Source organism: Plantimonas leprariae (assembly GCF_008802405.1).
GTDB lineage: Bacteria > Pseudomonadota > Alphaproteobacteria > Rhizobiales > Rhizobiaceae > Plantimonas > Plantimonas leprariae.
In genome coordinates this window covers 165,532-279,764 of record NZ_VZDO01000003.1, presented here as the reverse complement: position 1 = coordinate 279,764, position 114,233 = coordinate 165,532, and the positions used below count along the sequence as shown (strand labels likewise).

The following is a 114,233-nucleotide window of genomic DNA, read 5'->3' as shown; positions in this document are numbered from 1 at the left end:
GGCTCGTGCTTGGCGCGCGGATCGAGGAGGAAGCGCGCGCCGGTCTCGATCACCGAACCGAGGCGGAGTTCGTCCAGCCGGGCGCGGAGGGCGTGGGCACGGGGCTCCCAGTCGGCGGCGAGCGGGTCGAAATGGTTGTGGTCGAGCGTCAGCGCGACGCCGTCGTAGCCGCACTCGCGCATCAGGACGAGCGCGTCGTCGAGGCGATGCGAGGCCGTGCCGTTGGTGTTGTAGGCGAAGCGGAGCGTCATCCGGCGGCCCTCCCGAACCGTTCTTCCTCGTGCATATAGGCGGCCGCCAGCAGCCGCATCGTTCCGAAATCGCGGTCGAGGCTGAAGACGTCCACCTCGCCGGTGCCGCGCAGCGCGTCGGAAAAGGCGCGGACCTGGCGCGCGAAGGGCGAAGCCTCGGCGTCCGGCACGGCGAGCGGCGACGTCTCGCCCGTCGCGCCGTCGGTGAAGACGAGCGTGCCGCCCGGATCCTGGCCCATCGTGTCGGTCGCGGTGAGCTGGCCCTTCGTGCCGAGCACTTCGAGGCGGCGGCGCGGCAGCGCCTCCGGGCAGTTGTAGGAGACGTGGAGGTCGAGGAGCACGCCCGACGCCGTGCGACCGACGAGGACGCCGCCGTCGTCCACCTCGTAGGCCTGGACGCGGCGCTGCAGGAGGCAGGCAAGGTCGGCGACTGGCTCGCCGGTGAGAAACTCCGCGAGGTCGAGGCCGTGGGGCGCGAGGTCCATCACCGCGCCGCCGCCGGCTTGTCGCGCATCCGCGCGCCAGTTGTCGCCGGTGCCCTTCGTCCAGTCACTCCCCAGCCAACAGCAATAGGCGATGCGGATCGCCGTGACCGTGCCGAGCGTGCCGTCGCGGATCGCGACGCGCAGCGCGGCATGCGCCGGATGGTGGCGCTGGTCGAAGGCGGTGCCGTAGAGGACGCCGCTTCCCCGCACGGTCGCCGCCATCGCTTCGGCGTCGCGAAGCGTCGCGGCCATCGGCTTCTCGCAGAGCACGGCCTTGGCCCCGCGGGCTGCGGCCTCGACCATCGGCCGGTGCAGGTGGTTCGGCGTCGCGACGTAGATCGCCTCCACCTGCGCGTCGACGCTGAGGACCTCGATCCCTGGATAGGCCCGCAGCCCGAGCGCTTCCGCCGCGCGGCGGGCGTCCGGGTCCGGGTCGCAGACCGCGACGAGCCGTTCGCCGGCCGCCCGGATGCCGGGTGCCATGAAGTCTCGCGCCACCCAGCCGAAGCCGGCGATGCCCCAGCGGACGGGCTCGCGTTTCATCACCAGCGCTCCGGCAGGTCGACGAAGGCGCGGGAGCGGACGTTGCCGGGTGTTGGACGATCGCTGCGGTCCGTGAGGGGATAGGTGGCGAGGGGGGCGTATTCGCGCTCGTAGCGCTCGCTCGGCCAGCGGATGCGCCAGCCGTCGCCGTCCGAAGCATAAAGCGGGTTGCGCCGGAAGCCGCCGAGATCGTCCGGCGCGACGAGGCGGACGGGAACGGCGTCGCCGGGACTTTCCGCGACGGTGAAAGCTTCCGCGTCGCGCAAGTCTGTCAGCGGCTTGGACAGGAGGGCACGGCCCCCGGCGGCGGCGCGGGTCAGTTCCGCGTCGTCGTAGGCGACGGCATCCGGAAACAGCGCCAGCATCTCGTCCGCCGTCACCGCCGCGCCGGCCGAGAAGCCAGCCGCCTCGCGGTTGTGGACGTGGCCGACGAGGAGCGCGCCGCCGGGCGAGACGCGTGAGCGCAGCCGGTCGAGGATCGCCCGCTTCGGTTCGAGGAAGTAGAAGGCGTCCTGGCAGAGGACGAGGTCGAAGCTCGCGTCCCCGATCGGCCAGGGCGCGGCTGCGTCGCAGCAGACGAGGCGGGTTTGCGGCCCGACCACGAAATGCCGGGCGATCCAGAGTTTCGAGAACACGACGTCGAAACCGGTCGCCGCCGCGCCTTGCCGTTTGAGGACGCGTAGGTAGTGGCCGATGCCGCAGGCGAGCTCGAAGGCGGTGCGCGGCGCGTTCCAGTGCGTCTCGATGAGCTGGAGCCCGGCGAGATAGGTCGGGTCGCTCCAGCGGTGGGCGAAGTAGTCGCCGACCCGGCCGAAGCCGAGCTGCGCCATCGCCTCGCGCAGGGTGAGGCCGCCCACCTCGCGCACCAGCGCGCGCATGGCCTCGTGCGGCGGCGGCGGCTCGTCCCACCAGTCGTCGGCGTCGCGCAGGAGTTCGGCGAGCCCGCCTTCGCGGTCGCCGGCGTCGAGGCGTTCGAGGGCCGCGCCAACCAGCGCCTCGCGGTTCACCCGCAGGTAGGGGATGCCGTCCGCCACCGGCCAGCGCTCGCCCGATCCGTCGGCGAGGCTGTGCGGCGTGTCGGCACGGAGCGGCAGGCCGGTGGTCGGCGAGACGAAGGTCACGACGCGAGACCCATCTCGGCGAGGACCCTGGTCTGGAAGCCCTTCACCGGCCCGTCGTGGACGAGCTCCATCTCGCCAAGGACGCGGGACATCGTCAGCGTGGCCGCCTGAAGGTGCTGCTCGATCTGCATCACCCGGTCGATCGTATCGGCGGCGTTGAAGGCACGGCCTTCGGGCGTGTCGGCATCCGGCAGGACGCGGCGCGCCTCGACGACCTGTCCGCGCAGCGGCTCGGGAAGTTCGGCGAGCGCCGTATCGGTGAAGTGGCGCATCACCGGCTCCAGATGGTCGCCCAGCAGCATCTCGCCGGTGAAGCCGGAATCCGGCATCCCCGCATTGTGGAAATGGTGCGCGAGCGAGGCGAGGAACACGATGCCGGCATCCGCCCCGTAGGCCGGCGCGAGGAGGACGCCGAGGACGGCGACGACGAGACAGTGCTCGGCATGGTTCTCCGGCGGCTCCAGCATGATGCGGGGCCGGCCGGGGCAGGTGACGCCGGCGCGGGGCTGCCGGCTCAAGGCGTGCACGAAGGCCGGCGGCGGGGCGGCGGTTCGCTCCGGCACGCCGGTCGCGGCGGCGAAGCGCTCCGTCGCTTCCGGCCCCAAGACGTCAGCGAATTCCCCTACGGCCGCGCGGAGCACGGCGTCGGCATCCCCTTCCGACAGGCCGGCGGTGAGGAGAAGCCTCCGGTCGATGTCGCCGAGCCGCGCGGCCGCGAGGGCCGCCGCGGTGATCTCCGCCGCCACGTCCGCCGCGGGCGCGCCGACGACGAGTTCGCCCCAGGCGCGCGCGAACAGGCGGCTCGCGATCGAGCCGTCGCGGCCGGCCGAGCGGATGCGCTTCAGGTTGCCGATCTCGCCGAAGAGCGGTTTCAGCGCCGGGTCCAGCGTTCCCGGCGCAGCGTCGTTCGATTGGAGCATGGCTGACACCGGAGCGTCAGCCGTTGGCGAGCCAGTCCATCAGCATCGCCTCCTGGCGGTGGAAGGCGTGCTCGACCTGGTGGCCGGGCTTCACCATCGGCGCCTTGAAGAAGTGGCTGAGTTGCTCCTGCGCGCCGCCGTCGCCGCGCTTCGAGGCGAGGCCGACGACGCGGGCGATCTCGATCGCGAGCGGCGCGGCGAGGATCGAGTCCTTGCAGAGGAAGTTGATCTTGATCTGCATCTTCTGGCCCATGAAGCCGGTGACGTCGACATTGTCCCAAGCTTCCTTATCGTCGCCGCGCGGCCGGTAGTAGCGGATGTCGACGAGGTGGTCCTCGACCGGATAGCCGAGGATCTCATCGAGGACGCCGCCCTTGGTGTTCAGCTTCGACTGCAGCGAGTTCGGGTCGGTCAGCGCCAGGCCGTCGCGATTGCCGAGGATGTTGGTGGAGAACCAGCCGTCGACGTGGAGCGAGCGGGCCTTCAGCGCCGGCGCGATCACGGTCTTCATCATGGTCTGGCCGGTCTTGCCGTCCTTGCCGGCGATCGGCACGTTGTGGGTCTCGGCGAGCGCCATCAGCGCCGGCACGTCGGCCGCGACGCTCGGCGTGAAGTTGGCGTAGCCGGTGCCGTTCGCGATCGCCGCGTAGGCGTAGAGCATCGCCGGGCCGATCGCCTCGTCGTCGGAATCGAGGCCGCGCTCGAAGGCTTCCGCCGTGTTCAGCGTGTCCTTCGTCAGGTCCGGCCAGCGCTCGGTCGAGGCGAGGTTCAGCACCACGACGCGGTCGACGCCGCTCTCCTCCTTGAAACGCCGGAGATCGTCGGCGATCATCTCCACCGCCTCGCGGTGGTTCTTCGCCTTGTTGAGGTTCTTGCCCACGACGTTCTTGCAGAACTTCTCGCTGCCGACCGCCGCCCAGGGCTTCATCTCCTTCAGCGCGGCGGCGCCGTCCTGAAGGTCGCCCTTCGACAGGACGCCGTGCTCCTCGGCCGCGAGGCCGAGATCGTTGGCGTTCAGGTCCCAGCCGCCGAACACGATGTCGCGGTAGTCGCTGAGGCCCGGCACCGAGACGTCGGCGAGCGGCAGGCCGTCCTTGCGGTTCGATCCGGCCTTCAGCATCTCGATGCCGGCGACGGCCGTGGTCGCGACGGCGCCCCCGAGGCCGACGATCGCGACGCCAAGCCGTTCGGGTCTCGCGGAATCCAGCAAAACTTCAGCTCCCAAAAGTCGATGCGACGCCGGCCGCGGCGGGCGGGCGGCTTCTTCGCTAAGATCGCATCTATCGCCTCGCCGGGCGGCGCAAAGGCGAGGGGCACCGAGCAATATGCCGCAGTCGCCGCGCCGAGGCGGCGCGCGAAGTTCGGCGGCGGGAGGCGCTGCGGCGACCGGGAAGGCCGCGGGAACGCAGCTTCGCCCGAGGTTTTCGCCGGCATGCCGCGCTCCCGTGGCCGCGCGGTTGCCGGGCGGCGAAGCGGAGGTTCGCCGTCCCGATGATCGTTCGCCGACTGACATTTATCCTTCCGACGCTGGCGCTGACGGGGGTCACCGCGGCGCTTGCCTACCCGCCGATGGCGGCGAACGGCTTCGGCCTCGCCGACGCGCTGATGCTCCTGCTCCTCGTCCTTTCCAGCGGCTACGTCACGGCGCAGTCCTGGCAGGTCGTGCTCGGCCTTCTCCACCGCGCCTTCGCCGGTCGGAAAGGGGATCAAGGGGCGGGAGAGGTGGATTGCAGCCGGCTCGCCGTGGTGATGCCGATCTGCGACGAGGACGTCGCCGGGGTGTTCGGCGCGGTCGCCGCGATCCGCCGCTCGATGCGGGACGCCGGGCTCGCGGTCGCGCCGGTCTTCGTGCTCAGCGACACGCGGAGCCTCGCCCGGGCCGAGGCCGAGGAAACCGCCTTCGCCGCGACGCGAGCCGAGACCGCCGGCCTGCCGGAACTGCGCTACCGCCGCCGCGCCGTCAACGCGCGGCGGAAAGCCGGCAACATCGCCGAGTTCTGCGAGCGGCACGGCGACGCGTTCGAGTTCATGCTGGTGCTCGACGCCGACTCGGTGATGAGCGGCGCGACGATCCGGCGCATGGCGGAGACGATGGCGGCGGACCCGAAACTCGGCCTCGTCCAGACGCTCTGCTTTCCGGCGCGCCGCCTGACGCTTTTTGCCCGCATCCAGCAGTTCGCCGCTCGCCTCTACGCGCCGCTCCACACGGAGGGCATGACGTTCTGGACCGGCGGCGACGCGATCTACTGGGGCCACAACGCGATGATCCGCGTCCAGCCGTTCCGCGAGCATTGCGAGCTGCCGATCCTCGCCGGCCGGCCGCCGCTCGGCGGCGAGATCCTTTGCCACGACGTCGTGGAGGCCGCCTTCCTCCGGCGCGCCGGCTGGGAGGTGCGGATGCTGCCCGACCTCGACGGCACCTGGGAGGACATGCCCTCCAACACGCTCGACTTCGCCCAGCGCGACCGCCGCTGGTGCCAGGGCAACCTCCAGCATTTGGCGCTCCTCGCCGAGAAGGGGCTGACCTGGCCGTTCCTCTTTCATCTCGTGAACGGCATCTTCGCCTACGCCTCGGCGCCGGTCTGGCTCCTGTTCCTCATCGTCGGCACGCTGCAATACGCGTCCCAGCCGGCGGCGAGCGTCGGCGGCGGAGCGGACACGCTGCTGGCGCCGGCAGTCGCGGCGCCGGTGCTGTTCGGCCTCAGCCTGACGGTGATCTTCCTGCCGAAGGTCCTGTCGATCGCGCTGACGCTGGCGGACAGGCGGCGCCGGCGGGCTTTCGGCGGCGCGGGGCCGCTCCTCGCGAGCGCGATTGCCGAGACGCTGTTCGGCATCCTCTGGAACCCGATGTCGCTGGTCTTCTACACCGGTTTCGTCGTGGCGACGCTCGCCGGCCGGACGGTCGCCTGGGACCCGCAGCACCGCACCGACCGGGGCGTCGGCTGGGGCGAGGCGACGCGGCGGCACCGCTGGCACATGGCGATCGCGTTGCTCTGGGGAGCGCTCGTCTGGCGGCTCGACCCGGCGGTGTTCTGGTGGATGAGCCCGCTCTTCGCCGGGCTCCTGCTCAGCGCCCCGCTGACCGTCCTGTCCAGCCGCATGAGCCTCGGCCTCGCGGCGGCGCGGCTGCGACTGTTCCTGACGCCGGACGAAACGGAGCCCGCTCCCGAGCTCCTGTCCTTGCGCGCGGAAACCGCGAAGGTCGAGGCGCTGCTCGCCGAGGCGCCGTCGGCGGAAGGAACGGCGCGCGCGAGCGTGCCGAGGGCGGCCCCTGCAGGCCGCTGGCCATCGCATCTGGAGCCGGCGGAGGCCTTGCGCTAAGACGGTGATGGAACGGGAGCGGCCATGCCCGAGAACGACCAGTATTCGGACCACCAGCACAACACCTTCACGCCGGTGGCGATCGTGCTCATCGTCGCGATCGCCGTGGTGCTCGGCATCTTCGTCTACGCCCGCTCGCACGACGACGCGACGCCCGACGGCGGCGTCCCGGCGATCAATCGTGGGCTGGTGCCGGCGAACCCGGCCGAGCCCGTCGTGCCGGGCACGAACATCCCCGCCAACCCGAACGGCTCCGGCTGAGCGATCTTCAATTCCGGACCGGGTGAAGGCGGAGGCGACCCGCCGCCGCCATCGCCTCGAACCAGCGCCGCTCGGCGTCGAAGGCGTGGCCCTCCCAGCCGGCGAAGCCGAAGCCGAAGACGTCGAAGCGCACCGCCTCCGGGCGGGTGACGGCGAGAAGCGCGAAGGCCGTGAGGTAGCCGGTGCTTGGCGCCGCCGGCCGGCCGGCCTCCCGCCGGACGAGGGCCGCGGCCTCGCGCGTCAGCGGCTCCGGCAGGACGGCGACCGGGCAGCCGAGCGGTCTGAGCCGGGCAGCCGCCTCTCCGGTCCAGTCGCGTCCGTCCTCGCTTGGATCCGCCTCCGGCGGCTTCGGCGGAAAGGGCAACAGGAAGGCTCCGGCCTCCGCGACGACGCGCCGCCGGACGAAATCCGGATCCTCCAGCCATTCGCGCATCTGCCCGCCGTGGTTGACGAGCACGAGATGGGTCGTCCGCGTCCCGGCCTGCCGCCCGAGACCGGGGGCGTTGTTGAAGCGCACCACGAGGTCGGCCGCGTCGATCCGGGCGGCGTGGTCGCCCGTTTCCGGCGCGTTGCCGACGATCGCGACGCCCGTTCCCGCCGGCAGCGCGTCCGGGTCGAAGGCGGCGCGGAACGGGTCGGGCTGGAACGGATCGGACATGCGGCTGCTTTCGAAAGGACCGCGACGGATATGCGAAACCAACCCGTGACGGCCATGCCGACCGCCGCCGCCTTGCGAGGTGCGAAGCCGTGACCGCGACGCTCGCGACCGTCTGCAAGGGCGGCGGGCGCTACGACGCCGTCTGGGTGGAGCGGCTGTTCCGAGGCGCGCGGCGTTTCGCGCCGGCCTTCGAGCGCTTCGTCTGCCTGACCGACCTCGCGCTCGACGTTCCCGGCGTCGAGCGGGTGCCGCTGGAGCGGAGCTGGCCTGCCTGGTGGTCGAAGCTCGAGGCCTTCCGCCCCGGCCTGTTCGACGGGACCACGGTGCTCTGCGATCTCGACACGGTGTTCGCTGGCGACGCGTCCAGACTGGCCGAGCCGGGGCTCGCCGCGATGGAGGACTTCTTCCACAAGGGCCGGCTGTCGAGCGCACTGATGCGCTGGAGCGGCGACGAACTCGGCTTCGTCCACGCCGCCTTCGCCGCCGAGCCGGAGCGCTGGATGCGGGCCGGCTCGTGCGGGCCCGTGCCGAACGCCGTGCACGGCGATCAGGTAGTGATCGACTTCCTCCTGCGCCGGGAAGGCGTTCGGCCGCGCTTCTTCCAGGAGGCGCATCCGGGGCTCATCGACTTCTACGAGCCGGCCAATCCCACGCCCGGCCCGGTGGTGGTGTTCATCGGCGACTCGAAGCCCGATCGGGCGGAGGGGCCGGTCGCGACGCTCTGGCGCGGCGAGGACGGGCGAGCCTAGCCCGCTCACGCGCTTTGTCGCAGCTTCGTTATTGAACGGAAAGGACGAATCGCCGTTGCTGTCGGTCGACGGAGACCGAACCGCATGCACGATGAGTCGCCACGGCGTCGGAGCCCACGCGCCGCCGTCCTCACCGTTCTCGCGCTTTTTGCTCTCGGCGGCGCCGGTTATTTCGGCTGGCACTACTACGCCGCCGCGGCTCCCGAGCAGGCGGCGGAAAAGCAGCCGCCGAAGGGGGTTCCCGTCACGGTCGAAAAGGCGGCGAGCGGCGATTTCCCGATCCTGCTCGGCAGCCTCGGTACGGTACAGGCGCTGAACAGCGTGACGGTGCGCGCGCAGGTCTCGGGCCAGATCGTCCGGCTCAACTTCCAGGAAGGCCAGATCGTGCGCGCCGGCGACCTCCTGGTCGAGATCGACCCGCGCCCCTTCCAGGCGGCGCTGGCGCAGGCCGAGGCGAAGCTCGCGCAGGACGAGGCGAACCTTCGGGACGCCCGCACCATCTTCGAGCGGCTCGACAAGCTGGCCCAGCAGCAGATCACCACGCGCCAGGAGCGCGACACGCAGGGGGCGACGGTGAACCAGCTCACCGCCCTCGTCGCCGGTGACAAAGCGGCGATCGACGACGCGAAGACGCAGCTCAGCTACACGCGCATCCAGTCGCCGATCACGGGGCGGATCGGCTTTCGCCTCGCCGATTCCGGCAATCTCGTCGGCCCGTCCGACGCGAACGGCATCGCCAATATCCAGCAGGTCTCGCCGATCGTGGTGGTGTTCACCGAGCCGGAAGGCGAGCTCCAGACGATCCGCGACGCGCTCGCCGCCGGCCGCCCCGCCGTCGAGGCGCTGAGCTCGGACGGCCAGCGCTCGCTCGCCAAGGGCGAACTGTCGTTCGTCGACAACGCCATCGACCAGACCAGCGGCACGCTGCGCCTCAAGGCGACCTTCCGCAACGACGACGGCGCGCTTTGGCCCGGCCTTTCGGTGACGACGCAGCTTCTGGCGCGCACCGTGAAGGACGGCGTCAGCGTCGACGAGAACGCGATCCAGCAGGGCCCGGACGGCCTGTTCGTCTATGTCGTGAAGCCGGACAACAAGGCCGAGATGCGGAAAGTGGAGGTGGCCGGCAACCAGAACGGCCGCTCGCTCGTCGGGAAAGGTCTGCAGGCCGGCGAGACGGTGGTGACGGAGGGCCATTACCGCGTCCAGCCGGACACGCTCGTCGAACCGAAGGCGAAGGAAGGCGAGGCGAAGCCGGCGACGGAGGATGGGCCGGCCGTCTCGCAGGCGGACAACAAGCGCGACACGGCGGAGAACTGACGCCGCGATGACCGACCGACCGCCCGACCAGCCGGATCGCCGCGACGAGTCCGGGTCCCGCGACGACGAGCGTCGGATCGAGGCGCGCGAGGCGTCCGGCGAGCGTGTCCAGGCCGGCGATGGGCCGCCGCGCGAAACGGACGTGACGGCGGCGGTGGACGAGGCGTCCGACGAGGGCGGTCGGCTTTCGGGGCCGTTCATCCGCTACCCGATCGCCACCTCGCTGCTGGCGGTCGGGCTCCTGCTCGTCGGCATCGTGTCCTTCTGGTTCCTGCCCGTCGCGCCGCTGCCGCAGGTCGACTTCCCGACGATCCAGGTGACGGGGCAGTTGCCGGGCGCGAGCCCGGAGACCATGGCCTCGTCGGTGGCGCAGCCGCTGGAAACGCAGTTCGCCCAGATCGAGGGCGTGAGCGAGATGACCTCGCAGTCGACGCTGGGACGCACCCAGATCACGCTGCAGTTCGAGCTGTCGCGCGACGTCGACGCCGCCGCCAACGACGTTCAGGCGGCGATCAACGCCGCCGGCGGGCAGTTGCCGGACGACCTGCCGACGCCGCCGACCTATCGGAAAGTGAACCCCGCCGACGCGCCGATCCTGATCCTCGGCGCGACTTCCGACACGATGCCGATCGTCGAGCTGAACGACGCGATCGAGACCAAGGTGTCGCAGCAGCTCAGCCAGGTCGCGGGCGTCGGCCAGGTGATCGTCGGCGGCCAGCAGAAGCCGGCCGTCCGCGTCCAGCTCGATCCCGCCAAGCTTTACGCCAAGCAGATGACGGTGGAGGACGTGCGCACGGCGCTGGAAGGCGTCACCTCGAACTCGGCCAAGGGCTCGATCGACGGCGCCAATCGCGCCTTCACCATCTATTCGAACGACCAGCTCACCGAGGCGGAAGCCTGGAACGGCACGATCGTCACCTATCGCGACCTGGCGCCGGTGCGTGTCAAGGATATCGGCCGAGCGATCCTCGGCCCGGAGGACGCGAAGCAGGCCGCCTGGACCGACGGCAAGCGCGGCGTGTTCCTGATCGTCTTCAAGCAGCCGAACGCCAACGTCATCGACGTGGTGGACAGCATCAACGAGGAACTGCCGCGCCTGAAGGAAGGGCTGCCGCCCGGCATCCGCCTCTGGTCGCTCAGCGACCGCACGACCACCATCCGTGCCTCCGTCGAGGACGTCGAGTTCACGCTGCTGATCACGGTCGGGCTGGTGGTGGCGGTGATCTTCGTGTTCCTCAGGACGCTCTGGGGCACGGTGATTCCCAGCCTCACCGTACCGCTGGCGCTGTTCGGCACCTGCGCCGGCATGCTCGCCTTCGGCTACACGCTCGACAACCTGTCGCTGATGGCGCTCACCATCGCGGTCGGCTTCGTGGTGGACGACGCGATCGTGGTGCTGGAGAACATCCAGCGCCACATCGAGAACGGCATGAAGCCGATGCAGGCGGCCTTGAAGGGCGCCGGCGAGATCGGCTTCACCATCCTGTCGATCAGCCTGTCGCTGGTCGCCGTCCTGATCCCGCTTCTCCTGATGACCGGCATCATCGGCCGGCTGTTCCGCGAGTTCTCCGTGGTGCTCGCGATGACGATCCTGATCTCCGCCGCGGTGTCGCTGACGCTGACGCCGATGATGGCCTCGCGCTTCCTCGTCCCCGAGCGGCCGATGGCGGAGCGCGGTCGCCTGTTCCGCTGGAGCGAGCGCGGCTTCGAGGCGCTGGTGAACGGTTACATGCGCGGGCTCGACGTGGTGCTGCGCCACCGCCTCGCGACGCTTCTGGTGTTCTTCGCGACGCTCGGCGCGACGGTGGCGCTGTTCGTGATGATCCCGAAGGGCTTCTTCCCGCAGCAGGATACCGGCCTGATCCAGGGCAAGGTGGAGGCGGCGCAGAGCATCTCCTTCGCCGCGATGAGCGCCCGGCAGGAGGAGGTCGGCCGCATCGTGCAAGCCGATCCGGACGTCGCCTCCGTCGCCATGCGCGTCGGCGGGAGTGGCGGCGACGCCGCGAATGTCGGCTCGATGTACATCACGCTGAAACCCCGCGACGAGCGGGAGGCGGACGCCGACGCGATCATCCGGCGGCTGCGCGACAAGTTCCACGGCGTGATGGGCGTCCAGGTCTTCCTGCAGGCGCAGCAGGACGTCCGGATCGGCGGTCGGCAGTCGCGCACGCAGTACCAGTTCACCCTGACGACGCCGGAAACCGCCGAGCTCAACAGCAGCGCGCCGAAGGTGCTCGACGCGCTGAAGAAACTGCCCGAGCTCGCCGACGTCGCCTCCGACCAGCAGACCAGCGGCACGACGCTGACGCTGACGATCGACCGCGACCAGGCCTCGCGCTACGGCATCCGCCCCGACGTCATCGACGCGACGCTGAACGACGCTTTCGGGCAGCGCCAGATCGCCCAGTACTTCACGCAGCTCAACAGCTACCACGTCGTGATGGAGGTGCTGCCGGAGCTGCAGGGCGACCCGGAAACGCTCGACAAGCTCTACGTCAAGGCGGAAGGCGGCGCGCTGGTGCCGCTCTCGGCCTTCGCCAAGTGGACCACCGTGCCGGTGCGCCCGCTCCTGATCAGCCACCAGAGCCAGTTCCCGTCGGTGACGATCTCGTTCAACCTCGCGCCGGGCGTGGCGCTCGGCGAGGCGACGGAGGCAGCCGAGAAGGCGGTGGCGGACCTGAAGCTGCCGCCGGCCGTCCAGACGAAGTTCTCCGGCTCGGCGCAGGCCTTCCAGTCGTCGCTGGCGACGATGCCGCTCCTGATCCTCGCGGCGCTCGTCGCGGTGTATCTCATCCTCGGCATCCTCTACGAGAGCTACATCCACCCGCTGACGATCCTCTCGACGCTGCCTTCCGCCGGCGTCGGGGCACTCGCGACGCTGATGCTCTTCGGCTACGAGTTCAGCCTCATCGCGCTCGTCGCGCTGATCCTCCTCATCGGCATCGTGAAGAAGAACGGCATCATGCTGGTCGACTTCGCCATCATGCTGGAAGGCGAGGGCAAGCCGGCGGAAGAGGCGATCCGCGAGGCCGCGCGCCTTCGCTTCCGCCCGATCATGATGACCACCGCCGCCGCCATGCTCGGCGCGGTGCCGCTGATGATCGGCGGCCATACCGGCTCGGAACTGCGCCAGCCGCTCGGCTTCGCGATGGTGGGCGGCCTCATCGTCAGCCAGGCGCTGACCCTGTTCACGACGCCGGTGATCTACCTCTATCTCGACCGCCTGCAACAGCGGCTCGGCCGCCGGCGCGCGAAGGCGGAGCCGGCGAACGAGGAAAAGGTGGGCATCGCCCAGCCGGCGGAGTAAGAGGTCCCGATCCCGCCAAGCGAATTCCCCTTCCAGCATGCAAGTTCACGACGGACTCCCGCAACCGGCGCGCGGCCTCGCCTTCGCGACGATCGGCCTCGCCCTCTTCATCGCCGTCCTCGACAGTGCCGTCGCCAACATCGCGCTGCCGCCGATCACGCGCGAGCTGCGCATCCAGCCGGTGGACGCGATCTGGGTGGTCAACAGCTACCAGCTCGCCGTCACCATGGTGCTGCTGCCGCTCGCCTCGCTCGGCGAGATCGTCGGCTACCGCCGCGTCTATCTCGGCGGGCTCGCCCTGTTCACGCTCGCCTCGCTCCTGTGCGCGCTGTCGTCCGGCCTCGGCTTCCTGATCGCGGCGCGCGCCTTCCAGGGGCTCGGGGCGGCCGGCATCATGAGCGTCAACATCGCGCTGGTGCGCTTCATCTTCCCGCACGCCATGCTGGGCCGCGCGGTCGGCAACGTCGCGGTGATCGTCGGCATCTCGTCCGCCGCCGGACCCTCGATCGCCGGCGCGATCCTTTCGGTCGCGCCGTGGCAGGCGCTGTTCCTCGTCAACCTGCCGATCGGGATCGTGGCGCTCCTCGTCGGCTGGCGGACCTTGCCGCGAACGCCGCGCTCGGGCCGCCGCTTCGACGTCCGAAGCGCGCTCCTCAGCGCCGCGACCTTCGGTCTCGTGATCTCCGGCGTCAACGCGCTCGGGCACCGGCAGGGGCTCGGCCTCGCGCTCGCCGAGATCGCGGCGGGCCTCGCGGTCGGCGTGGTGTTCGTGCGCACGCAACTGCGGCTGCCCTCGCCGATGCTGCCGGTCGACCTTCTCCGCCGCCCGATCTTCGCGCTGTCGGCGACGACCTCGGTGCTTTCCTTCGCGGCGCAGGCGATGGCCTTCGTCTCGCTGCCGTTCTTTCTGCACGACACGCTCGGGCGGACGCCCGCCGAGACCGGGGTCCTCCTGACGCCCTGGCCGATCGCGACGGCGCTCGCGGCCTTCCTGTCGGGCCGGCTGGCGGACCGCTTCCATCCCGGCCGGCTGGCGGCGATCGGGCTGGCGCTCTTCGCGAGCGGCCTTCTCGCGCTGGCGCTGCTGCCGGCCGAGCCATCCACCGCCGACCTCGTCTGGCGGCTGGTGCTGGCGGGCGCGGGGTTCGGCACGTTCCAGTCGCCGAACAACAAGGTGCTGATCTCCAGCGCCCCGCGCGAGCGGAGCGGCGGGGCGAGCGGCATCCAGTCGAGCGCCCGGCTCGTCGGCCAGTCGCTCGGCGTGGCCCTGCTGGCGGTGATCTTCGGCCTCTTCCCGGAGCAGCGCATCGGCGTCGCGCTCGGGCTCGCCACCGCGCTCGCCGCCTGCGGCATCGTGCCGAGCGCGCTCAGGCGGATGGACGAGAAGGCCGCGGCGGCGCTGCGGTCGGAAGCCTGATATGAACACGGGAAAGCGAAGAGGAGGAACGGTCGATGCTGCCTGAGGATGTCGGGAATGCCAAGCTCGTGGGCCGCCTCTGGCGGCCGGAGGTGGCGGGGCCGTCGGTGGTGATCGTGCGGGACGGGCAGCTCGTCGATGTGACGGCGACGGCGCCGACCGTCGCGGACTTCCTCGACGGCGACGCGGCCGCAGGATTCGACGCGCTCGATGGCGAGGCGCTTGGGTCCGTGGAGCGGTTCCTGCACGAGCCGGACGCGATGCGCAGCGGCGCGGCCGAGCCCTGCCTCCTCGCGCCGTGCGATCTCCAGGCGATCAAGGCCTGCGGCGTCACCTTCGCCCGGTCGATGATCGAGCGGGTCATCGACGAGCGCACCGCCGGCGATCCGGCCCGCGCCGATGAAATCCGCGCCCGCATCGGCACGCTGATCGGCGGCAGCCTCGCCAACCTGAAAGCCGGCTCGGCGCAGGCAATGGAGGTGAAGGCGGCGCTGCAGCGCGAGGGCCTCTGGTCGCAGTATCTCGAGGTCGGCATCGGCCCCGACGCCGAGGTGTTCACCAAGGCGCAGCCGATGAGCGCCGTCGGCCACGGCGCGCTTGTCGGCGTCAACCCGATCTCGGCCTGGAACAACCCGGAGCCGGAGATCGTGCTGGCGGTGAACGCGAAAGGGGAGATCCGCGGCGCGACGCTCGGCAACGACGTCAACCTTCGCGACGTCGAGGGGCGCTCGGCGTTGCTGCTCGGCAAGGCCAAGGACAACAACGCCTCCTGCGCGATCGGCCCGTTCGTCCGCCTGTTCGACGACGGCTTCACGCTTGCCGACGTGGAAGCGGCGACGCTGACCATGTCGGTGAAGGGCACGGACGGCTACGAGCTGACGGGGCGCTCCAACATGGCCGAGATCAGCCGCAAGCCAGCCGAGCTCGTCGGCCACGCGGCGGGGGCGTCGCACCAGTATCCGGACGGCTTCGTGCTGTTTCTCGGCACGATGTTCGCCCCGACGCAGGACCGCGACCGGCCGGGCGGCGGCTTCACCCACAAGGTCGGCGACGTCGTGGAGATCGCGACGCCGCGGCTCGGGACCCTCCGCAACACCGTGACCTTGTCCGACCAGGCCCCGCCCTGGACCTTCGGCACGCGGGCCCTCATGCGGAACCTCGGCCGGCGAGGCATGCTCCGAGGCGGCTGAATCCGCTGGGTATCGCGCCGCCCGCTTGAAAAGCGCGGTTCCAGCGCGAATTTGGCTCGATGGATTCCGCCCCGCGCCAGACCCCGGCAGACGGCTTCGACGACTCCGGCCGGGAGTTCCGGACGCTGGTGGAATCCACCGCGGCGATCGTCTGGTCGGTGACGCCGGACGGCGTGTTCAGCGGCGAGCAGCCCGGCTGGTCGCGCTTCACCGGGCAGGGCGAGGCCGAATATTCCGGCTGGGGCTGGACCAACGCCATCCACCCCGACGACCGCGAGCGCAGCGCCAAGGCCTGGAACGAGGCGAACGTCGGGGGCACGCGCTACTTCGTCGAGCATCGCCTGCGCCGCCACGACGGCGAATGGCGCGACATGCTGGCGAACGCGGTGCCGATCCGGGGCGTCGACGGGGCGGTCGAGCGCTGGATCGGCTCGCACACCGACATCACGGCGGAGCGCCGCCTCGCCGCGGCGCTGGACGAGACGAACCTGCAGTTCGCCGCACTCGCCGACAACATCGCGCAACTCGCCTGGATGGCGCGGCCGGACGGCACGATCGTCTGGTGCAACCGCCGCTGGTTCGACTACACCGGCTGGGCGCCGGGCCGGCTCGAAGGCGCCGACTGGGCTTCCGTCCATCACCCGGACCACATCGAGCGGGTGCGCGGCGGCTTCTATGCCGCGGTCGCCGCCGGGCGGCCCTGGGAGGACACGTTTCCGCTGCGCGCCGCCGACGGCAGCTACCGCTGGTTCCTGGCGCAGGCCGTGCCGGTGCGGGAAGCGGAGGGCGGCGAGGTGCAGAAGTGGTTCGGCACCCACACCGACGTGACGCGCCAGCGGGCGCAGGAACACGAGCTGGCGCTGGCGCGCGAGGAGGCCGAGAACGCCAACCGCGCCAAGAGCGAGTTCATCGCCAACATGAGCCACGAGCTCCGCACGCCGCTCTCGGCGGTGATCGGCTATGCCGAGATGCTGGAGGAGGAGGCGCAGGAAAGCGGCGAGACCGGCATGCTCGGCGACCTCGCCAAGATCAACGGCAACGCCCGGCACCTCCTCAGCCTGATCAACAACGTCCTCGACCTGTCGAAGATCGAGGCGGAGCGGATGGAGGTGTTCCTCGAGACCTTCGCCGTTTCCGCCGTCGTGGCGGACATCTGCGCCGCCGTGCAGGTGCTGATGGCGAAGAAGGGCAACCGGCTCGTCGTCGAGATGGCCGACGACCTCGGCGACATGCACACCGACCAGGTGAAGCTTCGGCAGTGCGTGATCAACCTCCTGTCGAACGCGGCGAAGTTCTGCGAGAACGGCACGGTGACGCTGGAGGTCCGGCGCGCGACGGATTTCGGCCGCGACTGGCTGACCTTCGACGTCAGGGACACCGGCATCGGCATGGCGCCGGAACAGCTCCAGAAGCTGTTCCAGCGCTTCGCGCAGGCCGACTCGTCCACCACCCGCCGCTTCGGCGGGACGGGGCTCGGCCTCGCGATCACCAAGGCCTTCTGCAAGCTTCTCGGCGGCGACATCGCCGTCACCAGCCGCGAGGGCGAGGGCTCGGCCTTCACCGTGAAGCTGCCGGCGATCGCGACGGCGACCGTGGTCGAGACCGCGATCATCAAGCAGGTGCCGGCGGCCGAGCGGGCGGCGAGCCAGGGCGTGGTGCTGGCGGTCGACGACGATCCGAGCTCGCGCGACCTCGTGTCGAGGTTCCTGACACGCGAAGGCTTCATCGTCCGCACCGCCTCGGACGGCCTGTCGGGGCTGGAAACGGCGCGGGCGGTCCGGCCCGACGTGATCCTCCTCGACGTCACCATGCCGCGCATGGACGGCTGGTCGGTGCTGACGGCGCTGAAGGGCGACGCGGAACTCTCGGCGATCCCGGTCGTCATGCTGACCGTCATCGACCAGCACAGCCTCGGCTTCGCGCTGGGGGCCTCGGACTATCTCTTGAAGCCCGTGCAGTGGGGGCAGCTCCGCAAGGTCCTCGACCGCTTCGCGCCGAACGAGAACGCGCTGGTGCTGGCCGTCGACGACGACCGCGACCTCCTCGCGCGGATGCGCGGCGTCCTGGAAAAGGCGGGGCTCGGCGTTCTCACCGCCGAAAACGGCCGCGAGGCGCTGGCCCTCCTCGAAACGCGGACGCCCGACCTGATCCTCACCGATCTCGTGATGCCGGAGATGGACGGCTTCGCCTTCATCCGCGCCGTCAGGGCGCGGCCGGCGACGCGCGGCGTGCCGATCGTGGTGCTGACCTCGAAGAACCTGTCGCGGCAGGAGTTCCAGGATCTCCGCCGCGACACCGACACCGTCCTGTCGAAGCGGCAGGTCGACCTGCCGGACCTCCTCGACGAGGTCCGCGAACTCGTGGGCAGCCGCCGGCAGGGCGGCCAGCCCCTCCATTCCTTCGCGCCGGCGGCGGCGCGCGAAACCTCCGGGGACGTTTCCTGATGGCGCGGATATTGCTGGTCGAGGATCACGAGGAGATCTGGGATTTCCTGTCGCGGCGGCTGAAGCGCAAGGGCTACGATGTGGTTCTGGCGCATGACGGGCAGGACGCGGTGGATAAGGCGCGGGCGTCGAACCCCGACATCATCCTTCTCGACATGAACCTGCCGGTGATGGACGGCTGGACCGCGGCGAGGACGCTGCGCTCGGATGCCTCACTCCCCCGCATGCCGATCATCGCGCTCACCGCCCACGCCATGTCGGGCGACCGCGAGAAGACGCTGGCCGCCGGCTGCGACGACTACCACCCCAAACCCGTCGACTTCGCCAAACTCGTCACCCAGATCGACGCGCTGCTCGCGGGCAAGGGGTGAAACCGCTCAGGCGTCCTTGAGGTAGAAGGTCTGCATTCGGCCCTTGCCCGGCAGGTCGACGGGGCCGCGCGGCTCGAAGCGGAAGCCCCCGCCCGCCGCCGCGACCGTCGCCTCGGAGGCGTGGATGCGGCCCGGCTCGCAGGAGGCCTCCAGCCGGCTCGCCGTGTTCACCGTGTCGCCCCAGACGTCGTAGAAGAACTTCTTCGTGCCGACGATGCCGGCCGCGGCCGGCCCGGTATGGATGCCGATGCGGATGTCGAGCATGCTCCCATGCGCCCCGCCGTGGACGACCGCCGGCATTTCCGCCGCCATCGACACGACGCGCCGGGCGCTGTCGGCGATCGGGTCGGGGATGCCGCCCACCACCATGTAGGCGTCGCCGATCGTCTTGATCTTCTCCAGGCCGTTGCGGTCGGCGAGCGCGTCGAAGCGCGAGAAGATGCCGGCGAGGAGTTCCAGCGTCTCGGCCGGCGGCATGTCGGCGGCGAGCCGCGTGAAGCCGACGAGGTCGCAGAACAGGACCGTCACCTCGTCGAAGCGGTCGGCGATGGCGCTTTCGCCGGCGCGCAGGCGCCGCGCGACGCTGACGGGCAGGATGTTGTGGAGGAGGTCGTCGGAGCGCTGCTGCTCGGCCCGGAGCAGCCGCAGCGTTTCCTGCTCGCGGTCGCGCAGGAACTTGCGCTCCAGCGACGAGCCGATGCGGGCGCGGAGCAGCGTCTCGTCCAGCGGCTTCGACAGGTAGTCGTCGGCGCCCGCCTCGATGCAGCGCACCGCCGCCTCCACCTCGTCCAGCGCCGACATGACGATCACCGGCAGCACCTGCGTTTCCGGCCGCTCCCGCAGGCGCTTCAGGACTTCGAGCCCGTCGATGCCGGGCATCAGGAGGTCGAGCATCATCAGGTCGAAGCCGCCGCGGGCGGACTTCTCCAGCGCCGACTCGCCGCTGTTGCAGGTCGCGACCTCGTGGCCGTGGCGCTTCAGCCGCCGCGCGATGAGATCGCGCATTGAGGGGTTGTCGTCGACGACGAGGATGCGTCCGGTGATCGGCTGGCGCGCCGCCTCGCCGCGCTTCGCCCCGCTGCCGCCGTCCGCCTTCGCGTCGTCCGTCTCGTCGGAGGAATCGTGGGAGGCCGGCGCGGCGTCGCCCGCCCGCAGCCCGGCGGCGCCGCTGTTCCGGGCGAAACCGGACAGCTTCTCGACCGAGGTGAGGAGCCGGTTCGCGAGCCCGAGCGTGTCGGCGAGCGCCTCGCCGAGCCAAGCGTCGCCGTTGTCGCCGGCTTCCTCGGCCACCAGTTCGCCGTAGCCGAGGATCGCGGTGATCGGTGTGCGGAGGTCGTGCCGGATCGTGCGGATCTCGCCCTGCCGGTCGGCCGCTCCCGCGGCGTCGTCGAACCGGCGTTCCGCCAAGGCGGCGGTGAGGCGCTGGAGGTGGGAGGCAGCCTTCACGGTGCGCGCCAGATCGTCGCGGTAGGCGTCGCCCTTCGCCGCGGCCTCGTCGAGGATGGCGGCGGTTCGCCGCGCGAGGTCGTTCGCCGGGGCCTCCAACTCCTCGCGCACGAACTCGGCCAGTTGCCGCGCGGCCGGCACGCTGTCGTGACCATCGTTCGTGCGCATCAATGCCGCACCGGTTCCAGCTTTCGTCGGCCGCCTTCGCCGAAAGAGCTAGGGCGGGGCGGGCGCGGAACCATCCGCCCCTCGAACCATGTGCCGGGAAACGAAGGCGTTTCGGCCGGAGCCGTTCCCGGGGCGCCGCCGCGCCTATATCCGCCGGCATCCATCCCTATCGAAAGGCAGACCCCATGCTGGCAAGACGCACGCTCGGACTGGAAGGGCTCGAAGTCTCGGCGCTCGGCCTCGGCTGCATGGGGATGAGCCAGAGCTACGGCACGTTCGACGACGCCGAGTCGGTGAAGACCCTGCACCGCGCGATCGAGCTCGGCTGCGACTTCCTCGACACCGCCGAGGTCTACGGACCCTTCACCAACGAGGAGCTTCTCGGCCGCGCCCTCGAAGACCGGCGCGACGAGGTGACGATCGCGACGAAGTTCGGCTTCCGCATCGAGGATGGGAAGAACGCCGGCACGGACAGCCGACCCGAGCATATTCGCGAGGTCTGCGAGGCGTCGCTGAAGCGGCTACGGACCGACCGGATCGACCTCTTCTACCAGCACCGCGTCGATCCGAACGTTCCGATCGAGGATGTCGCGGGGGCGGTCGGCGAACTGGTGCAGGCGGGGAAGGTGCGGTTCTTCGGCCTGTCGGAGGCCGGCGTCGGCACGATCCGCCGCGCGCACGGCGTCCATCCGGTGAGCGCGCTGCAGAGCGAGTATTCGCTGTGGGAGCGCAATCTCGAGGACGACGTGATCCCGGCGCTGCGCGAGCTCGGCATCGGCCTCGTTCCCTTCAGCCCGCTCGGTCGCGGCTTCCTGACCGGCACCGCGAAGCCGGCGGAAGAGTACGACGAAGGCGACTTCCGGCGCGGCGACCCGCGTTTCCAGGGCGGGAACTTCGCCGCGAACATGCGCGCCGCCGATGCGGTGCGGGCGCTGGCCGAAGAGAAGGGCGCGAAGCCCGGCCAGATCGCGCTCGCCTGGCTGCTGCACCAGGGCGACGACGTCGTGCCGATCCCGGGGACGAAGCGGCGCACTTATCTGGAAGAGAACATCGCCGCGGCCGACATCCCCCTTTCGGCCGACGACCTGACGCGGCTCGACGAGGCGCTGAAACCCGGCACCACGGCCGGCCCGCGCTACAGCGAGCGGATGATGGCGACGATCGACCGCTGAGGCCGAGGCGGCGCATGGAGATCCATCTCGACCTGCTCGGCGGGATCGCCGGCGACATGTTCGTCGCCGCGCTCCTCGACGCTTTTCCGGAAGCCGAGGCGGGGGTGCTCGCGAGCGTCGCGGCGGTGGCGGGCGAGGGCGTCGTCGCCTGCCGCTCGGAGCCGCACGGCGACGGGACGCTCCGCGGCCGGCGCTTCGCGGTGGAGCGGGTCGAGGCGCACGATCAACCCCACCATCATCGCCATTGGGCCTCGATCCGCGCCGGCATTGAGCGGGCCGAACTGCCGGAGGCGGTGCGCGGCCATGCGGTCGCGATCTTCATGCATCTGGCGGAAGCGGAAGCGCGGGTTCACGGCGTCGCGCCGGAGGAGGTGGCGTTCCACGAGGTCGGGGCCTGGGACTCGATCGCCGACGTGGTCGCGGCGGCGCACCTCATCGCCACTGCGGACGCCTCGCGCTGGACCGCCTCGCCCGTGCCGCTCGGTCGCGGGCGGGTGCGGACGGCGCATGGCTGGCTGCCGGTTCCCGCGCCCGCGACGGCGCTCCTCCTCGAAGGGATGGAAACGATCGACGACGGGATCGGCGGCGAGCGCGCGACGCCGACCGGCGCGGCGATCCTGCGCCACCTTTGCGGCGATGCGGCGCCCGCCGCACCGAAACCGCGCCGGCTCGCCCGCTCCGGCATCGGCTTCGGCACGCGCAAGCTGGAGGGCGTGCCGAACGTCGTGCGGGCCCTGGTGTTCGATGCGGCGGAAACGGCCCCAGCCGGCTCGCACCGCGAGCTCGGCGTGATCGAGTTCGAGGTCGACGACCAGAGCGCCGAGGACCTTGCGATGGGGCTCGACCGGCTGCGCGCCCACGCGGCGATCCTCGACGCCGTGCAGATGCCGGTCTTCGGCAAGAAGGGCCGGATGGCGGTCTCCGTCCGCCTCCTCGCCAAGGCCGGCGCGATGGACGCGGCGATCGAGGCGGTGTTTCGCGAGACGACGACGATCGGGCTGCGTCACCACGTCGTCTCCGGCGCGGCGTTGCCGCGTCGCGCGCCGACGGTGACGGTGGACGGTCTGCCGGTGCGGGTGAAGGTGGTGGACCGGCCGGGTGGCACGACCGCCAAGGCTGAGGCCGACGACGCGCTGGCGCACGAGACGCATGCCCGCCGGGCAGCCTTGCGCCGCGAGGCCGAGCGGCTGGCGCTCGAAGGGGAGGATGCATGAGCGGCGATGCCGTCTTCCGCCTCGAAGCCGCGCTCCGCGCGGCCGGGCCGCTCGTCGCCGTCGCGGTGTCCGGCGGCGTCGACAGCCTGACGCTGGCGAGCCTGGCGCGGGAGGTGCTCGGGCAGGGCGGCATGCTGGCGGTCCATGCCGTCTCGCCGGCCGTGCCGGCGGAGGCGACGCGGCGGGTGCGGGAACTGGCGGCGGCGCGCGACTGGCGGCTCGCCGTCATCGGTGCGGGCGAGTTCGAGGACCCGCGTTATCTCGCCAATCCGGTGAATCGCTGCTTCTTCTGCAAGACCAACCTCTACGGCGCGATCCGAACCGAGACCGACCGGCAGATCGTCTCCGGCGCCAATCTCGACGATCTCGGCGAATACCGGCCGGGCCTCGACGCCGCGCGCGAGCACGGCGTGCGCCATCCCTTCGTGGAGGCCGGCTTCGCCAAGCGTGACGTGCGGGCGCTGGCGGCGGAACTCGGGCTCGGCGACGTGGCGGAGCTTCCGGCCGCGCCCTGCCTTGCCAGCCGCATCGAGACCGGCATCCGGGTAGAGCCGGACGCGCTCGCCTTCATCCACGCGGCCGAGGCGATGGTGGCGGAACATCTGGGGGCCGGCGGCGGAGCCTCCCGCGCCGTTCGCTGCCGCTTGCGCGCCGGCGGCATCGTGATCGAGCTCGACCGGACGAGCTTCGAGCGGCTGGGCGAGGCGGAGCGAGACGCACTCGCCGCCCGGATCGCGGCCGAACGTCCGGCACGGCTCGGCGAGCAGGCCGTCGGCTTCGCGCCCTACCGGACGGGCAGCGCTTTTCTCGTAGGCCAGGCATGAGCGACGAGTTCGTCCTCGACTTCCGGCGCGAGGAGCGGATCGGGCTGGAGGAGGCGGTCTTCGCCGAGGCCAAGTCCGCGGCGCAGATCGACGCCATCCTCGACGCGGTCGCGGCGAGAGACGGCGCGATCCTCCTGACCCGCCTCGACGAGGCGAAGCTCGCGGCGCTGAAGCCGGAGCACCGGACCGCGATCGACTACTGTGCCGTGTCGTGCACCGCTGTGTTCGGGCCGATGCGTCCGGTCGCCGGGTCCGGCCGCGTCGCGGTGATCTGCGCCGGCACCTCGGACGTTCCTGTCGCCCGCGAGGCGCTGCGGACGCTGCGCTACCAGGGCGAAGAAGCAGAACTGATCGCCGATGTCGGCGTCGCGGGCCTCTGGCGGCTGACCAGCCGGATCGAGGAAATCCGCCGCTTTCCGGTGCTCGTCGTCGCGGCCGGCATGGACGCGGCGCTGCCGAGCGTCGTCGCGGGCCTCGTCGCCGGCGCGGTGATCGCGGTGCCGACCTCGGTCGGCTACGGCGTCGCGGCGGGCGGCCACGCCGCGCTCCACGCGATCCTCGCGAGCTGCGCCCCCGGCATCGCGACGGTCAACATCGACAACGGCTACGGCGCGGCCTGTGCGGCGCTTCGCCTGCTGCGCGCCGCGGAACGAATGCGGGAGGCGACGCCTTGACCTTCCAATCCAGCCAGCGAGGAGCCAGCCCATGGATCGCCGAAGCTTCGTCGGGGGCGCCGTCGTCGGCGCCGGAGTCGCGGCCGCTTCCGGCGCGGGGGCCGCGGCCGTGAACATTGCGGCGCTCCCCAACATGCGGGTCGACGACCCAGCCGACCTGCCCTTCGTCGCCGATCCGGGCGAGAAGCGCGGCGAGATGCTCTACCGCCGCTTCGGCCGGCACGACGAGAAGATCTCGGCGATCGGCATCGGCGGCTTCCACCTCGGCAAGTCGACGCTGACCGATGCCGAGGCGACGCGGCTGATCCATCAGGCGATCGAGCGCGGCATCACATTCATGGACAACTGCTGGGACTACAACAAGGGGCGGTCCGAGCTTCGAATGGGCGAGGCGCTGGAGGAAGGCTCGCGCCGCGACAAGGTGTTCCTGATGTCCAAGATGGACGGGCGCACGAAACAGGAGGCCATCGATCAGATCGACACCTCGCTGAAGCGCCTGCGCACCGATCGGATCGACCTCGTGCAGCACCACGAGATCCTGCGCTACGACGACCCGGACCGCGTCTTCGGCGAGGGAGGCGCGATGGAAGGCTTCGAGGCGGCGCGGCAGGCCGGCAAGCTGCGCTACATCGGCTTCACCGGCCACAAGGATCCGCGCATCCACCTGCAGATGCTGGCCGTCGCCAAGGAGCGCGGCTTCACCTTCGATTCATGCCAGATGCCGCTCAACGTCATGGACGCGCATTTCCGCTCCTTCGCCCATCTGGTGCTGCCGCATCTGGTGGCGGACGGCGTCGCGGTGCTTGGCATGAAGACCTTCGGCGACTCGGTGCTCCTGAAGAGCGGCGCGCCGATCGAGCCGGTGGAATACATCCACTATTCGCTCAACCTGCCGACGACGACCGTGGTGCTCGGCATGGAGCAGCAGCGCGACATGGATCAGGCGTTCGAGGCGCTCAGCACCTTCCAGCCGATGGACAAGACCAAGGTCGCCGAGCTTCTCGCTCGCTCGAAGCCCTACGCGCTGGAGGGCAAGTACGAGCTGTTCAAGACCTCGACCATCTTCGACGGCACGGCGAAGAACGCCGAATGGCTTGGCGAGGACGTCGCAGCGGTGAAAGACCTCGCGCCGAAGATGGAGTGAGCCCGGCTCCCCCGATCCGCTATTCCAGCTTCGGCTCGCCGGGCGCGGTGCCGTTCCACGTCATCGGCGCGACGACCGAGAGCGAGGTCGCGGGCGAGCCCTCAATGATCCGCGTCGTCCGCGCGACATAGACGAGGCTGCCGTTCGTCTTGTCGAACAGGCGGTCGATCTCCAGCGACTTGAAGATCAGCGAACGGCGCTCGTCGAAGACGCCCTCGCCGTCCTCGTCGGCGTCGACCGGTTCCCTGTAGACGATCGGACCGGTCTGGACGCAGGAGACGCTGGCGATCGACGGGTCCTCGGCGATGCCGACCGCGCCGCGCAGGCCCCCGGTGCGCGGCCGCGCGACGTAGCAGCTGACGCCCTCGATCTTCGGGTCCTCGAAGGCCGTCACCACGATCTTATGGTTCGGGCCGATCAGCTTGAACGCCGTCGACACCTCGCCGACGTCCCGCGCCCCGGCGGCCGTCGCCGGGACGAGCACCGCGAGTGCGGCGAGGACGGCTCGCCTCATTCGGCGATCCGCCGCTCGGCATAGGTGCCGAGTTCGGTCGGGAAGGCGAGATCGTCGGGCTTCGCGACGCGGATGGGATAGCCCTTCAGCGCGGCGAATTCGTCGGCTTCCTTGATGACGGCGGCCAAGTCGCCCTCCGTCTGCCCCTCGTAGGTCGGCGCGCCACCGGAGCCCTCGCGCGGCTGGCCGGGCTTCTCCACCGAAACGCGGCCCCGCAACCCGTCACCTTCTTTTGAAACGGTGACGAGAAGGAAATACGAGGTCTCCTCGCCGGTCGGCGGGAAATAGAGCTTGTCGGTGGCGGACATGATCGAGCGGCTCCCTTTTTGCTGGTTTCCGCCGATAGATAGGAAGCCGCGCGGCGGAAGCCCGTGCCGTGAGATGCGACGGTCGGCCGAGGTCGCCGCGACGACGCTTCGGACCATATGTCGGGCTTCGCCGGTTCGTCCGGCCACCCCCTTCGGAGGAGTCGCCCTTGGCCGCCGGCAACCGACGCATCCGCCTCGCGCTCGTTCTCGCCGCCGCGATGCTCGCCGCGCCCGTCTGCGGGGCGCGCGCGCAAAGTCCGGGGCCGGATGCCGGCGGCGGCGAGCGTCCCGGCGCGCTGCGGCTCCTACCGGATGCCCCGTCCGTCACGCGCCGTTCGGTCGATGCCGGCGGGCGGACGATCCGCTACGCGGCGGAGGCCGGCACGCTGCCGCTGCGCGCCGCGAGCGGCGAAACGCGCGCCGCGATGTTCTACGTCTCCTATGCGCAGGAGCCGCGAAACCCGGCGCGGCCCGTCACCTTCGCCTTCAACGGCGGCCCCGGCGCGGCTTCCGCCTTCCTGAACCTCGGCGCGCTCGGGCCGCGCGCCGTCGGCTTCGCGCCGGATGGATCGGTGCCGCCGCCCCCGGCGCGCCTGCGCGACAACCCGGACACCTGGCTCGCCTTCACCGATCTCGTCTTCGTCGACCCGGTCGGCACCGGCTACAGCCGCGCGGCCGACCCCGAGAAGGCTTCGGACTACTGGGGCGTCGACCGCGACGCCGAAGCGATGGAGGCGTTCATCCGGCTCTGGCTCGCCCGCAACGGGCGCACCGGCTCGCCGGTCTTTCTCGCCGGCGAAAGCTATGGCGGCTTCCGGGCGGCGGTGGTCGCGCGGAAGCTGCAGGCGGACGGGGCGGTCGCGCCGAGCGGCATGGTGATGATCTCGCCCGCGATCGAGTTCGCGCTCTTGCGCGGGACCGACGACTTCCAGCCGCTGCCCTGGGCGCTCGGCCTGCCCGGCATGGCGGCGGTGGAGCTGGAGCGGCAGGGCGTCCGGGGCGAGGCGCTGGAGCAGCGCCTCGCGGCGGCGGAGCGCTTCGCGCTCGGCGACTATCTTCTCGACCTCGCCGACGGGATCGCGATGAAGCCGGAGACGATCGACGCGCTGGCGCGCTGGACCGGCCTTTCGCCCGACCTCGTCCGGCAGCGGAACGGCCGCGTGCCGGCATCGGTCTTCGTCAAGGAACTGTCGAAGCGCGCCGGCCGCTCTCCCAGCTTCTACGACGGCACGGTGGACGGGCCGGACCCGGAGCCGGGCAGCGCCCGGCCGGAAGCGCCCGACGCCGTGCTCGACCGCGCGACGCCCGCCTTCTCCAGCGCCTTCGTCGCCTATGTCCGCGAGGAGATCGGCTACCGGACGGACGTGACCTATCGGCTGCTCGAAGGCGAGATCGGCGGGCGCTGGGACTACGGCACGACGCCGCAGCGCCAGGGCTATGCCGGCGCGCTGGAGGACCTCACCGAAGCGCGGGCGCTGAACCCGTCGATGCAGGTGATGATCGCGCACGGGCGGACCGACCTCGTGACGCCGCCCTTCGCCACGAAGTACCTGATCGGCCAGGAGCCGCCGCTCGCCGGCGCGGCGCCGGTCGAGCTGCGGACCTACGAGGGCGGCCACATGATGTATATGCGCGCCGATTCCCGTCATGCGCTCTCGCTCGACGCGCGGGCGCTGTTCGAGCGCGCCGCCGCGCCCGCGCCGAGCGGCGGCGGGACCCCCGCGCCGGGGGGCGGCTGAGGGGCGTCGCCGCTTGGCCGCATCCCCGCGCAACGGTCCCGCCGCGCCGCGAGGCGTGCGCGAGCGCTCCCGGGCGCTCCGCAACCTGCCGCCGTTCCTCGTTCTTGTCTGGCGCGCCAGCCCGCCGCTCGCCGCGAGCGCGGTGGCGCTGCGGCTCGTCCGCGCCTTCCTGCCGATCCTGCTCCTCTTCGTCGGCAAGCTGATCATCGATGAGGTGGTGCGGCTGGCGGGATTGCCGAACCGGCCGGACTCGCTCGCGAACTGGCTGGAAAGCGGGCTCGCCGACCGCCTCGCCCTCCTCGTCGCGGCCGAGTTCGCGCTGGCGATCGCCGACGACGTCTTCGGCCGCGTCGTATCCTATGCCGAGGGTACGCTGTCGGAGCGCGTCTCGATCGCCGCCTCGATCCGGCTGATGCGGCATGCCGCGACGCTCGACCTCGCGACCTTCGAGGACGCCGAGTTCCAGAACCGGCTGGAGCGGGCGCGCATCCAGACCACCGGCCGCATCCCGATCATCGGGCAGGTCGCCGGCCAGGCGCAGGATCTGGCGACGCTGGCGAGCTTCGCGGCGGGGCTCGCCGCCTATTCGCCCTGGCTCGTCGCGCTGCTGGCGGTGACGCTGGTGCCGGGCTTCCTCGGCGAGGCGCATTTCAACAACGAGGCCTACGCGCTCGCCCATGCGCGGACCGCCGAGCGGCGCGAGATCGACTACGTGCGCCAGACGGCGGCGGGCGTCGACGCGGCGAAGGAGGTGAAGATCTTCGCGCTCGGCGCCTTCCTCGTCGAGCGCTACCGGCACCTCGCCGAGCGCTTCTTCACGTCGAGCCGGCGGATCGCCGGGCGGCGCGCGGCCTGGGGCGCGCTGTTCGCCGCCTTCGGCACGCTCGGCTACTACGCGGCCTACGCCTTCATCGTGGCGCGGGCGCTGGCCGGCGCGATCACGATCGGCGACCTGACCTTCCTCGCCGGGTCGTTCCGGCGGCTGCGCGCGCTGCTCGACGCGCTCCTCACCGGCTTCTCGGCCACCGCCGCGCAGGCGCTCTACCTCGAAGACCTGTTCTCGTTCTTCCGCGTCGAGGCCTCGATCCGCCGCCCCGCCACCGATCTCCTGCCGTTTCCGGAGCCGATGCGCGACGGCTTCCGCTTCGAGGGTGTCGGCTTCCGCTATCCGGGCTCGGAGCGCTGGGCGGTGCGCGACCTGTCCTTCGACCTCCGCGCCGGCGAGACGATCGCCCTCGTCGGGGAGAACGGCGCCGGCAAGACGACGATCGTGAAGCTCCTCGCCCGCCTCTACGAGCCGACGGAAGGGCGGATCACGCTCGACGGCCGCGACCTTGGCGAATACGACGCGGACGCCTTGCGTGCCCATGTCGGGGTGATCTTCCAGGATTTCGTGCGCTACAGCCTGACCGCCGCCGAGAACATCGCGGTCGGGCGCATCGAGGCGCGAAACGACCGGCCGCGGATCCGCACGGCCGCGGTGGAGAGCCTCGCGGACGAGGTGGTCGCCAAGCTCCCCGAGGGCTACGACCAGATGGTGGGCAAGCGTTTCGTCAACGGCGTCGAGCTTTCCGGTGGCGAATGGCAGAAGCTGGCGATCGCGCGGGCCTATATGCGCGACGCCGCGGTGCTGATCCTCGACGAGCCGACCGCCTCGCTCGACGCGCGGGCGGAGGCCGAGGTCTTCGCCAGGTTCCGCGACCTGTCGCGCGGGCGGACCAGCGTCCTCATCTCGCACCGCTTCTCCTCGGCGCGCCTCGCCGACCGCATCCTCGTGCTCGGGGAGGGCCGGGTCGAGGCGCAGGGGACGCACGCGGAACTGCTGCGCGCGAGCGGCCGCTACGCCGAGCTCTTCGAGCTGCAGGCGCGCGGCTATCGGTAGGACGCCGTCTCAACGCTCCGGCGGCGGGCAGGGCCATTTCTGCGAGGGGGTGAGGCCGGACGGCAGCTTGGTCGCGGGGTCGCCGCAGGCGAGATCGACCTGCGCCTGCGTGAGGCCGGTGGCCGTCGACAGGTCCAGCCCCTCGATGCGGGTCAGGAACATGTAGGCGCCGGAGAAGTTCAGCGGTCCCTCGATCGTCGCGCCGGCGAGATTTGCGCGCGCGAGGTTGGCGAAGGTAAAGTCGTTGTTGCCGAGCACCGCCTTCTCGAAGCGGGCCCGGCCGAGCTCGGCCTTCTCGAAGCTGCTGTTGGAGAGCCGGGCGGCGACGAAGGCGGAGCGCTGCAGCTCCGCGCCCTTGAACGATGCGCCGGTCGCGGACAGCTTTGACAAGTCGACGCGGTAGCCCTCGACCTTGGTGAAGTTCGCGCCGTCGGCGACCGCGCCCGCGAGCGACGTGCCCGCCAGCTTGGCGTCCTCGAGATTGGCCCCCTTCAGCGCCACCTCGCGCAGATCGCTCTGGCTGAGGTCCGCGCCGCGGAGATCCGCCCCTTCCAGATTCTCGCCGGACAGCATCAGGTTGCGCCGGTTGCAGCCGCTCCAGTCCCGTCCGGCTTCCGCCGAGCCGTTGCAGTCGGCGGCGAAGGCCGCCGCCGAGGGCAGGAGAAGCGCGATGGCTGTGGCGATGGAGCGGATCATCCTGGCCGTCCCGTCCGTGTCGGTTGCGACTGTGACGACCCCATTCTACCGGCGATGGCCGGGTGCGGATAGGGCGGATCGCTCGCTCATGCCGCCGTCAGGACGACCTTGACGCTCTGGCTCCGGTCGAGCGCCAGGCGGAAGGCGGCCGGCGCATCGAGAAGCGGCCGGCGCGCCGTGACGATCCGCATGACGTCGACCTTGCCCGAGGCGATGAGGTCGACGGCCTTGGCGAACTCGGCGTCGAAGCGGAACGTGCCGAGAAGGTCGATCTCCTTCGCCATCACCGCGTTCATCGGGCTCGGGATGTCGCCGCCGGGGAGGTTGCCGATCTGGACCACCGTGCCGCCGCGCCGAACGGTGCGAATCGCGGAAGCGAGACCCGCTGCCGTGCCGGATGCTTCGAACACGACGTCCGGCGCCTCGATCGTCTCCAGCCCCTTCGGGTCTGCCGAAAGGTCGATCGCCGCGTCGGCCCCGAGCGCCTTCGCCATGGCGAGCGGCGCCGCGGCGAGGTCCACTACCGCGGCGCGGGCCGGCCCTCGCAGCTTAGCAGCCACGAGTGTCAGGAGTCCGATCGGCCCGGCGCCGACGACGAGGACGCTCCGGCCGGCGAGATCGCCGCCGCGCTTCACCGCGTGGAGGCAGACCGCCAGCGGCTCGGCGAGCGCCGCCGCCTCGATCGGCAGCGAATCCGGCACGGGCACGCACTGTTCCGGCGTCGTGTCGAAGAGGGTCGCGAAGCCGCCCTGCATGTGCGGGTTCTTCGAGGCCGAGCCCATGAAGAAGACGTTCTCGCAAAGGTTCGCCCGCCCCTCGCGGCAGCGGGGACAATGGCCGCAGGGGCGGAACGGGTTCACCGCGACGCGCGTGCCGGGCGCGAGGCCCTCGACCTTCGCTCCGACCGCTTCCACCGTCCCGGCGATCTCGTGGCCGAGGACGAGCGGCTCCTTCACCACGAAGTCGCCGGTCCGGGCGTGGCGGAAATAGTGCATGTCGGAGCCGCAGATGCCGCCGGCCCCGAAGCGGATGCGGACCCTCGCCGGGTCGAGTTCGCCCAACGGACGCTCGACGACCCGGAGGTCCTCGGGTGCGAAGATGGTGACGGCTTTCGCGAGGGTCATCGGATCAGTCCCATCTGGGTCGGGAGCCACAGCGTCACCACCGGCACGAAGGTGATGACGAGGAGGGCGAGGAAGAGCGGCACCAGCCAGGGCAGGATCGCGACCGTGGTGCGCTCGACCGAGAGTTTCGCAACGCGCGACAGGACGAACAGCACCATGCCGAGCGGTGGGTGAAGGAGGCCGATCATCAGGTTCAGCGTCATGATCAGGCCGAAATGCACCGGATCGACGCCGAGCCGCAAGGCGATCGGAAGCAAGATCGGCACGACGATGGTGATCGCCGCGATCGTGTCGAGGAAGCAGCCGATCACGAGGAGGAGGATGTTCACGAGGAGGAGGAACACCCACTTGTTGTCGGTGACCGAGAGGATCGCGTCCGACATCAGCTGCGCCGCCTGGCTGACGGTGAGGAGCCAGGCGAAGACGGAGGCCGCCGTCACGATGAAGAGGACCGAGGCGGTGGTCTCGATCGTGTCGAAGCTCGCCTTCGCCAGCGTCGCGAACGTCATCGTGCGGTAGCGCACGAGCCCGAGGAACAAGGACCAGATGACGGCGGCGACTGCCGCTTCCGTCGGCGTGAACCAGCCCATCGTCATGCCGCCGATGAGGATCATCGGCGTCATCAGCGCCATCACCGCCGAGAACTGGTAGCGCCAGTCGAGCGCGACGAGGAGGGCGAGCGCGGCGAGGACGGACAGGTTGAGCGACAGGCCGGCCCGCGTCAGCACCCAGACGGCGAGCGGGAACAGGAGGACGACGAGGACCTCCAGGGACGCGGCGAGGAGCTTTCGCGTGTCGAAGGGCGCGTCGGAGCCCCAACCGCGCCGGTAGGCGATGACCGCGACCGTCAGCATCATCAGGAGCGTCATCACGACGCCCGGCAGGATGCCGGCCATGAACAGGGCGCCGATCGAGACGTTCGCCATCATGCCGTAGATCACGAAGGGGAGCGAAGGCGGGAAGATGGGTCCCAGCGTCGCGGACGCCGCGGTGACGCCGACCGCCGCTTCCACCGGATAGCCATGGTCCCGCATCGCCTTGATCTCGATCGTGCCGATGCCGGCGGCGTCGGCCAGCGCCGTGCCGGACATGCCGGAGAAGATCACCGAGCCGAGGATGTTCACCTGCGCGAGCCCGCCCTTCATCCAGCCAACGAGGGCGACGGCGAAGGAATAGATGCGGCCCGTGACGCCGGCGATGTTCATCAAATTCCCGGCGAGGATGAAGAACGGCACGGCGAGGAGCGGGAAGCTCTCGACGCCCGCGATCATGCGCTGCGCGACGATGATGTCGGGCGCGACGCCGTAGACCACGAGGTAGAGGCCGGAGGCGACGAACATCGAGATCGCGACCGGCACGCCGACCAGCATCAGGACGAGGAAGCAGCCGATAAGAAGCGACATCCGCGTCAGGCCCCCGTGCCGTCGAAGGCGCCGGGGCGCTCCAGCGTGGAATAGCCGCGCCGCCAGTCGCCCCAGGCGACGAGCACGGAGCGGAGCAGCATCAGGACGAAGGCCGCGAACACCGTGTAGAAGACGACGGAGCGCGGCAGGTCGACCGTCACCATCCGCTCGCGCCGGACGATCCAAGCGTAGCGCCAGAGGAGGTAGGCGGCATAGGCGAAGAAGGCGATGCGGACGACGTCGACGAACAGCGACAAGACACGGCCGGCGCGTTCCGGCAGGTAGTGGAACAGGATGTCCACCTGGATGTGGCGCGACAGGCGCACGCACATCACCGATCCGAGGAAGACCACCACGACCAGGCAGTTGATCGCGATCTCCTCCGTCCAGGCGAAGCTGTTGTTGAGGACGTAGCGGGTGAAGAACTGCAGGAAGACGCAAAGCGCCATTCCCCAGAACACCGCCAGCGTCAGCCAGTCCTCGACCGAGAAGACGCGGAGATCGACCGGCGCGGCCTCCTCGTCGAAGACCTCCGCGATCTCCTCGGCCGTGACCTTCGCGTGCGGTTCTGCGGCGGACGACATGCGCGTCTCCTCGGCTGGCGGAACTCGTGGAACGGAAGCGGGCCCGCCCGCCGCGAGAACGGGCGAGCGGACCGGGCTTGGCCGCGGCTACTGGATGGCGCGGATCGCGTCGTAGTCCGCCTGGACGTAGCCGTAGCTCTCCAGCGGCGACTTCTCCTTCACGGTCTTTTCGAAGTCGGCCTTGTCGACCTCGGTCACCGTCAGGCCGCGGTCCTTGAAGGTCTGGACCAGCGCGGCTTCCCGCTCCTGCACGATCTTCGTCGCGCGGGCCGCCGCCTCCTGCATGACGTCGGTGAAGATCTGCTTGTCGGCGTCCGACAGCGAGGCCCAGCGCGTCTGCGAGATCACGGTGTTGAGGTGGTCGGTGATGTGGCCGGTGAGGACGATGTACTTCTGCACCTCGAAGAACTTCTTCGCCTCGATCGTGGTCAGCGGGTTCTCCTGCGCCTCGACCGTGCCGTTCTGGAGCGCGAGATAGACCTCGGCGAAGGCGATCGGCGCGGTGTTCGCGCCGCAGGCGCGCGGCATCGCGAGATAGGCCGGCACGTCCGGCACGCGCATCTTCACGCCCTGAAGATCGGCGCAGGTCCGGATGTCCTTGTTCGCGGTGGTGTGGCGCGTGCCGTAGTAGGTGACCGCCGCGATGTGGTGGCCCGACGCTTCCTCGTAGCCGGCCGCGAGGCGCTTGAACACGTCGCTCTTCGTGTAGGCGAGGAGGTGCTCCGGGTTGCGGAAGATGTAGGGGTAGTAGGTGACACCGATCGGCGGGTATTCGCGCGCCGCGAAGCTCGACCCCGAGATGATGATGTCGACGGTGCCGAGCGTCAGGCCCTGGTTGATGTCGGCTTCCTTGCCGAGTTGCGAGGCCGGGAAGACCTGGATCTCGTAGCGCCCCTCGGTGCGCTTCTTGATCTCCTCCGCCGCCCAGAGCGATTCCGTGTGGAACGGCTCGCTCGTCTCATAGACGTGCGCCCATTTAAGCGTCGTCGCCTGGGCGAAGGCGCCCGTCGGCAAGAGCGCCAGCGCGGCGAGCGCCGCTCCGAACAACCGGTTCTTCGTTGGCATGCGGTTTCCTCCCTTGTCGTGATCCCCGGCGAAGCGGTGGGGCGGCTTCCCGTGCCGCCGCCATTGCCGCCGCCGTCCTTCCCGGTTCCGCGTCGCCGAAGCCCGTCTGGAACCGGAGCTGCGATTTCTCGAGATGCGCCCGCATCGCGGCGCTCGCCGCCGCGGCGTTCCCGTTCGCGATGGCGTCGCGCACGAGGCGGTGCTCGTCGTGCGCCAGCCGCCAGCTCGCACCGTTCTCGAAATAGCCGGACAGGCGCTCGAAATACGGCGACATCCGCTTGTCGAAGAGCTCGCCGACGAGCCGGGTCACGACCGGGTTGCCGACGATCCCCGCGACGCCGACGTGGAACAGCCGGTCGAGCGCGATCGTCTCGGGCGAGGGATGCCCGCCGCGCTCGGCCTCCGCCAGGACCTCGTCCAGCGTCGCGACCTCGTGCGGCCCGGCCAGCGTCGCGGCTTGCGCCGCGACGGCGCTCTCGATCAACTCGCGCGCCCCGAGAATTTCGAACGGTCCGTCGGCCTCGATCCTCACGCCCGTCGCCGCCGGCTCCCGCGCGGTGACGTAGATGCCGGAGCCGACGCGAATGCGCACCCACCCTTCGACCTCCAGCGCGATCAGCGCCTCGCGCACGGTCGGCCGCGAGATGCCGAGCCGCTCCGACAGCTCGCGCTCCGGCGGCAGCCGGTCGCCGGAGGAGTATTCGCCGCGCTCGATCAGGCCGCGCAACTGATCGGCGACCTGACGGTAGAGACGGCGGGGTTCGATCGCGGTGAGCGGCATTCGAAGTGGTCAATCGGCCAGACCAATTGCCCAAATGTGCAACCGGTGGCATGCTCGCGTCAAGCCCGATCGCGAAGCAGCCCTCGCGCTTGCCAAGCGGGCCGCGGTCGGGAGAACATGGGCGATTCGCTGGAAAGGCCGTGGAGGACGGCCGGCGGACGCGGAGTGGAGGAAACGGTCCGGCATGGCATCGGTCGATATCGTCGACGTCAGGAAGAGCTTCGGCTCGCATCCGGTGATCAAGGGCGTCAGCGTCCGGATCGAGGACGGAGAGTTCGTGATCCTCGTCGGGCCGTCGGGCTGCGGGAAGTCGACGCTGCTCCGGATGCTGGCGGGCCTCGAACACGTCTCCGCCGGCGAGATCCGCATCGGCGAGCGCGTCGTCAACGACCTGCCGCCGAAGGACCGGGACATCGCGATGGTGTTCCAGAACTACGCGCTCTATCCGCACATGACGGTGGCCGACAACATGGCCTTTTCCTTGAGCCTCAAGGGCGCGGGGAAGCCGGAGATCGACGGCCGCGTGAAGCCGGCGGCGGAGATCCTCGGCCTGTCGCATCTCCTCGACCGCTATCCGCGCCAGTTGAGCGGCGGGCAGCGCCAGCGCGTTGCGATGGGCCGCGCGATCGTGCGCGACCCGGCCGTGTTCCTGTTCGACGAGCCGCTATCCAACCTCGACGCCAAGCTGCGCGTCTCGATGCGCACCGAGATCAAGAACCTCCACCAGCGCCTGACCACGACCACGGTCTACGTCACGCACGACCAGATCGAGGCCATGACCATGGCCGACAAGATCGTCGTCATGCAGGACGGGCGGATCGAGCAGGTCGGCGCGCCGCTGGAGCTCTACGACCGGCCGGCCAACCTCTTCGTCGCCGGCTTCATCGGCTCGCCGGCGATGACCATGCTGAGCGGCCGCGTCGATCCGGACGACGCCTCGCGCTTCCGCACCGGCGACGGGCTGGCGCTGCCACTGCCGTCCGGCCACAAGGGACAGCCGGGGCAGGATCTCGTCTACGGCCTCCGGCCGGAGGCGATCGGGCTCGGCGGCGCGATCCCGATCGAGGTCGTGGTGGTGGAGCCGACCGGCTTCGAGAGCCACGTGCTCGGCCGGCTCGGCCAGACGAGCGTCAACTGCGTGTTCCGCGAGCGCATCGCCGCCCGGCCGGGCGAGACCTTGCCTGTTTCGATCGACCCCGGCTCGGTGCACCTGTTCGACGCAGGGACGGGCCGGCGGCTTTAGGCAAATCACGGGTCCCGTCGCCGGGAGAGGGGCGGGGCCACGGCATGGAAACGGGAGGAGAAGAACCCATGATCATCGACCGCAGACGGCTACTCGCCGGCACGGCCGGCCTCGCGGCGGGCCTCGCCCTGCCGGGCGGCCTCGGGCGCGCGCTCGCGCAAGGGGCCGAGCCGAGTTTCACGCCGGAATCCGGCGCGAGCCTCCGGCTCCTGCGCTGGGCGCCCTTCGTGCCGGCGGAAGAGGCGGCCTGGCTCGCCAACACGAAGAAGTTCACCGAAGCGACCGGCGTCGAGGTGCGGATCGACAAGGAAAGCTGGGAGGACGTGCGCCCGAAGGCCGCCGTCGCGGCCAATGTCGGCTCCGGCCCCGACATGGTGATGAGCTGGTTCGACGACCCGCAGCAGTACCCGGACAAGCTCCTCGACGTGACGGATCTCGCCAACTTCGTCGGAGGGGCGAACGGCGGCTGGTATCCGGGCCTCGAAGGCTACGCCAAGCGCGAGGGCAAGTTCATCGCCATGCCGCTCTGCGCCATCGGCAACGCCGTGGTGTATCGCGACAGCCACGTGAACGCGGCCGGCTTTTCCGAATTCCCGAAGGACACGGCCGGGTTCCTGGAACTCTGCAAGGCGATGCAGGCGAAGGGCACGCCCGCCGGCTTCCCGCTCGGCAAGGCGGTCGGCGACGGCAACAACTACGCCCACTGGCTGCTCTGGAGCCACGGCGGCAAGATGGTGGACGAGCAGGGGAAGGTGACGATCAACAGCCCCGAAACGCTGGCGGCCGTCAAATACGCGATGGAGCTCTACAAGACCTTCATTCCGGGGACCGAAAGCTGGCAGGACGTCAACAACAACCGCGCCTTCCTGGCCGGGCAGGTGTCGCTGACCGCGAACGGCGTCTCGGTCTACTACGCCGCGCTCAAGGACGACTCGACGAAGCCGATCGCCGAGGATATGCGCTCGACCAACCTGCCGGTCGGTCCGGTCGGCCAGTCGGTCGAGCTGCACCAGACCTCGACCCTCTCGATCTTCGCCCACACGAAGTATCCGGAGGCGGCGAAGGCGTACCTGAAGTTCATGTACGGGACGGACAACATGAACGCCTGGATCGAGGGTGCCAGCGCCTATTGCTGCCAGCCGCTGAAGGGTCTCGCGAACAACCCGGTCTGGACGGCGAAGCCGATCCACGCGGCCTATGCGAAGGCCTCCGAGACGCTTCGGCCCAACGGCTATGCCGGTCCGCTCGGCGCGGCCTCGGCCGGCGTCATGGCCGACTACGTGCTGGTCGACATGTTCGCGGAAGCCTGCACCGGCCAGTCCGCCCCGGAGGACGCGATCGCGAACGCCGAGCGCCGGGCGAGCCGGTACTACCGGAGCTGATCGCTTCGGCTGGCGGAAGCGCGGCATACCCTCTCCCCGTCCGGGAGAGGGCGAGGTCCGGCGGCCGCGCCGAACCTCCGGCTGCCGCCGGGTCGCCAACGTCTCGAAACAGGAAGCCGCCATGTCGACGACCACGATCGGAACGGTGCAGCGACCGGCGAAGCCGTCCTTCCTCGCGCGCCTGTCCCAGAGCCGGAACGGGCTCGGCCTCCTGTTCCTTCTGCCGGCGGCGGCCTTCCTTCTCTGCTTCCTAACCTATCCGCTGGCGCTCGGCGTCTGGCTCGGCTTCACCGACACGAAGATCGGACGGCCCGGCATCTTCATCGGCCTCGAGAACTACGAATACCTCCTGCACGACCGGGTGTTCTGGATCTCCGTGTTCAACACCGTCGTCTACACGGCCGTCGCCTCGGTGCTGAAGTTCGGGCTCGGCCTCTGGCTGGCGGTGATCCTCAACGAGCGCCTGCCGTTCAAGACCTTCTTCCGCGCCATCATCCTCCTGCCCTGGGTGGTGCCGACGGTGCTCTCGGCGCTGGCCTTCTGGTGGATCTACGATTCGCAGTTCTCGATCATCTCCTACGTCCTCCTGAAGCTCGGTCTGATCTCCGCGCCGATCAACTTCCTCGGCGATCCCGTGAACGCCCGGATCGCGGTGATCGCCGCGAACGTCTGGCGCGGCATCCCCTTCGTCGCGATCTCGCTGCTTGCCGGCCTCCAGACGATCCCCGCCTCGCTGCACGAGGCGGCGGCGCTCGACGGCGCGACCTCGTGGCAGCGCTTCCGGCGCATCACGCTGCCGCTGCTCACCCCGATCATCGCGGTGGTGATGACCTTCTCGGTGCTCTTCACCTTCACCGACTTCCAGCTCATCTACGTTCTGACCAAGGGCGGCCCGGTGAACGCCACGCACCTGATGGCGACGCTCTCGTTCCAGCGCGGCATCCCCGGCGGCGCGCTCGGCGAGGGCGCGGCGATCGCCGTCGCCATGGTGCCGTTCCTGCTCGCCGCGATCCTGTTCTCGTTCTTCGGCCTGCAGCGCCGCCGCTGGCAGCAGGGCGGGGGAGACTGAGGGGACCCTGATGACCATCGTCCACACCGAGCCCAACGGCGGCCACCTCACCGACGACGTCGTCGGCATGTCGCACCACGATACCTTGGCGCGGCGGATCCTGGTGATCTACCTGCCGCTCGCGGTCTTCATCTTCGTCCTCCTGTTCCCGTTCTACTGGATGGCGATCACCGCCATCAAACCCAACGGCCAGCTCACCAACTATTCGACCTATTCGCCCTTCTGGGTGATTGGGCCGACGCTCGACCACGTGAAATATCTTCTGTTCGAGACCTCCTATCCCGGCTGGCTGTGGAACACGGTGGTGGTCGCGACCTGCTCCACCGTGATCGCGCTGGCGGCTTCCGTCTTCGCGGCCTACGCGATCGAGCGCATCCGCTTCACCGGCGCGCGTGTCACCGGGCTCCTCGTCTTCCTCGCCTATCTGATCCCGCCCTCGATCCTGTTCATCCCGCTCGCCTTCATCGTCTTCCAGGTCGGCATCTTCGACTCGCGGCTCGCCCTGATCCTCACCTATCCGACCTTCCTCATCCCGTTCTGCACCTGGCTCTTGATGGGCTATTTCCGCTCGATCCCGTTCGAGCTGGAGGAAAGCGCTCTCGTCGACGGCGCGTCGCGCTGGCAGATCCTGACGAAGATCGTCTTGCCGCTGGCCGTGCCGGGGCTGATCTCCGCCGGCATCTTCGCCTTCACGCTCGCCTGGAACGAGTTCATCTACGCGCTGACCTTCATCCAGTCGTCGGAGAACAAGACGGTGCCGGTCGGCGTCCTGACCGAGCTCGTGCGCGGCGACGTCTACGAATGGGGCTCGCTGATGGCCGGCGCGCTGATCGGCTCGCTGCCGGTGGTGATCCTCTACTCGTTCTTCGTCGACTACTACGTCTCGTCGATGACCGGCGCGGTGAAGGAATAGGCTCCGCAACCCTCCGCCGGGCGGGGGCGGACATCCGTCCGGCCGGCATTACCTATGGCTCCGTCCTGCGGCACCCGCCGCTCGATGGAGTTGCGGCATGATCCTGGGCGACGAGCAGCGACTGATCTGGCCGGGGGCGGGCAATGCCGGCGGGCGCGTGATCTGCGCCGAGAACCGGCCGGCGGACACGCCCTACCCGGTGACGTTCGGCGAGGACAAGTACGGTGCCTTCGTCCGCTTCGAGACCGAGCAGGAGGACAAGTCGAGGAACGAGCGGCAGCGCTACGGCAACGGCCGCTCGCCGAAGCGGGCGATGATCTCGCTGGAAAGCCTCGGCAACGTCCGGCGTTACGGCCGGCCGATCGAGCACCGCTTCGGGCTCGTGGTCGAGGCTGGCGCGCCGCAGATTCCGAACCTCTTCACCGTCCTCAGCCAGGAGAACGCCGGCCCGCCGAAAGGCAAGGACTACCGGCCGCCGCCGATGAGCTTCGGGATCGATGCGATCTCGCGGCCGCGCTCGCAGGCGGTGGACGAGTTCTTCTTCCTCGACACCAACGTCTGGGACCCGGTGAAGGAAAAGGGCGTCAGCGGTCATCGCATCCTGTCGAAGCGCCCGCTCGAACGCGGCGCGTTCTACGCCGTTCGGCTGCTCTTCGTGGACGGGCGCGGCGGCGACGGGCGGCTGGAGTTCCGGCTCGGGCAGGGAAAGCCCGGCGCCGACACCGAGCTGCAGGGGAGCTACGACGGCCCGACCGGCTACGAGGGTTTCGGCTCGGTCTATCCCGCCTTCGGCGTCTACCAGCACTGGGGCCAGCGGCCGCTGGCCGCCCGGTTCTACGACTGGCGCGAGGCGGTCAGGCCGGCGGCGTGAGCCCCGCGTCGCCGCCGGCCATCGCGTCGCAGATCGCCTCGACGATCAGCGCAGCCGACACGGCGCCGGGGTCTCGATGGCCGAGCGAGCGGTCCCCCAGCCGCGACGCCCGCCCGATTGTCGCGACAATGTCCCGCGTCGCCGCCGCGCCGCGGCGTGCGGCCTCGGCGATGGCGGCCGGCCGCTCGCCGCGTTCGGCTGCGTCGGCGGCCGGGCCCCAGGCGTCCAGCATGGTCTTCTGGCCGGGCGCCGCCTTGCCGCGATGGACGATCCCGTCCCGCATCGCGACGACGACGGCGCGCAACTCCCCAGCGGGCATCTCGGCGCGCGAGCCGGCCGCCTTGCCGGCGCGCAGCAAGGCCGGGCGTGGAGCGGCCCGGACGAGGCTCCGACCGCGTCGGGAAACCCCTTGGCGGCGGCGTTGAACACGTCCTGCAGCGCTCCGTCGACGGCGTCAGCCGCTTCCGAGGCGGCCTTCGTGCCGGCTTGCATGGCGATGCCGTGGTCGCCGTCGCCGACCGCGCTGCTTCTCGTGCTCGGCCTGCCGCACGGAGGCGATGTCGTCGGTGGTGAGGACGGTCCGCGCCTCGACGCCCTCGATCTCCAGCATCTCGCTCGCCATGTCGAAGTTCATCGCGTCGCCGGCATAGTTGCCGTACATGAAGAGGACGCCCGCGCCGCCGTGCGCGGCGAGCGCCGCATCCACCGCCGGCTGCGGCGGCGGCGAGGCGAAGACGTTGCCGATCGCCGCCGCGTCGGCGAGCCCCTTGCCGACGAAGCCGAGAAAGGTCGGCTCGTGGCCGGAGCCGCCGCCGATCACCAGCGCTACCTTGCCGGGGCGCGGGCCGTTCACCGCGACCACCGCGCGTTGGCTCCGGTCCGGCCGGCGGAGGTGCTCGGCATGCACGGCGAGGATGCCGGCCAGCATCTCGTCGACCGCGGCGTCGGCGTTGATCAGCTTCTGCGTCAGGCTCGAACGGCGTTCGCGGAAGCGAGGTTAGGGCCGGGGGCCGCGCGCGGCAACGCCCGGCCCCGGCCGGCCGTCAGCGGCTGTTGTACTTGGCGTCGACCTCGTTGATCGCCGCGACGTTGCCGGCGGAACGGCCCTTCGGATCGAAGGTCTCCTTCAGGAAGGCGTCGGCGATGGACTTCGCCAGTTCCGAGCCGATCACCCGCGCGCCCATGGTGATGATCTGCGCGTCGTTGGAAAGCGCGGCGCGCTCGGCCGAATAGGTGTCGTGGGTCAGCGCCGCGCGGATGCCCGGCACCTTGTTGGCCGAGATGCATACCCCGATGCCGGTGCCGCAGACGAGGATCGCCCGGTCGTACTTGCCGTCGAGCACCTCGTTCGCCACCCGGTCCGAGAGGTTGGCGTAGAACGGGTCGGCGCCCGCATCCGTGCGCGAGATCTCGGCGACCTCGTAGCGGTCCTTCAGGTGCTCGGCCAGCGCCTTCGCCAGTCCTTCGCCGGCACTGTCTCCTGCGATCGCAAGCTTCATGGTTCTTCTCCTTTTCCGATCAATCCGCGGCTGCCAGGAGGCTCGCCGCCGTCCGCTCGTCGGTGATGAGGCCGCCGAGCCGCCCGCTCCTCAGGACGGCGCGGATCGCCGCGACCTTCGCCGGGCCGCCGGCGATCACGACGATGCGTCCGTCGCGCGCCCCGTCGAGGTCGACGGCGAGGGTGCGGGCGGTGAGCCCGGTTTCCAGCACCTGGCCGCGCTTGTCGAAGAAATGGCCGAGCATCTCGCTGACGCCGCCGGCCGCCTCGATCTCGGCGATCTCGCGGGCTTCGATCATGCCGGTGGCGACGAGCTGCGCGCCGGCATCCGCCGTGCCGACGCCGCAGAACTTCAAGGCGGCGTGGTTCGACATGTCGAACACGTCCCGGACGCCCGGCTGCGCCAGCAGCACCGCGCGGTCCTCGGCGGAATTGGCGAAGAACGGCACCGGCAGGACGAAGGCCGGCGCGCCGGTCTTCTCGGCGAGGCGGTGCATCACGTCATGCGGGTTGGCGGCGTAGTTGCGGGTGAGGCCGCCGAGCAGCGACACGAAGCGCACACCCGGCGCCGCCTCGAAGCGTGCCATGCCGTTCACTGCCGCGGCGAGCGTTCGCCCGTGCCCGATGCCGATCACCGCGTGCCCGCCGCGCTCGATCTCGCGCCGGAAGAAGGCGGCGCCGGCCAGCCCGAGAGCGCGCAGCGGCAGCCCTTCCTCGCCGAGATCGGGCGCGACCTCGCAGAAATCGAGCCCGAAGCGCTCGCAGAGCCGGTTCTCGAGCCGGGCGCATTCGACGATCTCGCCGTCGATCGAGACCTTCACCACGCCGTCGGCGGCGGCGCGCGCGATCAGGCGGTGAGCCTTGACGGACGGCAGGCCGAGACGCTTGGCGACGGCCGCTTGCGTCAGCCCGCCGGCATAGTGCAGCCAGGCGGCGCGGATCGCGAGCGAGCGTTCGGTGTCGAGTTCGCTGATCGGTCGGTTCATGGGTCTCTTCGGAGCGGATCGGGTCCGCGCCGTCAATGCAGGTGCTCTGCTCCGGTGTCGATATGGGGCGCCCAGAAGGCGACGCTCTCGGCGATCTGCGAAATCACCTCGCGATCGTTCGGCTCGCGTTCCTTGAAGGAGAGTTCGAGACAGATCTCGTTGTCGGCCGCGCCGCCTTGCGCGAAGGCCTCCAGCAGCGGCTCCGGCTGGATGCGCCCGCGCGCGTTGAAGGCGGCGGTGAACGGACGGTGGCCGCCCTTGTCCATCAGGCTCTGCTTGATGTGGATGATCGGCGAGACGCGCGGCACGGTCCGCGCCCAGGCATAGGGGTCGTAGTCGTCCGGGTTCGGGCTCGCCACGTCGCCGTGGTCGATGTCGGCCATCATCCACATCGGCACGGCCATGTCGGCGGCCGTCAGCCGGTCCTGCAGCGCCATGCAGCCCGAGATGGTCTCGCCGAACTCGCGCCCGACGCTCATCGGCTCCCAGAAGACGTAGGACAGGCCGGCCGCGCGGGCGTGCTCCGCGACTTCGGCCCAGCAGTCGATCGCGATCCGGATCAGTTCCTCGCGCCGCGCGGGATCGTCGTAGTCGCGGTAGGTGAAGATCGCGAACTGCGTGCCGACGGAGGTGCCGCCGAGGTCGGCGGTGATGTCGGCGAAGGTCTTGAACCAGTCGACGTAGTAGCGGCGCACGTCCCGGTCGGGATGGCCGAAATGGTTCAGCCGGCCGTATGGCCCGGTCATGCCGCTGGTGACGCGGACGCCCGTGCGGGCGAGCGCCGCCGCCATCTGCCGCGTCACGCGGCGGATCACCGGGGCCGGCCAGCCCGGATTGACGAATTCGTGGGTGAGCTGCAGGTCGCGGATGCGCAGGTCCCGCGCCACCGTCTCGACGAGGTCGTCCGGATCGGCGAAGCGGTTCACCAGCGGGTTGGTGTTGAGCGAAAGCGTCAGAGCCATCTCGCGGATCCCGTCAGGCGGCCTCGGCGACGCGCTCGGCGTCGAACCAGCGGGCGAACTCGGCCTGCTCGCCGTCCGTCATGTGGAGATAGTGCTTGGTGCGCCGGAGGAGCACGTCGTTCGGCGCCTGCACCCATTCCTTCGCGACGAGATAGCGCGCTTCCGCCTCGTAGAGTTCGCCGCCGAAATGGCGGCCGAGACCGTCCAGCCCGGTCGCGCCGTTCACCACGTCCCGCGTCCGCGTGCCGTAGAGCCGGCCGTAGTGGTGGGCGAGGCGGCGCGGCATCCAGGGATACGTCTCGCGCATCGAGTTCATGAACGTCTCGTAGTCGGCGTCCGGCATGTCGCCGCCGGGCAGCGGCGCGCTCCCCGTCCAGTCGGCCTTCATCTGCGGGAAGACGTGCTTCAGGCGGTTCAGGCCGCGCTCGGCGAGCTCGCGGAAGGTGGTGATCTTGCCGCCGAAGACGTTCAGCAACGGCGCCCCGCCGGTTTCGTCGAGGTCGAAGACGTAGTCGCGCGTCACCGCCGACGGGTTGCCTTTGCCGTCGTCGAAGAGCGGGCGCACGCCCGAGAATGTGTGGAGCACGTCGGCGGGCCGGAGCTTCTCCTTGAAGTAGCGGTTCACCGCGGCGATCAGGTAGTCGATCTCGCTCTGGTCGGCCTTGACCTCCTCGGCCCGTCCCTCGTAGGCGACGTCGGTCGTGCCGATCAGCGCCTTGTCGCCCTCGTAGGGGTTGATGAAGATGACGCGCTTGTCGAAGTTCTGGACGAGATAGGCGTTGGAGCCGGCCCAGAACTTCGGCACGATGATGTGGCTGCCCTTGACCAGCCGGACGTTCCGGGCGGAGTTCGAGCCGGCGACGCGGTTGATGAAGTCCGACACCCAGGGACCGGCGGCGTTGACGATGCAGCGCGCCCGGAAGGTGCGCGTCTCGCCGGAAACCGTGTGGCGCGTCTGAACCGTCCAGGCGCCGTTCTCGCGGCGGGCGGAAACGGCGGGCGAGCGGGTCAGCACCTGCGCGCCCCGTTCGGCGGCGTCGACCGCGTTCAGGACCACGAGGCGCGCGTCGTCCACCCAGCAGTCGGAATATTCGAAGCCGCGCGAATACTGCTCCATGAGCGGCAGGCCTTCGGGATCGCGCGAAAGGTCGAGTGTCCGCGTGCCGGGCAGCTTCTTGCGCCCGCCGAGATGGTCGTAGAGGAACAGGCCGGTGCGCACCAGCCAGGCCGGCCGGTCCTCCGGGCTGTGCGGCAGGACGAAGCGCATCGGCCAGATGATGTGCGGCGCGACGCTCATCAGCACTTCGCGCTCGATCAGCGCTTCGCGCACCAGGCGGAACTCGTAGTATTCGAGGTAGCGCAGGCCGCCGTGCACCAGCTTGCCGGAGCGGGACGAGGTGCCTTCCGCAAGGTCGTCCTTCTCGCAGAGCACGACGGAGAGGCCCCGTCCGGCCGCGTCGCGGGCGATGCCGGCGCCGTTGATGCCGCCGCCGATCACGAAAAGGTCGACGGTCCCGGTCTCGGTCATGGAGTGCTCCTTCGGGAGGATGCGGCGTCGCCGGGAGTGGCCACCCGTCGCGCTGCGTCGAGGCCCTGCCAGACCGGCCGCATCGCCTCGCGGGCGGCGGCGAAGGCGGGGTAGAGGCAGCCATAGATCTCGGCAAGGGCCGGGTCGGGCGGCTCGGAAGGGCCGAGCAGCGGCGTCACCCATTCGGCGACGCAAGCGTCCATGTCGGGATAGGCGCCGACCGCGACGGCGGCCATCATCGCGGCTCCGGCCGCGCCCGCTTCCTCGCGCGCCGAGACCCGCGCCGGCGCGCCGACGGCGGCGGCGAGGACGCCACGAAGCCCGCGCGAGCGGGCCGCGCCGCCGGTGAGGCGGAGTTCGGTCGGAAGCGTCCCCATCGCCGCGTAGCAGTCGCGCATCGCGAGGCCGAGCCCCTCCACCACCGCCCGCACGAGGTCCGGGTAGCGGTGGCCGAGCGACAGGCCGGTGAAGCCGGCGCGCGCCTTCGCGTCGACGAAGGGGCCGCGCTCGCCGGCCTCGGAAATATAGGGATGGTAGAGGATCTGGCCCGGCCGGCTCGCATGGAGCCAGTCCTCGATCCGGCCGATGAGCGCGCTCAAGGGCACGGCATGGCCGGTGTCGCGCAGGATCTCGGCGGCGAGGCCCAACACCCAGTCGAGGTTCAGCGTCGCCGCCATGTTGGTCTGCACCTGCGTGACGATGCCCGGCACCGGGATCGGGATGACGTAGCCGGTGCCTTCCTGGTTCAGGTGCACGGCCTCCACCGGGACGGCGCGCATGTGGACGCCGGTGGAGCCGACGGTGGAACAGGCGACGTCGGTGCCGCCGCCGTAGACGCCGGCGCCGAAGGCGGTCATCGCCATGTCGACATAGCCGAGCGCCACCGGCGTGCCGGCGAGCAGCCCGGTCTGCGCCGCCGCCTCGCGCGACAAGGGATGGGTGGTCTCGGTCCCCTCGACGATCTCCGGCAGGAGCCGGCGGCGGTGGGCGAGGCCCAGCGCCTCGATCACCGTCTCGTCGTAGCGCCGGTCGCGGAAGTTGCCGAAGGTGAAGCTCGCCTCCGACGGGTCGGTGGCGCGCACGCCCGTCAGCATCAGGTAGAGCCAGTCCTTGCAATGGAGCGCCACTTCGGCGCGGTCCAGGAGTTCGGGCCGGGTGCGATCCATGTGGGCGAGCTGGCTGCCCTGCTGGCAAGTGTTGAGTCCGGTGCCGGTGGCCTCGAACCGGGCACGGGCCTCCGGCCTCGCATCCAGTTCGGCGACGGTCGGGGCGGCGCGCGCGTCGAGCCAGAGCCAGGCGTCGGCCACCGGCGCGTCGCCGCGGCCGACCAGCCAAGTGCCGTCGCCCTGCGCCGTCACCGCCACCGCGCTCGTGCGGTGCGCGAGCCCGTCCACCCTGTCGGCGAGGCCCCGCAGCGCGCCGGCGCAGTCCGCCCAGGTCTGTTGCAGCGATTGCGTCGCCGAGCCGTCCTCGCCCGCCTCGTAGCGGTTCGGCACGGCGGCCGCGCCGATCTGCCGGCCGCCGAGATCGAAGGCGACCGCCTTGATCACGGAAGTCCCCGCGTCGATGCCGATCAGGATATCGCGAGCCCTCGCGCGTTCGGCCACCATCGTCCTCCAAGCCAGACCGGTTCGACCGGTGCGCGGACGGAACGGCCCGGTTCCGGGCCTCCGATCCGACGCGCGACAACGCCCTCCCAGGCTGATCCGATTCTACAGCAGCGCAACCGGCGTTGGAATGAAAATTTTTGCTGACAACGAAATTATTTTCAGTTAGCTCTCGGACAGTCGCGGTTTGGGAGGAGCCGACCCGCGCTCGGAGCGAAGCCGGAAGGACGTGTCGGGTGCTGCGGCGGCCGCGCTCCTTCAGCAAGCCTCGAACGACGGCGGGCGGGATTTCGATCCGTCCGGCCGCGCAATGGGAGGATCGTCATGTCACGGACGTCGAGCATCGCTGCGGTATCACCGGCCGGCCGGACCTGCGCGTCCGGAGCTGCGCGATGAGCGCCGCCGCCGCTCCGGCTCCGAAGGCCGTCGTCCCGAAGCGGCGCGGCTCGCCCCGCCGCCGGCTGTTCGTCGTGCTCGGCCTCGCCGTCCTCGTGGTCGCGGCGATGGCCGTCGACACGACCGTGGTCCGGGTCGGCTCGGAAGGCGACGTTCGATCCCAGGCCTTCTCGCCCGACCGCTACGGCGAGACCGAGTTCCCGCGCATCCAGGCCGACATCGAGAAGCGGGCCCCGGACGCGGCGACGCTGGCGGCCGCGGTCATCGCCGACAAGGCCGCGGCGACCAAGCAGTACGGCACCGCGTCCTCCACCGGCGCTATCCTGCCGGTGAAGCTCACCGGAACGGTCGGCGAGGGCAAGTCGGGCATCTACGATCTCAGCGTCGAGGGCGTGCCGCCGGATGTGCGCGTGCGCGTCCAGACCGGCCCGGCGATCAACGGCACGGACCTTCGCGACGCGACCGGCGACATCGCCTTCGGCAAGTTCAAGAACCAGATCGAGTACCAGAACGCCGGCGCCGGCATCAACCGCGCCATGAAGGCCAAGGTGCTCGACGGCGTGGACGTCGCGAACCTCAAGGGCAAGACGGTCGAGGTCGCCGGCGCCTTCCGGCTGATCAACCCGAAGAACTGGCTGATCACCCCCGTGCGGTTGACGGTCAAATGAGCGAGCCCCTCGCCGCCGAGCCGGAAGGCCGCCCCGACACGCGGGAAGTGGTGCTCGCCGCCCGCAACGTCGCGAAGTCCTACGGCAACATCCACGCCCTGAAGGGCGTCAACTTCGACATCCATCGCGGCCAGGTGACGACGCTCTTCGGCGAGAACGGCGCGGGCAAGTCGACGCTGATGAAAATCCTGTCGGGCGTGGTGCGGCCGACCGCGGGCGAGATCATCCTCGACGGCGAGCCGGCGGTCTTCGCCTCCGCCTCCGAGGCGCGCGAGCGCGGCATCTCGATCATCCACCAGGAGCTCAGCCTCGCGCCGAACCTCAGCGTGCGCGACAACATCTTCATGGGCCGCGAGATCGCCGGCCCGACCGGCGTCGACTACGCGGAGGAGGAGCGGCAGGTGCGCCTCCTGATGGAGGAGCTGGAAGAGCCGATCGACCCGCTGACCCGGGTCGAGGAGCTGCGGCTCGGCCAGCAGCAGATCGTCGAGATCGCCCGGGCGCTTTCGGTCGACAGCCGCATCCTGATCATGGACGAGCCGACCTCGGCGCTGTCGGCCTCCGAGGTCGAGGTGCTGTTCAAGGTGGTGCGGGACCTCACCGCCAAAGGCGTCTCGATCGTCTACATCTCGCACCATCTTGAAGAGGCGCTGGAGATCACCGATCAGGCGGTGGTGCTGCGCGACGGCACGATGACCGCCTACGCGCCGCGCGCTGAGATCGACCTCAACTGGATCGTCCGCAACATGGTGGGCGAGAACTTCGACCTCGGATCGCCGCCCACCGGCTACGAGCGTGGCGGGGTGGCACTCCGGATCGAGAACCTCAGCGTGCCCTCGGTCAGCGGCGCCTATTCCGTGGTCGACCGCCTGTCGCTCGACGTCAGCGCCGGCGAGATCGTCTGCATCTACGGCCTGATGGGGGCCGGGCGCACCGAGATGATGGAATGCGTCGCCGGACGCCTCCGGCCGTCGGGCGGGCGCGTGCTCCTCCACGGCGAGGACGTCTCGAAGCTCACCATCGCCGATCGGATCGCCGCCGGTCTCGTGCTCGTGCCGGAGGACCGGCAGCGCGACGGCCTCGTCCAGACCATGACGGTCGGCGAGAACCTGTCGCTCGCCTCGATCCGATCCTTCATCAAGCGCGTCTTCACCTCCCGGCGGAGCGAGGGCGCGCTGGTCGAGCGCTCGATCCGCGACGTCCACATCAAGACGGCCGGCGGCCACGCGATGATCGGCTCCCTGTCCGGCGGCAACCAGCAGAAGGTCGTGATCGGCAAGATGCTGGCGACGGAGCCGACCGTGGTGCTGCTCGACGAGCCGAGCCGCGGCATCGACGTCGGCGCGAAGTCGGAAGTGTTCAAGCTCCTCGCCGAGGGCGCGCGGCGCGGCCTCGCCGTGGTCTATTCCACGTCCGAGGTCGGCGAGTGCCTGAGCGTCGCCCACCGCATCGTCGTCCTCGCCAAGGGCCGGATCGCCGCCGAATTCGGCCCGGATGCGACGAAGGAACAGATCATGGCGGCGTCGGGCGAGGCCGAGCCCGGCCATCTGCCCGCCGCCGACGACGGCGGGGCGCATCCCGCCCCGCGTTCCACCCCGCCGACCCATCAACCCCGTCCGGAGCCAAAGGCATGAGCGACACGACGCAAGCCGGGCGGCGGCCCGCCGCGGCCGCTACCGCCGCCGGAGCGCGCCCCGCGCGCGGCTTCGACCTCGCGAAGTTCCTGATCGAGGGGCGCGCCTTCTTCGCCCTGATCGTCATCGTGGCGGTGTTCTCGATCCTGTCGCCGAACTACTTCACGGTCTCGAACTTCCTGACCATGGCCAACCACGTGGCCATCTACGGGCTGCTCTCGATCGGCATGCTGCTCGTCATCCTGAACGGCGGCATCGACCTGTCGGTCGGCTCGGTGCTGGCGTTGTCGGGCGTCGTCGCGGGCGCCCTGATGCAGGGCGTGACGCTGGAGGCCTTCGGCGTCATCCTCTACCCGCCGGTCTGGGCCGTGGTGGTGCTGACCTGCGCGCTCGGCGCCTTCGTCGGCGCGGTGAACGGCTTCCTGATCGGCTGGCTGAAGGTCCCGGCCTTCGTCGCGACGCTCGGCACGCTCTACGTCGCGCGCGGCGTCGCGCTCCTGATGACCAACGGCCTCACCTACAACAATCTCGGCGGCCGGCCGGAACTCGGCAATACCGGCTTCGACTGGCTCGGCTTCTACCGCCTCGGCGGCGTGCCGATCGGCGTCTGGGTGCTGCTCGTCGTCGCCGTGGTCTGCCACCTGACGCTGACGCGCACCGCCTTCGGCCGCTGGCTCTACGCCTCGGGGGGCAACGAGCGCGCGGCGGAACTGTCGGGCGTGCCGGTGAAGGGCGTCAAGGTCGCGGTCTACGTGATGTCCGGGGTGCTCGCGGCGATCGCCGGGCTCGTCCTCTCCTCGCAGCTCACCTCCGCCGGCCCGACCGCCGGCACCACCTACGAGCTGACCGCGATCGCCGCCGTGGTGATCGGCGGCGCGGCGCTGACCGGCGGGCGCGGCACGGTGCGCGGCACCATGCTCGGCGCCTTCGTGATCGGCTTCCTGTCGGACGGGCTCGTGATCATCGGCGTGTCGTCCTACTGGCAGACCGTCTTCACCGGCGCGGTGATCGTGCTCGCCGTCCTGATGAACACCCTCCAATACGGATCGCGCGGCACGCGGGGATAGCGCCGCGCGGGTCCGCCTCCAGAGCTTTTCCGAGCCGAGCTTCGGAAAGGAATGCCGACGCGGGTCGGCGACCACCATCACCACCACTTGGGAGAGAGCAAACATGTTCACCACCACGAGACGCGCCATCCTGATGGCGGCGGCGAGCCTGCCGCTCCTCGCCGGCGGCGCCTTCGCGCAAGGCAGCGGCGGCCTGATCAGCATCATCGTCACCGATCCGGCCAACCCCTACTGGCTGACCGAGGGCAACGTCGCGAAGAAGACCGCCGAGGACATGGGCTACAAGGCCGCCGTCAGCGCGCACAAGGGCGACACCAACACCGAATCGACCCTGATCGACACGGCGATCACCAACAAGTCCGCCGCGATCATCCTCGACCCGGCCAATGCCGACGGCTCGGTCGGCGCTGTGAAGAAGGCGGTGGACGCCGGCATCCCGGTGATCCTCGTCAACGCCGAGATCAACCAGGAAGGCCTCGCCAAGGCGCAGCTCGTGTCGAACAACGCGCAAGGCGCGGCGATCGGCGCGCAGGCCTGGCAGGAAGCCATCGGCGACAAGGGCAAGTATGTCGAGCTCTTCGGCAACCCGGCCGACAACAACGCCGCGACCCGCTCAAACGGCTACGAGACGGTGCTGACCCAGTATCCGGATCTCCAGAAGGCCGGCCGGGAAGTCGCCAACTGGGACAGGACGCAGGGCTACCAGAAGATGCAGTCGCTGCTGCAGGCGAACCCCGACATCAACGGCGTGATCTCGGGCAACGACGAGATGGCGCTCGGCGCGATCGCGGCCCTCAAGGAAGCCGGCAAGCTCGCGCAGGTGAAGGTCGGCGGCTTCGACGGCTCGCCGGATGCGGTCGCCGCCGTGAAGGCGGGCGAGATGCAGTACACCGTGCTCCAGCCGGTGGCGACCTTCTCGGCCGAGGCCGTGCGCCAGGCCGACAAGGTGATCAAGGGCGGCTCCACCGGGGTCGACACCGAGAAGCAGCTCTTCGACTGCGTCCTGATCACCAAGGACAACGCCGACAAGTACACGGCGCCCTTCACGTTGTCGCAGTAAAGCCGACGAAAGGCCCGGGGAGCGCCTTCATGGCTCCCCGGGCCTGCGCCCGACGCCCATCATCCCCTCATTCCGCCGCCGCCCGCCTCGTTCTCGCCGCGGTCCGTGACGGCACCGTCGCCATGACGGCGGCGCCAACGATGCCGGACAGCACCGACCCCATGAGGACGCCGAGCTTCACCTCGTCCTGCAGATGCGGCGAAGTGGGGAACGCCAGGAGGCCGATGAACAGGCTCATCGTGAAGCCGATGCCGCAGAGCAGCGCCACGCCATAGAGCTGCCGCCACGTCGCCCCGTCCGGCATCGCCGTCCACCCCGCCTTCGTCGCGAGCCAGGCGGTGCCGAAGACGCCCACCTGCTTGCCGATGAACAGGCCGGCCGCGATGCCGAGCGGCACCGGATCGAGGAGCGCGGCCACGGAGAAGCCGGCGAAGGATACGCCGGCGTTGGCGAAGCCGAAGATCGGCACGATCGCGTAGGCGACCCATGGCTGGATGGCGTGTTCCAGCTTGAACAGCGGCGACAGGCCGGGGTCGCGGATGCGCAGCGGAATGGTCATCGCCAGCACCACGCCCGCCAGCGTCGCGTGGATGCCGGACAGGAAGACGAGGCCCCAGAGGACGGCACCGAGCGCCAGGTAGGGGGCGAGGCGCATGACCTTCAGGCGGTTCATGGCGACCAGCGCCGCCGTGACGGCCGCCGCGCCGAGAAGTGCGTACGCGTTCAGGTCGTTCGTGTAGAAGATCGCGATGATCAGGACGGCACCGAGATCGTCGATGATCGCCAGCGCCGCCAGGAACACCTTCAGGGACGGGGGCACCCGGGGACCGAGCAGCGACAGGACGCCGAGCGCGAAGGCGATGTCGGTGGCGGACGGGATGGCCCAGCCGCGCAGCGTCTCGGGCGAGCCGGCGTTCAGCGCGACGTAGACGAAGGCCGGAGCGGCCATGCCGCCGAGGGCGGCGAGGCCGGGCAGGACGCGGGCGGGCCAGGTCGAGAGCTGTCCCTCCAGCGCCTCGCGCTTGATCTCGAGGCCGACCAGAAGGAAGAACACCGCCATCAGGGCGTCGTTGATCCAATGCAGGACGCTGAGGCCACCGACATGGGCGTGCAACGCCGCGAAGTAGGTTTCGGCCAGCGGCGAGTTGGCGACGAGGAGCGCCACCGCCGCGGCAGCCATCAGCACCAGGCCGCCGGACGCCTCGCTGGCGACGAACCGGCGCAGGAAACCGGGCGGCCATTTGAACGGAAGCTGGAGCGGGCTGCGTTCCGACATCAGACTGCCTTCGCCGACGAGGTTGCTCGGTTCTCCGTCGGTTCAGGGAAAGCCCAAGGCGCACGCAGCACACGCCGTTGCCGGCAGGAATAAGCGATCGGCGCGGTGGAAGCGAGTCACATCCCGTTCAGGCCTCGACGGTTCGGAGCGTCAGGATTCCGCGACGTGAAACGCCGCCACGGTACTCGAACGCTTGTCCGATAAGGCCGAGAACCCCAACCTTTCTGCGGCAGAAGCCCTGGTAATCCGGCGTCGCCGGGTCAGAACGGGTCTTCGTGAGGCGGCCGATCCCTCGTCGCCGCCTCGACCCAGGTGCAAGGACCCGCGCTGGCCGAGCTGATGTCGGTGTCGGTCGGAACAGAAGAGAACCGATGACGTCACGCTGGCTCTGGCTTCTGTCGCGGATCACGCGGCGCATCTGGTTCCGCGCCAGCCTGTTCTCGGTGCTGGCGGTCGCCACCGCCCTGGTCGGCATCGTGGCGAGCCCGTACATCCCGAGCGACATGCCGACGAAGATCGGCTCGGACGCCGTCGACAACATCCTCGGCATCATCGCCGCCTCGATGCTGACGGTGACGACGTTCTCGCTGTCGACGATGGTGTCCGCCTACTCGGCGGCGACGACCAACGTCACGCCGCGGGCGACGCAGCTCGTGATGGAGGACCGGACCACGCACAACGTCCTGTCGACCTTCGTCGGCTCGTTCCTCTACAGCCTCGTCGGCATCATCGTCCTGTCCACCGGCGCCTACGGCGAGCGCGGGCGAGTGGTGCTCTTCGTCGTCACGATCGGCGTCGTGATCGTGATCGTCGCAACGCTCATGCGCTGGATGGGCCATCTGTCGGGCCTCGGCCGCGTCGTGCAGACCACGGAACGCGTCGAGGCCGCCGCGACGCGGGCGATGCGCGAGCGGCACCGGCGTCCCTATCTCGGCGGCCGACCGCTCCGCGATTCGGCCTCCGAGGTGCCCCGGTCGGCTCGCGCCGTATTTCCCGAGCGGATCGGCTACGTCCAGCACGTCGACGCCGGAGCCCTGTCGGACGTCGCGAGAGACGACGGCGGCCGCGTCTTCCTCAACGCCATTCCCGGCGACTTCGTCGGACCGGACGAGCCGATCGCCTGGGTCGAGGGGTTCGGGAGCGACGACGTCGGCAGCCAAGTCCGGGACGCGTTCGCGATCGGCGATACGCGCTCGTTCGACCAGGATCCGCGCTTCGGTGCGATCGTTCTGTCGGAGATCGCGAGCCGCGCCCTGTCGCCCGGCATCAACGACCCCGGCACCGCGATCGACGTGATCGGCCGCGCCGTGCGGCTCCTGGCGATCTGGCGCGAGCCGCATGAGGAGGAAGAGGTCGAGCATCCGAACGTCTTCGTGCCCACCGTCGAGCTCGGCGACCTGTTCGACGACCTGTTCACGCCGATCGCCCGGGACGGGGCGGCGACCGTCGAGGTCGGCGTCCGCCTGCAAAAGGCCTTCCGATCGCTAGCGCGCTTGTCGCCCGAGCGCTTTTCCAGCCACGCCCGGCGCCATTCCGGGCAGGCGCTCGAGCGGGCCGAGGCGGCGCTTGCCGTCGAGGCCGACAGGCTGAGGCTGCAACGGCTGGCGGCAGACGTCTGAACCGGCCCGCGATCCGTGACGTCACCGCTCGAGCGTCCGGCGGGCGACGGCGCCGAGCGTCGTTCCCTGCACGACGACGGTGAAGAGGACCACGCCGTAGGTCGCGGCAAGCACCGCCGCCTTTTCCGGTTCGTCTGGCAGCGACAGGGCGAGCGCCACCGAGATGCCGCCGCGCACGCCCGCCCAGGTCAGGAACGGGATGTTGCGCGACGAGAGCTGCCCGGTCCAGCGGAACAGGAGAACGGGCGTCGACACGGCCGCGAGACGCGCGACGAGCACGACCGGGATCGCCAGCGCCGCCAGAACGAGGGCCGCGGGATCGAAGCGAAGGACGATGACCTCCAGCCCGATCAGCAGGAACAGGACGGAGTTCAAGATCTCGTCGATCAGGGTCCACAAGGCCGACACGTAGCCTTGCGTCCGGTCGCTCATCGCCCGACGCGGCGCGAGGCTGCCGACCACGACACCGGCCGCCACCACGGCGAGCGGCCCGCTCACGCCGAGCTTGCCGGCCAGGGCGTAGGTGCCCGCGACGAGCGCCAGCGTGATCAGCACCTCGACCGGGAAGTCGTCGATCGCCCGCATGGCGCGATAGGCGAGGTAGCCGAGCCCGAGCCCGAGCGCGATGCCGCCGCCGGCCTCGACGGCGAGGTGTCCCGCCGCGCTTGCCGCCGTGATCGGCTCGCCGCCGACGCCGACCGCGACCCCGACGAGCAGCGTGAACAGGACGACGCCGATCCCGTCGTTGAACAGCGCTTCCCCTTGCATCTCGATCTGCAGCGACTCCGGCACGTCGACGGTCTTCAGGACGTTCAGGACCGCGACCGGGTCGGTCGGACTGATCAGCGCGCCGAACACCAGCGCCCAGACGAGCGGCAAAGGGGCGCCGACGAGCGAGGCCACCCACCAGAAGGCGGCGCCGACGATCGCGGTCGAGATCGCGGTGCCGATCAGCGCCAGGAACGCGACCTGCCAAGCCCGGTCGCGCAGGAGCTGGATGTCGAGGTTGATCGCGCCGGCAAACAGCAGGAAGGCCAGCATGCCGTTCATCACGACCTCGGTGAAGTCGATCTGCCGAAGCGCGCCGGTCAACTGCTCGTAGAGATGCCGGTTCGGGACCAGCGCGTCGACCCCGACGAGCAAGAGCGAGGCGGCAAGACCCATGACGAGAAGCCCGACCGCGTGCGGCAGGCGCACGAAGCGGTGGTTCAGCCAGCCGAACAGCGCCGACAGGACGAGAAGCAGCGCCGCGATGTCGAAGATGGAGAGCAAGAGCGGCCTTCGGGTTGCGAGGCGAAGGCTGCCGACCTTGCGGCTTCCGCCCGCGTCTCCGGGACCCGGCGCGTGAAAGCCGGCGAGCAGCACTATATAGGGGCACGAGGCGGGGCGCCGATGCGTTTCCCGCACAGGAACAGGTGAGGAATCCCATGACCGAACAGAGAGCCGTGCTCGCCGGGGGCTGCTTCTGGGGCATGCAGGAACTGATCCGCAAGCTGCCGGGCGTCGTCTCGACCCGCGTCGGCTACGCCGGCGGCGACGTGCCGAACGCCACCTACCGCAACCACGGCACGCATGCCGAGGCGATCGAGATCGGCTTCGATCCGGCGCGGACCAGCTATCGCCGGATCCTCGAGTTCTTCTTCCAGATCCACGACCCGACGACGGTGAACCGCCAGGGGAACGACGTCGGCACCTCCTACCGCTCGGCGATCTATTTCGTCGACGCCGAGCAGAAGCGGATCGCCGAGGACACGATCGCCGACGTCGACGCCTCGGGACTGTGGGGCGACAAGGTGGTGACGGAAGTGGAGCCGGCCGGCGACTTCTGGGAAGCCGAGCCGGAGCATCAGGACTACCTGCAACGGCTGCCCAACGGCTATACCTGCCACTTCCCGCGCCCCAACTGGGTCCTGCCGCAGCGGGAAGCCGCCGAGTAGCGGCGGCCGACGCGTCAGGCGGCAGCTGGGATGCGGGCGATGGCCTTGATCTCGAAGTCGAAGCCCGCCAGCCAGTTGACGCCGACCGCGGTCCAGTTCGGATAGGGCGGCTCGCCGATGACCGCCGAGCGGACCGCCATGACGGTCTCGATCTGCCGCTCCGGATCGGTGTGGAAGGTGGTGACGTCCACGACGTCCGCGAGGGTGCAGCCGGCGGCCTTCAGGACGGCCTTGAGGTTGTCGAAGGCGCGCTGGACCTGGGCTTCGAAGTCCGGTTCGGGCGAGCCGTCGGCGCGGCTGCCGACCTGGCCGGAAACGAACAGGAGGTCGCCCGAACGGATCGCCGCCGAATAACGGTGCGCCTCGTAGAGTGCATGGCGGTCGGCCGGAAAGATCGCTTCGCGTTTCGTCATCGTTGCATTTCCTTTTCGCAATCGGGTGCGGCACCGAGCGGGTGGCCGCGAGCGCGCATCCGCGCCGTCTTCACAGGCCGAGCCGCATCTGACATACGGGCTGTATGCGAACTTCTAGTGTCATACGCATCGTATGTCAATTGTGGTGCGCCACGCTTATCCGCCAGGAGAACGGGCATGACTGCGACGAAGCGGGCGCAGATGATGGCGGAAACCCGCGCCAAGCTGATCCGCGCCGCGCGGCTCGCCTTCGCGGCGAAGGGCTATGCGGCGGCCCCGATGGACGAGCTCACCGCCGAGGCCGGGCTGACGCGCGGAGCGCTCTACCACAACTTCGGCGACAAGCGCGGCCTGCTGCAGGCGGTGGTCAACGCGATCGACGGCGAGATGGCCGAGCGCGCCCGCGCCATCGGCGCCGGAGCCGGCGGCGGCTGGAACGGCCTGCTGGCCGAAGGCGTCGCCTATATCGAGATGGCGCTGGAGCCGGAAGTCCAGCGCATCGTCCTGCTCGACGGCCCGGCGGTGCTCGGCGATCCGTCGCGCTGGCCGACGCAGAACGCCTGCCTGCGGGAAACCATGCGGACGGTCGAGACGCTGATGGCGGAGGAAGTCCTCCGACCCGTGGATGTCGAGGCGGCCGCCCGACTGCTTAACGGCGCGGCTCTCAACGCCGCGCTCTGGGTGGCCGCGAGCGAGGACCCGTCCGCGACGTTTCCCAAGGCGGTGGATGCCTTCCGGCTGCTCGCTTCGGGCCTGCTCGCGGCCTCAGGGGACAGGCGCGTGTCGCGCAAGCCATCTATCGACTGAGCCGACCGTCGTGGTCTATATGCCGGCTTTCGCTGGCGGTCCTCGCCGGCTTATACCCGGTCGGCAGCGCGAGGGGCCGGGGCCGGCCGTCGTCAGGGGTTCGCCGGGATTGAATACGGACAGGTCCGCGAGCGAAGAGGCGCGTCTCGGCGCGCTCGACGCCTACCGAGTGCTCGACACGTCGCCGGAGCGGGGCTTCGACGACATCGTGACGCTGGCGACGCAGCTCTGCGACACGCCGGTGGCGCTCGTCAGCCTCGTCGACCGACATCGGCAATGGTTCAAGGCGCGGGTCGGGTTCGAGCCCTGCGAGACCGACCTCGATTCCTCCGTCTGCCGCCACGCGCTCGGGATGACCGACATCCTCGAGATCGAGGACCTGACCCTCGATCCGCGGACGCGGAACAACCCGCTGGTCACCGGCGAGCCGCATCTGCGCTTCTATGCCGGCGCGCCGCTGAACACGCCGGACGGGCTGACGCTCGGCACGCTCTGCGTCATCGACAAGCTGCCGCGGCCCGGCGGTCTGGCGGAGGCGCAGCGCGTCGGTTTGCGCGCCCTGGCGAACCAGGTCATGTCGCAGCTCGATCTTCGGCGCGCCGTCGCGGAGCGCGAGGCCGACCGGCAGGTCGCCCTCGTCGAGGCGGCACGGCTGGAAGCGATGATCGCGACGCAGCAGGCCGTCGCGACGGCGAAAGCCGATCTCGGGGTGGTGTTCCAGGCCATCGTCGACGGCGCGCTCCGGATCGTCGACGCCGCCGAAGGGGCGGTGATCGAGATCCGGGACGGCGACGGTCTCGTCTACGACACCGTGTCGGGCTCCTCGGAGCGGCACCGCGGCATCCGCCTGCCGCTGACGGCGACGCTTTCCGGGAAGGCGGTGAGGCAGGAGCGGCCGCTCTATTGTCCGGACACCCGGAGCGATCCCGAGATGGATCATGCGCTCGCCCGTGAACTCGGCATCCGCTCGATGGTCGTCGTGCCGGTGACGCGCCGCGGCGAGCCGATCGGCGCGCTCAAGGTCCAGTCCGCGCGGCCCGACGCCTTCTCGCCCCGCGATCTGGTGATGACGCAGATGCTCGCCGGCCTCGTCGCGTCCGCCTTCGGCGACGTCGCCGAGGTGAAGTCCAGACGGGCGTTGCGCGCCGCCGAGAACCGCTACCGCCGCACCTTCGAGAGCGTCACCGAGTTCGGCGTCGTCGTCACCGATCTCGACTGCACGATCACCGAGTGGAACACGGGGGCCGAGCGCATCTTCGGCTGGACGGCGGACGAAATCGTCGGCGAGCACGCGGGAACGTTCTTCACGCCGGAGGACCGCAGCGCCGGCCGGGTGAAGGTCGAGATGCGGCAGGCGCTTCGCGACGGCCAGGCCGTCGACGAGCGCTGGCACCTCCGGAAGGACGGCTCGCGCCTCTACGCCAGCGGCAACATGATGCCGCTGCGCGACGACGACGGCACGCATCTCGGCTTCATCAAGATCGTCCGCGACCGCACCGAGCAACACTTGGCGGGGCTCGAACTGGTCAAGAGCCAGCACGACCTCGTGGCGAGCGAGGCGAAGTGGCGCGGCCTCTTCGAGAACTTGCACGAGGGCTTCATCCTCGGCCGGGTGATCCGCGACGCGGCCGGCCGGGTCACGGACTGGCGCTACGAGGAGGTCAACCGCGCCTGGGGCGAACTCGTCGGCATCCCCTCGAGCCGGGCGGCGGGCCGGACGATCCGCGAACTGTTCCCGGGCATCGAGGATGCTTGGGTGATGGAGTTCGGCGCGGTCGTCGAGACCGGCGAGACGATCCGCTTCACGCGGCAGGTCGGTGCGCTCGATCGCTGGTACGACGGCGTCTGCCAGCCGGCGGGCGACGACCGCTTCACCGTCATCTTCATGGAGGTGACGGACCGCGTTCTCGCAGACCGGCGTCGCGAGGCGCTTCGCGAACTCAGCGACGCGCTTCTCGTCGCCGGCGACGCCGAGGCGATCCCGAACGTCGCGGCCGAGGTGATCGGCCGCGCCCTCGGCGTCGGACGGGTCGGCTACGGCACGGTCGCGGACGACGGCGAGACGTTCACCGTGCCGGCCGACTGGACGGCGGACGGCTATCCGAGCCTCGCCGGCACCTACCGGATGTCGGACTACGGCGGCTACGCGGCGGATCTGCGCGAGGGGCACACGGTCGCGATCCCGGACATCCGGCTCGATCCGCGGACGGCAGCCGACACCGGACCGCTGGAAAGCGTCGCCGTCCGCAGTCTCGTCAACCATCCCGTCGTCGAGCGCGGCCGCACGGCCGCGATCCTCTACGTCAACGACGACGAGCCGCGAAGCTGGACGGCGGAAGAGGTGGCCTTCGTCGCCGACGCCGCCAGCCGGGTCCGCACCGCACTCGAGCGCCGCCGGGCGGAAGAGGAACTGCGCGAGGCGCAGGAACGGCTGGGACTCGCCGTCGCGGCGACGGACATCGGCACGTTCGACTTCGATCCTCGCACGAACGACCTCCGCTGGGACGAGCGCTGCCGTGCCCTGTTCGGCCTGCCGGCGGGCGCACCGGTCGGCTACGACACGTTCCTGAGCGGCCTGCATCCGGCCGACCTCGACCGGGTGGAGGCGGCGGTCGCCTGGTCGCTCGATCCGGCCGGCGACGGCGGCTACGACGTCGAGTACCGGACGGTCGGCCTCCGGGACGGCATCGAGCGATGGGTCGCGGCGAAGGGGCAGACCTTCTTCGAGGATGGTCGGGCCATCCGGTTCATCGGCACGGTGCGCGACGTGACGGCTGCCTGGGACGCGGCACGCGAGATCCGCGACAACGAGGAGCGCTTCCGCCTCGCCGCCGAAGTCGGTGACGTCGGCGTGTTCGACCTGAACCTCGGCACCGGCGCGCTCGTCTGGGACGATCGGGTGCGTGCCGCCTTCGGCGTCGGGGCGGGCCGAACCATCGGACGGGACGAGAAGCTGGCGGCGGTGCATCCGGACGACCGCGCCGCGTTCGAGGCGATGTTCGCCGCGACCATGGCGGGGGGCAAGTTCGATCTCCAGTTCCGCACCGTCGGCATCGACGACGCCGTCGTCCGCTGGGTCGCCGTCCAGGGACGGATCATCGGGGATGGCGGGAGCAGCCGGAACTTCGTCGGGGCGGTGCGCGACGTGACCGAACGCGTCGCCGCCGAGGAACGGCGCAAGGTGCTGAACGCCGAGCTGGCGCACCGCCTGAAGAACACGCTGGCCCTCGTCCAGTCCATCGCGACGCAGACGCTGCGGACCGCGCCCGACATGGTCGGCGCGCGCAAGGCGCTGACCGACCGCATCGGCGCCCTGGCGAAGGCGCACGACATCCTGCTCTTCGGGCAGCGGGACGCGGGCGACATCGGGAGCATCGTCCGCGCCGCGGTCGCCTTGCACGACCCGGGCGGGCGCGTCCGCCTCGACGGACCCGAAGTCGACCTCGGGCCGAAGGCGGCGCTGACGCTCTCGCTGATCGTCCACGAACTGGCGACCAACGCGGTGAAGTACGGGGCGCTGTCGGGCGACGAGGGACAAGTCGACGTCGACTGGTCGGTGCGGAAGGCGCCGGGCGACGGCAGGCTGGATCTGACGTTCGAATGGCGGGAGTTCGGCGGGCCGCCTGTGCTGCCGCCGACGCGCAAGAGCTTCGGCACGCGGCTGATCGGCATGGGCCTGTCGGGCACGCTCGGCGGCTCGTCGGAGCTGACCTACGCCCCGGACGGCGTCCGCTGCCGCATCACGGCATCGCTGGCGGAACTGCAACTGGCGGACGAGCCGGACGCCGTCTGACCGTCTGACCGGTCGGAAAGATCGGCCTGCCGCTCGCCCGGCTGCAACCGAGACTGCATGCCCGGCCAACGACCGCGGCGATCGGCGAGGCGCCGACCGGGTAACCGCCTGCGCATCCCGTGCGCTTCGCCGCGACGCCGTCTTCGAGAGCGCGAGAATTTCGCGATCGTCGTCGCCGATCCGGCCGGCGCGATCACCGATTGGAACCGCGGCGCCGAACGCGCCGTCGGATGGACGGCCGACGAGACGATCGGCCGGACGGCCCCTTCACCTTTTCGCGCGCACCGCTTCGACGAAGGCGCCGAGCACGGGGCGCATCTGGCGGCGCGTCGGGTAGTAGAGGTGGAAGCCCGGGAAGGGCGGCGTCCAGTCGGCGAGCAACCGGACGAGCCGTCCGCTCGCCAGATGGGCCGCGACCTCGTGGTCGAGCAGGTAGCCGACGCCGAGGCCGGCGAGCGAGGCTTCCAGCATCAGGTCCGGCTCGTTGAAGGTCAGCGGCCCGGACACGCGCACGTCGAGGCCCTGGCCGTCCTTCTCGAACTCCCAGGCGTAGATCGTTCCGGCCCCGACCATGCGGTAGTTGATGCAGCGGTGCCCGATCAGGTCGCGCGGGTGCCGGATCGCCTCGCGGCCGGCGAGGTAGGCGGGCGCGGCGACCACCGCCATGCGGAGGTCCGGGCCGACCCGCAGCGCGATCATGTCCTGTTCCAGCTTCTCGCCGAGCCGGATGCCGGCATCGAAGCGGTCGGCGACGATGTCGCGATAGGCGTAGTCGATCAGCACCTCGACCACTGCGTCCGGATAGGCAGCGGTGAAGGCCGGCAGGACGGGGCGGATCACCGCCTCGTAGGCCTGGCGCGTCGCGGTGATGCGCAGGGTTCCGGAAACCTGCGTCCGGCCGCGGTCGATCCGGTCGAGGGTGCCGGCGATCGCGGCCAGCGCCGGCTCCAGTTCGGCGATGAGCGTCTCGCCCGCTTCCGTCGCCGAGACGCTGCGGCTGTTGCGCTGGAGCAGCCGGTAGCCGAGCCGCCCTTCCAGCCGCCGGATCGTGTGGCTGAGGTTGGAGGTGGAGGTGCCGAGCGCGGCGGCGGCGCGCGTGAAGCTGCCGGCGCGGGCGACCGCCGCGAAGGCCGCCAGATCGTCGAGGCTGGCTCCGGGCATCGTGCGATCCTGTTCAACGAGCCTTGCGAAACCATCGGTCTAATCGAACGCCGCCGCCCTCGCTACCTCGTGGCCGAGCCGACAGACACGCGAAGGAGATCGCCATGCTTGCTCAGGATGCCGTCTGGTTCATCACCGGTTGCTCGCGAGGCCTCGGCCGGGCGCTGACCGAGGCGGCGCTGGCTGCCGGCTACCGCGTCGCGGCGACCGCGCGGCGCGCGGCGGATGTCGCCGATCTTGTCGCCTCGGGCGGCGAGAGGGCGCTGGCGCTCGAACTCGACGTGACCGACAAGGCGCGGGTCGCCGCGGCGGTCGCGGCGGCGACGGCCCGGTTCGGGCGCATCGACGTCCTCGTCAACAATGCCGGCTACGGCTATCTCGGCGCGATCGAGGAAGGCGAGGACGAAGGCGTGCGCGCCTTGTTCGACACCGACCTCTTCGCCCCGGTCGAGCTGATCAAGGCGGTGCTGCCGCAGATGCGCGCCCGCCGCAGCGGCCATATCGTCAACGTCTCGTCGATCGGCGGTCTCGTGACCTATCCGGGCGTCGGCTACTACAACATGGTCAAAGCGGGCGTCGAGGCGCTGTCGGACGCGCTCGCCAAGGAGGTCGCGCCGCTCGGGATCGGCGTCACCGTTGTGGCGCCGGGAGCCTTCCGGACGGACTTCCGCGGTCCGGAGTCGCTGAAGCTCGCTCCGAGCGAGATCGCCGACTATGCCGAGACGGTGGGTAGGGCGCGGGCCGGGACGCAGGCCGGCCACGGCCGGCAGCAGGGCGACCCCGCCAAGGGCGCGCGAGCGATCATCGCCGCCGTGGAGTCGGAGCGTCCGCCGGTGCACCTCCTCATCGGCGGCGACGCGCTCGATCAGTTGCGCGCCAAGCTCGACGACATGCGCCGCGAAACCGACGCCTGGGAGAACGTGACGCGCGGCACCGACTTCGCCGACTCGGATAGGGGCTCGTAAGACCCGAACCGCCGTCGCGTCGCGGCGAGACGGTTGTGGGCGGGCCGAGCCGCGACGGGGACGTCACGGCCCTGCATCGCCCTGACGTCGCCTTCGGCATGTCCGGCCCTGCCGAACCCGCCGAAAGCGGGCGCCGCACTCGCAGACCACCCGGCTGCGTCGCCTTGCAGCATTCCGGGGACGCCGTTCATGCAGGCGGCATCATCTCGCCCGCCGGAACCGGCTTCGGCAGGCGATTGGATGCCGGGGCGAGCGGACAGACATAGGCGCTCGAATAGCAGCACGACGGGTTGTAGGCGAAGTTGAAGTCGAGGACGATCGAACCGGAAGCGTCGCGGCCGAGGTCGGCGCCCTTGATCGTATCGAGCAGATATCGGCCGGCCCCGTATGTCGTGCTGCCGTTTGTGGCGTCCGCGAACGGCAGGAACACGCCACCGCCGTAGCCCTCGACCCAGAACAGGGTCAGCTCGCCGCCGAGCGAGGCGGCCAATCCGGCGGTTCGGGCGAACGAGCGGAGGGAGACCGTGCCGTCAGCCCCGACTTCGAGGGGCGTCACCACGCTCTCGACCGGCGAGACGCCGACCCGGAAACGCAAGGCCGGGTCGTAGGCGAAGAACGGCAGGCCGACGAAGCCGCGTCGGGCGTCCGGTTCCAGCGGCGATTGCGAATGGTTGGCGAAGAGGTCGTCGCGTCCCGCGCGCCAGTCGCTCCAGGCCCGGCGAGGATCGGGTTCGGCTTCCGCCGCAGCATAGAGGCGCGTGACCCGTCGCCGCCAATCCCAGAGAGCCAGCGCTCCCTCGTCCCAGCTTTCACTCATCGCTTCCAAGCCTGACGCCGGCACCCCGAGGGTCCGCCGATACCGCCTTCGAACCTATTCGATGGTCCGCGTCGCGACGTAGACGACCCGTTCCGGCTCGACGATCGTCGGCGTGCCCTCGAGGTCCGACGTCTGATCGGTCGGAATGAGCAGATAGGGCGCCTTGCCCTCGCCATCGAAGGTCAGCGGCTTGCCGAGCTCTTTCGCCGCTTGTTCGAGAGCGTCGTCGGGATCGTCCTGAGCGATCGTGCAGACGGCGTTCCCGGTCGCATCCAGCAGTGTGTATTTGGCCATGCCACCCTCCCGAAGTGGAAGCGTAGCTAGCGCGCGTCGGATCGGGAGTCAGGGGCGCCAACCCGCCGCAGGCAGCGGATGCGACCGGTCGAGGCGCCCGACGTTGACGATTCGCATCCAGGAGCACCGCATGGCAGACGACACCGCAGTTCAGGCCCGACGCCGCGAGATGGCCGCCGAGCACTTCCTGTTCAAGCTGATCGAATACGTCGAGACACGGCATCCGGGCCTGATCGACCATATCGAAGCCAGCCTCGACCACCTCGGCGATCCGGCACGAGACGAAACGAAGGACGACGAGGCGGTACGCGGCATCGCCCGCAAGATGCTGACCGGCGCGCGGCACGAGGTCGAAACCTAGCCGATGGTCGATATCCGTGAGCTCCGGGCTTCGAGGCGAGCGCTCGGCGGCGCCGACCATGTTCACGTCGAGCGCCCACCGGCGGGGCGCTTCGCGACGAGCGGTCGATCGGGCGGGAACGGCGACGCCACGTTCCGGATGCCGGTGTCGTCTGCTACGTTCGCCGCTGCAGTCGAGGCCGCCGGTGCTTGGGCGACCGGGCATGGCGTGGCGAAAATCCACCGTGGCGGCGGAATGCCGTCGCCCAGCAGCGCATGGCGACCCGATGCCTGAGAACGATCAATACCCGCAGCACCGCCGCGGCCGCTTCGGCGGCATCGGCCTAGCGATCGTCGCGTTTGCGGTGGCGGTTCTTGCGGTCGTCTTCTATCAGGATCGAAGCCAACCGACGGCTCCGGCCAACAGCGCGGCGCCGCTGGATCAGACGGTGACGGGCTCGATGCCCGCCAACCCGAACATCCTCGTGCCGCCGGGATCGGGCAGCCAGTCGCCGACGCCGCCCTGACGCCGAGCCTCTTCCCGGTCAGATGACGAGGAAGTCCTGGTGGGTGAGGGCTGGATGGCCGCCGAGCGTGGCGAACTGGACGGCGGCACCATTGCCCGAGCCGTCGGCATCGTAGAACAGCTTGCCGCTGGCGGTATCGTAGACGATGCGGTCATCGGCCTGCATGGCATGCCCGCCGGCGTTCGCCGCGAACGCGTCCTCCGCCAGCACGCCGGTCGTCGTCAGGGCGGTGAAGACGGCGTGGTCGAGCTGAAGCAGGTCGTTGTCGCCGGAAACGTTGTGGAAGTCGGCGATCTTGTCGACGTTGCCCTTGCCGGGCGAAGTGTCGAACACGAAGGCGTCGTCGCCGAGACCGCCCGTCAGCTTGTCGTTGCCGGCACCCCCGAACAGCCGATCGTCGCCGCCCAGACCCGACAGCTTGTTGTTCCCGGCGTTTCCGACGATCGTGTTCGCCAGGTCGTTGCCTGTCGCCTTGATGCCCGACGCGCCCGTCATCGTCAGGTTCTCGACATTCGCCGCAAGCGTCAGGGAGATGCGCGCGAAGACGGTGTCCGTTCCGGCGCCCGCCGCCTCGACCACCTTATCGCGCTTGTTGTCGACATAGTAGACGTCGTTCCCTTGGCCTCCGGACATCGTATCGGCGCCGGTGCCCCCGTCGAGGCTGTCGTTGCCGCCGTTTCCGTCGAGCTTGTCCTTGCCGGCATAGCCGCGCATGACGTCGTCGCCTTCGGTTCCCTGCAGGGCATCGGCCGACGCCGTACCTTCGAGCAGCGCGCCCGGCATCGTCGCGGGGGCGGCGACGCTCGGACCATAGAGAGATTGGATCGCCGCTATGTCGCTGGCGGAGACATCGGTCTGACTACCGAGGTATGGGTACATGATCGATGTCGGCTCGTCGGAATGGTCGAGACCGATCGCATGGCCGATCTCATGCACCGCGACGGCGTAGAAATTGAAGCCCTGCGAGTTGCCGTCGACGTTCCAGGTGTCGCCTCGATCGAACGCGATCTCGGCGTAGGTCGTGTGGGTGCCGGACATCTGCCAACTCGCCACGCCCAGCGTGCCGCCGACGCCGTCGAGACTGTCCCAGCCCAGCCGGATGTTCGCGGCCGCACTGTCCGCGATCTCTTGGAAATCGACCTTGGCGATCTTCTCCCACGTGTCGAAAGCCGCCTTGACCACGGCCTGATAGGCCGTTGCATCGATCACGGCGTCGAAACCGAGGAGCCGCGCCGCCGAAGTCGCGAAGCTCCAAGTCACCACGCCACCGGACGTGCCAGTGCCGGTGCCGCCCCACTTGGTGCCTGTGAAGGGAACAGTCATGCCGGATCTCGTCTCGTCGCACTGGGCGGGACGGCATTCTTGCGGCAGCAACCTTGCGGGCGGATGAACCGGGTCGTTCGACTTGTCGGCTATCCTCCGTTGGGGTCGAACTCGGCTCCGGCGCCTGGAACGCCGGCATCGCGCAACGCTTCCGCGTCGCATCGCGAGGACGAGCCTGCGCGGCAGGTCCTTCTTCCGGACCAGCACGGACGGCACTCGCCCCTGTTCACCAATCGACCGTGGTGCCGTCATAGGCGAAGAAGCCGCCGCTGCTTTCCGGCGCCAGCCCATCCAGCACGCCGAGGAGAGCGGCAGCCGATGCCTCCGGCGTGAGGCGTTCGCGGTCGCCTGCGAACGGGTCCGACAGCCGCGTCGCGACCGTTCCGGGATGCAAGGCCACCACGACGGCGAGCGGATGGGTGCGGGCGATCTCGATCGCACCGGTCCGCACGATCTGGTTCAGCGCCGCCTTGGATGCCCGGTAGGAGATCCAGCCGCCGAGCCGGTTGTCGCCGATCGAGCCCACCCGAGCCGACAGGGTCGCGAACAGCGAGCGCCGGTCGCGGGGCAGCAGCGGCGCGAAATGCTTGAGAATGAGCGCCGGTCCGATGGCGTTCACCGCGAACTGCATCGCCATGCCGGCGGGATCGAGGGCGCGCAGCGACTTCTCCGGCCCGTAGCCGTCGATCACCAACGCACCTGTCGCGTCGAACACAAGATCGATGGGGCCCGACGAACCGGCATCCCTCACACGGGCGGCGACCGACGCTTCGTCGAGAAGATCGAAGCCGTTCGCGCGGGACAGGCCGACGACCTCGCCGCAGCGCGGATCGGCCGCGAGCAGAGCGGCGAGCGCCGAGCCGATGCCGCCGGTGGATCCGAGCACGACCGCCCGGTAACCGTCGCGCAGCGAGGTCGGTATCGCCCCCGTCACGCCGGGTATCCGGCGATTGTCGCCATATGGCGCCATTGCAGGATCCGATAGAGGACGATCCCGTCGAAGAAGCCGCCGAGCCCAGGCCCGAACAGGATGCCGGCGGCTGTCGGGAACCGCGTCGTTTTCCGATCCATGTGCCGGCGCCGGTCGATTGTCCTCGGTCCGGAAGGCATGGCGGGAGTGGATGTTCCGAACGTCCCGTGGATACGACGGATCGGCTGTCATGCATCCCGCCGCGATGTAGACTGCCGCTTTCATCTGGGAGGATGCGTCATGCAGTGTCCGGTATGCGGTGCGCCGGTCGAGGATCGCCCGGCAGCCAACGCCAACGCGAAGACCATATCCTGCGAGGGTTGCGGCACCTTCGATATCTCGAACCTCGCCCAGACGGCGCTGACGCGGATGGACAACTACCACCGGCTTCAGGCGCTGCGGTACGCGCAGACCAACGCGCTCGCGGGCAGGTTCCCATATATCCACGGCATCGGCTGACATTCCCGGTGCCGGACAAGGCTGGGAAGGCGGAAATCCGGTTACGGCTCGGCGTCCCCGGCAGCGGTCGGAGGTTCGATCCAGTTCAGCCGATATCCGACGCCGGCTTCCGTCGTGATGCGGCGGGGGGCGGCGGGATCGTCCTCCAGCTTCTGCCGGAGGTGACCGACATAGACGCGCAGATACTGCGTGTCGGCCTCGTTCGCCTTGCCCCAGATCTCGCGCAGCAGGCTGGCATGGGTCACCACCTTGCCGGCCTGCCGGAGAAGCACGGCGAGAAGGTCGAACTCGCGCGGGGTCAGCTTCACCTCGCACGCGCCCTTGCGCACGATGCGGGTCTCCGTATCGAGCGACAGGTCGCCGGACACGAGAGGTCCGGCGGGGACGGGTTGGCGATGACGCAACGCCGCGCGTATCCGCGCCATCAGTTCGCCGACGCCGAAGGGCTTCTCGACGAAATCGTCGGCCCCGAGATCGAGGGCGCGGATCTTCTCCGATTCCCGATCCCGGGCGGACAGGACGACGATCGGCACGTCGTCGCCCGAACGCCGCAGCCGTTCGATCACGTCCTTGCCGTCGATGTCGGGCAGGCCGAGATCGAGCACGATGATCTCCGGTCGCCTTTCCGCCGCGAGCGCCAGCGCCTGCGTGCCCGTCGTCGCCTGGATCACGCGGTAGCCCTCCGCGGTCAGCGACGGCTTCAGGAAGCGGTGGATCGCCGGCTCGTCGTCGACGACGAGGACGCTGGGCTGCATCATTCCCGGTGCCTTTCTCCGGCGGGCAGAGCGATCCGGAACGCCGCGCCGTGCCGGCCTGACTCGTCCGGCAGAAGCTCGATCGTGCCGCCATGCGCCTCGACGATACCCCTGGCGATGGCGAGGCCGAGTCCGGCGCTCTCGCCCCCGTCGCCGCCCGGCCGCCGCCCCGTCGTGAACTTCTCGAAGACGTGCGGGCGCAGGTCGTCCGGAATGCCGGGCCCGTCGTCGGCGATCTCCACCAGCGCCACGCCGCGATCGTACGTCGTCGCGAGCGTCACGCGGGCCTCCGCACCGGCATGGCGGACCGCATTGGCGACGACGTTGCCGAGCGCCTGATCGAGCAGCGTGCCATCGGCGTGGACCAGGACCGGATCCTCCGGCAGACGGACGTCGAACGCTTGCGTGGCGCCGCGCCGCCTGGCGACCTCGACGGCGCGGTGGAGGGTCTCGCCGAGATCGATCCAGTCGCGGTTCAATTCCAGCGCGCCGGCTTCGAGACGGGTCATCGACAGGAGGTTGCGCACCATCATGTCCAGATGGCGCGCTTCGTCGCGCACCTGGGCGAGGAGGTCGCGGCGCGAGGCGGCCTCCAGCCGGTCCTCGTAGTCGAGAAGCGCGGTGGCGGAACCGAGGATCGAGGCGAGCGGCGTGCGAAAATCGTGGCTGATCGAGGCGAGAAGGATGTTGCGCACCCGCTCCGTCTCGGCCGCGGTGCGGACTTCGTTCACCTCGCCGGCGAGATGGGCGCGATGGATCGCCGCCGCCGATTGCTCCACCAGGGCGTCGAGCAGTGTCCGCGTCTCGACGCCGAGGGGCGGCGCATCGGCCGAGACTTCGACGCCGAGCACGCCGACCTGCCGCCCCGGGCGGCCGAGCGGCAGGAACGTCCAGCCGCAACCCGGCAAGGTGCCGGTGCCGCCGCCCGCCGGCTCGTCGCGATCGAACGCCCAGCGGGCGGCGGTGCGCGCGGCCGTGTCGAGCCGGTCGTCGGGCGGCCACGCGGCGGCGATGGCGAGGTCGCCGCCCTCCGGAACGAGGACGACGCAAGGGCGACCGAGCGCGGCGTTCACCTCGCTTGCCGCCGCTTCCGTCACGGCCTGGGCGTCCGGCAGCGCGGACAGCGTCTTCGTGAACTCGTAGAGACGGCGGCCCGCCCGCGTGCGCTGCGCCGAGGCGCGCATCTGTTCGCGTGCCCGGCCCGCGACCGCGGAGATCGCGACGGCGACGATCAGGAAGACCGCCAGCGCCAGAAGTTCGTGCGGCCGCGCGACGGTGAACGAATAGGTCGGGTCGATGAAGAAGAAGTTGTAGGCGGCGAACGAGAGCATCGAGGCGAACACCGCCGGCCAGACGCCGTAGGCGATCGCCGGCACGAGCACGGCGAGCAGGTAGAGCATCGAGACGTTCGGCAGCGGCACGAAGCGAAGCAGCACCGAACCGAGCGCGGTCGCCGCGGCGACGGAGGCGAGCGCCGCGGCGTAGCCGGCCGCCGGAGCCGCCGCGGGAAGCTGCCGTCTCCGCGTCGGCGCGACGGGCTCGGCGGTGAGGACGTGGATCGAGATGCCCGAGGCCCGCTTGACGAGAGCGTCCGCGAGGCTCCGCGCGAACCAGCCGCGGCGAAGCCCACGTCCGCGCGTCTTGCCGACGACGATCTGCGTGACGTTCTCGTAGCGCGAGAGGCGGAGAAGCTCGCCGGGAAAGTCGGAGGCGACGAGGTTCTGGGTTTCGGCGCCGAGGCTTTTCGCCAGTTGCATGGCGGCCTGGATGCGGGCCGCATCGGCCTCGTCCAGCGTCGCGCCCGGCCGCTCCACCGTGACGGCGAACCAGGGCGCGTCGAGGAGGTCGGCGAGGCGCCTTGCGGCGCGCACCAGCCGCTCGGCCTCCTCGTCCGGCCCGAGGCAGACGAGCAGCCGCTCGCCCGCCGCCCAGGGACCCTCGATCGCCCCGCCCTGCATCCGTTCGAGGAGGTCCGAGTCGACGCGGGAGGCCACCTGCCGCAGCGCCAGCTCGCGCAGCGCCGTGAGGTTCGACGGCTTGAAGAAGTTCTGCGTCGCCCGCGTCGCCGTGTCCTCGACATAGACCTTGCCCTCGGCGAGGCGCCGAATCAGCTCGTCCGGCGGCAAGTCGACCAGCACGATCTCGTCGGCGACGCTCAGCGTCGTGTCGGGCACGGTCTCGCGCACCCGGACGCCCGTGATGCGCTGCACCACGTCGTTGAGGCTCTCGACGTGCTGAACGTTCATCGTGGTCCAGACGTCGATCCCGGCCTGGAGCAACTCGGCGACGTCCTGCCAGCGCTTCGGATGGCGCGACCCCGGCACGTTGGAATGGGCGTACTCGTCGACAAGCAGCAGTCCGGGTCGGCGGTCCAGGGCGGCGTCGAGGTCGAACTCGCCGATCAGCCGCCCCTTGTAGGGAATGCGCTTGCGGGGCAGCAGCTCGAGGTCCGCGACCATCGCTTGCGTGTCGGCGCGCCCGTGCGTTTCGACGATGCCGACGAGCACGTCGCGGCCCGCCGCCTTCGCGCCGCGCGCCGCCTGGAGCATCGCGAAGGTCTTGCCGACGCCGGGCGCGGCGCCGAGGAACAGCCGCAGCCTGCCGCGCTCCTCGCGGGCGGCGTGGGCGAGCAGGGCCTCCGGCGAGGCTCGCGGCGCGTCATCCTTCATGGCCGGACATCCAGGCGGGAGAACGAGCGAAGAGGGCGTCGGCGAACGCCCCCTCGCTCTCATCCCTATATGCGCTCGCCCACGCGCATGGTCGACGGATCGAAGCCACCGACGGCCGCTCAGCCGGTCGGCGAAGCCGAGGCGGACGGCGTGCCCGCCGGCGCGGCGGGGGCGGGAGGCGTCGCGTTCGGCGCGGCGGCATCGAGGGCGAGGTTCGTGGCCAGGACGTTGACGCGCGGCTCGCCGAGAACGCCCAGCGTGCGCCCCGTCGTGCTGGCTGCGATCAGGCGGCGCACGGCCTCCTCGGGAACGTTCCTCGCCTTGGCGATGCGGGGCACCTGCAGCTCGGCGAAAGCGGGCGAGACGTCCGGATCGAGACCGCTGCCCGAGGTGGTGATCGCGTCGGCCGGCAGGATCGAAGCGCCTGTCGCCTCCTGCATGGCCGCTGCGTCCGTCTTCAGGCGCTCGGCCAGCTTGGCGCTGGTCGGCGCGAGATTGGTGCCGGACGAGGCCGAGGCATCATAGCCCGTGCCCGCTGCGGAGGGACGGGGATGCAGGTAGCCCTCGCCCGCGAACGACTGACCGATCAGCGACGAGCCGACCGCCTTCCCGTCCTTCAGAAGGAGGCTGCCAGCGGCCTGGCTCGGGAAGGCCGCTCCCGCGATGGCGGTCATCGCGGCAGGATAGAGCAAGCCGAGGACGACGGTGAAGAGGCCGACGAGGGTCGCCGCAGCGCGGATTTGCGAAAACATGGATGCGTTCCTTCGAAGGGGTTCAAGCGAGACCGAGGCCGGAGACCGCGAGGTCGATCGCCTTGATGCCGACGAACGGCACGAGGATGCCGCCGAGGCCGTAGATCAGGAGATTGCGCCGCAGCACGGCGGCGGCGCCTTCGGCCCGGTACGGGACGCCGCGGAGCGCCAGCGGGATCAGCGCGACGATGACGAGGGCGTTGAAGATCACCGCCGACAGGATCGCGCTTTCCGGCGAGGCGAGGCGCATGACGTTCAGCACGCCGAGCTCGGGGATCGCCGCGACGAACAGCGCTGGGATGATGGCGAAGTACTTCGCCACGTCGTTGGCGATCGAGAAGGTGGTCAGGCTCCCTCGCGTCATCAGGAGCTGCTTGCCGATCCCGACGATCTCGATGAGCTTCGTCGGGTCGGAATCGAGGTCCACCATGTTGCCCGCCTCGCGGGCGGCCTGCGTGCCGGTCTGCATCGCGACGCCGACATCGGCCTGCGCGAGGGCAGGGGCGTCGTTGGTGCCGTCGCCGCACATCGCGACGAGCCGGCCGTGGCGCTGCTCGTTGCGGATATAGCTGAGCTTGTCCTGCGGCGTCGCTTCCGCGATGAAATCGTCGACGCCGGCCTCCGAGGCGATGGCGGCGGCCGTCACCGGGTTGTCGCCCGTCACCATCACCGTGCGGATGCCCATGCGGCGGAGCTCCGCGAAGCGCTCCTTGATGTCCGGCTTCACCACGTCCTTCAGGTGGATGACGCCGATGAAACGGCCGTTCTCGGCGAGCCCGAGCGGTGTGCCGCCCGACTTGGCGATCCGGTCCACGGCCGCCGTGAAGGCGGCGGGCTCGGCGACGGCGTGGCCGGCGCTTTCGTGCACGAACCGGCGGATCGCATCGACCGCGCCCTTGCGGACGCGCCGGCTATCCATGTCGACGCCGCTGAGGCGCGTCGCCGCCGAGAAGGGGATGAAGGCGGCATCGCCCAGCCGGGCCGCCGGGACGGACAGGCCGTAGCGCTCGCGCGCGAGGGTGAGGATGGAGCGGCCCTCGGCCGTCTCGTCGGCGAGCGATGCCTCGACGGCGATCTCCGCGGCCTGCGTCTCGGTGACGCCCGCGACGGCGACGAACTCGGACGCCATGCGGTTGCCGAAGGTGATCGTGCCGGTCTTGTCGAGCAGCAGCGTGTCGACGTCGCCCGAAGCCTCGACCGCCTTGCCGGACATGGCGAGGACGTTGTGGCGGATGAGGCGGTCCATGCCGGCGATGCCGATGGCGGACAGGAGACCGCCGATCGTGGTCGGGATCAGGGTGACGAGCAGCGCCACCAGGATCGGCACCGAGATCGCGGCCTCCGAATAGGCCGAGAAGCCGGTGAGCGTCACGACCGCGATCAGGAAGATCAGCGTCATGCCGACGAGGAGGATGGTGAGCGCCAGCTCGTTCGGCGTCTTCTGCCGCTCGGCGCCTTCCACCAGGGCGATCATCCGGTCGAGGAAGGACGACCCCGGCGCGGCGGTGATCCTGACCACGATCCAGTCCGACACGACCGTGGTGCCGCCGGTGACGGCCGAGCGGTCGCCGCCGGCCTCGCGGATCACGGGGGCGGACTCGCCGGTGACGGCCGCCTCGTTGACGGAGGCGATGCCTTCGACGATCTCGCCGTCGCCGGGGACGAGGTCGCCGGTCTCGACGAGGACGTGGTCGCCGACCTTGAGGTCCAGCGCCGACAGGGGCTGGACGTTCCGGCGGTCCCTCGGATTCGCCATCCGCTTCGCGACCGTGTCCGTCCGCGCCTTGCGAAGGCTGTCGGCCTGTGCCCGGCCGCGCCCTTCGGCGATGGCCTCGGCGAAGTTGGCGAAGAGCACCGTGAACCACAGCCAAGCCATGATCTGACCGGTGAAGAGCAGCGGATTGCCCGCGACGACGTCGCGGACGAACAAGACGGTGACGACGGCGGCGACGACTTCCGTCACGAAGATCACCGGATTGCGCAGCAGCGCCGCCGGGTTGAGCTTCCGGCAGGCATCGAGAGCGGCGCGACCAACGAGGTCGGGGCGGAAGGCGGATGGGGCGGCTTGTGAGGCCATGGGAAGGGTCCTTTGGTCGGATCGCCCGGGCGATCGACGGAGCGGGAGGGAATGGTCGGGCGCCGGGGCGCCCGAGGGGTCCCGCGGCGGGACCGGGGTGGCGGTCAGAAGGTCTTGCCGGACAGCATCTGCACCTGTTCGGCGATCGGCCCGAGCGCCAGCGCCGGGAAGAACTGGAGGCCGCCGAGGATCAGGATGATGCCGACGAGCAGGCCGACGAACAGCGGCGTGTGGGTCGGAAAGGTGCCCGCCGAAGGCGCGAGCCTCGGCTTCGCCACCAGCGATCCGGCGATCGCCATCATCGGCACGATGTAGGCGAAGCGGCCGAGCAGCATGGCGAGGCCGAGCGTCGCGTTCCACCACGGCGAGTTGGCGCTGAGGCCGCCGAAGGCCGAGCCGTTGTTCCCGGCCGCCGAGGTGTAGGCGTAGTAGATCTCGCTGAGCCCATGCGGTCCTGCATTGCCGAGCCCGGCGAGGGCGGCCGGTAGCACGGCGGCGACGGCCGAGAAGCCGAGGATCGCGACCGGCAGGATGAGGATCGCGAGCACCGCCATCTTCATCTCCTTCGCCTCGATCTTCTTGCCAAGATATTCGGGCGTCCGCCCGACCATCAGCCCGGCGACGAAGACCGAAACGATCGCGATCACGAGGATGCCGTAGAGTCCGGAGCCGACGCCACCGGGAAGGATCTCGCCGAGCATGATCAGCACCATCGGCACCATGCCGCCGACCGGCGTGAACGAGCCGTGCATGGCGTTCACCGCGCCGTCCGACAGACCCGTCGTCACCGCCGCGAACATCGCGGACGCGGCGAGGCCGAAGCGGACCTCCTTGCCCTCCATGTTGCCGCCGGCGGGATCGAGCCCGGCCGCCGCCAGGACGGGCGTCCCGGCGCTTTCCGCCCAATAGGCGACGCCGATGCCGGCGACGAGGATCACGCCCATGGCGGCGAGGATCGCCCGCGCCTGCCGCTTGTCGCCGACGAGGCGGCTGAAGGCGAACACCATCGCGGTCGAGACGACGAGCATCTGCCAGATGGTCAGGGCGTTGGAGAGGGGCGAGGGGTTTTCGTAGGGGTGCGCGGAATTGGCGTTGAAGAAGCCGCCGCCGTTGGTGCCGAGCTGCTTGACGGCGAGCTGCGAGGCGACGGGCCCGAGCGCTATTCTCTGCTCGGGTCCCTCCACGGTCCGCACCGTCGCCGACACCGCGAAGGTCTGCGGCGTGCCCATCGAGACCTGCCAGAGCGCGGTGACGATCGCGAGCGGCAGCAGCACGTAGAGGGTCGCACGGGTGACGTCGGTGAAGAAGTTGCCGACCGTCTTCGCACCGGAGCGGGCGAAGGCGCGGACCAGCGCGACCGCCAGCGCCATGCCGGTCGCGGCCGACAGGAAGTTCTGCACGGTGAGGCCGGCCATCTGCGACAGGTGGCTCATCGTCGTCTCGCCGCCGTAGGACTGCCAGTTCGTGTTCGTGACGAAGGACACGGCGGTGTTGAAGGCGAGGTCGGGCGACAGGCCGGAAAACCCTTGCGGGTTCAGCGGCAGGACGCCTTGGAAGCGCAGCAGCAGGTAAAGGAGAAGGAAGCCGCCGGCGTTGAAGACCAGCATGCCCAGCGTGTAGCCGAGCCAGCTCTGCTCTCTGTTGGGATCGACGACGGCGAGGCGGTAGAGGCCGCGCTCCACCGGCCCGAGCACGGGCGACAGGACATTACGCTCGCCCGCGAAGACGCGCGCCATGAGGGCGCCGAGCGGAACGGCAGAGACGAGTACGGCCGCGAGGATCAGGACGATCTGCAGCCAGCCAACGATGGTCATGGTGGTTTCGACTTATTCGATGCCGCTCAGAACCGTTCGGGACGGACGAGCGCGAAAACCAGATAGGCGGCGAGGAGACACGCGACGGCACCGCCGAAGAGGAGGTCGAACATCGTCAGGCCTCCCCGGCCCAGCGGGCGTAGCCGCCCATCAGGACGAAAAAGCCGAGACCGACGGCGAGGTAGAGAAGATCGAACATGCGAGCCCTCCTTTCAGGGATCGCCCTTCGATTGGCGCGGATGCGCGTAAAAAATCCATACGAGATTTGCTTGCTTGGTCCGGAGCGGAAGCCGTTGCGCCGGTTCGGGCCACCAGGCGCGACCGCAATTATTTGCGATGGATTGCAAGATATTGCAGTTTGCGATGGACTGCCGGGCGGGCCGATGACAGAAGCAGGCGACGGTCGCGGGGCGGCGGGCCGGCCTATTCGCCTCGCCCGCGACCCGTGAGGACGACGGCATGCGCGACGGTCAGGGCGATCCATCCGGCATCCACCGCGATCTCCCGCGGGAAGCGGATTCGCTCGAAAACCGCGAGGATCGGCTGAACATCCTCACCTGGGAGCGGGTCGCCGCGGACTGGGAAGCGCCGGCGCACCGGGCGCGGACGGCGCGTTTGGCGCGCATCTCGGATGCGGCGATCGCGCCGACGGCCTATGTCGCGCGCGACGCCTTCGTGCTCGCCGATCATCTGGTGCTCGGCGAGCGATCCTGGATCGCCGGCCATGCGATCGTGCGGGGCGACGTCGAGTTCGGCACGGATTGTTCGGTCAATCCCTATGCCTGCATCTCCGGCAAGGTTCGCTTCGGCGACGGCGTCCGCATCGCCTCGCACGCATCCGTCGTCGGCTTCAATCATTCCATCGCCAGAACCGACGTCCCGATCCATGCCCAGCCGGTCGAGACGCGGGGCATCGCGGTCGGCGACGATGTCTGGATCGGCGCCAACGCAGTCGTCCTCGACGGCGTCGCGGTCGGCCGCGGCGCCGTGATCGCCGCCGGCGCCGTGGTGACGCGCAACGTGCCGGATCGCGCCGTGGTGGCCGGATCGCCAGCGCGCGTCATCAAGGAACGCGGCACGCCACTGGAAACTCTCGAAGCATCGCCCGCCCGCCGCGCCGGGTCGTCCGCGGAAGGCTTGCTCCGGCGTTTCGGGCGCGATGCCGCGTCGCAGTGGCCGGAGGTGATCGGGCGCGAGCGCGACGACGCCATGGACTACCTGTCGCGCGGCGCGACGGGCGAGAAGCGTCCGGCCCTGCGTCATCTCTGCGATGCGATCGAGATCGCCGCCGGGTTCGGCGGCTTCCCCGAGGGCATCGACCGCGCGGCGACGGTCGCGCGGCTTCGAGCGGCGCAGGATCCCGTGTCCGGCCTGTTTCCCGACCCCTACAGGCCGCGTCCCGTCAGGGGGCAGGAGCGCTCGGACGATATCGCGCTCTACAACGTCCTGGCGATCGGCTACGCGCTCGAGGTCCTGGACACCGCGCCGAGCCATCCGGTATCGGCCGTCTCCGGCCTCGCGCCCGACGCCCTGTGCACTTGGCTGGAAGCGCTGCCGTGGCGCGATCGCGGCTGGCATTGCGGCGCGGTGGTCGACGCCATCGGGACGGCGCTCGCCTTCGACGGACGCTACCACGGTCTCGGCAACCGCAGCCGCGAGACCCTGTTCGGCTGGCTCGCCCTCCATGTCGACCCGGCCAGCGGCTTGTGGAGCCCCCCCGGCGATGACGGATGGCTGCAGCCGGTGAACGGCTACTATCGCCTCGTCCGGGGCAGCTACGCGCAGTTCGGCCTATGCCCGCCGCGTCCCGATGCGGCGATCGACACCGTCCTCGGCCATTGGCGGCTGAGCGACGGCTTCCGGCAGGCCGGCTGGAACGCCTGCAACGTGCTCGACGTGATCTATCCGCTTTGGTACGGCCTCCGCTGGACGGCGCATCGGCGCGACGAGGTCGTCCGGCTCGCGGCCGAAGTGATCGAGCGTGCGGCCGCTTGTTGGGAGCCCGGACGGGGATTCGCCTTCGGTGCCGGGCAGCAGCCGGGCCTGCAGGGCACGGAGATGTGGCTCGCGACGCTGCACTACGCGGCTCGCCTGATCGACGCCGAAGCCGCGCTGCCCTTCGTTCCCCGCGGCGTCCACCGGACGGACGGCGCGATCGCCGGCTAGGGCCTCCGGCGATCCCTCGCGGCGCCGCGCCTTACGTGCGGCCGCGCAGGACGGCGCGGCCGTTCTCGACGAGCTGCTGTGCGCCGTCGGCGATCGAAAGCTGCTCGAAGGCGATGGCGTCCGCGGTCGGGCGCAGCACGTTGCGGCTGAACTCGTTCGCGCCGATCGGCGCGGGCGGAGGATTCGCCTCGACCTTGCCTTTCAGGAACTCGACATAGGCGACCGTCTTCTTCTCCGTTTCGTCGAGGAGGGGCAGGATCGCCTCGCGAACGACCGAGGACGGCGGCACGCCGCGCTCGACACCGAGGATCTTGCCGGCCTCGACGTCGTTCACGAAGAAGGAGATGAAGCGTCCGGCGGCTTCCGCGTTCGCCGTCGTCGCACCGATCGACCAGCAGGACGCCGACCGGTAGTAGTGGCCGCTGGGAGCGCCGGGAATGCCCGGCACCATCCCCAGTTCGAGCGTGCCCTTGTTCAGCTTCTGATAGCCGACGAGCTGGTTCGAATAGGCGAAGCCGACCGCCGCGTTGCCGAGGGTCAGCGCGTTGGTTTCGATCGTCTCGTCGTCGCGCGTCTGGATATCCGCCGAAACGCAGGCGCCGTTCTGCCGCAGGTCCTCCCAGTAGCCGAACCACGCTTTCGCGTCCTCGACGTCGAAGCCGATCGAGCCGCCGTCGAACAGCCGCTTGCCGCGCTGCCGCAGCCAGATGTCCAGGACGTAGCCGTAGCGCGCCGCATAGGGTGCGGCCCAGTAGTTGCGCTTCTTCGGACCGTTCGCCTTGAACGCTTTCGCGAACTCGGCGAAGGCCTCCCAGCTCATCTGCTCCTTCGGCACTTCCAGGCCCGCTTCCTTCAGCGCGGCCGAATCGTACAGCATCGCGAAGGAGTTGAGGGCCAGCGTCACGCCGAACAGCTTGCCGTCGATGCGGCAGAGATCGGCGTCGCCCGCGCCGTACTTGGACAGATCGATCGCGCCGTTCAGCAACGGGTCGAGCGGCAGGCAGGCGCCGCGTCCCGAATAATCCGACAGGGTCGAGGGTTCGAGCTGGAACACGTCCGATACGCTGCGGCCCGCCATGGCCGTCGCGAGCTTCACCCAATAATCGGAGCCGGCGATCTGCTCCCCGGTGATGGCGACCTCCGGATGCTGCTTGTTGTAGAGCGCGATCACCTCGTTCGTGCGCCGCAGCCGTTCGGCCGAGCCCCACCAGGTGCAGCGCATCCTGACATCCTGCGCGCGCGCCGGCATGCCGCCGAGCGCGACGCCGGCCGCCAAGCCTGCGCCGGCGGCGAGAAGCGTCCGTCTGTTCATCGCAAGCATCGCTCGTCCTCCTGCAAAGCGGTCGTCCCGCCTCCTGCGAAACCGCCGCTGTTCCCGGCGAAGCATTATCACGATCTGCAATGCTTGCAAATTTTGCAATTAATTGCGATGAGCTACGGGATATGGTGAAGTCCTTGATGCCCGCTCCGGCCCGCGCCGAACGTCCCGGCCGTCCGCGCCAGACCGATATCGCCCGGCTGTCCGGCGTATCGGTCAGCACGGTGTCGCGGGCCCTGGCCGGCGAGCCGGGCATCAGCGCCGGAGCGCGGTCGGCCGTCGCGAAGGCCGCGGCCGAACTCGGCTATCCCCTGCCGCCGGGCTTCGCCGGCGGCGACGGCGCGACGCTGGAAGGGCTCGCTTTCGACGTGCTGCTGCCGGCCGAGCGCGCCACCGGCGACCTCGGCCCCTTCTATCAGGATATCCTCGACGGTCTGCGCGCGGCCGCCGATGCCTGTCGCTTCCGCGTCGCCGTGCGCCTCTTGGCCGACGACGTGCTCAGGGCGCGCGACCTCGAACGCTGCGGCGTCGACGGCGTCTTCGTCGTCGGTCTCGATCTCGACGAAGCCGCGATGCCCGGATACGCCGACGCGCGACCGCTGGTGCTCGTCAACGGCGCCGATCCTTCCCTCGCGCTCGACTGCGTGTCGCCCGCGAACTTCTACGGCGGCCGCCTCGGCGCCCGGACCCTGCTCGATCTCGGCCATCGCCGCATCGCCTATGTCGCGGGCCAGCATCGGCATACGACGCGCGAGCGGGCGAGGGGCTTTCGCCATGCGGTCGCGGAGTTGGCGGACGCTGCGGGCTTCGAGGGCGTGCTGACGTTCTCGGGCCGCACCTTCGAGGAGGCGGCGGCGAAAACGCGCGAGCTCTTGCTGCACCAACCGGATATCACCGCGGTCTTCTGCATGAACGACGCGATCGCGCTCGGCGTCCTTAGCGCGCTGGAGGCGCTGGGCCTGTCTGTGCCGGACGACGTGTCGGTGCTCGGCTTCGACGACCTGCCCTGCGCCAGCCTCATGAGTCCGCGGCTTTCCACCCTGTTCGTCGACCGGCGCGCGCTGGCGCACGAAGCGGTGGACGTCATGCGGCACCGCCTCGCCGAGCCCGCCGCCCCGGCGCGGCAGGTGCAGCATGCCGTCCGGCTCGTGGAAGGGGGAACGATCGCCGCCGCGAAAGCCACGCTTCCATGAGCCTCGATCCGGTCCGTTTCAACCCGCTGCACGGCAACCCGCTGATCGGCCGGGACGACGTGGAGCGCGCGCTTCTCGCCTTGTTCGAGCCGCTGCTGCCCTTCTTCTCCGAAGGCCGGGCGCGGGTTCGGCTCGACGCCGCGGGCGCGCATTTCGACCGGGCGGCAGCCGATCTCGAAGGTTTCGCCCGGCCGCTCTGGGGTCTCGCGCCGCATTTCGCCGGCGGCGGGACCATGCCGCACTGGCCGCTGTTCGCGGCAGGCCTCGCGAACGGCGTCGATCCCGACCATCCGGACTATTGGGGCCAGCCTCGCGACCGGGACCAGCGGCTGGTGGAACTCGCCGCGCTCGGCTTCGCGCTTCGCCTGGCGCCCGAGAAGCTCTGGGACCCGTTGACGGGCCGTCAGCGCGACCGCCTGGCGCGCTACCTCCTCGACGCCCGCGAGCGCGCCTATGCGCCGAACAACTGGAAGTTCTTCCGCGTCATGGTGGACGCGGCGCTGGACCGGCTCGGCCTCGCCTACGACCGGAGCCTCACCGAAGCCTATCTCGCCGAACTGGACGGCTTCCACATCGCGGGCGGCTGGTATCGCGACGGGGACTTCCGCCGCGTCGACCACTACATTCCTTTCGCGATGCATTTCTACGGGTTGATCCACGCGCGGTTCGCCGGCGCGGGCGATCCCTATGCCGAACGCTTCCGCGAGCGCGCCCGGAGCTTCGCGAAGGACTTTCGCTCCTGGTTCGACGAAGACGGCGGGGCGCTCGCCTTCGGCCGGTCCATGACCTATCGCTTCGCCTGCGGCGGCTTCTGGGCGGCGCTCGCCTTCGCCGAGGAGGAAGCCTTGCCCTGGGGCGAGATCAAAGGCCTCTGGCTCCGGCATCTGCGCTGGTGGGCCGACAAGCCGATCGCCCACCCGAACGGCGTGCTTTCCGTCGGCTACGGCTATCCGCAACTGACCATGTCGGAAAGCTACAATTCCGCCGGCTCGCCGTACTGGGCCCTGAAGGCTTTCCTGCCGCTCGCCCTGCCGGCCGACCATCCGTTCTGGCGGGCGGACGAGACGCCGCTCGCGCCGGGTCCGGACCCCCTGCCGCTGGCCGCGCCCGGCATGGTGATGACGCGCCATCCTGGCACGGTGGTCGCCCTGTCGTCGGGACAGGAAAACCTCCAGATGCGCAGCGGGCCGGAGAAATACGCGAAATTCGCCTATGCCTCGCGCTACGGTTTCTCGGTCGAGGTGGACGAGCGCGGCTTCGAGCGCAACGCGTTCGACAACACGCTGGCGCTGTCCGAGGATGGCCTCCACTACCGCGTCCGCGAAACCAACGAAACGGCGCTGATCGCGGGCCATGCGCTCCGGGCGGTCTGGAAGCCCTGGCCGGGCGTCCGGGTGGAAACGACGCTCCTGCCCGCCGGCCGCTGGCACGTCAGGCTGCACCGCATCCGCTCCGACCGGCCGCTGCGGAGCGCCGAGGGCGGCTTCGCGATCGCAAGGGGCGACGACGGTGACGGCGAGACGACGGTCGAGGCGGTTGGGCGCGCCGCCGCGATCACGCCGGGCGACCTTGCCGCCATCGTCGATCTCGGCTCCACGGTTTCGCGCGGCGGCCGCGCGCAGAAGGCGCTGCCGAATACCGGTCTCCTCGCCGCGAAAACCACAGTGCCGCAGCTTCGCGGCAGCATTCCCGCCGGCGAGACGCTGCTCGCCTGCGCCGTGCTCGCATCCGGCGACGGGGCTGCCGGGCGCGATGCGCTCGACCGCCCTCCCGCCCTTCCGTCCCTTGCCGACCTCGACGCGCTTTTCCGGGCGGACGGGGTGGCGGTCGGGGCGGTCGAGGCGCCGGGCGACCATCTATGACCGCGCTGCCGCGTCCTCGCGTCCTCATCGTCATGGACGCCGGCAAGACCGAGCACGTGCTGCCGCCGGCGCTGATCGGCCGGCTGGCTCGCGTCGCCGAACTCGTGGACGCCGAACCGGTCGCCGATTTCACGTCGCCCGCCTTGCGCGAGCGGCTCGGCCGTGTGGACGTGCTGCTCACCGGCTGGGGCTGCCCGCCGGTGGGCCGGGCCGAACTCACCTTCATGCCGGGACTGAAGCTTCTCGCCCATGCCGCCGGAACGGTGAAGACCTTCGTGTCGGAAGCCGTGTTCGAGGCGGGTGTGCTCGTTTCCAGCGCCGCGGAGGCGAATGCGCGGCCGGTCGCGCAATTCACGCTCGCCCTGATCCTGCTGTCCGCCAAGCGCGCCTTCGCCTTCTCGCATGCCTACCGGCGCGATCGCGACCGCCGCGCGACCGCTCCGATGATGGACGAGCCGATCGGCGCGAGCGGCTGCACGGTCGGCCTCGTCGGCGCCTCGCGCATCGGGCGGGGTGTCCTCGCGCTGCTCAGGCCCTTCGATTTCGAGATCCTCCTGGCCGATCCCTTCGTCTCGCCCGCCGAGGCAGTGCGTCTCGGCGCCCGGCTGGTGGCGCTCCCCGAACTCCTGGCGCGAAGCCGGATCGTCTCGCTCCATGCGCCGTCGCTGCCCGAAACGCGCGGCATGATCGACCGCGCGGCGCTGGCACGGATGCCGGACGGCGCGACGCTGATCAACACGGCGCGCGGCGCGTTGGTGGACGAGGCGGCGCTTCTCGCCGAACTGGAATCGGGCCGCCTCTCGGCCGCGATCGACGTGACCGATCCGGAGGTTCCGCCGCCCGACTCGCGGCTCTACGACCTGCCGAACGTGTTCCTGACGCCGCACATCGCCGGCGCGATTGGGCTGGAGCGCACGCGTCTCGGCGCGATGGCCGTCGCGGAGATCGAGCGCTTCGCGCGCGGCGAGCCGCTTCGGCATCGGATCCTGCCGGCCGACCTCGCGGTGATCGCGTGAGCACGCTCCTGCCGGGGCTCTGTTCCGTGACGTTCCGGCGCCTCGCGCCCGAGTCGGTTTTGCAACTGGCGGCGGAGGCCGGCATCGCCGCGATCGAATGGGGTGGCGACGTCCACGTGCCGCCAGGCGACCGCGAAACGGCCGCGCGCGTCGGCCGACTGACGCGAGAGGCAGGCCTCCGCGTTTCGTCCTACGGCTCCTACCTCGCGCCGCCGGACGCTTCGCCCGACGCGGTGCGAGACGTGTTCGAGGTGGCCGAGGCGCTCGGGTGCCGGCATGTCCGGATCTGGCCCGGCCGCCGCGACCGCCCGTCGGCCGACTACGCGCCCGAGGAACGGCGCGCCGCGATCGACGCGATCCGGCAGGTGGGCGACGAGGCGGCCGCGCGCGGCTTGACGATCGGGCTCGAATATCACCCGAACTCGCTGACGGACGAACTCGCCAGCGCCCGCGATCTCATGGCGGAGATCGACGCGCCGAACGTCTTTCTCTACTGGCAGCCGTCGCCCGGCATCGGCATGGAGGCCGCGCTCGCCGAGATCGCGGCGATCGGCGGCGCGGTCTGTCATCTCCATGTCTTCGCCTGGGATGCGGCCCGGAACCGGTATCCGCTGGCGACGCAAGGGGACGAATGGCGCCGGTACTTCGCCGCCCTTCCGGAGCGACGCTGGCAGGAGCCGTGCTTCGCCATGCTGGAATTCGTCGAGAACGACGATCCGGCATCGTTCGAACGCGACGCCGAAACGCTTCGCGCTCTCCTGGCTGCCGGCTAGGAACGCCGTTCGGCCGCTCCGGAGGTGCTTGCTTGGGGACATCACCGGCCGGAACCCGGCGAGGTCTGGCGGGGTGATTGCCTTGCTGCTGGGCATTCTGGAAGGTGCCGGGTTGCTCGGAACAGGAGGGATGTTCGGCAAGTCGTCCTTCCTTATTGCCATCCGGCGAAAATAGAGCTACCTAAATATCGTATAGATAGCATCGACATAGCTAGCATCTTTCGTAGGCTGCATCAGGATGAACTTCTGTTCTGACGCAGAGGCAATATCGCTGTTGCTGGTGTTTGTCCGCGTCATGCGGGAGAAGGCAGCCGGTATCGCGCGGTCGGGTCGACGGCTGGCCGGGGCGATCCTTGGTCGTTCGCCTTCGAGCGGCCCGTATTCCTTCCGGCCGTTACGCGAAGCCGCCGCATCAGCATGGAGTTCCGACCGGCGCGTCTGGACATTCTCGAGGTCCAGATACCGCGTTGCGTCGCTTGGCCTGAGGGGGTGGGGATGGAACTCGTCGTCTGCTGCGATGGAACCTGGAACACGCCGGACGATCTCGATCAGGGGCTGCCGGCGCCCACCAATGTGGTGAAGCTGCGGAACATCCTTGCGGAACGGAACGCGGACGGCGCCGAACAGCGCGCCTACTACCATCCCGGCGTCGGGACGGGCGGAACATGGTGGGATCGCATCGCCGGCGGCGGAATGGGCGAGGGGCTCGAGAAGAACGTCCAGAGCGCCTACCACTGGCTCGCCACGACCTATCGGCCGGGCGCCCGCATCTGGCTGTTCGGCTTCAGCCGGGGTGCGTTCACGGTGCGTAGCCTGAGCGGCATGATCTCGCAGTGCGGCCTTCTCGACCTTTCCGACCCGGCGATCCCGCCGGAAGCGGTCTGGAAGGCGGTCGACGCCGTCTACGCCGCCTATCGCAGGAAGCCGACCGGCCAGCCGAAGATGCACGCGAAAGCGGAGATGCGCTTCCATAACGTCGCGACGGGCGATCCGACCGCGCTGACGACGAAGATCCACTTCATCGGCGTCTGGGACACGGTGGGAGCACTCGGCGTGCCGGACGATATGGCGCTGCTCAACCTCATCGACGACCCGACGAAGTACGAATTCCACGATACCGACCTCAGCGCGGCGGTGGTGCACGCCCGCCATGCCGTGGCGCTGGACGAGCGGCGGCAGAGCTTCGAGCCGACGCTGTGGACCGACAAGCCGCCGAAACAGGAGCTGAAGCAGGTCTGGTTTCCCGGCGTCCATGGCGACGTCGGCGGCGGCTATTCGCGCTGCGGTCTGTCGGACGGCGCCCTGCTGTGGATGGTCGAGGAAGCGAAGGCGCAGGGCCTCGCTTTCAAGGATGCCGGTGTCCGCCAGATCAAGCCGAATGCGCAGGACGTCCTGCACGACTCGCTGACGGGCATCTTCAAGACGCTGAAGACGCGCCCGCGCGCTGCCCCGCTCATCGACGAGAGATCCGGCGATGCGCTGCACGGATCGGCGTTGGAGCGTCGAAGCGAACCGCCGATCACGCAGCACGAATACTGGCCGTCGATCGTGCTGGATCCGGGCGTGTCGAAGCCGGTCCACATCTACGCCCGGCAACACTGGAACGCGACGGGCATCTACCTCGAAAGGGGCGCGACCTACGAATTCGCTGCCGACGGGCAATGGGTCGATGGTTCGATTCCATGCGGACCGGGTGGCACGAGCGATGGAAGCTTTCACCTCGGCGAGGCGGTCCGACTGGCCTCGGCGGTGCTCGGCAAGCTCGAGAACGCCTACAAGCGTTTCACGGCCAACCCGCAGGCGGACTTCGTCTACACGAAGCGGGAAGAAGCGTTCGAATGGTTCGCATTGGTCGGCATGGTCGCGAACGGCTGGAAGCCCGAAGACCAGCCGAAGGAGCGACCGAGCCAGGTCTTTCGGATCGGCTCCGGCACGACATTCACGCCGAAGGCCAGCGGCTACCTCTACTGCTTCGCGAACGATGCCTGGCAGACCTACGACAACAACCGGGGAAGCGTGCAACTCACGGTGAGGAGACGATAGAAGAACGCATCCTCCGTATCCAAGCGGCGGATGCGGAAGGACGGACATCGAACGCCGTCAGGGGCGGGGTTGTCGTTCGGTTCCGAAACTCCTGTCCTTCCGAGCTCCGGCGAGTTCGATCGGATGAGGCGCGTGCGCGCCCCACCGCCCTGACGAAGGTCGGTGCGCCGGCGGCGGGCGCGTTCATGGCCAATGCCAGCGGCCACGCGGCGCAGGGCGATGATCGTGTCGTCTACGACACGAACACCGGCGGTTGTTCCTCGATGCCGACGTTTCGGCAAAGGCGCGGCCGTGCCGTTCGCGACCCTGTCCGACGATCCGGTTTACTCGATCAGGGCGGCGCTGCGTCGCGGGACGAGCGCAAAGTGCGGCAGGTCGCTGAGATAGGAGCGATAGTTGTCGACGATATCGCGGCAGCAGGCTCGCCGAGAAGTCGCGGAAATATTCCGGCTTGGGGCCGGCTGTCGTCGCGCGGCCCGCGCTGCCGCCGGAGGGCCCGGCCCCGCCGCTCATCCGGCGGCCGCCTGGACGAAGGGCAGGTCGGTGCGTAGGTAGCAGGTCGACTGTGCCATCAGGCGGGCGATGTCGGCTGCGCCGTTGCGGTAGGACAGACGGCGGCAGCGCCGGGCGATCTCCGCCCGCTCGGACGGATCGAGCATCCGGTCCAGCAGCTCGGTCAGTCCGCTGCGCTCGTGGTCGCGCCGCAGGAGGCAGCCATAGCCGAAGATGTCGGCGAAGCGGGCACGATTCAATTGGATATCCATCTCCGCCGCCTCGTTCGGCACGAAGATGGTCGGGACGGCGCCGAAGACGTTCTCGTGGAAGGTGTTGTAGCCGGCCGCCGCCACGGCGAAGTCGAACGCCTGCGAATAAAGGAAGGTCGGAAAGCATTCGACGATGCGATGGTTGTCGGCCGCCGGCTCTCGCGCGGCGAACTCGTCGCGGATCGGCGAGGCGAATTCCAGAACGATCAGCTTGCGACGCCGCGCGAAGGCGATTACCCCGTCGCGGATCGGCCGCATGTCGAAGTTGCGGCCCGAGCCGAGCTGCAGCGCGACGACGCAGGCGTCCTCTGGCAGCTCGAGCGCCCGCCGCGCCGCATCCCGCCCCAGGCGCTGCGCCGGATCGAGGTGCAGCACGGGCGCGGTCAGGTAGGCGAACTGCTGCAGCGGCTTCGTCGGGCCGGCGTCGAAACGGTCGGCGAGTTCGCCCGGCTCGACGACGTGGTCGAAGGTTTCGGCACCGGCGAGGCCGACCGCGTGGCTGTCGCGCCACATCGGCCGCCGGATCCAGAAGGACGGCGTTGCCGGGAATTCGGCGATGGCGTCCAGGAGCCCGGCGAAGAGGTAGCTGCCGTCGTAGGCGATGGCCTCCGGCCGGGTGAAGGCGATGAGATCGAAGAGTTCCTCGCGCAGCGCCCGGTTCCAACGCTTCGGATCGGCGCCGTAGTGCCGATGGTAGCTGATGAAATGGGTGGGGTAGCCGGCGTCGGCCGCGATCTTCATCGCATAGGACATGGTCGCGAAGATCGCGCCGACGCCGTCAGGCAACCGGTCGGCGATCGCCATCTGCCGGGTCAGATGGCCCAAGCCGATGCCGTTGGTCGAGACGAAGAGAATCGATTTGCCGCGGCGCGGCGCCGGGCGCGGGCCGGCCACGGCTCTCGCCCGGGTCGGGGCGGGGCGCGGGTCGATGAGCCGGCCGAGGCGCTCGACGAAGCTGCGATGCGAATGCCGGGCGACGAAGGCATGGCCCCGCCGCACCTGAAGATAGTAGCGGCTCTGCTGTTCCACCAGCTGTTCGACGAGTTCCTGGACGCCATCCGGCGCGCAATAGAGCGCCGCGTCGCCGAAGGAGTCGTGGAGGTAGGCGGGCAGGATGACGGGAACGCCCGCGGCCATCGCCTCGACGACGACGCGGCCGAAGGCTTCCGACCAGGCCGAGCCGTGGAAGTAGACGAAGAAGTCGAGCCCGGCGAGAAAGGCGTCGACGCCGTCGAAGGCGAAGGGAAGGATCCGCCAGTTCTCCGGCAGCTCGCCGTAGAGTTCCCCCAGGAAGGCGCCGCCGCCGAGGATCGAGACGGTGCAGAATTCGGGGTCGGGGCTGTACACGGCGAGCGCTTCCTCCCGCGTGTCCGGCCATTTTCGCGGGTCGGGCCGAGCGTGCCGGCCGATCCGGACGGGATAGCGCGGCGGGTCGGAGCCCCGCTGCTTCCAGCCGCTCCGTTCGAAGACGTTGTACCAATCTTCCGCCAGAACAGAGACGCCGTCCGGCAGCGTCGCCGGAAGCGAGCGGCGGACGATGGTGCTGACGGGCGCGATCTCGACGTCGCAGCCGAAGGCCCGCCCGCAGGTTTCGGCGACGGCGGCGAGATCGTACTGGACCGCGCCGGCGCGGTCGAGCCGCGGATGATGCAGAACGAGGACCGTGCGGCCGGCAGCGACCCGCACCATCCGGCGCGGCGGCAGCGCGAAGATCGTCGGGTGATGGACGACGGCGAGGCGCGTGCGGGCCGGCAGCGCGGGATCGACGATCGCCACTGCGCCCGCGTCGACCAGCGCCTGGAGGCCGGGATGCATCCAGCGACTGGCTCTGCCGAGCAGCGATCCCCGGACCATCAGCAGGCCGAGCCGCAGGCCGACTTGGCTTGCCGCCGCGATCTCCTCCGCGAGCGCCGTCGACGTGCCGCCTTCGAGACGTGGATCGGCGACGAAGACGAGATCGTAGTCGACGGCGGCCGCGTCGGCTTCGTACGCCGGCGCAGTACCGGCGAGCGTTTGCGCGTCGAACGCCGCGCCGGTCGACAGGTCGAGGTTGTCCGCCATCGCGCGCCGCCCCTCACGAGCCGTTGAGCTTGAGGTATTCGTCGACGCGCCGGCGTACCGTCTCGGCCTGCTCGCTGGTGAGGTTCGACATGAGCGGCGCGAGCCGTTGCTTCGCCTTATCCACGAACTGCGGCAGGACCGGATGCTCGAAGGACTGATGATCGGTCAGCATGTAGTTGAACGCCGCTTCCACCGGGTCGCGCCGCACGCCCCTGCCGCCCTCGTAGAGTTCGGCGAGGCGAAAGCGTGCTTCGCCGAAACCTCGCTCGGCCGAGAGCGTCATCAGCTCCACGGCGCGCGCCGTGTTCCTTTTGGGGCCGTTGCCGTCCCGGTACATCTGTCCGAGGTAGAGCGGCGCGAAGGCGTTGCCCGCGGCGACGGCGCGCTCGTACCAGGTCTGCGCCATGGCCGTGCTGCGCTCGACGCCGCGCCCATCGAGAAAGCGCTGGCCCATGCTGGTCATCGCGTTGGTGTTGCCGACCCAGGCCGAGGCCTGGAACAGCTCGATGGCGGCCGCGAGATCCTTGTCGACGCCGATCCCGTCGAGATACATGTTGGCGAGAACGTCCATCGCGTTGGGCCAGCCGCTGGCGGCCGCGAGGCGCAGCCAGAGCAGGGCTTCGTCGGTGGAGCGCTCGACGCCTTTGCCGTGCAGGTAAATGACGCCGAGGTCAGTGCGCGCGCGCAGATTGCCGAGCTCGGCCCCGGCGCGCAGGTAGGACAGGGCCGCAGCCATGTCGACCGGCCGGCCCCGGCCGGTCATGTAGAGATAGGCGAGATTGGCGAATCCGGCGGAGTAGCCGGCGCGCGCGGCGTCGCGATAGAAGGACTCCGCCGGCGCGTAGAGTCCCAGAATGTCGAGGATGCGGCCGACTTGGTAGAGCAGCCGGCGATTGCCGGGATCGCGCGCCAGTTCGACGAAGCAGGTGCGCACCGCCAGGCGGATGTTGACGAGGCCCCATCGCATCCCCGGCGACAACCGCATCGGGTCGTCCGGATCGCCGGCCACCGCGTCGCAGGACGTCGACATGGCGGCAAGGCCGTCCGGCGTGGCGGGTAGCGTGCTCGGCCAAGTGCGGACCTGGATGGGCGGAGCACGGTCGCCGGAAACGCCGAGGGCGAGGCTCTGCCGGTCCGCCGTACCGCTGTTCGTCGCGTCTGCCGCGCCTTGGGACGCGACGGTCAGCCGGCCGACCGACGCCGCGCCGCTGTTGCTCGCCAGGGCGATCAGCCGCGCCGCCGCCCGCTCGCCGAGAGGACTCGAGGGAAAGGTGTTCTGAAACAGCGCGAGGTCGGCCGGATCGGCGCTGTCCTTGAGGAGGCTCCAGAAGATCTGGTCGAGCGAGGGCCGCTTCTGGCTCATGATCGGATCGGCGACCTCCGGCCGAAGCACGAGGTCGAGCGCGACGTCGCCCTCGGTGCGCGGCAGCTGCGCGCCACGCGTCGCCTCGCGGACGTTGCGGCGGACCTCGCGGAAGATCTGCTGCAGGGCAATCCCCCGTTGCGCGATGGCGTTGGCGAAGACGGTCGCGAAGATGCCGTTCGCGCCGACGTCGTTGCTGGCCGAGGGCGCCGCGACGGCGCCGGAATAGGAGATGAGGATGCGGCCCGCCGCCGGGGCGCCCGTTTTCCCTCGCTCAAGCGGCGCGACGGATCGGGTCAGCGACGCGGCGGCGACGGCCGGTGCCGGGATGCCGTCGAGAACCACGATGCTCGCCTTGGCCTTCTCGCGCAGCATCGCGACCAGAGCGTTCAGCGTGAGGCCGTTCGGTTGCTCCGGCTCGTTCGGCGCGCCGTCGGATGGCTGGAGCACGATGTCCTTGTTCACGAGCGCACCGACGCCCGTGAAGTAGAAGAAGGCGATCTCGCTGCCCTCGAAGTGCCGGCCGATGCGGAGCATCGTTTCCGCCATTGTCCGCCGGTCCAAGTCGATGACCAGGAGGACGTCGAACCCGGCCTCCTGCAAGGTCGTGGCGATCAGCCGTCCGTCCGCTTCGCCCGTCGGCAGTGGTTGTCCCGCGAAGGACGTCGTCGCGACGACAACGGCTCGCCGGCCGGCGTCGGCCGCGGTCGTCGGGCCCGGGAAAAGGGCGACCGGAACGAAAAGGGCGACCGCGAGCCATCGGCGGCGTCGCCCGGACCGTGCCGGGCCTGCAGGCCCACCGCGCCCCGCCGCGCTATCGCCGCCGGACGACACGAAAGCGATGGGGCCGCGTCGCACGAGACCGCCCCGCCGGACCTAGTAGCCGGAGCGCGAGCGCGAGCCACCGTCGTTGCTGCGTCCCGCTTCCCGTCCGGTGAAAAGGGTATTCGAACGCTCCCGGCGATGCACGGAGGGCTGCTGATCGACGTGAGGGCGACTGAGATACGCGCAGCCGGAGGCCATGGCCCCGACGAACAAGATGGACGCAACCGAAGCACAACGGTCTTGCAGCCACTTCGCCATAAGCGCCTCCGCTTAAGCCTGTTGTAGATAGCCAGCTGTAGAAATGGCTGTCAAGTCGAGCGGGATCGAAATACATGGCTTCTGCTGACCAGCACTGCGAATACGCCAGCTTGGACCTGCTACTCAGAGGTGGAAGGCTGCGGTTGCGGCGATCCGGACAGTAGAAAACCAAGTGTCGGCGCAGCGATGGCGGCGCGTTGCGACGCGACCCCGCTCCTGGCGGCGGCGGAACACGATCCCGATCTCGTGTCGCCGCTCGCAGAGCACGCCTTCCTCAGAGGAAGTCGCGCGCTCGGCCGGCGTCAGAGATCCTTCCGCGCCCGCTCGATGATCTCGTCGAAGGACGTCCCGAAGGCGATGACGGATCTCGGCCGCCATTTCGCAACCAGCAGCGCGCGGCGATCCGCCAGGAAATCACCCCAGGGAGCCGTGCGGTCGAACAGCACCTGCTGCTCGCGCGGCGGAACGAACTCGAAGATGCAGCCGTGCAGCCGCAGGACCGCGAATTCCGGATGATCGGTGACGTAGACGACCCTGTCGAAGACGGCCCGAAGGTTCCGCGTATCCGCCACCACGGTCCCGAGGCTGTCGCTCGTCGCATCGAAATGCGTGACGAGCGCGACTCTTGCCCGCGGATCCGGTTCGAACAAAGCGGGGCCGTCCTCTTCGCTTCCGGCATCGAACGGCAACATCGTCGACAGGCGAAGCGCTCCCCGGCGCAGCCGGTCGAGCAGCGCGACCGCGCGCGGGCTGGGTGACGAGACCGGCGGCGCAGCGAGCGGTTCGTCCATCCTTGAACCCTGTCTGATCGGGAGATGGAATCGGAAGGACGCCGGATCTGCCGGGCGAGCCGCAGCGTATCCACACTTGATGGGTATGGTAACGGAGCGTAACTTGCAAGTCAGGATGGTATTGCCGTCCGATCTTCGTCTGCCTGCCCGAGTTCCGCAGAGGCCCGGTTCTCCATGGGACGACCCCGTCTGTCGCGCGCCGATCCACTCGCAGCCGGGCGCGATCCGCGTATCCCGCTCGTCGGTCTGCTCATCGTCTTCGCGTGCCTGCTCGGCCTTTCGAGCCAGGCGGCCGCGGCGGAACGCCGGGTGGCGCTCGTTATCGGCAACGGCGCCTACGAGAACATCACTCAGTTGATCAATCCGCCCAGGGATGCGGCCGCCATGTCCGCGATGCTGCGCGGCCTCGGCTTCGACGTCGTGGAAGCGGTGGATCTCGAACGACGCGAGCTGACGGAGCGGCTGCGCGATTTCGGGCGCAAGGCCGCCGGAGCCGATCTCGCTCTCGTCTTCTACGCCGGACACGGCGTCCAGATCGACGACAGAAACTGGTTGCTGCCGACCGATGCCAAACTGACGGATCGGCTCGATCTCGAATATGAGGCGATCAGCGCGGATGCCCTGCTTCGGGCGATGCAGGCGGCGAAGGGCCGCGTCCTCCTGCTCGACGCGTGCCGGGACAATCCCTTCCGCACGGGTTTCCTGTCGGAAAGCGGGGCGCGCTCGGCGGCCGCCAGCCGCGGCCTGGCCCGCCTCAACGTCGAGGATACCGGGACGCTGATCGCCTTCGCGACCAGTCCCGGCGCCGTGGCCGATGACGGCAGTTCGGGCGGCGGGCGGAACAGCCCCTTCACCGCGGCGCTGCTCGCCACCATGCCGATGCCGGGACTCGAGATCCGGCAGGTGTTGACGCGCGCGCGCCAGGTCGTGTTCGCGGCGACGGCCGGCCGGCAGACGCCCTGGGAGAATTCCTCGCTCGTCGCCGACGTCTATCTCGCCGGAATGCCCGCCGGGCCGATTCCGCAGCAACTCGACGAGACCTTCTGGAACGCCATCGAGGACAGCCGCGAACCGGAGGATTTCAGGATCTTCCTGCGGCGGTTCCCGACCAGCGGCTTCGCGGCGCGCGCGCTCGAACGCTACGAAGCCCTTTCGAAGGAAGTCGCCGACAGACCGAGCGGGAATGGCACGCCCGCGGCTCCGACCGCCTCGCGCGATTGTCCGACGTGCCCCGAGATCATCCGACTCCCCGCCGGCTCCTTCGTGATGGGCGCTTCCGCCGAGGACGCGAGCGCGCTCGACAACGAGCGGCCGGCCCATCGCGTCGAGGTCGCGGCCTTCGCGCTGACGCGCTATCCCATCACGTTCGACGACTGGGAGGCATGCGTCGCGGCGGCCGGTTGCGCCGGGCGACCGGACGACAACGGCTGGGGTCGCGGCCTCAGACCCGTGATCAACGTCACCTGGCAGGACGCCCGGGACTACGCGCGCTGGCTGTCGGCGCGAACCGGGCAGGACTACAGGCTGCCGACGGAGGCAGAATGGGAATATGCCGCCCGCGCCGGCACCACTACGTCGCGTTTCTGGGGCGACGACGCGGCGAAGGCATGCGCCTTCGCCAATGTCTACGACCGGGCCGCCGAGAAGTCGGTGATCGTTTCGTGGAAGCCGCATCCTTGTTCGGACGGCTTCGTCCACACCTCGCCGGTCGGCAGTCTGGCCGCGAATCCCTGGGGCTTCGGGGACATGATCGGCAACGTCTGGCAATGGGTCGCCGACTGCTGGACGGACGATTATTCGGGAGCGACGGAGGCGGTCGCCGTGGCGGATCGTCAATGCTCCGAACGGATCATCCGCGGCGGTTCCTGGATCAGCGACCCGGCCGGAACGCGTTCGAGCGCCCGCGCGCGGAGCGATGCCGGCGACAAAGACAACAACATCAGCTTTCGCCTCGCCCGGACGCTGCCCTGATGCCGCCGGATCGCTCCACCCACTCCACCGGCCGCTTCGATCCTGCCCGGCAAGCCCGTCATGCATCGGTCGAAACCGGTACTCCCGACAGGGCGGGCGGTAGGATTCCAGGTATAGTATTGCGGCTCGAAATATGACAAATCTTTCGAGTCGAAGAAGCGAGGTCTGTGCCGTTGCGGTAGGTTGCCTCGCCGCGTGGTGAACCGCGTCGTTGAAGGCTCGAATTTGTTCAGCTGACAGGCATTTACCGGAGGGCTCGTGATGCGGCGACCGAATGGATCCATCGTAATCCTGGGACTGTTCTGCTCCTTCTTGGGAGGTTGTCAGACAACCTCCAAATCAGGCGCCGCCGACGGGATCGTGGGGCTGACCATCGAGGCATGCAGGTTCCGGCCAACTCCCGAGACCGTGCAGGACATCGTCGCTTCGAAGACCCTGGATTCCGCCTCCAGGATCGCGGAGGCGATCTGCAAGGCCGTGGAAGGACGCACGTCCGACCGAGGGTCCATCGGGGGCGCGAACATAAACGGCATTCCGGTGCGCGGTACGTTCGTCTAGCGACGCACCGGCCGACGAACGAACGCGTCCAATCCGGCCGGCCGAAGCCTTCGGGGGCTCGGTCGGAGCGAAGCGGCGCGCTCGTTTCGCCGAGCGGTGCGGTCCTCGTCGGGCATCGCGACCGGCAGTGCGATCGTGGCCGGCCGGCGAAACAAACTGCGCCGAGCTTCGATGATCCGGCTGCCGATCGCGAGCGCGAGTCCCGAGCGGTCGCCGACCCGTGAAGAGAACCGGCGTCGGCGCAGGCGGCCGCAACGACCGGGAGCCGATGCGACCCGTTCAGTCGGCGCTCGTCACTTCACCTCGAAGGTCTGCAGGGTCGCGAACATCCGTTCGGGCCCGACCGCGAAGAAGTCGCGCTCCGTCGAGCCCAATTCGAGATAGGCGTGAATGCTCGTCACGAGAGCCGCGAGATACGTGATGGATTGTTGCGCCTTCGAGTAGCCTGCGGCGCGTTCCACCATCATCTGCGGGTGGCTGATCTCCTCGAAGTTCATGCCTTTCGGGACGAGCATGGCCAGAACGACGTGACGCCCTTTCGGCGGGCGCACTTCGAAGTAACCCCGCTGCGGCTCGGGAACGCTGTATGTCTTGCGGGCGACGACGTTTTCGTCGCCGCCGGAGGAGAGCTGGTTGGGAAACAGCTGCGTGACGGCTCCTTCGGGATTGATTTCCACGAAAAGGAGTTTGCCCTCGTCGGGCGGGGCGATGCGAAAGGCGAAGCGCGCTCCGATGGCTATCCCGGCGCCGTCGGAGATTTCCGGACCGCCGCCGCGCGGCGCCACCGTGAACGGCAGCGGGCCTACATCCGCGTTGTCGACGACGAGCTTGCGCAATTCGCCCGTCAGGCTTTCGATCTCACCGGCGCGAAGCGCGGCCGCCTCGGGCGCGGCGCCGGCGCTCGCGACCGGTCCCGTCACGGAGACGATCCAGTCGTAGTAGTGCGAAACGCGGGTGTAGACGCCGCCGTAGAAGACGGCCTCGCCGCAATTGACGCTGCCGAAGCTCACGATGCCGACCTGATAGGGTTTGCCGGCACTGTCATACTTGACGAGGGGACCGCCGCTGTCGCCGTTGCACGAATCGCGGCCGGGCGTACCGGCGCAGATGCGGTCCGGGCCGATCTCGGCGGGCTGCGACGCCTGCGCCCACATGGCGCGGCACGCCGCTTCGCTGAGGGTCGGCACGCCGGCAAAGCGAAGCTGGTTCGAGGGAACGAGAACCTTGACGTCGTCCTCCGTCGCGAGCTTCATCCGCTCCCTCATGTCGGCGATCCCGTACCCCGCGACCGCGACGAGGGAGCCGTCGCCGGATGTCGCCGGATCGGTGGCCGCGCCGGCGGAAAGCTGCATGGTCGATCCGCGCCACGGCGTCGCGTCCGCCAGGCGGATCAGCGCGATGTCGCGTCCCTTGTCTGCTGCCTGATATTCAGGCGGAACGACGATCCGCTCCACCTTGAGACCGCTTCCGGCGGCCGCCTGGCTGAAACGATCGGCCCCCGGCACGATGTCCAGCGTCGCGCCGGCGAGCGCCACGCCGTCCGCCGTCGTCGATTTGCTGTAGCGGTACGGCGCGGTGGCGGTCAGCGGCGCGACGCAGTGCGCCGCGGTCAGGACCCAATGGGCGTTCAACGCGGTGGCGCCGCATTGGGCGACGAACACGTCGCCGTTCTGAACCGTCAGGCGCAACACCGCGAGGCCCGGCCACTTGTCCGCCTTGGCCGGCTCCGCGCCGACGATCCTCGGGATCACCTGCGCCGCGGCCTGCCACGCGGTGAGCAGGAGGACGACGAAAGCCGCGACGAAGACCGTTCGCGGCGCTTTGGGCAGGGATGCGGCGGTCATCGCGGGCGGGCCTCCAAGCGAGCGAGGCGTGCTTCGAGATCGCGTACGGCGCGCGTAAGGCTCTCGAGCGTTTCCGGGCTCGACGCCGTTCCCGCCGGGCCGGAGTTCGCGGCAACCGGGCTGCTCGCTGCGATCGGTTGCTGCGGTTCGACAGACGACGTCCCGCAGTTCGGCTGGCCGAAATTGCAAGGATCGCTGTAGTAGGCGAGGGGATGCAACGCATCCGGCCGGTTGTCGTAATAGGCGGCGATGTAGTCCTCGCCGAAACGTATGCCGCGTCCGAACGTGGCCGCGTCGACCACCGCGGCTTTCCCGGACTCGTGGCTGTACATCGTCCGCATCCAGTTGAACGCATCCGCCTCGACGGCCAGGTTCAGCGTTTCGTCGATGCCGACGTTGCGGCCGAAGTAGTCGCTCGCGAAGTTGCGCCCGTTGGCGAACCCGATATAGCCGCGCAGGTAGGCGGCGACGCGCGCGCAGGCATCGACCGCCGTCGCGACACCGAAATTGCGCAACGCCGCGGCGGTCGGGTTGATGTCGGCGGTGTCGCACATGCTCGGCTCGACTCCGGCCATGCTGTGGGCGACCTGGCGCGGCGTCAGCGCGAGGCCGTCGGTGTAAAGGGCGCGCTTGCGCAACCATACCCACGAGATCGCGACGCCGGCCTCGTCCGTCTTGAGGCGGGGGATGACGCCGTTCCTGCTGTCGCGCGGGCCCTCCTCCGGCGAGAGGCCGGGGAAGTTGCTGAAATAAGGCAGGAGACGCGGCGGCGAGCCGTCGGCTGCCGGGTAGAAGGTGATCGCGAGGAAGTTGCGGCTCTGCTCGGAAAGGGTCGTGCGCGTGCCGGTGGCCGGCTGCGAGGGCGCGACAGCCGTGATCGGCGGCAGCTTGAGGGCTGGAGCGGAGGTGCCGAGATACGTCAAGGTAAGCGTATCGGCGGACGTGCCGGTCGTCTCGCATCTGCTGTTGCGCGTCGGACGATCGCCGCGCAGGGTTATGACGGGCTGGCCATCGATCGACTGGACCGGTCCCGAGACGGCGTAGCCGAGCGTGCCGCAACTGCCGCTGTAGACCTTCGCTTCCCCGGCATAGATGCCCGAGCTCACCGTGCCGGAAAACAGCACCGGGTTGCTGGCGACCAGGTCGGCCAGCTCGACCGTCGGCTGGTAGTAGAAGAGGGAGCGGGCGCCGGTCGCCGTATCCGCCACGAGCGCCAGCACCGAGCAGTTGTACAGCCAGTAGCTCGAGATCGTCATGTCGGCCGCGCTCGGTAGGGGCGAGGCGACCGCGACGCCTGCGCATTTCTCCGCCGCAGGCGCCTGCGCAGGGGGCTTGGCCGCAGCCGGCGCGGCTCCGACCCGCGTCTCGTGGACGGGATCCGGCACGAGCTCGCCGTTCCTGATGCCGTCGTCCATTCCCCAGCCGCGCCGATAGGCGGCGATCAGGCTCGGATAGACATGGAAGAAGTTGCCGGCCGAAGCGACGCCGCTGTAGGCATCGAAGTGCAGGTGGATCGAGGTCGATTTCGACCCGTTCATCACGTTCGAGACCTTGCCGAGCACCTGCCCCTTGCGCACGGCGGCGTTGAGCTTGATGCCGGCGGCGGCGATCGAGGCCGGATCCATGTGAAGGTAGCGCACGGTGTGCACGCCGTTCCGGATCCCGACCGTCGTGTTCCTCGTCAGGATCGAAACGACGCCGTCCTCGACCGCGACGACCTCCCAGAACTTGTCGCGATTGTCGGTGGCCCGGATGTCGACCCCCTGGTGTCCCTTGCCTCCGGGACAGGCGTTGAGCTTCCACTGGCGCGGTTCGCACTGGTTGTCGCGGTGGGGATAAGCGAACAGGCGAGGATCGTTGGCCCATTTCAGCTTATGGTACTGCGAGAGCTGGGTGCCGATATAGGCGCGCTGTCCCGTCGTGGTGCCGATCTTGATCGGGAAGGTCCAGTCCGGGAACGTGACGGTGCGCTGCCGGATGCCGCTCGTATTCGACGGCAGGATATCGCCGGGCGGAAAATAGGAGAGGTCTTCGGCACGGGCCGAGATCGACAGGACAGCAAAGAGAGCAAGAAGAAAGCATTTCACCGCCATACCCCCGCTTCATTGTTCCTTCGACGGCGCGCCTCCGACCACCGCGAGTTTCTTCGCGAACTGTCTGAGCCCCTCCGTATTCCTGCAATACGCGTAGCTTTCCGGCACGACGCAATCGATCGTCACGCCGTAGGTCAGGTTGCCCAGAACGAGGCCGATGTTCGCCGAGCCCGGACTCGTCAGGCCCAGCGGACCCTCGACGGTGGAGCGACCCTCCGCATTCATCCCCTCGCCGGCATTTTCGTCGAAGATCGACACGTCGGCCGTTCCGCTTTCCGGGCTGGAGCGATCGGCGAAGGCCGCTCCCCCGTCGTTGCGATCTCCTTCCAGGGTGACCATCACGCAGCCGAAGTCGAAGGTGCGCGTATACCAGCTTCCCGCCGGGGCGCCGGCGGACCGGGCCGGCGATTCGGGGACCGTCACGACGGTCGGGTCGGGGGACGCGCAACTCGGCCAGTCGGGTACGTTCCGCGACAGGGCGGCACCGTCGGATGCCGAGCGTTCCTGCGCGTCGCCGACACCTTCGACGCCCGGAAGACCGAGAACCGGCAGGGTGAAGGTCGGCGCTTCGACCGTGCCCCCGAACGGGTCCCGCCCGGTGGCGCCCCGCGCCCGGGCCGCATCGAGATACGAGGCGAAAGCGGGATCCGACCAACCCGGATCGACCAGGCCGTTCTGCGCGAACGACTGGCTCCATGTCGGACATGCGCAAAAGACCAATCCCGCGGCGACCAGAGCCCCTGGAAATCGATAACTGACCATTTCGAGCTCCTATGAGCTGCGTCGGAAGCCAGATCGCCTCATGCTTACAACCTGAAAAAGTATTCCATCAAGCGAGATTTCATCGGCGTCAGCCTGTGCCGATCCTCAATTTGCACCATCTGCTGAGGTGCTTGTCGTATCCCGCCCGCTGGCGACGTTGAGAAATGAACAACGGTGGTGGGTCGGAACGACGGTAAGTAAGGTTCGGGGGCTTCGGCGGGCGCCGAAAATCCTGTCCTGGGGTGCCGCCATCTTTCGAACGGGACGAAAGGGTCCGCAGCGAAGGCCGCGCGCTCGAACCTGCCGTCCCCTCCGGTTCGAGACGACAGGCGGCGAAGCCTCGCGGGCCTTCGTTCAGTTCCCGCTCTGCGAGAACAAGCCTTGGGTGGCCATGCGCAGCGCATCCGTGCCGAAGGCCTCGATCGCCGCGACCGCATCGAGGGGCGTCCTTCTGCCGCTCATCGCCCGGATGGCATCGATCAGCGGGTCGAGCGAAGCCGGGCTCGTGACCAGAACCAGAAGATCCGAGCCATAAGGGGCCTGGATTTCGCTGGCCTCGAATGGCGTCCGGCCGCCCGGAAGCGTCCGGAGGTCCCGCTTTATCGGATAAAGGAACTGCACCGTGCCGTCGCCGGCGATGTTGAAGACCAGATAATGCTGATCGGTGCCGGACGCCGTTTCGACCTCGAAGCTGACCCGCTCTCCCTGTCGATGGAGGTGATCCGCATTCGGACCCGACAGACGGAAGTCGACCGGGTGCGTCCGCGACAGTTCGACCAGCTCGCGCCGGGCGATCTCGCGTTCTGCGACGCCGCGCATCGAAGCCGCGTCGACACCTTCCGCGACGACGTCTCCGACCTGTGAAACGACCTTGCCGGTTGCGGGAATCCAGATGTAGTCGGCGGTGTCTCGCGAAGCCGCCCTCTCCATGACGGCCGGTCCGGGACTGCCCGCCGAAAAGGGAACGGTGCCGCTGCCGTCGACGAAGACGCGCACCGTCCGCGAGACTCCCGCCCCGTCGTGCTGCGACATCGGCGGCGACGGGATCGGCTCGTCCTTCAGGGATGCGACGACGGCCTTGCCGGAATCCTCGCCGAAGGTCGGCTGCAGTTCGGGCAACTGCCGATGCTGGCTGATCTGGCGCACGCTGGCGCTCACGAAAAGATACAGTTCCTGCCGGGTGATCCGACCGTCCCTATCGGCGTCGGCTTCCCCGGCCAGCGCCCGTGCGACGGAATAGGAGAGAGCGCCGCGCCGCGTGCCCGAGCCTGCCGGAATCTCGAATTCGGGAGCGAGGTTCTGTCGATCGACCGCTGCCAGAAAGGTAACGTTCGGCATGAGCCGCAAATGGTCGAACTGCGAGTCGGCATCCGGCGGCAGTTCGATCAGCGCCGGCAGCAGCGGGTCGGCCCTATCCGGCGGCGTCGGAAAGGGCGGGATCTGCCGATAGGACGGAGGCGCGGTGCCGGGAACGACCTTGCGCGTCATACCTCCGGCATAGCAGCTGTCGGCGACGAAGATGACGCGGGCTCCCTTGTCGTCGAGCCGTTTCAGCCATGCGCGCATCTCCCGCCCAAGGATGCGCTCGCCGAAAGCCGCGCGATCGGCGGCCGTCGTGATGTCCTGCGATGGCGGGGCGAAGCCGGCGAGCAGGAACGACTCGTAAGGTTCGCCTTCCCTGGCATCCGCGGGATGGCTCGAACCCCAGCGCTCGCTCGTGCCGTGCCCGGCGAAACTGATGAAGATCCAGTCTCCCGGCCGCGCCCGTTCGACGAGGCCGCCGAGCGCGTCCGTCAGAGCGGCCCGCGTGGCCCGCGCATCCTCCAGGACGACGAGATCGTCGAACCCCTGGCTCCTCAAGACGCCGGACAGATCGTCGGCGTCGTTGACCGCTCCTTTCAGCCGGCGGATCTCCTTGTAGGCGTCGATGCCGACGATCAGGCCGCGCCTGGCCGCCTGCGATGGCGCCGGCGCGGCAAGGGCGCCGGCAATTCCCAGGGTGAGAGCCGGGATGATCCGAACGGCAAGCATCTTCATCCGCCGGGATCCGGCCATCGTCAGCGACTCCAGTCGAATTCGACGCGCCGGTCGAGCTGATCGATCTGCTCCGCGCTGTAGATGGAGGGATCCGACAGTTGGCGTCGGACCTTGCCTCTCCCCTCGCTGCTGATCGCGGCGTCGATGCCGGCGCGCGACAGTTCGGCCTGCAGCAACGCCTGCACCGCGCGAGCCCGGCGCAGCGAAAGGGCGACATTGTATTCGGCTGTTCCCTTCTGGTCCGTGTAGCCGACGACATGGATGCGGCTCGGGCGGCGCGCCTTGAAAAGCTCGACGATCTCGGCGGCGGCCTTCCGGCCCACGTCGTCGAACCGGTCGGAATCGAACAGGAACGTGATGGGTGCGGGGACCTTTTCCGCCGACAGCCCGCGCTCGAAGGCGGCGTTGTAGACGCCGGCGAAACTGCCGTCGCGCCTGTCCGTCGATGCCGCCACGAACTCGCCGTTCCGGACGCCGTCCGGAGAGCCGGCGGCAAGCGAACGCATCTCGTCGGCGCTCCGCATCAGGAAGGTCGCCGCTTCGTCCCGCCGCTTTCGAGCCTCGGCGGTCGACGAGCCGGACGAATCCGTCGCGAGAAGGTCGATCGCCTCCTGGAAGCTCGTTGCCGCCTCGCGGTAGTCGCGCGCCGTGCGCTGGAGTTCCGCAAGTCGCCAGGACGCCTCCCAGCTCGCATGGTACGCCGCCGCCTTCTCGACGAGCATCCGATATTCCGGCCGCCGCGCTTCGTTCCCAGTCAGTGGGGATGCCTGCCGGACGTAAAGCATCGCGACCGCCAGTTGCCCTTGCCGTACGTAGGCCGCGCCGCACGGATCGAGCGCGGCAAGCTTCGCGGCGGCAACGGACGGATCGGCCGTTTCGAGGGCGGCGCGGAGTTCCGCCAGCGACGAGCGGCAATCGGCGGCGAGACAGGCTCCCTGACCGCTCGCCGAGACCAGAAGGCCGAGCGCGGCAAGGGCCGAACGGTCCATCGCTTTCCCTCCGAACAGTCGAACCTGCTATCGGGATGCCGGCAAGAATTGCGTCGAACGAAGAAAAGGCGGAAGCCGATTGCCGCTCCGCGTCGAGTCAGGTTGGCAGACGAAATCGCCCTCGTCCATTGTCTTCGGCGTTGTCGAAATTCGACTTCAAGATCATGGTCGTCGTTTCGCCGAAAAGTGAAGTCGACGATGTTTCCGGCGAAATATACGGCAGGGAGGGAGAGGTAGCGTTCCGGAAGCGAAGATTCTGGTCGCCTTTCGCTACCGTTGTCGCGCGTCTCGTTTTTCGTGCTCGGCGAAACGCCTCGCGGAACCGCCTCCGCTCGCGTCGTGCGATCGTGTCGTGCCCATCCGTTTGCCGGAGACTTTCCGATGACATGCGATCGATCATCGTCCCGATCCGCGGCAAGGCGGCAGTCGGCGTGGCGCGGTCGGGCGGCATCGGCGGCGCTCTGCACTATCGCATCGCTTTCGACCGGTGCCGTTTGCGCGCAGGGTGCCGATCGATCGTCCGGCGGCGACCTGCTGGCGCCGCGGCCCGATCACGCCCCCACGATCGACGACATCGTTCGGTCCCGCAGTTTCGCCGATACCCGCGTCATGGGCGGGCGGCGTGCGAAGCCCGGTCAATGGAGAAGCATGGTCGCCATCTTCCGGACGGGCGGACGATACGAGACCCGGAACTTCTGCGGCGGGACGCTGATCGACAAGCGTTGGGTGCTGACGGCCGCCCATTGCGCGGCTGCGATGCAAAAGCTCGCCCGAGAGGACGGCTCCGTCGCCTTCTTCGTGCGGGAGGGTACGCGGGATCTCGGCAAGGGCGGCAAGGACATCGCCGTCGACCGGATCCTCCCCCACGAAGCTTATGTCGCCGAGACGATGCTCAACGATCTGGCCCTCCTGCACCTCGGCTCGCCGGCGAGCGCGCCGCGTCAGCTGCTGCTCGGCCGGAGCGCGTTCCCTTCGCTCGTCGTGCCGCCGAGAGCCGCGACGGTGGTCGGGTACGGTCTGACCTCGGAAGGCGGCGAGAGCTCCCGCGATCTGCTGCAGGCCGACGTTCCGATCGTTTCCACGGAGACATGTGCCGCGGTCTACGGATCGAACCGGATCGGCGACGCGAGCTTCTGCGCCGGCGCGGACGAGGGCGGGCGCGATGCCTGCCAGGGCGATAGCGGGGGACCGTTGTTCATGCGGGTGCCGGGGAACAGCGCTCCGGTTCAGGTCGGCGTGGTCAGCTGGGGGACCGGCTGCGGGCGAAAGGGCTACCCGGGCGTCTACGCATCGGTCGCCAACTTTCAGTCCTGGATCGCTCGAAACGTTCCCGATGCGCGCTTCGTCGATCCGGCAGCCGTCGACCCGCCGAAGCCGTTGCGCGCGACGGTCGCGGCGACGGGGACCCTGATCGCCGGAGCCGGCACCGCGGCGAGGCCCGGCGAACTCGCGCAGCTGGACGTGGACATCGTGCAGGGCCCGGTCGTCAGGCTCGGCAGTTCCATCGAGATGACGGTCGTCTCGTCGGTGTCCGGTTCGCTCACCCTGTTCAACCAGGACAGCGACGGCAGGGCCTATCAGATCTACCCCTCGAAGGTGATGAGCGCGCCTGGCGGCGCGTCCTCCGCCCGTATCGAGGCGGGAGAAACGCTCACGATCCCCTCGCCCGCGATGCGCGATCAGGGCTATCGCTTCAAGGTCACGCCCCCGACCGGCCGAAACTGGCTGATCGCGATGGTGCTGCCGGACCGGGTGAAGGCGGACGATCTCCTGAAACGCTACAGCGACGGCGCGACGATCGGGAGCGATCAACTCGCCGCGCTCGTCGACGAACTGACCGAGCGTGAGCGGAGCACGCGCGATTTCGACCTCGTGAGCGTCGAGCCGACGGATCGCGCGACCGCGAGGCTCGAATATCGGATCGTCCCGTAAATTGCCGAAGTCGTGCCCGGCGTAGAAAACGTTCTTGAGCGGCGAAGGACCGCCGGTCTTCCGCGAAGTCGGAATCAGGCGTAACCTGCCGAAGCGACTCTCTCATGCCCGGGGTACCGTAAGTAACATTCGCAAGGAATGCCGCTTTCGACGAGCGGTGGGTCATTCAGGGGAAACGAACATGCCGCATGGTATTCGCTTCGGTATTCCGCTCATGATCATTTCCGCGGCGATAGCCCTCATGGACGCGCGGCCGGTTCGTGCCGAAGACGAGATCGGTACGTCGGGCGGTCCCGCCGTCGCCCCGGAGACCTGCGATTTCTACGAAGACCAGGATTTCGCTGGCGACCGGGGCAGCATCCACCTGGGTCGACAGATCAGGTATGTCGGCGACAGTTGGAACGATGAAATCAGTTCCATCGCTTGCGCCAACCGTTGCCGGGTCGAAGCCTGGGAGCATCGGGACTTTCAAGGCGCGATGAAGGTGTTCGCGAACGGCTATCAAAGCCAGTATGTCGGCGACGACTGGAACGATCGCATCTCCTCCTTGCGCATCCGCTGCGATGGCGAAAGCTCGGCCGTCAACAACTGTTCCAGCGGCCGGGACACCTGCGAGCAGGGTTTCGTCTGGCGGGAAGCTTCTCCGACCGACCATGTCTGCGTCACCCCGCAGATCCGCGACCAGACCGCCGAGGAAAACCGGCGCAAGGTGGAGCGGTGGGTCAACGGCAACTTCGATGACTACTGCAAATCAGGTTTCGTTTGGCGGGAAGCGTTCGATGGGGACACTGTCTGCGTGCCGCCGCCTTCGCGCGACCAGGCCCATGCGGACAACGGGCGCGCTGCTGCACGCCTCGCGTGCCGGCGGTAGCGTCGCGGCCGAGGGGACGACATGCCGCTGAGACCGATGATCTTCACCCTTCTCGGCATCGTCGCCTTCCTGGCCGCGATCGCGGCCGAGTTCTCGTCCCCGCTCCTCATGCTGAGGCCATCGCACGGCGATGCGGACGCGCCCGGCATCGGCATCGCGGCGCTCGCCTGCCTCGATCTCGTCTTCGTCTATACGCTGATCTTCCTTGCGGTCGACTATTTCCCCGGCATCCGGGCGGTCTTCGCGCGGGTGCAGGGGATCGCGACGCTCGTCCTGTCGATCTTCGCGCTTCTGGCGTCGATCCTGCTCGCCTTCGCCGCCTTCACGCTCCTCATGCTGATGGTGAGCCTCCTGCTGGCGGTGCCCTTCGGCACGATCGCCTATTTCGCCCTCTGGGGCGATTTCGACACCGGCACCGCCAAGGCGATCCTCGGCTTCGCGATGACGATGAAGCTCGTCGGCCTCGGCCTCCTGCTCGGCGCGAGCTTCGCGCTCCTCAAGAACAAGGGGCTCGTGCTGCTCGCTGTCTGCTCGCTCGGCTTGACCTTCGTCCTCGGCCTGCTGCAGTCGATCCCGCCCGGCTTCCTCGTCAGCATCACGGATGCGATCGGCGGCCTGGTCACGCTGATCGTCGTCATCGTCTGGACGCTGATCTTCCTCATCGGCTCGCTGCCGGCGATCGTGCGGGCCGTGCGCAGCGCCGTCTGAAGCCGGCGGGGCGCCTTAGTCGTTGATGCTGAAGGCGACGTCGCCCTGCGTCGCCTCCAGGATCACGTCGGCGTCGCGCCTGCCGACCGTAATGCTGCCGCGCCCGTTCCGGCCAGCATGCTCGCAGCCGGGCGCGATCCCTGTGGCGGTCACGCAGAGCACCTGCTCGTCCTCGCCCGGCGCCCGGGCGACGACCTTCAGCTCGGCGCCGGCGATGAGGCGGAAGCGGGCGGTGCCGAGCTTGCCGTCTGCGGCGAAGAAGCGGCCGCTCCACTGCCGCCCGGCGGCGAGCGTCGTCGGCGGCGCGGCGCGCGGCCGGGCGGCCGGCGGGTCGGGCAGAATGGCGGCAAGCCAGGCCGGCATCTCCGGCGAATAGCCCGCGGGCGGGGTTCCGCTCGCCGGCTGCTGCGGCCAGAACACGAGGACGCCGACGAAAACGAAGCCGACCAGGAGAAGCGCGACGATCAACCAGCGCATCGCCGCTCCCGCCGCCCGTGCCGGGGGTGCGCTCCCGCGACGGCGGGCGTCGCGACCGGCTTCATTGCCCGAGCTGCTTCATCGTCGCGGTGCTGCGCTCGATGCGCCGCAGGAATTGCTGCCGGATCGGGAGATTGCAGATCTGCGGATTGGTCTTGCAGATGTTGACGACCGGACCGACCACCACGCCGCCGCCACCGCCACTCGCGGCCGGCTTCTGGTTGACGGCGACCTGCACCGTTTCGCCGAGCTTCACGACGGTGCCTTCGGGCGGCGCCACCGAGGCGATCACGTTGTTGTCGAGCCCGGCTTCGTGCGCCTCGCCCGGCGACACCCTGAGGCCGATATCGGCGAGCTGCTGCGCGACCGCCACGACGTTCTGGCCGCGGAGCCCGGCCGGTATCGTCACGCCCGGATCGGTCAGCAGCACCGGCTTGCCGTCCGGGTCGTCGGCCACCCCCGTCACCGTGCCGGGATCGTAGCCGGCCGGGTCCCCGGGCCGGCTGCCGATGTCGGGATAGCCATTTTCGGCTGCGATCTTCTGCGCATCGGCGAGGCTGTGGCCGGCCACGAGCTGCGGATCGAGCGCGCCCTTCGGCCAGAAGAGGGCGGCGGCGCCCCCGATCATCGCCAGCACCACGACGGCGAGCACCGCGAAGATCCAGCGCGGCACCTTCGGCTTGGGAGGGGGGACAGCGGGTGCGGCGACCGTGAAGCCGATCGACGGCCCGACCGCGAAGTCCGTGTCCGGCTGCTGCTCGGAAAGCACCAGCAGCTTGAAGGTCTGCGGCCCGGCGGGCGCCCCGGCCGGCACCCGAAGGTGGACGGTGACGCTCGCCGCGCTTCCGGCCGCGAACTCCTGTTCGAGTTCGAGCGGCGAAGTGGGGGGCGCACCGGCGATCGAAAACCATTCCGGTTTCGCCTCGCCTTCCGGCTTCACCCTGATCCGTCCCGCCTGCCGCCCCCCTTGCGTGTTGCGCACCGTACAGGTGACGGAGCCGGTCTGTTCGCCGGTCGACGCCTGGGGCAGGTCGAGCCGGGTCGGGCAGTCGGCGAATTCGAATGTCGGCATGGCGCGTCCTCCCTAGTTCAACGCTCGGTCGAAAGTCCGTCGATCCGGGACCAGCCGTCCCCGTCCGGCGTCATGGCGCCTCCGGAAATCGTCTTCTGGTAGACGGTGCCGTCGGCCGAAAGTCCGAACACGTCGACCCGGTCCGGTCCGGAGGCGACGGCGGCGGGAATGCCGACGAAGCTGCCGCCGAGTACCTGCCAGTCGGTTCCGGAAGGGGACCAGGCGCCGCTCTCGTCGCCGCTCTTGCGAACCATCTGCCCGTTGGTCCCCACGCCGAAGAGATCGAGCTTGCCGGGCGCGCGCGAGACGAGCACGGGCTGATCGACGAATTCGCCGCCGAGCCGGGTCCAGTCGGTGAGATTCGGCACCCAGTTGCTGCCGTCGTAGCGCTTGAAATAGGCGGCGCCGTCCATGCCGATCCCGGCCAAGTCCAGTCGGCCCAGCCCCGAACTCGCCACCGTCACCGGCGAGGAGAAGACGCCGCCGAGACTCGTCCAGCCGCCGGCGTCCGCAGCGCCGTCGATGTAACGGATGTAGAGGCTGGAATCGAAGCCGAGACCGAACATGTCGATCCGCGACGGCCCCCAGCTCACCGTGGCCGGCGGGCTCGTGAACTTGCCGCTGAGGGCCGCCCAGTCGCCCCCCGGCGGCAGATCCGTCTGTCCGGCCTTGCGGTACATGGCGGCATCGGTGCCGATGACGACGAGGTTCAGCTCGTCGCCGCGCCGCACGAGCGAGGGCTGTCGGACCGCGGTGCCGGCGATCCGCATCCACGTGGCGGACGCTTCGCCGGCGGCCCGGAAGAACCGGTGGTAGACCGCCTTGTCGTGCCCGATCGCCACGACGTCGATCGTGCCGTTCGCGGCGGTTGCGGCCACCGGGCTGATCGCCCAGCCGCCGAGCGCCTCCCAGTCGTAGGCCGGCGCCCAGGCCGTCCCGTCGTAATGCTTGCGATAGATCTGCCGGTCGGCCCCGACCGCGAAGAGATCGATCTCGCCCGGCGCGGCCGACACCGCGGCCGGCGTCGAGACGATGCGGGTGCCGGGCTCGACGTAGAGCGTCAGGTCGCCGTTGCCGGCGAGGGCGACCGACGTCACCGTGCCGGGCTTCGCTCCTGCCGCCGGACCCGCGACGGCGGCGGGGTTCGAAAACATCGCTGCCCTGGCCGCTTCGAGGGCCTTCGTCGCCTCCATGCCGACGAATTCGGTGGGGCTGCCGGGCGACGACGGAAGAAGCGCCCAGCCGATGCCGCCGATCATCGCGACCACCACGGCGGCGATGACCGCCAGGGCCCGCCACGGCGCCCTCGGCGCGGGCTTCGGCTTCTCGCTCCAGGGCTGTATCTCGAAGCTCACCGCCGGACCGCGGACGAAGTCCGTGTCGGTGTCCTTCTCGGAGATGACCTCGAGCCGGAAACTCCCCGCCTGCGGCGGCGTGCCGGCCGGAACCCTCGCCTCGATCTCGAAGCTGAGCGCGGCATTCGGCTCGAAGGTGAGCTCGATCTCGCGCGGGTTCGTCGAGGGCGCGCCGGCGATCCGGAACCAGTCCGGCTTCGCGTCGCCCTCCGGCTCGACCGTGACGCGTCCGGCGACCTTGCGGGGCACGATGCTCCTCACCGAGCAGGCGAGTTTGCCCTCCTGCGCGTCGCCGGCGGGCGTCGCCGTCAGCTGCAGGCGGGTCGGGCAGTCGGCGAATTCGAAGCTCGGCATCGGCGCCTCTTCAGGCTTTCTCGGGTTCGGGGTCGGCCAGCACCGCCGGCAGGTCGCCGCTCGCCCGGTTGCGGCGGTTCACCTGCGCGAGGAGATCGTAGCTCAGAAGCAGCGCCGCGGCGCTGAGGACATGCCACCAGGCATGCGGCTGGAAGGGGGAGTCGGGCGCGCACATCCACTTCTCGGCGACCGAGCCGCCACCCTTGGCGTAGCCGTCCGAAAGCCGGAAAAGCAGCCCGAGGCCCAGCGCCCCGCCGATGATGAGGAGTTCCCAGACGAGCTTGCCGCCGAGCGGCCGGTTGGCCACGAACACCATGAGCATCTGCAGGACGAGGAGCACGGCGAGGATCGCGAAGACCGCGTCGGAGTCCCACTTGAGCGGCTTTCGTATCATGTAGCCGAAGAACGGGATGGCGACGGCGAGAAGCCCGCCGACCACCCAGCCGAGCCAGTCGAAATCCCTGGAGACGAAGGCCAGGAGCGTCGCGACCGCCATGAAGGCGGTGAGCAGCGCCATGCCGGTGACCGAGAGGAATCCGTATCCGGCGAGCATGACGGCGATCGCCGTCGCGATCCAGACGAGCCCGAAGGCGAGCCACGTCCACCAGGGCAGCCAGATGAAGGACGGCGTCCGCGTCTGCACGAAGGCGGCATAGACGGAGAGCGAGAGCAGCGCGGCGTAGACCCAGATGATGTCGAGAATCTGCAGGTCGTAGGCGAGCGTCGCGTGGTAGAGCCCGCTCATGATGGCAAGGATCGCGAGATTGCCGCCGAGCAGCATCGCCGCCCAGGAGCGGCCGCGCAGCAGGATCAACGCACCCGCCAGCGCATACGCGACATTGGAGAGCGTGTTCTGCGCCTCGGCGAGCCAACCCTGGCTGGCCGGCCGCTCGCACTGGTCGCCGTGGACCGCGGCAAGGTCGACGATCTCCGTCCCGTAGACCGTCGCGGACCTGTGGAACATCGCCATGACGACGAGGAACCCGAAGAACAGGGCGAAGCTCGCCGCGACGCCCACGGTCCAGGCGTTCCGGCGGTCGGGTGCGTAGCCGATCATGATCGCATGTCTCCGGCAGGTCTCATGGACAAGGTCTCGCGAGCGAATCCTATGGGGCGGGGCCGATTTCGGCGGTGACGAAGGCGGGCTTGGCGACCGAGACGATCCGCTCGACGAGCGCGCGGTGCCGGTCCGCGGCCTTCGGCACCTCGATGCGGATGTGGAAGGGCCGTGCCCGGCCGGCGGCATCGGGAGGGTTCTCGACGATCCGGAAGCCCCGTGTCGCGGTCGCGGTTTCGAGGAGGCCGATCATCGTCTCGACCGTGCCACGGGCCCGCGCGAAGCCCGCGGCGGCGGCGACGAGTTCGCGGAGCGCCCCCGTGTCGATCGTCGCCGCGCGCGTCGAGCCCGCCTCCTCGTCCCCGGCGAGGATCGGGTCGAGCCCCAGCCAGCCGGCGAGCATCCGCACGAAAGGCTCCGGCGCCCGGCGCGGATCGAACCAGCGGTCGAGATCGGCGATGACCGCCTCCGCCGGCCTCAGATGCGACTGGATCACGGCGAGGATCGTTTCGAGCACGCTGCCGGGCGTGATCCCGGCCTGGACGGCTTCCGGCAGCAGGCGGGCGATGGCGCGAAGCTCCAAGCGGCTACTCCTCCGGCAGGTCGTTTTCGCCGACCACCGTCAGTTCGTGCTCGCCGGCGCAGTAGAGCGCATTCGGCGGCAGCGGCGCGCGGTCGGCATAGATCGTCCGGCCCGTCGGCTCGAAGCGGGCGGTCGCGAAAGGCCGGGCGTAGATGCCCTCCGTGCTGGCGGCGAGCGTCAGGGCCGAGTCGGCGGACAGCGCCACCCCGGCGAGCGGCGCCAGCACCTTGCGTTCCTCCGTGATCGGCAGGCCGGAGGCGAGCGCCGAGGGCAGCCAGTCGGCATCGACGCGCGTCGTATCGAGCGTCAGGATGCCGGCGCGGTTGGAGGAGGCGGCGATGAGGTTCCTGCCGATCGCGAGTCCCGTGCAGCTGCCGCCGTTCCAGGCGCGCCCGACCGGCTGCCAGCCGGCGGGATCGATGCCGTCGGCCCGCGCCTCGATGCGGATCACCCCCTCGCCGTCGGCGCCGCTTTCGGCGGCGAGGATCGCGTAGAGCCAGGTGCGCTCGCCCTCGCGGTCGAACAGGAGGCGGCGCACGTCCCGCCCTTCCGCGCCCGGCACCGGCTCGAAGCTCTCCGGTCCGCCGCCCTGGCGCGAGATCAGGACGCCGCGCTTCTCGCGCCGGGCGATCGCCACCATGGCGATGCCGATCGCATGCCGTTGCGCCGCCACCGAATAGAGCCCCTCCTTCAGGCTCTCCTTGCCGTCCGGGCCGACCTCTGTGACGAGCAGCGACACCTGCTGGCTGCCGAAGTCGAGGAGGTGCAGGCCTTTCCGCCCGGCATAGAGGAGGGTCGTCCGGCTTCCGGCCTCGAGGCTCGCGACATCGTAGATCCTCTCGTTCTGGATCGCCTCGGCCACCGTCCAGCGCTCGCCGCCGTCGACCGACACCTTGACGCTGACGGAATCGGCCCCTTGCGCCGCCGACAGGGCCATCAGGAAGCCCGGCCGCTCGGGGTTGGCGCGGATCGTGGTCACGTCCTCGTCCGCTTCGCTCAGCACCGCCGTCCAACTCTCGCCGTGGTCGAGGGAGCGAAAGAGCTTCCGGTCCGCCGCCGCGTAGAAGGTGCGCGGCTGCGTCGGGTCGCGCATCAGGTCGGAAACGCTCCGCTCCGGCCCCTCGTCGATCCGGAAGGCGAGGCGCTCGGCATAGCGGATGCCGGGCTCGGCGAGGATCTCGTCGTAGACGTTCGAGGCGCGCAGCGTCTTGCCGAACGGCCAACCCCGCGTCGGATCGAGAAGCCTGTCGAGCCGCGCCGCGATCCGCGCCTCGACGGCGGCGGGATCCTCCAGCGCGGAGACGACGATCCGCGCGATGATCGAGACGGGGCGCAGGCGCGTGTAGCGCGCGAGCGTGCGCACGCCGATCGGCTTGTGGCGGGCGAGCGCCGCCTCCACCCGCTCGACGAGATGTGGCGTCTGGTGCGCGCCGAGCGTTGCGAGGTCCGGCCGCGCGCCCGGGCCGATCGCCGGGACGACCGCGACTTCCACCACGCCCGGCTCGCCGAAGCTCCAGAGCTCGCGCTGCGCCTGCGCTCGTGCCCGCGCGATGCCGCCCGCCATCAGCGCCACGCGCTCGAAGTCGCGGGCGGTGACGGCGCTAGCCACGACCTGCACCGCCTCGCGCCCGCGGGCGATCGCCTGATCGAGCGTCTCGCCGTCCTCGCCACCCGTCGCTTGGCCGGGATTGGTGACCGAGAGACCCGGGATCGGGGGCTTCATCACCGTCAGCTTCTCCGGCAGCACGTTGCCGGCCCGTCCGCCGCCGACCGAATACCAGGCGCGAATCGTCCGCCCCTTGCCCGGCACGGCGGCGAGCGTCGCCGCGCCGCTGCCCCCGAGCGGCGCGAAGGTGATCGTGCCGGTCGTCCGGTCGACCGCGTAGACCCGGTCGCTCTCCGCCCGATCCAGAAAGGAGGTCACCTCCCGCCAGCGCACGAAGGCCTTGCCGTCGACGTCGGTGGCGGTGAGTTCCGGCGTCAGCGCGACATCGTCCTCCTCGACGGCGACGACGAGCGCCGGGCGATCCGGCAGGTCGCGGATCACGGGCGCCCGGCGGAGCCGGACCGATTGCGCCGGCAGCGCGGTGCCGCTGCCGACAGGTTCCGCGACGACGGATTCCGCATGGATCGCGGTCACGGTCCCCGAGGTGGCGCCGGTTGCGAGCGTGAGATCGGCAACGGTCTCGAAGGTGACGGCGTTCGACGTGTCGCTCACCTTCGTGCCGGCAGGAATCGTCACGGCCTTGCCGACCCGCTCCTCCTCCCGCGAGAACGCAAGCGTGACGACCGCGGCGGCAGGCGGCAGGGGCGACACGCCGAGCAGGTTCAGGAGCGCGACATGCACCTTCTCCGGCACGCGGTTGAGGCGGTGGAGCATGGTCTGCGTCAGG

General features: G+C 69.7%; 92 protein-coding genes and 5 pseudogenes (2 of these 97 only partly in view). 44 read left to right on the top strand and 53 right to left on the bottom strand.

Going from position 1 to position 114,233, the window contains the following annotated elements; genetic code table 11:
* The 5 genes in view from F6X38_RS05945 to F6X38_RS05925 are tightly spaced (at most 16 nt apart) and all read right to left on the bottom strand, a layout consistent with a single transcriptional unit that may run on beyond the window.
* A protein-coding gene (locus F6X38_RS05945; RefSeq protein ID WP_150968680.1) for a sugar phosphate isomerase/epimerase family protein crosses the window boundary here: on the bottom strand, window positions 1-251 show its 5' portion. Its footprint begins 598 nt before the window's first position; 251 of the gene's 849 nt are visible here — the first part of the coding sequence; it begins with the start codon at window positions 249-251; its stop codon lies off the left edge, out of view.
* Entirely contained in the window at window positions 248-1,279 is a 1,032-nt protein-coding gene (locus F6X38_RS05940) for a Gfo/Idh/MocA family protein (RefSeq protein ID WP_150968679.1), read from the bottom strand. The genes F6X38_RS05945 and F6X38_RS05940 overlap by 4 nt, the downstream gene beginning before the upstream one ends.
* Entirely contained in the window at window positions 1,279-2,400 is a 1,122-nt protein-coding gene (locus F6X38_RS05935; protein WP_150968678.1) for a class I SAM-dependent methyltransferase, read from the bottom strand. Before F6X38_RS05935 ends, F6X38_RS05940 begins: the two co-directional genes overlap by 1 nt.
* Window positions 2,397-3,320: a hypothetical protein gene (locus tag F6X38_RS05930; protein ID WP_150968677.1), complete on the bottom strand. Its 924-nt coding sequence runs from the start codon at window positions 3,318-3,320 to the stop codon at window positions 2,397-2,399. The genes F6X38_RS05935 and F6X38_RS05930 overlap by 4 nt, the downstream gene beginning before the upstream one ends.
* 16 nt (window positions 3,321-3,336) lie before the next feature.
* Entirely contained in the window at window positions 3,337-4,527 is a 1,191-nt protein-coding gene (locus F6X38_RS05925) for an inositol-3-phosphate synthase (RefSeq protein WP_343033194.1), read from the bottom strand.
* A gap of 71 nt (window positions 4,528-4,598) precedes the next feature.
* Here F6X38_RS05925 and mdoH point away from each other — a divergent pair, with 71 nt between their 5' ends.
* Both mdoH and F6X38_RS05915 read left to right on the top strand, forming a co-directional pair.
* On the top strand, window positions 4,599-6,641 hold the full coding sequence (mdoH, locus tag F6X38_RS05920) for a glucans biosynthesis glucosyltransferase MdoH (RefSeq protein ID WP_150968676.1): 2,043 nt from the start codon (window positions 4,599-4,601) through the stop codon (window positions 6,639-6,641).
* A gap of 24 nt (window positions 6,642-6,665) precedes the next feature.
* Window positions 6,666-6,902, top strand: a complete 237-nt coding sequence (locus F6X38_RS05915; protein WP_150968675.1) for a hypothetical protein — start codon at window positions 6,666-6,668, stop codon at window positions 6,900-6,902.
* 7 nt (window positions 6,903-6,909) lie between these two features.
* On the opposite strand, the gene F6X38_RS05910 is transcribed toward F6X38_RS05915, so the two are convergent.
* Entirely contained in the window at window positions 6,910-7,560 is a 651-nt protein-coding gene (locus F6X38_RS05910; RefSeq protein ID WP_246191213.1) for a glycosyltransferase family 29 protein, read from the bottom strand.
* An 89-nt stretch (window positions 7,561-7,649) separates the two neighbouring features.
* On the opposite strand from F6X38_RS05910, the gene F6X38_RS05905 reads away from it, so the two are divergent.
* From F6X38_RS05905 to F6X38_RS05875, 7 genes are all read left to right on the top strand, one after another.
* Window positions 7,650-8,309, top strand: coding sequence for a hypothetical protein (locus F6X38_RS05905; protein WP_150968674.1), 660 nt, complete (start codon window positions 7,650-7,652; stop codon window positions 8,307-8,309).
* 84 nt (window positions 8,310-8,393) lie between these two features.
* Window positions 8,394-9,626, top strand: coding sequence for an efflux RND transporter periplasmic adaptor subunit (locus F6X38_RS05900; protein WP_150968673.1), 1,233 nt, complete (start codon window positions 8,394-8,396; stop codon window positions 9,624-9,626).
* A 7-nt stretch (window positions 9,627-9,633) separates the two neighbouring features.
* Window positions 9,634-12,933 (top strand): efflux RND transporter permease subunit, encoded by a 3,300-nt coding sequence (locus F6X38_RS05895; protein ID WP_150968672.1) that lies wholly within the window; start codon window positions 9,634-9,636, stop codon window positions 12,931-12,933.
* A 37-nt stretch (window positions 12,934-12,970) separates the two neighbouring features.
* Entirely contained in the window at window positions 12,971-14,350 is a 1,380-nt protein-coding gene (locus F6X38_RS05890) for an MFS transporter (RefSeq protein ID WP_150968671.1), read from the top strand.
* A gap of 35 nt (window positions 14,351-14,385) precedes the next feature.
* The gene (locus F6X38_RS05885; protein WP_150968670.1) at window positions 14,386-15,540 is read left to right on the top strand and encodes a fumarylacetoacetate hydrolase family protein; all 1,155 of its coding nucleotides are present in this window, start codon (window positions 14,386-14,388) and stop codon (window positions 15,538-15,540) included.
* Between the two features lie 59 nt (window positions 15,541-15,599).
* Window positions 15,600-17,984 (top strand): PAS domain-containing hybrid sensor histidine kinase/response regulator, encoded by a 2,385-nt coding sequence (locus F6X38_RS05880; RefSeq protein WP_150968669.1) that lies wholly within the window; start codon window positions 15,600-15,602, stop codon window positions 17,982-17,984.
* On the top strand, window positions 17,984-18,355 hold the full coding sequence (locus F6X38_RS05875; RefSeq protein ID WP_150968668.1) for a response regulator: 372 nt from the start codon (window positions 17,984-17,986) through the stop codon (window positions 18,353-18,355). The genes F6X38_RS05880 and F6X38_RS05875 overlap by 1 nt, the downstream gene beginning before the upstream one ends.
* Window positions 18,356-18,361: 6 nt before the next feature.
* Here the strand turns inward: F6X38_RS05875 and F6X38_RS05870 are convergent, their stop codons facing one another.
* Complete coding sequence (locus F6X38_RS05870; protein WP_150968667.1) at window positions 18,362-19,969, bottom strand: adenylate/guanylate cyclase domain-containing protein; 1,608 nt, start codon at window positions 19,967-19,969, stop codon at window positions 18,362-18,364.
* 185 nt (window positions 19,970-20,154) lie between these two features.
* On the opposite strand from F6X38_RS05870, the gene F6X38_RS05865 reads away from it, so the two are divergent.
* From F6X38_RS05865 to F6X38_RS05845, 5 genes are read left to right on the top strand one after another with little or no spacing between them, the layout of a single operon-like run.
* On the top strand, window positions 20,155-21,141 hold the full coding sequence (locus tag F6X38_RS05865) for an aldo/keto reductase (protein WP_150968666.1): 987 nt from the start codon (window positions 20,155-20,157) through the stop codon (window positions 21,139-21,141).
* Between the two features lie 14 nt (window positions 21,142-21,155).
* The gene (gene larC / locus F6X38_RS05860) at window positions 21,156-22,355 is read left to right on the top strand and encodes a nickel pincer cofactor biosynthesis protein LarC (RefSeq protein ID WP_150968665.1); all 1,200 of its coding nucleotides are present in this window, start codon (window positions 21,156-21,158) and stop codon (window positions 22,353-22,355) included.
* Window positions 22,352-23,179, top strand: a complete 828-nt coding sequence (gene larE, locus F6X38_RS05855) for an ATP-dependent sacrificial sulfur transferase LarE (protein ID WP_150968664.1) — start codon at window positions 22,352-22,354, stop codon at window positions 23,177-23,179. The genes larC and larE overlap by 4 nt, the downstream gene beginning before the upstream one ends.
* A complete protein-coding gene (larB, locus tag F6X38_RS05850; protein ID WP_150968663.1) occupies window positions 23,176-23,853 on the top strand; it encodes a nickel pincer cofactor biosynthesis protein LarB in 678 nt (225 codons plus the stop codon). Before larE ends, larB begins: the two co-directional genes overlap by 4 nt.
* A 31-nt stretch (window positions 23,854-23,884) precedes the next feature.
* Window positions 23,885-24,997, top strand: a complete 1,113-nt coding sequence (locus F6X38_RS05845; protein WP_150968662.1) for an aldo/keto reductase — start codon at window positions 23,885-23,887, stop codon at window positions 24,995-24,997.
* A gap of 19 nt (window positions 24,998-25,016) precedes the next feature.
* On the opposite strand, the gene F6X38_RS05840 is transcribed toward F6X38_RS05845, so the two are convergent.
* A complete protein-coding gene (locus tag F6X38_RS05840; RefSeq protein WP_150968661.1) occupies window positions 25,017-25,511 on the bottom strand; it encodes a CreA family protein in 495 nt (164 codons plus the stop codon).
* Window positions 25,508-25,819, bottom strand: a complete 312-nt coding sequence (locus tag F6X38_RS05835; RefSeq protein ID WP_150968660.1) for a hypothetical protein — start codon at window positions 25,817-25,819, stop codon at window positions 25,508-25,510. Before F6X38_RS05835 ends, F6X38_RS05840 begins: the two co-directional genes overlap by 4 nt.
* Window positions 25,820-25,986: 167 nt before the next feature.
* On the opposite strand from F6X38_RS05835, the gene F6X38_RS05830 reads away from it, so the two are divergent.
* Both F6X38_RS05830 and F6X38_RS05825 read left to right on the top strand, forming a co-directional pair.
* Window positions 25,987-27,558 carry a S10 family peptidase gene (locus tag F6X38_RS05830; protein WP_246191212.1) on the top strand — a complete coding sequence of 524 codons (1,572 nt, stop codon included), beginning with the start codon at window positions 25,987-25,989 and terminating at the stop codon, window positions 27,556-27,558.
* On the top strand, window positions 27,467-29,440 hold the full coding sequence (locus F6X38_RS05825; RefSeq protein WP_150968659.1) for an ABC transporter ATP-binding protein: 1,974 nt from the start codon (window positions 27,467-27,469) through the stop codon (window positions 29,438-29,440). Before F6X38_RS05830 ends, F6X38_RS05825 begins: the two co-directional genes overlap by 92 nt.
* Before the next feature lie 9 nt (window positions 29,441-29,449).
* Here F6X38_RS05825 and F6X38_RS05820 read toward each other — a convergent pair whose 3' ends face one another.
* The 6 genes from F6X38_RS05820 to F6X38_RS05795 all read right to left on the bottom strand — a co-directional run bounded on the left by F6X38_RS05820 (window position 29,450) and on the right by F6X38_RS05795 (window position 35,093).
* Window positions 29,450-30,136 (bottom strand): pentapeptide repeat-containing protein, encoded by a 687-nt coding sequence (locus tag F6X38_RS05820; protein WP_150968658.1) that lies wholly within the window; start codon window positions 30,134-30,136, stop codon window positions 29,450-29,452.
* Window positions 30,137-30,222: 86 nt separating this feature from the next.
* Window positions 30,223-31,260: an L-idonate 5-dehydrogenase gene (locus F6X38_RS05815; protein WP_150968657.1), complete on the bottom strand. Its 1,038-nt coding sequence runs from the start codon at window positions 31,258-31,260 to the stop codon at window positions 30,223-30,225.
* The gene (locus F6X38_RS05810; protein WP_150968656.1) at window positions 31,257-32,663 is read right to left on the bottom strand and encodes a TRAP transporter large permease; all 1,407 of its coding nucleotides are present in this window, start codon (window positions 32,661-32,663) and stop codon (window positions 31,257-31,259) included. Before F6X38_RS05810 ends, F6X38_RS05815 begins: the two co-directional genes overlap by 4 nt.
* 5 nt (window positions 32,664-32,668) lie before the next feature.
* The gene (locus F6X38_RS05805) at window positions 32,669-33,247 is read right to left on the bottom strand and encodes a TRAP transporter small permease (RefSeq protein ID WP_150968655.1); all 579 of its coding nucleotides are present in this window, start codon (window positions 33,245-33,247) and stop codon (window positions 32,669-32,671) included.
* A gap of 87 nt (window positions 33,248-33,334) precedes the next feature.
* Window positions 33,335-34,312: a sialic acid TRAP transporter substrate-binding protein SiaP gene (locus F6X38_RS05800; protein ID WP_150968654.1), complete on the bottom strand. Its 978-nt coding sequence runs from the start codon at window positions 34,310-34,312 to the stop codon at window positions 33,335-33,337.
* Window positions 34,224-35,093, bottom strand: coding sequence for a FadR/GntR family transcriptional regulator (locus F6X38_RS05795; RefSeq protein ID WP_150968653.1), 870 nt, complete (start codon window positions 35,091-35,093; stop codon window positions 34,224-34,226). Before F6X38_RS05795 ends, F6X38_RS05800 begins: the two co-directional genes overlap by 89 nt.
* Window positions 35,094-35,277: 184 nt before the next feature.
* Here F6X38_RS05795 and F6X38_RS05790 point away from each other — a divergent pair, with 184 nt between their 5' ends.
* From F6X38_RS05790 to F6X38_RS05770, 5 genes are all read left to right on the top strand, one after another.
* Complete coding sequence (locus F6X38_RS05790) at window positions 35,278-36,336, top strand: ABC transporter ATP-binding protein (protein WP_150968652.1); 1,059 nt, start codon at window positions 35,278-35,280, stop codon at window positions 36,334-36,336.
* A gap of 68 nt (window positions 36,337-36,404) precedes the next feature.
* A complete protein-coding gene (locus tag F6X38_RS05785; RefSeq protein ID WP_150968651.1) occupies window positions 36,405-37,718 on the top strand; it encodes an ABC transporter substrate-binding protein in 1,314 nt (437 codons plus the stop codon).
* Window positions 37,719-37,839: 121 nt separating this feature from the next.
* Window positions 37,840-38,787, top strand: coding sequence for a carbohydrate ABC transporter permease (locus F6X38_RS05780; RefSeq protein WP_150968650.1), 948 nt, complete (start codon window positions 37,840-37,842; stop codon window positions 38,785-38,787).
* A 10-nt stretch (window positions 38,788-38,797) separates the two neighbouring features.
* Complete coding sequence (locus tag F6X38_RS05775) at window positions 38,798-39,700, top strand: carbohydrate ABC transporter permease (RefSeq protein ID WP_150968649.1); 903 nt, start codon at window positions 38,798-38,800, stop codon at window positions 39,698-39,700.
* Window positions 39,701-39,797: 97 nt separating this feature from the next.
* Window positions 39,798-40,571, top strand: coding sequence for a hypothetical protein (locus F6X38_RS05770; protein WP_150968648.1), 774 nt, complete (start codon window positions 39,798-39,800; stop codon window positions 40,569-40,571).
* Here the strand turns inward: F6X38_RS05770 and F6X38_RS23660 are convergent.
* The 8 genes and pseudogenes from F6X38_RS23660 to F6X38_RS05735 form a co-directional block, all read right to left on the bottom strand.
* Window positions 40,555-40,929, bottom strand: a complete 375-nt coding sequence (locus tag F6X38_RS23660) for a DAK2 domain-containing protein (RefSeq protein WP_150968647.1) — start codon at window positions 40,927-40,929, stop codon at window positions 40,555-40,557. The genes F6X38_RS05770 and F6X38_RS23660 overlap by 17 nt on opposite strands.
* Window positions 40,930-40,997: 68 nt before the next feature.
* Window positions 40,998-41,063, bottom strand: a pseudogene (locus F6X38_RS24270) (hypothetical protein); the annotation flags it as partial.
* A 25-nt stretch (window positions 41,064-41,088) separates the two neighbouring features.
* Window positions 41,089-41,499, bottom strand: a pseudogene (locus tag F6X38_RS05760) (dihydroxyacetone kinase subunit DhaK); the annotation flags it as partial.
* Between the two features lie 115 nt (window positions 41,500-41,614).
* A complete protein-coding gene (gene derI / locus F6X38_RS05755; protein WP_150968645.1) occupies window positions 41,615-42,070 on the bottom strand; it encodes a D-erythrulose-4-phosphate isomerase in 456 nt (151 codons plus the stop codon).
* A 19-nt stretch (window positions 42,071-42,089) separates the two neighbouring features.
* A complete protein-coding gene (locus tag F6X38_RS05750) occupies window positions 42,090-43,055 on the bottom strand; it encodes a sugar-binding transcriptional regulator (RefSeq protein WP_150968644.1) in 966 nt (321 codons plus the stop codon).
* Between the two features lie 32 nt (window positions 43,056-43,087).
* A complete protein-coding gene (locus F6X38_RS05745; protein WP_150968643.1) occupies window positions 43,088-44,017 on the bottom strand; it encodes a sugar phosphate isomerase/epimerase family protein in 930 nt (309 codons plus the stop codon).
* Window positions 44,018-44,030: 13 nt separating this feature from the next.
* Window positions 44,031-45,545, bottom strand: coding sequence for a glycerol-3-phosphate dehydrogenase (locus F6X38_RS05740; RefSeq protein WP_150968642.1), 1,515 nt, complete (start codon window positions 45,543-45,545; stop codon window positions 44,031-44,033).
* Window positions 45,542-47,155 carry an FGGY-family carbohydrate kinase gene (locus F6X38_RS05735; protein WP_150968641.1) on the bottom strand — a complete coding sequence of 538 codons (1,614 nt, stop codon included), beginning with the start codon at window positions 47,153-47,155 and terminating at the stop codon, window positions 45,542-45,544. Before F6X38_RS05735 ends, F6X38_RS05740 begins: the two co-directional genes overlap by 4 nt.
* A 389-nt stretch (window positions 47,156-47,544) precedes the next feature.
* Here F6X38_RS05735 and F6X38_RS05730 point away from each other — a divergent pair, with 389 nt between their 5' ends.
* The 4 genes and pseudogenes from F6X38_RS05730 to F6X38_RS05715 all read left to right on the top strand — a co-directional run bounded on the left by F6X38_RS05730 (window position 47,545) and on the right by F6X38_RS05715 (window position 51,977).
* Complete coding sequence (locus F6X38_RS05730) at window positions 47,545-48,216, top strand: DUF2291 domain-containing protein (protein ID WP_150968640.1); 672 nt, start codon at window positions 47,545-47,547, stop codon at window positions 48,214-48,216.
* Window positions 48,213-49,763 (top strand): annotated as a pseudogene (locus F6X38_RS05725) (sugar ABC transporter ATP-binding protein); the annotation flags it as partial. The gene F6X38_RS05730 and the pseudogene F6X38_RS05725, both read left to right, overlap by 4 nt.
* 83 nt (window positions 49,764-49,846) lie before the next feature.
* Window positions 49,847-50,917 (top strand): ABC transporter permease, encoded by a 1,071-nt coding sequence (locus F6X38_RS05720; protein ID WP_150968638.1) that lies wholly within the window; start codon window positions 49,847-49,849, stop codon window positions 50,915-50,917.
* Window positions 50,918-51,020: 103 nt separating this feature from the next.
* Complete coding sequence (locus F6X38_RS05715; RefSeq protein ID WP_150968637.1) at window positions 51,021-51,977, top strand: D-ribose ABC transporter substrate-binding protein; 957 nt, start codon at window positions 51,021-51,023, stop codon at window positions 51,975-51,977.
* Window positions 51,978-52,044: 67 nt separating this feature from the next.
* Here F6X38_RS05715 and nhaA read toward each other — a convergent pair whose 3' ends face one another.
* Window positions 52,045-53,253 carry a Na+/H+ antiporter NhaA gene (gene nhaA / locus F6X38_RS05710; RefSeq protein WP_150968636.1) on the bottom strand — a complete coding sequence of 403 codons (1,209 nt, stop codon included), beginning with the start codon at window positions 53,251-53,253 and terminating at the stop codon, window positions 52,045-52,047.
* A gap of 371 nt (window positions 53,254-53,624) precedes the next feature.
* Between nhaA and F6X38_RS05705 the strand changes: the two genes are divergently transcribed.
* A complete protein-coding gene (locus F6X38_RS05705; protein WP_150968635.1) occupies window positions 53,625-54,872 on the top strand; it encodes a DUF2254 domain-containing protein in 1,248 nt (415 codons plus the stop codon).
* 21 nt (window positions 54,873-54,893) lie between these two features.
* Here F6X38_RS05705 and F6X38_RS05700 read toward each other — a convergent pair whose 3' ends face one another.
* Window positions 54,894-56,144 carry a cation:proton antiporter gene (locus tag F6X38_RS05700; RefSeq protein ID WP_150968634.1) on the bottom strand — a complete coding sequence of 417 codons (1,251 nt, stop codon included), beginning with the start codon at window positions 56,142-56,144 and terminating at the stop codon, window positions 54,894-54,896.
* A gap of 155 nt (window positions 56,145-56,299) precedes the next feature.
* On the opposite strand from F6X38_RS05700, the gene msrA reads away from it, so the two are divergent.
* Window positions 56,300-56,809: a peptide-methionine (S)-S-oxide reductase MsrA gene (gene msrA / locus F6X38_RS05695; RefSeq protein ID WP_150968633.1), complete on the top strand. Its 510-nt coding sequence runs from the start codon at window positions 56,300-56,302 to the stop codon at window positions 56,807-56,809.
* 14 nt (window positions 56,810-56,823) lie between these two features.
* On the opposite strand, the gene F6X38_RS05690 is transcribed toward msrA, so the two are convergent.
* The gene (locus F6X38_RS05690; RefSeq protein WP_150968632.1) at window positions 56,824-57,222 is read right to left on the bottom strand and encodes a RidA family protein; all 399 of its coding nucleotides are present in this window, start codon (window positions 57,220-57,222) and stop codon (window positions 56,824-56,826) included.
* Window positions 57,223-57,399: 177 nt separating this feature from the next.
* On the opposite strand from F6X38_RS05690, the gene F6X38_RS05685 reads away from it, so the two are divergent.
* The 3 genes and pseudogenes from F6X38_RS05685 to F6X38_RS24265 all read left to right on the top strand — a co-directional run.
* Window positions 57,400-58,029, top strand: a complete 630-nt coding sequence (locus F6X38_RS05685; RefSeq protein ID WP_150968631.1) for a TetR/AcrR family transcriptional regulator — start codon at window positions 57,400-57,402, stop codon at window positions 58,027-58,029.
* A gap of 109 nt (window positions 58,030-58,138) precedes the next feature.
* Window positions 58,139-61,822: a PAS domain S-box protein gene (locus F6X38_RS05680; protein WP_161992640.1), complete on the top strand. Its 3,684-nt coding sequence runs from the start codon at window positions 58,139-58,141 to the stop codon at window positions 61,820-61,822.
* A gap of 57 nt (window positions 61,823-61,879) precedes the next feature.
* Window positions 61,880-62,137, top strand: a pseudogene (locus F6X38_RS24265) (PAS domain S-box protein); the annotation flags it as partial.
* On the opposite strand, the gene F6X38_RS05670 reads toward F6X38_RS24265, so the two are convergent.
* The gene (locus F6X38_RS05670; RefSeq protein ID WP_150968629.1) at window positions 62,090-62,983 is read right to left on the bottom strand and encodes a LysR family transcriptional regulator; all 894 of its coding nucleotides are present in this window, start codon (window positions 62,981-62,983) and stop codon (window positions 62,090-62,092) included. The pseudogene F6X38_RS24265 and the gene F6X38_RS05670 sit on opposite strands and share 48 nt — an antisense overlap.
* Window positions 62,984-63,087: 104 nt before the next feature.
* On the opposite strand from F6X38_RS05670, the gene F6X38_RS05665 reads away from it, so the two are divergent.
* Window positions 63,088-63,948 (top strand): oxidoreductase, encoded by an 861-nt coding sequence (locus F6X38_RS05665; RefSeq protein ID WP_150968628.1) that lies wholly within the window; start codon window positions 63,088-63,090, stop codon window positions 63,946-63,948.
* A gap of 187 nt (window positions 63,949-64,135) precedes the next feature.
* Here F6X38_RS05665 and F6X38_RS05660 read toward each other — a convergent pair whose 3' ends face one another.
* Together F6X38_RS05660 and F6X38_RS05655 are read right to left on the bottom strand one after the other, a co-directional pair.
* A complete protein-coding gene (locus F6X38_RS05660; protein WP_150968627.1) occupies window positions 64,136-64,765 on the bottom strand; it encodes a DUF1684 domain-containing protein in 630 nt (209 codons plus the stop codon).
* Window positions 64,766-64,819: 54 nt separating this feature from the next.
* Window positions 64,820-65,059, bottom strand: coding sequence for a hypothetical protein (locus F6X38_RS05655; RefSeq protein ID WP_150968626.1), 240 nt, complete (start codon window positions 65,057-65,059; stop codon window positions 64,820-64,822).
* 130 nt (window positions 65,060-65,189) lie between these two features.
* Between F6X38_RS05655 and F6X38_RS05650 the strand changes: the two genes are divergently transcribed.
* Window positions 65,190-65,420, top strand: a complete 231-nt coding sequence (locus tag F6X38_RS05650; protein WP_150968625.1) for a hypothetical protein — start codon at window positions 65,190-65,192, stop codon at window positions 65,418-65,420.
* 265 nt (window positions 65,421-65,685) lie between these two features.
* Entirely contained in the window at window positions 65,686-65,925 is a 240-nt protein-coding gene (locus F6X38_RS05645; RefSeq protein ID WP_150968624.1) for a hypothetical protein, read from the top strand.
* Window positions 65,926-65,943: 18 nt separating this feature from the next.
* On the opposite strand, the gene F6X38_RS05640 is transcribed toward F6X38_RS05645, so the two are convergent.
* The 3 genes and pseudogenes from F6X38_RS05640 to F6X38_RS05630 all read right to left on the bottom strand — a co-directional run.
* Window positions 65,944-67,248, bottom strand: coding sequence for a matrixin family metalloprotease (locus F6X38_RS05640; RefSeq protein ID WP_161992639.1), 1,305 nt, complete (start codon window positions 67,246-67,248; stop codon window positions 65,944-65,946).
* A gap of 226 nt (window positions 67,249-67,474) precedes the next feature.
* Window positions 67,475-68,218, bottom strand: a complete 744-nt coding sequence (locus F6X38_RS05635) for an SDR family NAD(P)-dependent oxidoreductase (RefSeq protein WP_150968622.1) — start codon at window positions 68,216-68,218, stop codon at window positions 67,475-67,477.
* A pseudogene (locus F6X38_RS05630) lies at window positions 68,185-68,319 on the bottom strand (DUF2243 domain-containing protein); the annotation flags it as partial. The pseudogene F6X38_RS05630 and the gene F6X38_RS05635, both read right to left, overlap by 34 nt.
* A gap of 139 nt (window positions 68,320-68,458) precedes the next feature.
* Between F6X38_RS05630 and F6X38_RS05625 the strand changes: the two are divergent.
* Entirely contained in the window at window positions 68,459-68,677 is a 219-nt protein-coding gene (locus F6X38_RS05625) for a hypothetical protein (RefSeq protein WP_150968621.1), read from the top strand.
* 41 nt (window positions 68,678-68,718) lie between these two features.
* Here F6X38_RS05625 and F6X38_RS05620 read toward each other — a convergent pair whose 3' ends face one another.
* The 6 genes from F6X38_RS05620 to kdpF form a co-directional block, all read right to left on the bottom strand.
* Window positions 68,719-69,435: a response regulator gene (locus tag F6X38_RS05620; protein WP_150968620.1), complete on the bottom strand. Its 717-nt coding sequence runs from the start codon at window positions 69,433-69,435 to the stop codon at window positions 68,719-68,721.
* A complete protein-coding gene (locus F6X38_RS05615; protein ID WP_150968619.1) occupies window positions 69,432-72,101 on the bottom strand; it encodes a sensor histidine kinase in 2,670 nt (889 codons plus the stop codon). Before F6X38_RS05615 ends, F6X38_RS05620 begins: the two co-directional genes overlap by 4 nt.
* 119 nt (window positions 72,102-72,220) lie before the next feature.
* The gene (gene kdpC / locus F6X38_RS05610; protein ID WP_150968618.1) at window positions 72,221-72,853 is read right to left on the bottom strand and encodes a potassium-transporting ATPase subunit KdpC; all 633 of its coding nucleotides are present in this window, start codon (window positions 72,851-72,853) and stop codon (window positions 72,221-72,223) included.
* 22 nt (window positions 72,854-72,875) lie between these two features.
* Complete coding sequence (kdpB, locus tag F6X38_RS05605) at window positions 72,876-74,930, bottom strand: potassium-transporting ATPase subunit KdpB (protein ID WP_150968617.1); 2,055 nt, start codon at window positions 74,928-74,930, stop codon at window positions 72,876-72,878.
* Window positions 74,931-75,034: 104 nt separating this feature from the next.
* The gene (gene kdpA, locus F6X38_RS05600; RefSeq protein ID WP_150968616.1) at window positions 75,035-76,744 is read right to left on the bottom strand and encodes a potassium-transporting ATPase subunit KdpA; all 1,710 of its coding nucleotides are present in this window, start codon (window positions 76,742-76,744) and stop codon (window positions 75,035-75,037) included.
* A gap of 26 nt (window positions 76,745-76,770) precedes the next feature.
* Window positions 76,771-76,857 (bottom strand): K(+)-transporting ATPase subunit F, encoded by an 87-nt coding sequence (gene kdpF, locus F6X38_RS05595; RefSeq protein WP_150968771.1) that lies wholly within the window; start codon window positions 76,855-76,857, stop codon window positions 76,771-76,773.
* A 346-nt stretch (window positions 76,858-77,203) separates the two neighbouring features.
* Here kdpF and F6X38_RS05590 point away from each other — a divergent pair, with 346 nt between their 5' ends.
* On the top strand, window positions 77,204-78,910 hold the full coding sequence (locus tag F6X38_RS05590; RefSeq protein ID WP_150968615.1) for an acyltransferase: 1,707 nt from the start codon (window positions 77,204-77,206) through the stop codon (window positions 78,908-78,910).
* Window positions 78,911-78,941: 31 nt separating this feature from the next.
* On the opposite strand, the gene F6X38_RS05585 is transcribed toward F6X38_RS05590, so the two are convergent.
* Window positions 78,942-80,231 carry an ABC transporter substrate-binding protein gene (locus tag F6X38_RS05585; protein ID WP_161992638.1) on the bottom strand — a complete coding sequence of 430 codons (1,290 nt, stop codon included), beginning with the start codon at window positions 80,229-80,231 and terminating at the stop codon, window positions 78,942-78,944.
* A gap of 137 nt (window positions 80,232-80,368) precedes the next feature.
* Here F6X38_RS05585 and F6X38_RS05580 point away from each other — a divergent pair, with 137 nt between their 5' ends.
* The 5 genes from F6X38_RS05580 (at window position 80,369) to F6X38_RS05560 (ending at window position 87,115) form a co-directional block, all read left to right on the top strand.
* On the top strand, window positions 80,369-81,421 hold the full coding sequence (locus F6X38_RS05580; RefSeq protein ID WP_150968613.1) for a LacI family DNA-binding transcriptional regulator: 1,053 nt from the start codon (window positions 80,369-80,371) through the stop codon (window positions 81,419-81,421).
* Window positions 81,418-83,283, top strand: coding sequence for a DUF2264 domain-containing protein (locus tag F6X38_RS05575; protein ID WP_150968612.1), 1,866 nt, complete (start codon window positions 81,418-81,420; stop codon window positions 83,281-83,283). The genes F6X38_RS05580 and F6X38_RS05575 overlap by 4 nt, the downstream gene beginning before the upstream one ends.
* Window positions 83,280-84,299, top strand: coding sequence for a hydroxyacid dehydrogenase (locus tag F6X38_RS05570; protein WP_150968611.1), 1,020 nt, complete (start codon window positions 83,280-83,282; stop codon window positions 84,297-84,299). The genes F6X38_RS05575 and F6X38_RS05570 overlap by 4 nt, the downstream gene beginning before the upstream one ends.
* On the top strand, window positions 84,296-85,072 hold the full coding sequence (locus F6X38_RS05565) for a sugar phosphate isomerase/epimerase family protein (protein WP_150968610.1): 777 nt from the start codon (window positions 84,296-84,298) through the stop codon (window positions 85,070-85,072). The genes F6X38_RS05570 and F6X38_RS05565 overlap by 4 nt, the downstream gene beginning before the upstream one ends.
* Before the next feature lie 495 nt (window positions 85,073-85,567).
* On the top strand, window positions 85,568-87,115 hold the full coding sequence (locus F6X38_RS05560; RefSeq protein ID WP_150968609.1) for a DUF2235 domain-containing protein: 1,548 nt from the start codon (window positions 85,568-85,570) through the stop codon (window positions 87,113-87,115).
* A 509-nt stretch (window positions 87,116-87,624) separates the two neighbouring features.
* Here F6X38_RS05560 and F6X38_RS05555 read toward each other — a convergent pair.
* The 3 genes from F6X38_RS05555 to F6X38_RS05545 form a co-directional block, all read right to left on the bottom strand.
* On the bottom strand, window positions 87,625-89,940 hold the full coding sequence (locus F6X38_RS05555; protein ID WP_150968608.1) for a glycosyltransferase family protein: 2,316 nt from the start codon (window positions 89,938-89,940) through the stop codon (window positions 87,625-87,627).
* Between the two features lie 13 nt (window positions 89,941-89,953).
* Entirely contained in the window at window positions 89,954-92,137 is a 2,184-nt protein-coding gene (locus F6X38_RS05550; RefSeq protein WP_343033192.1) for a caspase family protein, read from the bottom strand.
* Window positions 92,138-92,688: 551 nt separating this feature from the next.
* A complete protein-coding gene (locus F6X38_RS05545) occupies window positions 92,689-93,177 on the bottom strand; it encodes a hypothetical protein (protein ID WP_150968606.1) in 489 nt (162 codons plus the stop codon).
* A 174-nt stretch (window positions 93,178-93,351) separates the two neighbouring features.
* On the opposite strand from F6X38_RS05545, the gene F6X38_RS05540 reads away from it, so the two are divergent.
* Window positions 93,352-95,148 carry an SUMF1/EgtB/PvdO family nonheme iron enzyme gene (locus tag F6X38_RS05540; protein ID WP_150968605.1) on the top strand — a complete coding sequence of 599 codons (1,797 nt, stop codon included), beginning with the start codon at window positions 93,352-93,354 and terminating at the stop codon, window positions 95,146-95,148.
* An 851-nt stretch (window positions 95,149-95,999) separates the two neighbouring features.
* Here the strand turns inward: F6X38_RS05540 and F6X38_RS23295 are convergent.
* The 5 genes from F6X38_RS23295 to F6X38_RS05515 all read right to left on the bottom strand — a co-directional run bounded on the left by F6X38_RS23295 (window position 96,000) and on the right by F6X38_RS05515 (window position 103,431).
* Complete coding sequence (locus tag F6X38_RS23295; RefSeq protein WP_161992637.1) at window positions 96,000-97,550, bottom strand: trypsin-like serine protease; 1,551 nt, start codon at window positions 97,548-97,550, stop codon at window positions 96,000-96,002.
* Window positions 97,547-99,637: a M23 family metallopeptidase gene (locus F6X38_RS05530; RefSeq protein ID WP_210248878.1), complete on the bottom strand. Its 2,091-nt coding sequence runs from the start codon at window positions 99,635-99,637 to the stop codon at window positions 97,547-97,549. Before F6X38_RS05530 ends, F6X38_RS23295 begins: the two co-directional genes overlap by 4 nt.
* A 15-nt stretch (window positions 99,638-99,652) precedes the next feature.
* Window positions 99,653-100,405 carry a hypothetical protein gene (locus F6X38_RS05525; RefSeq protein WP_210248877.1) on the bottom strand — a complete coding sequence of 251 codons (753 nt, stop codon included), beginning with the start codon at window positions 100,403-100,405 and terminating at the stop codon, window positions 99,653-99,655.
* Window positions 100,406-100,759: 354 nt separating this feature from the next.
* On the bottom strand, window positions 100,760-102,460 hold the full coding sequence (locus F6X38_RS05520) for a caspase family protein (RefSeq protein WP_150968602.1): 1,701 nt from the start codon (window positions 102,458-102,460) through the stop codon (window positions 100,760-100,762).
* Window positions 102,461-102,462: 2 nt separating this feature from the next.
* Window positions 102,463-103,431 carry an OmpA family protein gene (locus F6X38_RS05515; RefSeq protein ID WP_150968601.1) on the bottom strand — a complete coding sequence of 323 codons (969 nt, stop codon included), beginning with the start codon at window positions 103,429-103,431 and terminating at the stop codon, window positions 102,463-102,465.
* Window positions 103,432-103,812: 381 nt separating this feature from the next.
* On the opposite strand from F6X38_RS05515, the gene F6X38_RS05510 reads away from it, so the two are divergent.
* The 3 genes from F6X38_RS05510 (at window position 103,813) to F6X38_RS05500 (ending at window position 106,942) form a co-directional block, all read left to right on the top strand.
* Window positions 103,813-105,363, top strand: coding sequence for a trypsin-like serine protease (locus F6X38_RS05510; RefSeq protein WP_150968599.1), 1,551 nt, complete (start codon window positions 103,813-103,815; stop codon window positions 105,361-105,363).
* A 181-nt stretch (window positions 105,364-105,544) separates the two neighbouring features.
* On the top strand, window positions 105,545-106,234 hold the full coding sequence (locus F6X38_RS05505) for a beta/gamma crystallin domain-containing protein (protein WP_150968597.1): 690 nt from the start codon (window positions 105,545-105,547) through the stop codon (window positions 106,232-106,234).
* Between the two features lie 21 nt (window positions 106,235-106,255).
* Entirely contained in the window at window positions 106,256-106,942 is a 687-nt protein-coding gene (locus F6X38_RS05500; protein WP_150968595.1) for a hypothetical protein, read from the top strand.
* A gap of 15 nt (window positions 106,943-106,957) precedes the next feature.
* Here F6X38_RS05500 and F6X38_RS05495 read toward each other — a convergent pair whose 3' ends face one another.
* From F6X38_RS05495 to F6X38_RS05475, 6 genes are all read right to left on the bottom strand, one after another.
* Window positions 106,958-107,419 carry a hypothetical protein gene (locus tag F6X38_RS05495; protein ID WP_150968593.1) on the bottom strand — a complete coding sequence of 154 codons (462 nt, stop codon included), beginning with the start codon at window positions 107,417-107,419 and terminating at the stop codon, window positions 106,958-106,960.
* Window positions 107,420-107,480: 61 nt separating this feature from the next.
* Window positions 107,481-108,491: a hypothetical protein gene (locus tag F6X38_RS05490; RefSeq protein ID WP_150968591.1), complete on the bottom strand. Its 1,011-nt coding sequence runs from the start codon at window positions 108,489-108,491 to the stop codon at window positions 107,481-107,483.
* 17 nt (window positions 108,492-108,508) lie between these two features.
* Window positions 108,509-110,200 carry a PLL family lectin gene (locus F6X38_RS05485; RefSeq protein ID WP_150968589.1) on the bottom strand — a complete coding sequence of 564 codons (1,692 nt, stop codon included), beginning with the start codon at window positions 110,198-110,200 and terminating at the stop codon, window positions 108,509-108,511.
* Window positions 110,201-110,210: 10 nt separating this feature from the next.
* Window positions 110,211-111,257, bottom strand: a complete 1,047-nt coding sequence (locus tag F6X38_RS05480) for a ceramidase domain-containing protein (protein ID WP_161992635.1) — start codon at window positions 111,255-111,257, stop codon at window positions 110,211-110,213.
* A 49-nt stretch (window positions 111,258-111,306) separates the two neighbouring features.
* Complete coding sequence (locus F6X38_RS23290; RefSeq protein WP_161992634.1) at window positions 111,307-111,840, bottom strand: phage tail protein; 534 nt, start codon at window positions 111,838-111,840, stop codon at window positions 111,307-111,309.
* A 4-nt stretch (window positions 111,841-111,844) separates the two neighbouring features.
* Window positions 111,845-114,233, bottom strand: the 3' portion of a protein-coding gene (locus F6X38_RS05475) for a baseplate J/gp47 family protein (protein WP_150968587.1). Its footprint extends 146 nt past the window's final position; only the last 2,389 of its 2,535 coding nucleotides appear in the window; its start codon lies off the right edge, out of view; its stop codon occupies window positions 111,845-111,847.

Bases quoted from the DNA above. Each gene is read 5' to 3' on its own strand.
- F6X38_RS05555 (WP_150968608.1), bottom strand. From the start codon at position 89,940: ATGGCGGACAACCTCGACCTGTCGACCGGCGCGGCGTTCGACGCGCAA.
- kdpF (WP_150968771.1), bottom strand. From the start codon at position 76,857: ATGTTCGACCTCCTCTTCGGCGGTGCCGTCGCGTGTCTCCTCGCCGCC.
- F6X38_RS05885 (WP_150968670.1), top strand. From the start codon at position 14,386: ATGCTGCCTGAGGATGTCGGGAATGCCAAGCTCGTGGGCCGCCTCTGG.
- F6X38_RS05490 (WP_150968591.1), bottom strand. From the start codon at position 108,491: ATGCCGACATTCGAATTCGCCGACTGCCCGACCCGGCTCGACCTGCCC.
- F6X38_RS05485 (WP_150968589.1), bottom strand. From the start codon at position 110,200: ATGCCGAGCTTCGAATTCGCCGACTGCCCGACCCGCCTGCAGCTGACG.
- F6X38_RS05915 (WP_150968675.1), top strand. From the start codon at position 6,666: ATGCCCGAGAACGACCAGTATTCGGACCACCAGCACAACACCTTCACG.
- F6X38_RS05940 (WP_150968679.1), bottom strand. From the start codon at position 1,279: ATGAAACGCGAGCCCGTCCGCTGGGGCATCGCCGGCTTCGGCTGGGTG.
- F6X38_RS05495 (WP_150968593.1), bottom strand. From the start codon at position 107,419: ATGCGCTGGTTGATCGTCGCGCTTCTCCTGGTCGGCTTCGTTTTCGTC.
- larE (WP_150968664.1), top strand. From the start codon at position 22,352: ATGAGCGGCGATGCCGTCTTCCGCCTCGAAGCCGCGCTCCGCGCGGCC.
- F6X38_RS05585 (WP_161992638.1), bottom strand. From the start codon at position 80,231: ATGCTTGCGATGAACAGACGGACGCTTCTCGCCGCCGGCGCAGGCTTG.
- F6X38_RS05785 (WP_150968651.1), top strand. From the start codon at position 36,405: ATGATCATCGACCGCAGACGGCTACTCGCCGGCACGGCCGGCCTCGCG.
- F6X38_RS05480 (WP_161992635.1), bottom strand. From the start codon at position 111,257: ATGATCGGCTACGCACCCGACCGCCGGAACGCCTGGACCGTGGGCGTC.
- F6X38_RS05745 (WP_150968643.1), bottom strand. From the start codon at position 44,017: ATGGCTCTGACGCTTTCGCTCAACACCAACCCGCTGGTGAACCGCTTC.
- F6X38_RS05690 (WP_150968632.1), bottom strand. From the start codon at position 57,222: ATGACGAAACGCGAAGCGATCTTTCCGGCCGACCGCCATGCACTCTAC.
- F6X38_RS05645 (WP_150968624.1), top strand. From the start codon at position 65,686: ATGCCTGAGAACGATCAATACCCGCAGCACCGCCGCGGCCGCTTCGGC.
- kdpA (WP_150968616.1), bottom strand. From the start codon at position 76,744: ATGACCATCGTTGGCTGGCTGCAGATCGTCCTGATCCTCGCGGCCGTA.
- msrA (WP_150968633.1), top strand. From the start codon at position 56,300: ATGACCGAACAGAGAGCCGTGCTCGCCGGGGGCTGCTTCTGGGGCATG.
- F6X38_RS05590 (WP_150968615.1), top strand. From the start codon at position 77,204: ATGCGCGACGGTCAGGGCGATCCATCCGGCATCCACCGCGATCTCCCG.
- F6X38_RS05670 (WP_150968629.1), bottom strand. From the start codon at position 62,983: ATGCCCGGAGCCAGCCTCGACGATCTGGCGGCCTTCGCGGCGGTCGCC.
- F6X38_RS05545 (WP_150968606.1), bottom strand. From the start codon at position 93,177: ATGGACGAACCGCTCGCTGCGCCGCCGGTCTCGTCACCCAGCCCGCGC.
- F6X38_RS05510 (WP_150968599.1), top strand. From the start codon at position 103,813: ATGACATGCGATCGATCATCGTCCCGATCCGCGGCAAGGCGGCAGTCG.
- F6X38_RS05735 (WP_150968641.1), bottom strand. From the start codon at position 47,155: ATGGTGGCCGAACGCGCGAGGGCTCGCGATATCCTGATCGGCATCGAC.
- F6X38_RS05825 (WP_150968659.1), top strand. From the start codon at position 27,467: ATGCGCTCTCGCTCGACGCGCGGGCGCTGTTCGAGCGCGCCGCCGCGC.
- F6X38_RS05650 (WP_150968625.1), top strand. From the start codon at position 65,190: ATGGCAGACGACACCGCAGTTCAGGCCCGACGCCGCGAGATGGCCGCC.
- F6X38_RS05875 (WP_150968668.1), top strand. From the start codon at position 17,984: ATGGCGCGGATATTGCTGGTCGAGGATCACGAGGAGATCTGGGATTTC.
- larC (WP_150968665.1), top strand. From the start codon at position 21,156: ATGGAGATCCATCTCGACCTGCTCGGCGGGATCGCCGGCGACATGTTC.
- F6X38_RS05750 (WP_150968644.1), bottom strand. From the start codon at position 43,055: ATGAACCGACCGATCAGCGAACTCGACACCGAACGCTCGCTCGCGATC.
- F6X38_RS05890 (WP_150968671.1), top strand. From the start codon at position 12,971: ATGCAAGTTCACGACGGACTCCCGCAACCGGCGCGCGGCCTCGCCTTC.
- F6X38_RS05810 (WP_150968656.1), bottom strand. From the start codon at position 32,663: ATGTCGCTTCTTATCGGCTGCTTCCTCGTCCTGATGCTGGTCGGCGTG.
- F6X38_RS05525 (WP_210248877.1), bottom strand. From the start codon at position 100,405: ATGGTCAGTTATCGATTTCCAGGGGCTCTGGTCGCCGCGGGATTGGTC.
- F6X38_RS05840 (WP_150968661.1), bottom strand. From the start codon at position 25,511: ATGAGGCGAGCCGTCCTCGCCGCACTCGCGGTGCTCGTCCCGGCGACG.
- F6X38_RS05580 (WP_150968613.1), top strand. From the start codon at position 80,369: ATGCCCGCTCCGGCCCGCGCCGAACGTCCCGGCCGTCCGCGCCAGACC.
- F6X38_RS05665 (WP_150968628.1), top strand. From the start codon at position 63,088: ATGCTTGCTCAGGATGCCGTCTGGTTCATCACCGGTTGCTCGCGAGGC.
- derI (WP_150968645.1), bottom strand. From the start codon at position 42,070: ATGAAGCTTGCGATCGCAGGAGACAGTGCCGGCGAAGGACTGGCGAAG.
- larB (WP_150968663.1), top strand. From the start codon at position 23,176: ATGAGCGACGAGTTCGTCCTCGACTTCCGGCGCGAGGAGCGGATCGGG.
- F6X38_RS05625 (WP_150968621.1), top strand. From the start codon at position 68,459: ATGCAGTGTCCGGTATGCGGTGCGCCGGTCGAGGATCGCCCGGCAGCC.
- F6X38_RS05930 (WP_150968677.1), bottom strand. From the start codon at position 3,320: ATGCTCCAATCGAACGACGCTGCGCCGGGAACGCTGGACCCGGCGCTG.
- F6X38_RS05560 (WP_150968609.1), top strand. From the start codon at position 85,568: ATGGAACTCGTCGTCTGCTGCGATGGAACCTGGAACACGCCGGACGAT.
- F6X38_RS05790 (WP_150968652.1), top strand. From the start codon at position 35,278: ATGGCATCGGTCGATATCGTCGACGTCAGGAAGAGCTTCGGCTCGCAT.
- F6X38_RS05820 (WP_150968658.1), bottom strand. From the start codon at position 30,136: ATGATCCGCTCCATCGCCACAGCCATCGCGCTTCTCCTGCCCTCGGCG.
- F6X38_RS05570 (WP_150968611.1), top strand. From the start codon at position 83,280: ATGACCGCGCTGCCGCGTCCTCGCGTCCTCATCGTCATGGACGCCGGC.
- kdpB (WP_150968617.1), bottom strand. From the start codon at position 74,930: ATGGCCTCACAAGCCGCCCCATCCGCCTTCCGCCCCGACCTCGTTGGT.
- F6X38_RS05705 (WP_150968635.1), top strand. From the start codon at position 53,625: ATGACGTCACGCTGGCTCTGGCTTCTGTCGCGGATCACGCGGCGCATC.
- F6X38_RS05620 (WP_150968620.1), bottom strand. From the start codon at position 69,435: ATGATGCAGCCCAGCGTCCTCGTCGTCGACGACGAGCCGGCGATCCAC.
- F6X38_RS05865 (WP_150968666.1), top strand. From the start codon at position 20,155: ATGCTGGCAAGACGCACGCTCGGACTGGAAGGGCTCGAAGTCTCGGCG.
- F6X38_RS05900 (WP_150968673.1), top strand. From the start codon at position 8,394: ATGCACGATGAGTCGCCACGGCGTCGGAGCCCACGCGCCGCCGTCCTC.
- F6X38_RS05635 (WP_150968622.1), bottom strand. From the start codon at position 68,218: ATGGCGCCATATGGCGACAATCGCCGGATACCCGGCGTGACGGGGGCG.
- F6X38_RS05780 (WP_150968650.1), top strand. From the start codon at position 37,840: ATGTCGACGACCACGATCGGAACGGTGCAGCGACCGGCGAAGCCGTCC.
- F6X38_RS05520 (WP_150968602.1), bottom strand. From the start codon at position 102,460: ATGGCCGGATCCCGGCGGATGAAGATGCTTGCCGTTCGGATCATCCCG.
- F6X38_RS05500 (WP_150968595.1), top strand. From the start codon at position 106,256: ATGCCGCTGAGACCGATGATCTTCACCCTTCTCGGCATCGTCGCCTTC.
- kdpC (WP_150968618.1), bottom strand. From the start codon at position 72,853: ATGTTTTCGCAAATCCGCGCTGCGGCGACCCTCGTCGGCCTCTTCACC.
- F6X38_RS05895 (WP_150968672.1), top strand. From the start codon at position 9,634: ATGACCGACCGACCGCCCGACCAGCCGGATCGCCGCGACGAGTCCGGG.
- F6X38_RS05615 (WP_150968619.1), bottom strand. From the start codon at position 72,101: ATGAAGGATGACGCGCCGCGAGCCTCGCCGGAGGCCCTGCTCGCCCAC.
- F6X38_RS05720 (WP_150968638.1), top strand. From the start codon at position 49,847: ATGAGCGACACGACGCAAGCCGGGCGGCGGCCCGCCGCGGCCGCTACC.
- F6X38_RS05795 (WP_150968653.1), bottom strand. From the start codon at position 35,093: ATGCCGCTCACCGCGATCGAACCCCGCCGTCTCTACCGTCAGGTCGCC.
- F6X38_RS05775 (WP_150968649.1), top strand. From the start codon at position 38,798: ATGACCATCGTCCACACCGAGCCCAACGGCGGCCACCTCACCGACGAC.
- F6X38_RS05835 (WP_150968660.1), bottom strand. From the start codon at position 25,819: ATGTCCGCCACCGACAAGCTCTATTTCCCGCCGACCGGCGAGGAGACC.
- F6X38_RS05640 (WP_161992639.1), bottom strand. From the start codon at position 67,248: ATGACTGTTCCCTTCACAGGCACCAAGTGGGGCGGCACCGGCACTGGC.
- F6X38_RS05660 (WP_150968627.1), bottom strand. From the start codon at position 64,765: ATGAGTGAAAGCTGGGACGAGGGAGCGCTGGCTCTCTGGGATTGGCGG.
- F6X38_RS05740 (WP_150968642.1), bottom strand. From the start codon at position 45,545: ATGACCGAGACCGGGACCGTCGACCTTTTCGTGATCGGCGGCGGCATC.
- F6X38_RS05770 (WP_150968648.1), top strand. From the start codon at position 39,798: ATGATCCTGGGCGACGAGCAGCGACTGATCTGGCCGGGGGCGGGCAAT.
- F6X38_RS05715 (WP_150968637.1), top strand. From the start codon at position 51,021: ATGTTCACCACCACGAGACGCGCCATCCTGATGGCGGCGGCGAGCCTG.
- F6X38_RS05870 (WP_150968667.1), bottom strand. From the start codon at position 19,969: ATGCGCACGAACGATGGTCACGACAGCGTGCCGGCCGCGCGGCAACTG.
- F6X38_RS05540 (WP_150968605.1), top strand. From the start codon at position 93,352: ATGGGACGACCCCGTCTGTCGCGCGCCGATCCACTCGCAGCCGGGCGC.
- F6X38_RS05730 (WP_150968640.1), top strand. From the start codon at position 47,545: ATGAGCGCCGCCGCCGCTCCGGCTCCGAAGGCCGTCGTCCCGAAGCGG.
- F6X38_RS05910 (WP_246191213.1), bottom strand. From the start codon at position 7,560: ATGTCCGATCCGTTCCAGCCCGACCCGTTCCGCGCCGCCTTCGACCCG.
- F6X38_RS05685 (WP_150968631.1), top strand. From the start codon at position 57,400: ATGACTGCGACGAAGCGGGCGCAGATGATGGCGGAAACCCGCGCCAAG.
- nhaA (WP_150968636.1), bottom strand. From the start codon at position 53,253: ATGTCGGAACGCAGCCCGCTCCAGCTTCCGTTCAAATGGCCGCCCGGT.
- F6X38_RS05815 (WP_150968657.1), bottom strand. From the start codon at position 31,260: ATGACCCTCGCGAAAGCCGTCACCATCTTCGCACCCGAGGACCTCCGG.
- F6X38_RS23295 (WP_161992637.1), bottom strand. From the start codon at position 97,550: ATGACCGCCGCATCCCTGCCCAAAGCGCCGCGAACGGTCTTCGTCGCG.
- F6X38_RS05845 (WP_150968662.1), top strand. From the start codon at position 23,885: ATGGATCGCCGAAGCTTCGTCGGGGGCGCCGTCGTCGGCGCCGGAGTC.
- F6X38_RS05655 (WP_150968626.1), bottom strand. From the start codon at position 65,059: ATGGCCAAATACACACTGCTGGATGCGACCGGGAACGCCGTCTGCACG.
- F6X38_RS05805 (WP_150968655.1), bottom strand. From the start codon at position 33,247: ATGTCGTCCGCCGCAGAACCGCACGCGAAGGTCACGGCCGAGGAGATC.
- F6X38_RS05505 (WP_150968597.1), top strand. From the start codon at position 105,545: ATGCCGCATGGTATTCGCTTCGGTATTCCGCTCATGATCATTTCCGCG.
- F6X38_RS05575 (WP_150968612.1), top strand. From the start codon at position 81,418: ATGAGCCTCGATCCGGTCCGTTTCAACCCGCTGCACGGCAACCCGCTG.
- F6X38_RS05880 (WP_150968669.1), top strand. From the start codon at position 15,600: ATGGATTCCGCCCCGCGCCAGACCCCGGCAGACGGCTTCGACGACTCC.
- F6X38_RS05515 (WP_150968601.1), bottom strand. From the start codon at position 103,431: ATGGACCGTTCGGCCCTTGCCGCGCTCGGCCTTCTGGTCTCGGCGAGC.
- F6X38_RS05800 (WP_150968654.1), bottom strand. From the start codon at position 34,312: ATGCCAACGAAGAACCGGTTGTTCGGAGCGGCGCTCGCCGCGCTGGCG.